105 protein-coding genes and 1 tRNA gene (2 of these 106 running past the window's edge) are annotated in these 115,343 nt (G+C 69.6%); 67 read left to right on the top strand and 39 right to left on the bottom strand.

Features of this window, described 5'->3' with window-relative positions:
• The 6 genes in view from EGT67_RS02960 to pcaH are tightly spaced (at most 13 nt apart) and all read right to left on the bottom strand, a layout consistent with a single transcriptional unit that may run on beyond the window.
• Window positions 1–701: the 5' portion of an acetyl-CoA C-acetyltransferase gene (locus EGT67_RS02960; protein WP_127914511.1), read on the bottom strand. Its footprint begins 511 nt before the window's first position; only the first 701 of its 1,212 coding nucleotides appear in the window; its start codon is at window positions 699–701; its stop codon lies beyond the left edge, outside the window.
• Window positions 694–1,524: an IclR family transcriptional regulator domain-containing protein gene (locus EGT67_RS02955; RefSeq protein ID WP_127914510.1), complete on the bottom strand. Its 831-nt coding sequence runs from the start codon at window positions 1,522–1,524 to the stop codon at window positions 694–696. The genes EGT67_RS02960 and EGT67_RS02955 overlap by 8 nt, the downstream gene beginning before the upstream one ends.
• A gap of 2 nt (window positions 1,525–1,526) precedes the next feature.
• Window positions 1,527–2,702: a bifunctional 3-oxoadipate enol-lactonase/4-carboxymuconolactone decarboxylase PcaDC gene (gene pcaDC, locus EGT67_RS02950; protein ID WP_127914509.1), complete on the bottom strand. Its 1,176-nt coding sequence runs from the start codon at window positions 2,700–2,702 to the stop codon at window positions 1,527–1,529.
• Window positions 2,699–4,048 carry a 3-carboxy-cis,cis-muconate cycloisomerase gene (gene pcaB, locus EGT67_RS02945; RefSeq protein ID WP_127914508.1) on the bottom strand — a complete coding sequence of 450 codons (1,350 nt, stop codon included), beginning with the start codon at window positions 4,046–4,048 and terminating at the stop codon, window positions 2,699–2,701. Before pcaB ends, pcaDC begins: the two co-directional genes overlap by 4 nt.
• 13 nt (window positions 4,049–4,061) lie before the next feature.
• Complete coding sequence (pcaG, locus tag EGT67_RS02940; RefSeq protein ID WP_127914507.1) at window positions 4,062–4,706, bottom strand: protocatechuate 3,4-dioxygenase subunit alpha; 645 nt, start codon at window positions 4,704–4,706, stop codon at window positions 4,062–4,064.
• Window positions 4,699–5,418, bottom strand: coding sequence for a protocatechuate 3,4-dioxygenase subunit beta (gene pcaH / locus EGT67_RS02935; protein ID WP_127914506.1), 720 nt, complete (start codon window positions 5,416–5,418; stop codon window positions 4,699–4,701). Before pcaH ends, pcaG begins: the two co-directional genes overlap by 8 nt.
• A gap of 181 nt (window positions 5,419–5,599) precedes the next feature.
• Between pcaH and EGT67_RS02930 the strand changes: the two genes are divergently transcribed.
• On the top strand, window positions 5,600–6,346 hold the full coding sequence (locus tag EGT67_RS02930) for a CoA transferase subunit A (protein WP_127914761.1): 747 nt from the start codon (window positions 5,600–5,602) through the stop codon (window positions 6,344–6,346).
• Window positions 6,343–6,990 carry a CoA transferase subunit B gene (locus EGT67_RS02925; RefSeq protein ID WP_127914505.1) on the top strand — a complete coding sequence of 216 codons (648 nt, stop codon included), beginning with the start codon at window positions 6,343–6,345 and terminating at the stop codon, window positions 6,988–6,990. Before EGT67_RS02930 ends, EGT67_RS02925 begins: the two co-directional genes overlap by 4 nt.
• Window positions 6,991–7,017: 27 nt before the next feature.
• Here the strand turns inward: EGT67_RS02925 and EGT67_RS02920 are convergent, their stop codons facing one another.
• From EGT67_RS02920 to cofD, 3 genes are read right to left on the bottom strand one after another with little or no spacing between them, the layout of a single operon-like run.
• Window positions 7,018–7,575 carry an NUDIX hydrolase gene (locus EGT67_RS02920; protein WP_127914504.1) on the bottom strand — a complete coding sequence of 186 codons (558 nt, stop codon included), beginning with the start codon at window positions 7,573–7,575 and terminating at the stop codon, window positions 7,018–7,020.
• Window positions 7,576–8,922: a coenzyme F420-0:L-glutamate ligase gene (locus EGT67_RS02915; RefSeq protein WP_241565859.1), complete on the bottom strand. Its 1,347-nt coding sequence runs from the start codon at window positions 8,920–8,922 to the stop codon at window positions 7,576–7,578.
• Complete coding sequence (gene cofD / locus EGT67_RS02910; protein ID WP_127914503.1) at window positions 8,919–9,926, bottom strand: 2-phospho-L-lactate transferase; 1,008 nt, start codon at window positions 9,924–9,926, stop codon at window positions 8,919–8,921. The genes EGT67_RS02915 and cofD overlap by 4 nt, the downstream gene beginning before the upstream one ends.
• A 466-nt stretch (window positions 9,927–10,392) precedes the next feature.
• Here cofD and EGT67_RS25190 point away from each other — a divergent pair, with 466 nt between their 5' ends.
• Window positions 10,393–10,626 (top strand): WhiB family transcriptional regulator, encoded by a 234-nt coding sequence (locus tag EGT67_RS25190; protein ID WP_206612279.1) that lies wholly within the window; start codon window positions 10,393–10,395, stop codon window positions 10,624–10,626.
• Between the two features lie 22 nt (window positions 10,627–10,648).
• On the opposite strand, the gene EGT67_RS02900 is transcribed toward EGT67_RS25190, so the two are convergent.
• On the bottom strand, window positions 10,649–11,140 hold the full coding sequence (locus tag EGT67_RS02900; protein WP_127914502.1) for a metallopeptidase family protein: 492 nt from the start codon (window positions 11,138–11,140) through the stop codon (window positions 10,649–10,651).
• Between the two features lie 145 nt (window positions 11,141–11,285).
• Here EGT67_RS02900 and EGT67_RS02895 point away from each other — a divergent pair, with 145 nt between their 5' ends.
• The 18 genes from EGT67_RS02895 to secA all read left to right on the top strand — a co-directional run bounded on the left by EGT67_RS02895 (window position 11,286) and on the right by secA (window position 32,004).
• Complete coding sequence (locus EGT67_RS02895; protein WP_127914501.1) at window positions 11,286–11,678, top strand: DUF3499 domain-containing protein; 393 nt, start codon at window positions 11,286–11,288, stop codon at window positions 11,676–11,678.
• Between the two features lie 221 nt (window positions 11,679–11,899).
• Complete coding sequence (locus EGT67_RS02890) at window positions 11,900–13,282, top strand: phosphomannomutase/phosphoglucomutase (protein WP_127914500.1); 1,383 nt, start codon at window positions 11,900–11,902, stop codon at window positions 13,280–13,282.
• Window positions 13,283–13,361: 79 nt separating this feature from the next.
• Window positions 13,362–14,492 carry a tobH protein gene (locus EGT67_RS02885; protein WP_127914499.1) on the top strand — a complete coding sequence of 377 codons (1,131 nt, stop codon included), beginning with the start codon at window positions 13,362–13,364 and terminating at the stop codon, window positions 14,490–14,492.
• A complete protein-coding gene (manA, locus tag EGT67_RS02880; RefSeq protein WP_127914498.1) occupies window positions 14,492–15,739 on the top strand; it encodes a mannose-6-phosphate isomerase, class I in 1,248 nt (415 codons plus the stop codon). The genes EGT67_RS02885 and manA overlap by 1 nt, the downstream gene beginning before the upstream one ends.
• 73 nt (window positions 15,740–15,812) lie before the next feature.
• Window positions 15,813–16,733: a cation diffusion facilitator family transporter gene (locus EGT67_RS02875; RefSeq protein WP_127914497.1), complete on the top strand. Its 921-nt coding sequence runs from the start codon at window positions 15,813–15,815 to the stop codon at window positions 16,731–16,733.
• A gap of 75 nt (window positions 16,734–16,808) precedes the next feature.
• Complete coding sequence (locus EGT67_RS02870; protein ID WP_127914496.1) at window positions 16,809–18,329, top strand: amino acid permease; 1,521 nt, start codon at window positions 16,809–16,811, stop codon at window positions 18,327–18,329.
• A 107-nt stretch (window positions 18,330–18,436) separates the two neighbouring features.
• Window positions 18,437–19,666 (top strand): alkane 1-monooxygenase, encoded by a 1,230-nt coding sequence (locus EGT67_RS02865; RefSeq protein WP_127914495.1) that lies wholly within the window; start codon window positions 18,437–18,439, stop codon window positions 19,664–19,666.
• On the top strand, window positions 19,663–19,824 hold the full coding sequence (locus EGT67_RS02860) for a rubredoxin (protein ID WP_127914494.1): 162 nt from the start codon (window positions 19,663–19,665) through the stop codon (window positions 19,822–19,824). Before EGT67_RS02865 ends, EGT67_RS02860 begins: the two co-directional genes overlap by 4 nt.
• 21 nt (window positions 19,825–19,845) lie before the next feature.
• A complete protein-coding gene (locus tag EGT67_RS02855; protein WP_127914493.1) occupies window positions 19,846–20,028 on the top strand; it encodes a rubredoxin in 183 nt (60 codons plus the stop codon).
• Between the two features lie 23 nt (window positions 20,029–20,051).
• Entirely contained in the window at window positions 20,052–20,660 is a 609-nt protein-coding gene (locus tag EGT67_RS02850; RefSeq protein WP_127914492.1) for a TetR/AcrR family transcriptional regulator, read from the top strand.
• Window positions 20,661–20,735: 75 nt separating this feature from the next.
• The gene (ahcY, locus tag EGT67_RS02845; RefSeq protein WP_127914491.1) at window positions 20,736–22,214 is read left to right on the top strand and encodes an adenosylhomocysteinase; all 1,479 of its coding nucleotides are present in this window, start codon (window positions 20,736–20,738) and stop codon (window positions 22,212–22,214) included.
• Window positions 22,215–22,379: 165 nt separating this feature from the next.
• The gene (locus EGT67_RS02840; protein WP_127914490.1) at window positions 22,380–23,048 is read left to right on the top strand and encodes a dTMP kinase; all 669 of its coding nucleotides are present in this window, start codon (window positions 22,380–22,382) and stop codon (window positions 23,046–23,048) included.
• Window positions 23,049–23,115: 67 nt separating this feature from the next.
• Window positions 23,116–23,793 carry an MtrAB system response regulator MtrA gene (gene mtrA / locus EGT67_RS02835; RefSeq protein WP_005518730.1) on the top strand — a complete coding sequence of 226 codons (678 nt, stop codon included), beginning with the start codon at window positions 23,116–23,118 and terminating at the stop codon, window positions 23,791–23,793.
• The gene (gene mtrB, locus EGT67_RS02830) at window positions 23,790–25,610 is read left to right on the top strand and encodes an MtrAB system histidine kinase MtrB (protein ID WP_127914489.1); all 1,821 of its coding nucleotides are present in this window, start codon (window positions 23,790–23,792) and stop codon (window positions 25,608–25,610) included. Before mtrA ends, mtrB begins: the two co-directional genes overlap by 4 nt.
• Window positions 25,607–27,379, top strand: coding sequence for an MtrAB system accessory lipoprotein LpqB (lpqB, locus tag EGT67_RS02825; protein WP_127914488.1), 1,773 nt, complete (start codon window positions 25,607–25,609; stop codon window positions 27,377–27,379). The genes mtrB and lpqB overlap by 4 nt, the downstream gene beginning before the upstream one ends.
• 40 nt (window positions 27,380–27,419) lie before the next feature.
• The gene (locus tag EGT67_RS02820) at window positions 27,420–28,094 is read left to right on the top strand and encodes a ComF family protein (RefSeq protein ID WP_241565858.1); all 675 of its coding nucleotides are present in this window, start codon (window positions 27,420–27,422) and stop codon (window positions 28,092–28,094) included.
• 240 nt (window positions 28,095–28,334) lie between these two features.
• Window positions 28,335–29,006, top strand: coding sequence for a ribosome hibernation-promoting factor, HPF/YfiA family (hpf, locus tag EGT67_RS02815; protein ID WP_127914486.1), 672 nt, complete (start codon window positions 28,335–28,337; stop codon window positions 29,004–29,006).
• A 142-nt stretch (window positions 29,007–29,148) separates the two neighbouring features.
• Window positions 29,149–32,004: a preprotein translocase subunit SecA gene (secA, locus tag EGT67_RS02810; RefSeq protein WP_127914485.1), complete on the top strand. Its 2,856-nt coding sequence runs from the start codon at window positions 29,149–29,151 to the stop codon at window positions 32,002–32,004.
• A gap of 9 nt (window positions 32,005–32,013) precedes the next feature.
• On the opposite strand, the gene EGT67_RS02805 is transcribed toward secA, so the two are convergent.
• Window positions 32,014–32,520, bottom strand: coding sequence for an Rv3235 family protein (locus EGT67_RS02805; RefSeq protein WP_127914484.1), 507 nt, complete (start codon window positions 32,518–32,520; stop codon window positions 32,014–32,016).
• Window positions 32,521–32,729: 209 nt separating this feature from the next.
• Between EGT67_RS02805 and EGT67_RS02800 the strand changes: the two genes are divergently transcribed.
• The 6 genes from EGT67_RS02800 to EGT67_RS02775 all read left to right on the top strand — a co-directional run bounded on the left by EGT67_RS02800 (window position 32,730) and on the right by EGT67_RS02775 (window position 39,074).
• Complete coding sequence (locus tag EGT67_RS02800) at window positions 32,730–33,173, top strand: HAD-IA family hydrolase (protein WP_127914483.1); 444 nt, start codon at window positions 32,730–32,732, stop codon at window positions 33,171–33,173.
• Window positions 33,173–34,615, top strand: coding sequence for a WS/DGAT/MGAT family O-acyltransferase (locus tag EGT67_RS02795; RefSeq protein WP_127914482.1), 1,443 nt, complete (start codon window positions 33,173–33,175; stop codon window positions 34,613–34,615). Before EGT67_RS02800 ends, EGT67_RS02795 begins: the two co-directional genes overlap by 1 nt.
• A 33-nt stretch (window positions 34,616–34,648) precedes the next feature.
• Window positions 34,649–35,164, top strand: a complete 516-nt coding sequence (locus tag EGT67_RS02790; RefSeq protein WP_127914481.1) for a DUF6912 family protein — start codon at window positions 34,649–34,651, stop codon at window positions 35,162–35,164.
• Between the two features lie 101 nt (window positions 35,165–35,265).
• Window positions 35,266–36,381 (top strand): ferredoxin reductase, encoded by a 1,116-nt coding sequence (locus EGT67_RS02785; protein ID WP_127914480.1) that lies wholly within the window; start codon window positions 35,266–35,268, stop codon window positions 36,379–36,381.
• Between the two features lie 124 nt (window positions 36,382–36,505).
• The gene (locus EGT67_RS02780; protein ID WP_127914479.1) at window positions 36,506–37,762 is read left to right on the top strand and encodes a fatty acid desaturase family protein; all 1,257 of its coding nucleotides are present in this window, start codon (window positions 36,506–36,508) and stop codon (window positions 37,760–37,762) included.
• Between the two features lie 73 nt (window positions 37,763–37,835).
• A complete protein-coding gene (locus tag EGT67_RS02775) occupies window positions 37,836–39,074 on the top strand; it encodes a fatty acid desaturase family protein (protein ID WP_127914478.1) in 1,239 nt (412 codons plus the stop codon).
• On the opposite strand, the gene EGT67_RS02770 is transcribed toward EGT67_RS02775, so the two are convergent.
• Complete coding sequence (locus EGT67_RS02770; protein WP_164877465.1) at window positions 39,071–40,147, bottom strand: HNH endonuclease; 1,077 nt, start codon at window positions 40,145–40,147, stop codon at window positions 39,071–39,073. The two genes, EGT67_RS02775 and EGT67_RS02770, sit on opposite strands and share 4 nt — an antisense overlap.
• A 132-nt stretch (window positions 40,148–40,279) precedes the next feature.
• On the opposite strand from EGT67_RS02770, the gene EGT67_RS02765 reads away from it, so the two are divergent.
• A complete protein-coding gene (locus EGT67_RS02765; RefSeq protein ID WP_127914477.1) occupies window positions 40,280–40,663 on the top strand; it encodes a PLD nuclease N-terminal domain-containing protein in 384 nt (127 codons plus the stop codon).
• Window positions 40,664–40,774: 111 nt separating this feature from the next.
• Entirely contained in the window at window positions 40,775–42,061 is a 1,287-nt protein-coding gene (locus EGT67_RS02760) for an NADH:flavin oxidoreductase (RefSeq protein WP_127914476.1), read from the top strand.
• 75 nt (window positions 42,062–42,136) lie between these two features.
• On the opposite strand, the gene EGT67_RS02755 is transcribed toward EGT67_RS02760, so the two are convergent.
• The 3 genes from EGT67_RS02755 to aroA all read right to left on the bottom strand — a co-directional run bounded on the left by EGT67_RS02755 (window position 42,137) and on the right by aroA (window position 46,572).
• Window positions 42,137–44,080 (bottom strand): CocE/NonD family hydrolase, encoded by a 1,944-nt coding sequence (locus tag EGT67_RS02755; RefSeq protein WP_127914757.1) that lies wholly within the window; start codon window positions 44,078–44,080, stop codon window positions 42,137–42,139.
• 174 nt (window positions 44,081–44,254) lie between these two features.
• Window positions 44,255–45,298, bottom strand: coding sequence for a ribosome small subunit-dependent GTPase A (gene rsgA / locus EGT67_RS02750; protein WP_206612265.1), 1,044 nt, complete (start codon window positions 45,296–45,298; stop codon window positions 44,255–44,257).
• Window positions 45,244–46,572, bottom strand: coding sequence for a 3-phosphoshikimate 1-carboxyvinyltransferase (gene aroA, locus EGT67_RS02745; protein ID WP_127914475.1), 1,329 nt, complete (start codon window positions 46,570–46,572; stop codon window positions 45,244–45,246). Before aroA ends, rsgA begins: the two co-directional genes overlap by 55 nt.
• Before the next feature lie 100 nt (window positions 46,573–46,672).
• Between aroA and EGT67_RS02740 the strand changes: the two genes are divergently transcribed.
• Window positions 46,673–47,431 (top strand): SOS response-associated peptidase, encoded by a 759-nt coding sequence (locus EGT67_RS02740; RefSeq protein ID WP_127914474.1) that lies wholly within the window; start codon window positions 46,673–46,675, stop codon window positions 47,429–47,431.
• Here EGT67_RS02740 and EGT67_RS02735 read toward each other — a convergent pair.
• Together EGT67_RS02735 and ybaK are read right to left on the bottom strand one after the other, a co-directional pair.
• A complete protein-coding gene (locus tag EGT67_RS02735; RefSeq protein ID WP_127914473.1) occupies window positions 47,418–48,443 on the bottom strand; it encodes an LLM class flavin-dependent oxidoreductase in 1,026 nt (341 codons plus the stop codon). The genes EGT67_RS02740 and EGT67_RS02735 overlap by 14 nt on opposite strands.
• Before the next feature lie 122 nt (window positions 48,444–48,565).
• Window positions 48,566–49,060, bottom strand: a complete 495-nt coding sequence (gene ybaK / locus EGT67_RS02730; RefSeq protein ID WP_127914472.1) for a Cys-tRNA(Pro) deacylase — start codon at window positions 49,058–49,060, stop codon at window positions 48,566–48,568.
• A gap of 195 nt (window positions 49,061–49,255) precedes the next feature.
• Between ybaK and EGT67_RS02725 the strand changes: the two genes are divergently transcribed.
• Both EGT67_RS02725 and rsrA read left to right on the top strand, forming a co-directional pair.
• Window positions 49,256–49,966 (top strand): sigma-70 family RNA polymerase sigma factor, encoded by a 711-nt coding sequence (locus EGT67_RS02725; protein ID WP_127914471.1) that lies wholly within the window; start codon window positions 49,256–49,258, stop codon window positions 49,964–49,966.
• Entirely contained in the window at window positions 49,963–50,262 is a 300-nt protein-coding gene (gene rsrA, locus EGT67_RS02720; protein WP_127914470.1) for a mycothiol system anti-sigma-R factor, read from the top strand. The genes EGT67_RS02725 and rsrA overlap by 4 nt, the downstream gene beginning before the upstream one ends.
• 84 nt (window positions 50,263–50,346) lie before the next feature.
• Here rsrA and EGT67_RS25590 read toward each other — a convergent pair whose 3' ends face one another.
• The gene (locus EGT67_RS25590; RefSeq protein ID WP_022597109.1) at window positions 50,347–50,421 is read right to left on the bottom strand and encodes a 50S ribosomal protein bL37; all 75 of its coding nucleotides are present in this window, start codon (window positions 50,419–50,421) and stop codon (window positions 50,347–50,349) included.
• Window positions 50,422–50,529: 108 nt separating this feature from the next.
• Between EGT67_RS25590 and EGT67_RS02715 the strand changes: the two genes are divergently transcribed.
• Window positions 50,530–50,745 (top strand): biotin/lipoyl-binding carrier protein, encoded by a 216-nt coding sequence (locus EGT67_RS02715; protein WP_127914469.1) that lies wholly within the window; start codon window positions 50,530–50,532, stop codon window positions 50,743–50,745.
• Window positions 50,746–50,773: 28 nt separating this feature from the next.
• Window positions 50,774–52,294: a sensor histidine kinase gene (locus EGT67_RS02710; protein WP_127914468.1), complete on the top strand. Its 1,521-nt coding sequence runs from the start codon at window positions 50,774–50,776 to the stop codon at window positions 52,292–52,294.
• 102 nt (window positions 52,295–52,396) lie between these two features.
• Here the strand turns inward: EGT67_RS02710 and EGT67_RS02705 are convergent, their stop codons facing one another.
• Both EGT67_RS02705 and EGT67_RS02700 read right to left on the bottom strand, forming a co-directional pair.
• On the bottom strand, window positions 52,397–52,651 hold the full coding sequence (locus tag EGT67_RS02705; RefSeq protein WP_127914467.1) for a WhiB family transcriptional regulator: 255 nt from the start codon (window positions 52,649–52,651) through the stop codon (window positions 52,397–52,399).
• Between the two features lie 316 nt (window positions 52,652–52,967).
• The gene (locus EGT67_RS02700; protein ID WP_127914466.1) at window positions 52,968–53,924 is read right to left on the bottom strand and encodes a diacylglycerol/lipid kinase family protein; all 957 of its coding nucleotides are present in this window, start codon (window positions 53,922–53,924) and stop codon (window positions 52,968–52,970) included.
• Window positions 53,925–53,969: 45 nt separating this feature from the next.
• Between EGT67_RS02700 and EGT67_RS02695 the strand changes: the two genes are divergently transcribed.
• Window positions 53,970–54,404 (top strand): hypothetical protein, encoded by a 435-nt coding sequence (locus EGT67_RS02695; protein WP_127914465.1) that lies wholly within the window; start codon window positions 53,970–53,972, stop codon window positions 54,402–54,404.
• A 13-nt stretch (window positions 54,405–54,417) separates the two neighbouring features.
• Here EGT67_RS02695 and EGT67_RS02690 read toward each other — a convergent pair whose 3' ends face one another.
• Together EGT67_RS02690 and EGT67_RS02685 are read right to left on the bottom strand one after the other, a co-directional pair.
• Window positions 54,418–54,906, bottom strand: coding sequence for a GNAT family N-acetyltransferase (locus tag EGT67_RS02690; RefSeq protein WP_127914755.1), 489 nt, complete (start codon window positions 54,904–54,906; stop codon window positions 54,418–54,420).
• 23 nt (window positions 54,907–54,929) lie between these two features.
• Window positions 54,930–55,532, bottom strand: coding sequence for an acid phosphatase (locus EGT67_RS02685; protein WP_127914464.1), 603 nt, complete (start codon window positions 55,530–55,532; stop codon window positions 54,930–54,932).
• A 66-nt stretch (window positions 55,533–55,598) separates the two neighbouring features.
• Here EGT67_RS02685 and EGT67_RS02680 point away from each other — a divergent pair, with 66 nt between their 5' ends.
• Entirely contained in the window at window positions 55,599–56,402 is an 804-nt protein-coding gene (locus EGT67_RS02680) for a ParA family protein (protein WP_127914463.1), read from the top strand.
• A gap of 12 nt (window positions 56,403–56,414) precedes the next feature.
• Here the strand turns inward: EGT67_RS02680 and EGT67_RS02675 are convergent, their stop codons facing one another.
• Both EGT67_RS02675 and EGT67_RS02670 read right to left on the bottom strand, forming a co-directional pair.
• Window positions 56,415–57,623 carry an Rv3212 family protein gene (locus tag EGT67_RS02675; RefSeq protein WP_127914462.1) on the bottom strand — a complete coding sequence of 403 codons (1,209 nt, stop codon included), beginning with the start codon at window positions 57,621–57,623 and terminating at the stop codon, window positions 56,415–56,417.
• Window positions 57,624–57,653: 30 nt separating this feature from the next.
• The gene (locus tag EGT67_RS02670) at window positions 57,654–59,300 is read right to left on the bottom strand and encodes a DEAD/DEAH box helicase (protein ID WP_127914754.1); all 1,647 of its coding nucleotides are present in this window, start codon (window positions 59,298–59,300) and stop codon (window positions 57,654–57,656) included.
• Window positions 59,301–59,677: 377 nt separating this feature from the next.
• Here EGT67_RS02670 and EGT67_RS02665 point away from each other — a divergent pair, with 377 nt between their 5' ends.
• Together EGT67_RS02665 and EGT67_RS02660 are read left to right on the top strand one after the other, a co-directional pair.
• Entirely contained in the window at window positions 59,678–60,358 is a 681-nt protein-coding gene (locus EGT67_RS02665) for a ferritin-like fold-containing protein (protein WP_127914461.1), read from the top strand.
• Window positions 60,359–60,470: 112 nt separating this feature from the next.
• Entirely contained in the window at window positions 60,471–60,698 is a 228-nt protein-coding gene (locus EGT67_RS02660) for a DUF3107 domain-containing protein (RefSeq protein WP_164877464.1), read from the top strand.
• An 88-nt stretch (window positions 60,699–60,786) separates the two neighbouring features.
• On the opposite strand, the gene EGT67_RS02655 is transcribed toward EGT67_RS02660, so the two are convergent.
• Entirely contained in the window at window positions 60,787–61,458 is a 672-nt protein-coding gene (locus EGT67_RS02655) for an HTH-type transcriptional activator FasR (RefSeq protein ID WP_127914459.1), read from the bottom strand.
• Window positions 61,459–61,740: 282 nt separating this feature from the next.
• Here EGT67_RS02655 and EGT67_RS02650 point away from each other — a divergent pair, with 282 nt between their 5' ends.
• The 5 genes from EGT67_RS02650 to EGT67_RS02630 all read left to right on the top strand — a co-directional run bounded on the left by EGT67_RS02650 (window position 61,741) and on the right by EGT67_RS02630 (window position 68,195).
• On the top strand, window positions 61,741–62,826 hold the full coding sequence (locus tag EGT67_RS02650) for a DUF3152 domain-containing protein (RefSeq protein WP_206612263.1): 1,086 nt from the start codon (window positions 61,741–61,743) through the stop codon (window positions 62,824–62,826).
• A gap of 13 nt (window positions 62,827–62,839) precedes the next feature.
• A complete protein-coding gene (locus EGT67_RS02645; RefSeq protein ID WP_241565857.1) occupies window positions 62,840–63,601 on the top strand; it encodes a beta-phosphoglucomutase family hydrolase in 762 nt (253 codons plus the stop codon).
• A gap of 40 nt (window positions 63,602–63,641) precedes the next feature.
• Complete coding sequence (gene moeZ / locus EGT67_RS02640; RefSeq protein WP_127914457.1) at window positions 63,642–64,820, top strand: adenylyltransferase/sulfurtransferase MoeZ; 1,179 nt, start codon at window positions 63,642–63,644, stop codon at window positions 64,818–64,820.
• A 58-nt stretch (window positions 64,821–64,878) separates the two neighbouring features.
• The gene (locus tag EGT67_RS02635) at window positions 64,879–65,733 is read left to right on the top strand and encodes a TIGR02569 family protein (protein ID WP_127914456.1); all 855 of its coding nucleotides are present in this window, start codon (window positions 64,879–64,881) and stop codon (window positions 65,731–65,733) included.
• A gap of 179 nt (window positions 65,734–65,912) precedes the next feature.
• Window positions 65,913–68,195 carry an acyl-CoA dehydrogenase family protein gene (locus tag EGT67_RS02630; protein ID WP_127914455.1) on the top strand — a complete coding sequence of 761 codons (2,283 nt, stop codon included), beginning with the start codon at window positions 65,913–65,915 and terminating at the stop codon, window positions 68,193–68,195.
• A 29-nt stretch (window positions 68,196–68,224) separates the two neighbouring features.
• Here the strand turns inward: EGT67_RS02630 and EGT67_RS02625 are convergent, their stop codons facing one another.
• Window positions 68,225–69,010, bottom strand: coding sequence for a helix-turn-helix transcriptional regulator (locus EGT67_RS02625; protein WP_127914454.1), 786 nt, complete (start codon window positions 69,008–69,010; stop codon window positions 68,225–68,227).
• A gap of 284 nt (window positions 69,011–69,294) precedes the next feature.
• On the opposite strand from EGT67_RS02625, the gene EGT67_RS02620 reads away from it, so the two are divergent.
• Window positions 69,295–70,476 carry an acyl-CoA dehydrogenase family protein gene (locus tag EGT67_RS02620; RefSeq protein WP_127914752.1) on the top strand — a complete coding sequence of 394 codons (1,182 nt, stop codon included), beginning with the start codon at window positions 69,295–69,297 and terminating at the stop codon, window positions 70,474–70,476.
• Between the two features lie 20 nt (window positions 70,477–70,496).
• Window positions 70,497–71,582 carry an acyl-CoA dehydrogenase family protein gene (locus tag EGT67_RS02615; protein WP_127914453.1) on the top strand — a complete coding sequence of 362 codons (1,086 nt, stop codon included), beginning with the start codon at window positions 70,497–70,499 and terminating at the stop codon, window positions 71,580–71,582.
• A gap of 16 nt (window positions 71,583–71,598) precedes the next feature.
• Here the strand turns inward: EGT67_RS02615 and EGT67_RS02610 are convergent, their stop codons facing one another.
• Window positions 71,599–72,294, bottom strand: coding sequence for a FadR/GntR family transcriptional regulator (locus EGT67_RS02610; protein WP_127914452.1), 696 nt, complete (start codon window positions 72,292–72,294; stop codon window positions 71,599–71,601).
• A 152-nt stretch (window positions 72,295–72,446) separates the two neighbouring features.
• On the opposite strand from EGT67_RS02610, the gene EGT67_RS02605 reads away from it, so the two are divergent.
• The 6 genes from EGT67_RS02605 (at window position 72,447) to EGT67_RS02580 (ending at window position 80,299) form a co-directional block, all read left to right on the top strand.
• Window positions 72,447–73,694: a CynX/NimT family MFS transporter gene (locus EGT67_RS02605; RefSeq protein WP_127914451.1), complete on the top strand. Its 1,248-nt coding sequence runs from the start codon at window positions 72,447–72,449 to the stop codon at window positions 73,692–73,694.
• Between the two features lie 195 nt (window positions 73,695–73,889).
• On the top strand, window positions 73,890–75,287 hold the full coding sequence (locus tag EGT67_RS02600; RefSeq protein WP_206612277.1) for a nitrate/nitrite transporter: 1,398 nt from the start codon (window positions 73,890–73,892) through the stop codon (window positions 75,285–75,287).
• A gap of 85 nt (window positions 75,288–75,372) precedes the next feature.
• Entirely contained in the window at window positions 75,373–77,898 is a 2,526-nt protein-coding gene (nirB, locus tag EGT67_RS02595) for a nitrite reductase large subunit NirB (RefSeq protein WP_127914450.1), read from the top strand.
• A gap of 75 nt (window positions 77,899–77,973) precedes the next feature.
• Complete coding sequence (gene nirD / locus EGT67_RS02590; protein WP_127914449.1) at window positions 77,974–78,396, top strand: nitrite reductase small subunit NirD; 423 nt, start codon at window positions 77,974–77,976, stop codon at window positions 78,394–78,396.
• Complete coding sequence (locus tag EGT67_RS02585) at window positions 78,393–79,565, top strand: uroporphyrinogen-III synthase (protein WP_127914448.1); 1,173 nt, start codon at window positions 78,393–78,395, stop codon at window positions 79,563–79,565. Before nirD ends, EGT67_RS02585 begins: the two co-directional genes overlap by 4 nt.
• A complete protein-coding gene (locus EGT67_RS02580) occupies window positions 79,562–80,299 on the top strand; it encodes a sirohydrochlorin chelatase (protein WP_127914447.1) in 738 nt (245 codons plus the stop codon). The genes EGT67_RS02585 and EGT67_RS02580 overlap by 4 nt, the downstream gene beginning before the upstream one ends.
• Here the strand turns inward: EGT67_RS02580 and EGT67_RS02575 are convergent.
• Window positions 80,253–81,059 (bottom strand): acyl-CoA thioesterase domain-containing protein, encoded by an 807-nt coding sequence (locus EGT67_RS02575; protein WP_127914446.1) that lies wholly within the window; start codon window positions 81,057–81,059, stop codon window positions 80,253–80,255. The genes EGT67_RS02580 and EGT67_RS02575 overlap by 47 nt on opposite strands.
• A gap of 258 nt (window positions 81,060–81,317) precedes the next feature.
• Between EGT67_RS02575 and EGT67_RS02570 the strand changes: the two genes are divergently transcribed.
• The 3 genes from EGT67_RS02570 to murJ are packed head-to-tail and all read left to right on the top strand — an operon-like array spanning window position 81,318 to window position 85,024.
• Window positions 81,318–82,289, top strand: coding sequence for a R2-like ligand-binding oxidase (locus EGT67_RS02570; RefSeq protein ID WP_127914445.1), 972 nt, complete (start codon window positions 81,318–81,320; stop codon window positions 82,287–82,289).
• A gap of 55 nt (window positions 82,290–82,344) precedes the next feature.
• Window positions 82,345–83,391 carry a hypothetical protein gene (locus EGT67_RS02565; protein WP_127914444.1) on the top strand — a complete coding sequence of 349 codons (1,047 nt, stop codon included), beginning with the start codon at window positions 82,345–82,347 and terminating at the stop codon, window positions 83,389–83,391.
• A 46-nt stretch (window positions 83,392–83,437) separates the two neighbouring features.
• Window positions 83,438–85,024, top strand: coding sequence for a murein biosynthesis integral membrane protein MurJ (murJ, locus tag EGT67_RS02560; RefSeq protein ID WP_241565856.1), 1,587 nt, complete (start codon window positions 83,438–83,440; stop codon window positions 85,022–85,024).
• Window positions 85,025–85,032: 8 nt separating this feature from the next.
• Here murJ and EGT67_RS02555 read toward each other — a convergent pair whose 3' ends face one another.
• Window positions 85,033–86,451: a decaprenylphosphoryl-beta-D-ribose oxidase gene (locus tag EGT67_RS02555; protein WP_127914750.1), complete on the bottom strand. Its 1,419-nt coding sequence runs from the start codon at window positions 86,449–86,451 to the stop codon at window positions 85,033–85,035.
• Between the two features lie 211 nt (window positions 86,452–86,662).
• Here EGT67_RS02555 and EGT67_RS02550 point away from each other — a divergent pair, with 211 nt between their 5' ends.
• Window positions 86,663–87,706, top strand: coding sequence for an alpha/beta hydrolase (locus tag EGT67_RS02550; protein WP_127914442.1), 1,044 nt, complete (start codon window positions 86,663–86,665; stop codon window positions 87,704–87,706).
• Window positions 87,707–87,834: 128 nt separating this feature from the next.
• Window positions 87,835–88,188: a PLD nuclease N-terminal domain-containing protein gene (locus EGT67_RS02545; protein ID WP_127914441.1), complete on the top strand. Its 354-nt coding sequence runs from the start codon at window positions 87,835–87,837 to the stop codon at window positions 88,186–88,188.
• 23 nt (window positions 88,189–88,211) lie between these two features.
• On the opposite strand, the gene EGT67_RS02540 is transcribed toward EGT67_RS02545, so the two are convergent.
• The 3 genes from EGT67_RS02540 to EGT67_RS02530 are packed head-to-tail and all read right to left on the bottom strand — an operon-like array spanning window position 88,212 to window position 91,113.
• Complete coding sequence (locus EGT67_RS02540) at window positions 88,212–89,978, bottom strand: NTP transferase domain-containing protein (RefSeq protein ID WP_241565855.1); 1,767 nt, start codon at window positions 89,976–89,978, stop codon at window positions 88,212–88,214.
• Between the two features lie 44 nt (window positions 89,979–90,022).
• Window positions 90,023–90,319, bottom strand: a complete 297-nt coding sequence (locus tag EGT67_RS02535; RefSeq protein WP_127914439.1) for an MGMT family protein — start codon at window positions 90,317–90,319, stop codon at window positions 90,023–90,025.
• Window positions 90,320–90,327: 8 nt separating this feature from the next.
• Window positions 90,328–91,113 carry an alpha/beta fold hydrolase gene (locus EGT67_RS02530; protein WP_127914438.1) on the bottom strand — a complete coding sequence of 262 codons (786 nt, stop codon included), beginning with the start codon at window positions 91,111–91,113 and terminating at the stop codon, window positions 90,328–90,330.
• A 47-nt stretch (window positions 91,114–91,160) separates the two neighbouring features.
• Between EGT67_RS02530 and EGT67_RS02525 the strand changes: the two genes are divergently transcribed.
• The 4 genes from EGT67_RS02525 to nudC all read left to right on the top strand — a co-directional run bounded on the left by EGT67_RS02525 (window position 91,161) and on the right by nudC (window position 100,007).
• On the top strand, window positions 91,161–94,478 hold the full coding sequence (locus EGT67_RS02525) for an ATP-dependent helicase (RefSeq protein WP_127914437.1): 3,318 nt from the start codon (window positions 91,161–91,163) through the stop codon (window positions 94,476–94,478).
• Window positions 94,409–97,864 (top strand): ATP-dependent helicase, encoded by a 3,456-nt coding sequence (locus EGT67_RS02520; RefSeq protein ID WP_421958072.1) that lies wholly within the window; start codon window positions 94,409–94,411, stop codon window positions 97,862–97,864. Before EGT67_RS02525 ends, EGT67_RS02520 begins: the two co-directional genes overlap by 70 nt.
• A gap of 115 nt (window positions 97,865–97,979) precedes the next feature.
• Window positions 97,980–99,047: a potassium channel family protein gene (locus EGT67_RS02515; protein WP_127914436.1), complete on the top strand. Its 1,068-nt coding sequence runs from the start codon at window positions 97,980–97,982 to the stop codon at window positions 99,045–99,047.
• Window positions 99,048–99,089: 42 nt separating this feature from the next.
• Window positions 99,090–100,007: an NAD(+) diphosphatase gene (gene nudC / locus EGT67_RS02510; protein WP_127914435.1), complete on the top strand. Its 918-nt coding sequence runs from the start codon at window positions 99,090–99,092 to the stop codon at window positions 100,005–100,007.
• Here the strand turns inward: nudC and EGT67_RS02505 are convergent, their stop codons facing one another.
• Window positions 100,008–100,232 (bottom strand): mycoredoxin, encoded by a 225-nt coding sequence (locus EGT67_RS02505; RefSeq protein WP_127914748.1) that lies wholly within the window; start codon window positions 100,230–100,232, stop codon window positions 100,008–100,010. It abuts the gene before it with no gap.
• A 125-nt stretch (window positions 100,233–100,357) separates the two neighbouring features.
• Here EGT67_RS02505 and EGT67_RS02500 point away from each other — a divergent pair, with 125 nt between their 5' ends.
• Both EGT67_RS02500 and EGT67_RS02495 read left to right on the top strand, forming a co-directional pair.
• Window positions 100,358–102,529, top strand: a complete 2,172-nt coding sequence (locus tag EGT67_RS02500; protein ID WP_277750138.1) for an ATP-dependent DNA helicase UvrD2 — start codon at window positions 100,358–100,360, stop codon at window positions 102,527–102,529.
• A gap of 534 nt (window positions 102,530–103,063) precedes the next feature.
• Complete coding sequence (locus EGT67_RS02495) at window positions 103,064–103,399, top strand: WhiB family transcriptional regulator (protein WP_421958083.1); 336 nt, start codon at window positions 103,064–103,066, stop codon at window positions 103,397–103,399.
• Window positions 103,400–103,484: 85 nt separating this feature from the next.
• Here the strand turns inward: EGT67_RS02495 and EGT67_RS02490 are convergent, their stop codons facing one another.
• Entirely contained in the window at window positions 103,485–104,837 is a 1,353-nt protein-coding gene (locus tag EGT67_RS02490; RefSeq protein ID WP_127914432.1) for an ABC1 kinase family protein, read from the bottom strand.
• A 7-nt stretch (window positions 104,838–104,844) separates the two neighbouring features.
• Window positions 104,845–105,738, bottom strand: a complete 894-nt coding sequence (locus tag EGT67_RS02485) for a hypothetical protein (protein ID WP_127914431.1) — start codon at window positions 105,736–105,738, stop codon at window positions 104,845–104,847.
• A 158-nt stretch (window positions 105,739–105,896) separates the two neighbouring features.
• On the opposite strand from EGT67_RS02485, the gene EGT67_RS02480 reads away from it, so the two are divergent.
• Window positions 105,897–106,499, top strand: coding sequence for a M48 metallopeptidase family protein (locus tag EGT67_RS02480; protein ID WP_241565854.1), 603 nt, complete (start codon window positions 105,897–105,899; stop codon window positions 106,497–106,499).
• Here EGT67_RS02480 and EGT67_RS02475 read toward each other — a convergent pair.
• Window positions 106,496–107,923 (bottom strand): zinc-dependent metalloprotease, encoded by a 1,428-nt coding sequence (locus EGT67_RS02475; protein ID WP_127914430.1) that lies wholly within the window; start codon window positions 107,921–107,923, stop codon window positions 106,496–106,498. The two genes, EGT67_RS02480 and EGT67_RS02475, sit on opposite strands and share 4 nt — an antisense overlap.
• 112 nt (window positions 107,924–108,035) lie before the next feature.
• Between EGT67_RS02475 and EGT67_RS02470 the strand changes: the two genes are divergently transcribed.
• Entirely contained in the window at window positions 108,036–109,097 is a 1,062-nt protein-coding gene (locus EGT67_RS02470; protein WP_206612262.1) for a YlbL family protein, read from the top strand.
• Between the two features lie 3 nt (window positions 109,098–109,100).
• Here the strand turns inward: EGT67_RS02470 and EGT67_RS02465 are convergent, their stop codons facing one another.
• Entirely contained in the window at window positions 109,101–109,685 is a 585-nt protein-coding gene (locus tag EGT67_RS02465; protein WP_241565853.1) for a PPA1309 family protein, read from the bottom strand.
• 225 nt (window positions 109,686–109,910) lie between these two features.
• On the opposite strand from EGT67_RS02465, the gene EGT67_RS02460 reads away from it, so the two are divergent.
• The gene (locus tag EGT67_RS02460; protein ID WP_241565877.1) at window positions 109,911–112,835 is read left to right on the top strand and encodes a UPF0182 family protein; all 2,925 of its coding nucleotides are present in this window, start codon (window positions 109,911–109,913) and stop codon (window positions 112,833–112,835) included.
• Window positions 112,836–112,979: 144 nt separating this feature from the next.
• Window positions 112,980–113,315, top strand: coding sequence for an Imm45 family immunity protein (gene imm45, locus EGT67_RS02455; RefSeq protein WP_164877463.1), 336 nt, complete (start codon window positions 112,980–112,982; stop codon window positions 113,313–113,315).
• A gap of 173 nt (window positions 113,316–113,488) precedes the next feature.
• On the opposite strand, the gene EGT67_RS02450 is transcribed toward imm45, so the two are convergent.
• Complete coding sequence (locus EGT67_RS02450; protein ID WP_127914427.1) at window positions 113,489–114,046, bottom strand: transglycosylase family protein; 558 nt, start codon at window positions 114,044–114,046, stop codon at window positions 113,489–113,491.
• 454 nt (window positions 114,047–114,500) lie between these two features.
• Between EGT67_RS02450 and EGT67_RS02445 the strand changes: the two genes are divergently transcribed.
• Window positions 114,501–114,574 (top strand) — tRNA-Met (locus EGT67_RS02445).
• Window positions 114,575–114,738: 164 nt separating this feature from the next.
• Here EGT67_RS02445 and EGT67_RS02440 read toward each other — a convergent pair.
• Window positions 114,739–115,343 carry the 3' end of an acyl-CoA synthetase gene (locus tag EGT67_RS02440; RefSeq protein ID WP_127914426.1) on the bottom strand. Its footprint extends 1,039 nt past the window's final position, so 605 of the gene's 1,644 nt are visible here — the last part of the coding sequence; the start codon falls outside the window, past its right edge; it ends in the stop codon at window positions 114,739–114,741.

Below are 115,343 nucleotides of genomic sequence, written 5' to 3'. Positions count from 1 at the left end.
GCGAGGGACTCGAGACTCGTGTCGGCGCGGGGATGCTCGTCGGTGTCGACGATCAGTGGATCACCCTTGCGCTGCGGGACCGTCACGGGGACGATCTCCTCCGCGAAGACGCCGCCCCGCTGCGCGGCGACCGCACGATGGTGCGACTGGACGGCCAGGGCGTCCTGATCCTCGCGGCTGATGGAGAACTCGGCGCGCAGGTTCTCGGCCGTCTCGATCATCCCGCCGGGCACCGGGTAGTTCCGGCCGCCGGCGGTCACGCGGGCCCGGGCCAGCCGGTCGTTGAGGGCCAGAGACTCGCCGCGGACGCCGTAACGCATTCCGGTGGCGTAGAACTCGGCCTGGCTCATGGACTCGACGCCACCGGCGAGGACGAGGTCGCTGCCACCGGACTGGACCTGCATGACGGCCTGGACGATCGCCTGCAGGCCGGAGCCGCAGCGACGGTCCACCTGCAGGCCGGGGACGTCCACACCGAGCCCGGCGTTGAGCGCGGCGATGCGGCCGATCGCCGGGGCCTCGCCGCCGGGGGAGGCCTGGCCGAGGATCACGTCGTCGATATCGGCACCGATGATGCCGGTGCGCGCAACCAGTTCGGTGATGACGGTGGCCGCGAGGTCCTCGGGTGCGATGTCCCGGAAGACGCCGCCGAAGCGGCCGACGGGCGTGCGGAGCGGTTCGCAGATGACTGCGTCAGGCATATCTCATTCCTTGATGCGAAGGCGATCGATTCTGGGTGCGGGCGAGATCCGCCGAAATGGCGTCCGCGGTCGCGACGGCCGCCGGCACGAGCGTGTCGTACACCGCCTCGGTCGTGTAGCGGGCGGACTGCGTCGAGATGTTCACGGCCGCGACCACGGCGCCGTCCCGATCGCGGATGGGCGCGGCCAGCGAGCGCAGCCCCTCCTCGAGTTCCTGGTCGACGACGCAGAATCCGTCGGACCGGATCTTGTCGAGTTCGGTGCGCAGCGCGTCAGGTGTCGCGATGGTACGCCCGGTGAGCGGGGTCAACTCCACGCTCGCCAGGTAGGCGTCGAGGTCTGCGGGGCTCAGTCCGGCCAGCAGCACCCGACCCATCGACGTCGCGAACGCGGGGAAGCGGGTGCCGATCGTGATGGACACCGTCATGATGCGCCGGACCGGGACGCGGGCGACGTACACGACGTCACCGTCGTCGAGGATCGACACCGACGTCGACTCGTGCACTCGGTCCGACAGCGCCTCGAGGTGGGGTCCGGCGATGTCGGGCAGCGACAGGCTCGACAGGTAGCTGTAGCCGAGTTCGAGCACCCGTGGGGTGAGCCAGAACGCGGAGCCGTCGGTGCGCACGTAACCGAGTTCGGTGAGGGTGAGCAGGAACCGGCGGGCCGTCGCTCGGGTGAGGTCGGTGGCGCGGGCCACGTCGCTCAGTGTGCGGCGGGGGTTCTCGGCGTCGAACGCCTTGATGACGGACAGTCCGCGTGCGAGGGACTGCACGTAGTCGGTCGAGGCCGCGGTCGGTTCGGTCCCACTCGTATTCGTCACTGTCAGGTACTCCCCTCGGTGGCACCCGCCAGGTCGGCGAGGGCCTGCTTGCCGAGCGCGAACGCCCGGTTGCTGTTCGGCACACCCGCGTACACCGCGGTGTGCAGGAATACTTCCACGAGCAGGTCCGGGTCCATTCCGGAGCGCAGTGCCGCCCGGATGTGCATGTCGAGTTCGTGGTCGTTGCCGACGGCGGTGAGGATCGCGAGCGTGAGCAGTCGCCGGGTGGGGTGGTCGAGGCCGTCGCGGGCCCAGATGTCGCCCCACGCGGTGCGGGTGATGAAGTCCTGGAACGGTTCCGTGAACGCGGTGCTGCCCGCGATCGCCCGGTCGACGTGCGCGTCGCCGAGCACCGAGCGGCGCACCCGCATGCCGGCCTCGTGGATCGCGCGGCGGGCGACTCCGACCGGGGTGGCCGCGGCGATGTGACGCTCGATCAGCCGGGTTACGGCACCGGCCTGTTCGACGTTCGCGAGGTGCGCGCCGGGGGAGACGACGTGGAACTCGGCGCCGGCGACACCGTCGGCGATCACCTGCAGTGCGGACGGCGGGGTGGGTGCGTCCTGCTCGGCGGCGATCACCAGCGTCGGCGCGACGATGCGCGCCAGGTCGGCGCGCCCGTCCCACTGCGACAGGGCCTCGCAGCAGGCGGCGTACCCCTCGTCGGAGGAACCCGACACCATCGCGACGTGGCGGGTCACGAGATCCGGATCACGCTGCGCCAGTTCGGGAGTGAACCAGCGTCCGACCACCGACTCGGCGACGGCGCCGACGCCGTCGGTGCGGACGGTCGCGGCGCGGTCGAGCCACGGGGCGGCCGGTGCGAACTGCGCCGCCGTGCACATCACGGTGAGCGTCCGCACCCGCCGCGGGTGGTGCGCCGCGAGCCACTGTCCGACCGCGCCGCCGAGCGAGAGACCGACCACGTGCACCGAGTCCAGGGCGAGCTTGTCGAGCAGCGCGATCACGTCGCCGCCCAGGTCGGCCATCGTGTACGGGCCGGCCGGTGCGGGCGAGCCGCCGTGGCCGCGGTGGTCGACGGCGATCACGTGATGGTCGCTCGACAGGGCGTGGATCTGCGGATCCCACATGTGCAGGTCCGAGCCGAGCGAGCCGAGCAGCACGATCGCGGGCGCGGCGGGGTCGCCGTGCGTCTCGAAGTGCAGGTCCACTGTCATCGATGTCCTCCGGTGGTTCGGGCAGGCTGTGCCGCCCGGGAGTCGAGGGCGCGGTCGACGAGGTCGACGGCGTGGCCGAGGTAGTGCGACGGGTCCAGCAGGTCGCGGAGGGTGTCGGCCGGCAGGTGCGCGGTGATGTCCGGTGCCTGGTCCAGCGGGACCCCGGACGAGGCCGCGGCGGTGACGATGTCGCGCGCCGAATCGGTGTACTCGGACAGCGCTTCGGTCACGCGCTCGGCGAGGATCAGTCCGCCCGTGATCGCGAGGTTGCGGGCCATGGCGTCGGCGTCGACCCGCAGTCCACCGATGCTCGACGTGAGCCGGTGCGCGGCGCCTCCGGTGAGGCGGAGCAGGTCGGTGACGGTCTCCCACTCGGCGTGCCAGGCGCCGGCCGCGCGGGCGAACTCGTGGTCCATGGACGACAGAACCGTCGACACGAGGCCCGGAACCCGTCGCGCCGCGGCGCGTGCGGTGACGGCGGCGACGGGATTCTGCTTGTGCGGCATGGCCGACGAGCCGCCCGGGGCGTTCTCGGCGACCTCACCCAACTCCGTCGATGCCATCAGCGTGATGTCGGTGGCCGGCTTGGACACGGCACCCGCGGCGACGCCCAGCGCCGTGGCCAGCGCCGCGACCGGGGTGCGGGTGGTGTGCCACGGGACGACCTGCCGGGTCAGCCCGAGTTCGTCCGCCAATGCGTCGGCCAGGTCGAGACCGCGTGGCGCACTGGCGGCCAGAGTTCCTGCCGCGCCACCGAACTGGACCGGCAGCGCCGACAGTGCCTGCTCGAGGGCGTCGGCGGCGTCGTCGAGTCCGGTGAACCACGACACCGCGAGCGCGCCGAAGGTGGTGGGCAGTGCCTGCTGTCCGAGCGTGCGCGCCACCATCGGGGTGTCGCGGTGCCGGCCCGCGAGCGCGGCGGCGGCGTCGGCCGCGGTCCGTAGCGCGGCGAGAACGGTCCGGCCCGCCCGGCGCGACAGCAGCATCAGCGCCGAGTCCATGACGTCCTGGCTGGTGGCGCCGACGTGCACCGCCGCGGCGGGCACACCGTCGTCGGCGCACGCGGACCGCAGGATCCGCACGAGCGGGATCACCGGGTTGCCACCGGACGCCGACCGGCGGCCGAGGTCGGCGATGTCGAGCGCGCCGGGCTCGGCGAGGCGCGCGGCCACCCCGGTCACGGTCGCCGCGTCGTCCGCGGTCACCATGCCGACGGTGGCGGCCGCGCGGGTCAGCGCGGCCTCCACGTCGAGCAGGGCGCCCACCCACGCGCGGTCCGAAACGTCCTCGGCCAGTGGGTCTGCGCCGAAGACGGGATCGAACAGTTCGCCGCGGGTGTTCGTCACGGGTGGCTCCTGATCACAGCTCGAAGAACGGCGTCTCGACACCGTCTGGATCGCTGTCCTGAACATAGACCGTCAGGGTGTACCCGTCGTCGGTCCTGCTCGCGATCAGCTTGGGGCGCTGCGACTCGGGCAGGGACGTCAGTACCGGGTCGGCGGCGTGCTCGTCGGTGTCCTCGGGGAAGTACAGCCGCGTGTACAGGCGCTCGAGCATGCCGCGGGCGAAGATGCCCACGTTCACGTGCGGTGCCTCGACGGTGCCGTTCTCGGCGGGCAGCGGACCCGGCTTGACCGTGTGGATCACCGCGGTGCCGGTGTCGTCGGCGCCGGCCCGGCCGAAGCCCCGAAATCCCGCGGGAACCGGCGCGAGTGCACCGCGCGGGTCGTCGGGATGGGCGAAGCGCCCCGCGGCGTCGGCCTGCCACGTCTCGACCATCGCGTCCGCGACGGGCACGCGGTCCCCGTCGATCACGGTGACGTGCAGAGCGATCCGCCCCGGAGTGCCCTCGGGCGCCGCGTCGGGTCCGTCCGCCCACGGTAGGCCGATGTGCCAGTAGGGGCCGACGGTCTGAGAGGGAGTGACACCGAACTCGGCGGTGGTGAAGTCGCCCGGCGTGACGGGGTAGGTGGGTGCAGTGTTCTGCGGGGCGGTGTCAGGCATCGTGGTCCTCGTCCTCGAACGGGGTGGCGTCGCGTCCGCGCAGGACGATGTCGAAACGGAATCCCAGGGCCCAGTCGGCGGCGGTCGCGTCGTAGTCGAAGACGCTGACCATCCGGTGCCGCGCCTCGGCGGGGACCGCGTTGTAGATCGGGTCCTGGAAGAACAGCGGGTCGTCCGGGAAGTACATCTGCGTCACGAGACGTTGCGTGAACGAGCGGCCGAACAGCGAGAAGTGGATGTGCGACGGACGCCACGCGTTGTCGTGGTTGCGCCACGGGTACGCGCCCGGCTTGATCGTGGTGAACGTGTAGTGGCCGTCCGCGTCGGTGACGCATCGGCCGACACCGTCGAAGTGCGGGTCCAGCGGCGCGGGCCAGTTGTCGCCGGTGTGGCGGTAGCGGCCGCCGGCGTTCGCCTGCCACACCTCGAGCAGGGTGTTCGGGACCGGCCTGCCGTTCGCATCGAGCACCCGGCCGTGGACGACGATTCGCTGGCCCTGGGCCTCGCCGCCGTTCGCGATCGTCAGATCGGCGTCGCCGGACCGAACGCGGTCCTCGCCGAACACCGGGCCGGTGAGCTCACCGAGTCGCTGCGGGACCAGTTTGAGGGGCTGGCGCGGGCTGCGCAGCCGGGTGGTCTTGTAGTCGGCGAAGTCCGGCGGCGCGTTCACGCCGTCGCCGGCGGGCCGGTACTGCGGGGGCAGATGAAGCATGTGTGACCTCGTGGGGGACAGGTGAGAGGGGGATCGAGACGTGTTCGCAATGTGGACGATGTGACGCTATACGAACAACGTAGTGCGTGCGGGCTCGGCAATCAATGGTTGGCCGTCATTGTGTTCGTGATGCGGACGAGGGTTCACAATACGTACGGCTCGCCGTATGCTGGCGGCCATGATGGACAAAGTCATTGCCACCGCAGCCGAGGCCGTCGCCGACATCCCGGACGGCGCGACCATCGCGGTCGGTGGATTCGGCCTGGTCGGAGTGCCCGAGATCCTTATAGGCGCGCTCCTCGACCAGGGAGCCACGGACCTCGAGACGGTGAGCAACAACTGCGGAACCGACGGCTTCGGGCTCGGTGTGCTGCTCGAGAAGGGCCGCATCCGCCGCACCATCAGCTCGTACGTGGGCGACAACAAGGAATTCGCGCGGCAGTACCTGTCGGGTGAGCTCGAGGTGGAGTTGACGCCGCAGGGCACCCTCGCCGAGCGTCTGCGCGCCGGCGGCGCCGGCATCCCGGCCTTCTTCACCCCCGCCGGCGTCGGCACCCAGGTCGCCGAGGGTGGGCTGCCGCGTCGCTACGACGGCGACGGCGGCGTCGCGGTCGCCAGCCCGGTCAAAGAGACCCGCGAGTTCGACGGCACGACGTACGTCATGGAGCGCGGCATCGCCGCCGACTTCGCGCTCGTGCACGCGTGGAAGGGCGACCGCCACGGCAACCTCGTGTACCGGCGCAGCGCCCGCAACTTCAACCCGCCCGCGGCCGCATCGGGCCGCATCACCATCGCTCAGGTCGAGCACCTCGTCGAGCCGGGCGAGCTGGATCCCGACCAGATCCACACCCCGGGAATCCACGTGCAGCGCGTCGTGCACGTGGGCAAGGTCACTGTCGGAATCGAGAAGCGAACGGTACGAGCATGACTCAGGTTGTCGAACAGAAGCTGACCCGCGAGCAGATGGCTGCACGGGTCGCCCAGGAACTATCCGACGGTCAGTACGTCAACCTCGGAATCGGCATGCCGACCCTGGTGCCGAACTACATCCCCGAGGACGTCACGGTCGTGCTGCACTCGGAGAACGGGGTGCTCGGCGTGGGCCCGTATCCCACCGAGGACGAACTCGACCCCGAACTCATCAACGCCGGTAAGGAGACCATCACGGTCCTGCCCGGTGCGTCCTACTTCGACTCGTCGCAGTCCTTCGGCATGATCCGCGGTGGTCAGGTGGACGTCGCGGTGCTCGGGGCGATGCAGGTCAGCGCCGAGGGCGACCTCGCGAACTGGATGATCCCCGGCCACATGGTCAAGGGCATGGGCGGCGCGATGGACCTCGTCCACGGTGCCAAGCGGGTCATCGTGATGATGGAGCACGTCTCCAAGAAGGGCGAGCCGAAGATCCTCGACGAGTGCACCCTGCCGCTCACCGGCAGAGCCTGCGTGCAGCGGATCATCACCGACATGGCCGTCCTCGACGTCACCGACGAGGGCCTGCGCCTGGTCGAGACCGCGCCCGGCGTCAGCGTCGACGACGTGGTCGCGGCTACCGCAGCGAAACTGCTGCTCTGAGTCGACCGGTCGGCCCGGCCGCCGCGTTCAGCGCGCGGCGGCCAGGCGGACCAGGTGGTCGATCGTGTCCTTCTCGGCGCCGTCGGGCAGGTCGTCGACGGGGAACCAGCGCAGGTCCTGGGACTCGTCGCTGATCACGATCGGCACGGCGGACGCGGGTCCGGGTGCCCGCACCAGGAACCGCAGATCCAGGTGCCGGGTCGGGACGCCGAGCGAACACGTGATCGGGTGCGTGTGCGCGGACAGCACCCGCGGATCGATACGCAGCCCCTCGATGCCCGACTCCTCCCGCGCCTCCCGCAGGGCCGCCGCGACGACGGTGTCGTCGCCCTCCTCGCAGTGGCCGCCGAGCTGGATCCACCGTCCCACCCGCGGGTGCAGCGTCAGCAGCACGTGGTCGCCGCCCTCGTCGAGGACCAGCGACGACGCCGTGATGTGCCCGGCCGCGTGCGAGCGCAGGCAGCCGTCCGGGGCCGAGTCCAGGAACGCCAGCATCGTGTGCCGTAGCGACTCCGCGTCGTCCGAATCGGTGTCCCAGTGCGCGAGCGCCTCGCGGGCGGACGCATGCAGTGATCGCGCCGACATCTACAACTCCAGCAGCGCGTCGCCCGGAACCTGCGGTTCGCGGGGGATCAGCGGTTCCGTGGGGTGTCCGACGGCGATCGCCCCGAGCGGCTGCCAGTCCGCCGGCAGGTCGAGTTCGGCCCGGACCGTGTCGGCGGCGAAGATCGTCGACCCGATCCAGCAGCTGCCGATGCCCCGGGTCGCGAGCGACACCAACAGCCCCTGCACCGCGGCACCCACCGCGACCGTGAACATCGTCGACTCGGCGCGCGTGCGACGTTCGTCCGGGTAGTCGTGCGCGCCGTCGGGCACGCAGAACGGGATCACCACCTCGGGGGCGCGGAAGAGGATGTCGCCGCGGGCGACGCGCCGCTCGATTCGCTCCTCGCTCATCCCGTCCGCGCCGAGGTCCTCGCGCCACCGCCGCTGCATCGCGTCGAGCAGACGCTTGCGGACGTCGGGGCTGCGCAGCCACACGAACCGCACCGGGCGGGTGTGGTGCGGGGCCGGAGCGGTGAGTGCCTCCGCGATCGAGTCGCGCAGCGCCTCCGGGTCGACCGGTTCGTCGGCGAACTCGCGCACCGAGCGACGCAGCAGCAGCGCCTCGCGCCGGCCCACCTCGAACGACTCGGCGGTGCCGAGCCAGAACAGGTCCTCGGGCCCGCGGCGGATCAGCTTGTCGGCGCCCGATCCGTCGTCCTCGAGGTCGAATCCGCGGACGACGGCGACCGGCACACCCCCGAGCTTGCCCTTCACGAGGTCGCCTGCGGCGGCGATCTCGTCGGCGACAGCGACCTCGGTCACGAACAGTTCGTTGCCCTGGCTGTCCACCGCGCCCGCGTAGGCGTGCAGGACCGGGATGCCGGCCGCACCGATCGCGGCGTCGATCTGACCGATGCGCCACGCCCGACCCATGGTGTCCGTCACGACGACCGCGACGTCGACCCCGAGCCGAGACTTGATGTCGCCGCGCAACTTCCGCGCACTGCCGTCCGGATCCTCGGGCAGCAGCGCCAATTCGGAGCCGTCGACGTTCGATCCGTCGATCCCCGAGGCGGCCTGCACGATGCCCAGCTTGTTCTCGGTGATGAGGGTGCGCCCCTTCCGGGCCACCACCCGGACCGCCTCCTGGTCGACCAGCCGACGGCGGGCCGCATCGCGCTCGTCAGGGTCGCTGGGGGACTGGACGATCCGACCCTCGACCTTCGAGAACACCTTGCTCGTGACGACCAGCACGTCGCCGTCGGTGAGCCACGGTGCGGTCTCGACGATCGCGGCGGCCAGATCGTCACCCGGTCGGAACTCGGGCAGGCCCGGGACGGGCAGGATCTCGATCGCCCGTCCGGCACCGTGGTCGCGCACGCTCACAAGCTCACTCCGGCAACATCGAATGCGGCGCGGACCATCTCGGCGGTGGCCTCGGGATCGGACATCAGCAACGGCACACTGCGCACGTCGACGCCCGGAACGTCGGCTTCGTCGGTGGAGTGGATCAGCCAGCCGTCGAGGATGCCGGTGCCCGATCGGGCACCGTAGTGGCGGCCGATCGCCTCGGCGGAGGTCTCGACGCCGATCACCTCGAGACACTCGTCGGCCATGCCGCGCAACGGCTTTCCGCCGATGATCGGAGACAGGCCCACGATCTTCGCCTTGGTGGTCCGCAGCGCGCCGCGGATGCCGGGTACCGCGAGGATCGCCCCGATGCTGACCACCGGATTCGACGGCGCCAGCAGGACGATGTCCGCGGACTCGATCGCCTCGAGCACGCCCGGTGCAGGCTTGGCCTGCTCCGCACCGATGTACGCGAAGCTGTGCGTCGGTATCTGCGCCCGGTAGCGGACCCACCATTCCTGGAAGTGGATCGCCTTCTGCCGTTCCCCGGACGGATCTGCGTCGCTGTCGGGAGCGGTGACGACGACATGGGTCTCGCTGCGGTCGTCGGTCACCGGAAGCAGTGCGACACCGGGCTTCCAGCGATTGCACAGCGCCGCCGTGACTGCCGAGAGCGGGTATCCGGCGCGCAGCATCTGGCTGCGGATCAGATGCGTCGCGATGTCGCGGTCACCCAGCCCGAACCAGTCGGGCTGCGCGCCGTACGCCGCGAGTTCCTCTTTGGCATTCCAGGTTTCGCCGATGTGACCCCAGCCGCGCTCCGGGTCGATGCCCCCGCCCAGGGTGTACATGCAGGTGTCGAGGTCCGGGCAGATCCGCAGGCCGTGCATCCACACGTCGTCGCCGACGTTGACGACGGCGGTGATTCGATGATCGGTCTCCCCGGGAGCGCCGTCGCCGATCGCGCCGCCGAGCAGGCTTCGAACTCCTTGGAGGAAACGGGCCCCTCCGACGCCGCCAACCAATACAGTCACATTCACAACTCGAAGCCTATGCGGTGGTATTGCATGCCACTCGGCGCAGTCTCTTCGGCCGAGTTGTACCACGCTGCTCGGGGGGTGTGGGATGGTAGACGACTTTCCGTTTCAGCTTGACCCGACACGCCAGGGCATGTCTAATCACATGTATGTCATTCCAGGTTCGAGGGGCGAGTTCACTTGGAGCGACCCTCGGCTCGAGCAATCGTTCGGGTGAGCGCCAGGACGATTATCGGGGTGGGAGCGGCAGAACGCGATTCGAGATGAATTCACATTTTCTGCGCTAAATACATGGTGAGGAGGCGGAGCGATGATGCCCTACCAGCACTACGAGTTCGAAACTCCTCTGAGCGTGGTCGGCAACGGGCCGACCGATTCTGATGCGGGTGCAACGGGAGGCGCCGGCTTCGAAGACTTCGAGTTGGGGGTCGCGGTTCCCCAGCTGAGTCTGATTCCAGGTTTCGACGAGATGTTCGAGGCCGACGAGGAGCAGTGGCAGGACCGCGCGCTGTGCGCGCAGACCGATCCCGAGGCCTTCTTTCCGGAGAAGGGTGGGTCCACCCGCGAAGCCAAGCGCATCTGCATGGGGTGCGAGGTCCGCGGCGAATGCCTCGAGTACGCACTCTCGAACGACGAGCGATTCGGCATCTGGGGTGGGCTCTCCGAGCGTGAGCGCCGGCGCCTCAAGCGCGGAATCATCTGACGGGCGCCAGGCGCCTGCAGTGCTAGTCGTCGGCCCCGGGTAGATCGGGGTCGATCACCTCGGGGTCGACCCCGAGATATGTCGACACCTGTTCGACGAGCACGTCGTGAACGAGGTCCTCGAGATCCTGAGGATCCTTGGCGCGCAATTCGATTGGGCGACGGAACAATACGATGCGGGCACGCGTCGCGGTCCCGTGGCGGTCGATGCCGGCCGGGATCAGGCGCGACAGCGGGACCGGTCCGTCCGCGACCACTTCGGGCGGCCAGTTCACCGAATCGGGGTCGATCGCCCGGATGCGGGGCACGTCGTCCACCGCGATGTCGAGTTTGGTGAGGCGGTCGTGCCAGCGCGCGTCGATCGGTTCGAACGCGCCCAGCACCAGGTGATCGAACTTCTCTGCGCGTGTCCGTGCCGCCGGCAGGCCCGGCGGGAAGAGCGGGCCGCGGATGCCCCGGCCTCGCCGCGCGACCGATCGTGATGTCAGCGGGCGGGGACGACGAGATCTGGCCATGTAGGGGACATTACAGCGGCTGTCCATCACCGCCGCCGCGTCTCCGGTCGCTTCGGCTCGGGCCCCGTCCCATCCACTGTTCTGCCGCCACGTATCGGTGTGTCCGAGTAGGTCAACTCGAAACTTGGGGCTAGTCTCCTTGCTTGTGAGATCACTGCGTCGATGCTGCCGACCTGGGTGCAAGAACCCTGCTGTCGCGACCTTGACGTACGTGTATTCGGATTCCACCGCAGTCGTCGGGCCCCTGGCCACGGTGGCGGAGCCGCACTCGTGGGATCTGTGCGAAACCCACGCCTCGCGGATCACCGCACCCAAGGGCTGGGAACTGGTGCGGTACGAGGGCGGATTCTCGTCCAGCACGCCTGACGAGGACGATCTCACTGCTCTCGCCGAGGCGGTCCGCGAGGCCGGACTGGGTGAGCGCCCCCGCCCCGATGCCACCGAGTCGCGGCCCGGTGCGGTGGCGCCGTCGGCTCCGCCCACCGCGCGCACCGGACGTCGCGGTCACCTCCGGGTCCTGCCCGATCCCGCGAACTGAGCGGTTCGTCACTCCCCGTGCCCGTGATCGGGTACGCGTCCCCAGGTGCTCCTTGCCTGCTCCAGCCCGGTCTGCGGAACCGGACAATTCGCTCAGGAAGCGCAGTCGGGGCACTCACCACTAGGCTCGGTGGGACGACTCGGTCGGGCAACCGGCCGGGTCGAACAATCGGTGGGACGAACAACGTCTGTCGCATCAACGAACAGCAGGAGTAACCAGCAGTGGCTCGATCCGTCGAATCCGTGAATGCCGTGATCAAGGCCTACGACGTGCGTGGTGTCGTGGGCGAACAGATCGATGCCGACTTCGTGCGCGACGTGGGTGCGTCGTTCGCCCGACTGGTGCGGGACGAGCAGTCCGAGGGCGAGCGTGTGACGCGGATCGCGATCGGTCACGACATGCGCGACTCGTCACCCGAGCTCTCGCGGGCCTTCGCGGAAGGCGTGACCGCGCAGGGCCTCGACGTGGTCCAGATCGGCCTGGCCTCCACCGACCAGCTGTACTTCGCGTCGGGAGTCCTCGACTGCCCGGGTGCGATGTTCACCGCGAGCCACAACCCCGCCAAGTACAACGGCATCAAGCTGTGCCGGGCCGGCGCCAAGCCCGTCGGTCAGGACACCGGCCTCGCCGTGATCGCCCGCGAGGTCGCCGAAGGGGTCCCCGCGCACGACGGCCCGGCCGGGACCGTCGCCGAGGACGACGTGCTCGAGCAGTACGCGAGCTTCGTGCGGGGGCTGGTGAACCTGTCCGAACTGCGGCCGCTGAAGATCGCCGTCGACGCCGGCAACGGCATGGGCGGACACACGGTGCCAGCCGTGTTCGGCCCGATGCCGGTGACCGTCCTGCCGCTCTACTTCGAGCTCGACGGCAGCTTCCCGAACCACGAGGCGAACCCTCTCGATCCGGCCAACCTGGTGGACCTGCAGAACTTCGTCCGTGAGACCGGCGCCGACATCGGCCTGGCCTTCGACGGTGACGCCGACCGCTGCTTCGTGGTCGACGAGAAGGGCAACCCGGTCTCGCCGTCGGCGGTGACCGCCCTCGTCGCGGACCGTGAGCTCGCGAAGGAGCCGGGCGGCACGATCATCCACAACCTGATCACGTCCCGGTTCGTCCCCGAACTGGTGGAGAAGCTCGGGGGCACCGCCGTGCGCACCCGCGTCGGCCATTCGTTCATCAAGCAGCAGATGGCCGAGACCGGTGCGGTGTTCGGTGGCGAGCACTCCGCGCACTACTACTTCCGCGACTTCTGGGGTGCCGACTCGGGCATGCTCGCGGCGCTGCACGTGCTGGCGGCGCTCGGCGAACAGGACCGCCCGCTGTCGGAGCTGATGCAGTCGTACGAGGGATACGCGGCCTCCGGCGAGATCAACTCGACCGTCGCGGACGCCGCCGAGCGGACCGCCGCCGTCGTCGACCTCTTCGCGGATCGCGCGGTGTCCGTCGACCGCCTCGACGGCGTCACCGTCGATCTGCCGGACGGCGCGTGGTTCAACCTGCGCGCGTCCAACACCGAGCCCCTGCTGCGCCTGAACGTCGAGGCGCGCACGCCGGCGGACGTCGATGCACTCGTCGACGAGATCCTCGCAGCTGTGCGCGCCTAGTCGGTGAATTGCTGGGATACTCGAGTCACCTGAACTCGTCGGGGGGACAGGGAGTGGGAGAAAGGGAGGTGTGTCCGTCATGACAGCTCCGTCGTCTCTGCTCGATCTCGATGACGTCGATGCACTGCTGGCCGCGGACGTCGACGGCTCGCTCCGATTCGCGGCGCTCGGCGGCGCGCAGATCCGCGCCACCCAGGCGGCTGTGGAGGAGGACGGCTTCGCGCGCCTGCAGGGTCTGCAACCGCGCAGCGTGGTGCTCGTCACCGGTGAAGGCCCGGCCTCCCGCGCCGCCGAACTGGTCACCGCGGCGGTCGGTGGCCGGATCGGCATCCCCCTGGTGGAAAGCGGGGACACCCCGCTGTGGGTCGGGCCCCTGGACGTCGTGGTGGTGGCCGGCGACGACGCCGGTGACCCGCGGCTGGTCGAGTCCGTCGACCGCGCGCTGCGGCGCGGCGCGGAGGTAGTGGTCGCGGCCCCCGACGAGGGCCCGTTGCGGGCCGCGGGCGCGGGGCGCGCGACGGTACTCCCGCCGCGCGTGGCGGTTCCCCACCACCACGGTCTGCTGCGGTACCTCGCGGCCTTTCTCGCGGTCCTGATCGCGATCGACGCCGAGCGTGCGGCGAAGGTGTGCCCCGACCTGGGCCGTCTCGCGGACGCTCTGGACGACGAGGCGTTGCGCGACCACCCGCGCAACGAGGTCTTCCACAACCCCGCGAAGTCGCTCGCGGTGCGGATGCAGGGCCGACGCGTCGTCCTTGCCGGCGACACCCGCGTGACCACGCACCTGGCACGGCACGGCAGCGAGATCCTGCTGCGGTGCGGCGCCGCCGTCGCCGCTGCTGCGGACCTGCCGGGTGTTCTCTCCGGTGTGCAGCGCTTCGGCTCGTCGGCCGCCTCCATGCCGCCCGGGTACGACCCGTTCTTCCACGACGAGCAGCTCGACGGCCCGGTGCCCGGCATGCCGCTGCGCGTGTTCGTCTTCGCTGCGGAGGCGGACCGGCCGGTCGTCGATCGCAGGGTTGCGGTGCTGCCCGACGCTGACGTCGTCGTCGCGGCGTCGGAGCAGACGGGGGCCCCGGGCCCGCAGGGTCCGCCGGGATCCACCGCTGAGGGTCCGGCCGCCACGCGGACGGAGATCGAGCAGATGGCAGTTCTCGTCGGCCGCCTCGAGATGAGCGCGGCATACCTACGTTTGATCGGTGGTAACTAGTGCGCCAACTCGAAGGTGCGCTCCGGTCCTATGCATGGGGGTCGCGGACCGCGCTCGCGGAGCTGTGCGGACGTCCGAGTCCCAGCGCGCATCCGGAGGCGGAACTGTGGTTGGGGGCCCATCCGGGGGATCCCGCACGGGTGATCGAGGACGGCGGAGACCGTTCCCTGCGCGACGTCGTCGACGCCGCCCCGACCCGAGAGCTCGGCGAGCGGTGCGTCGCCGAGTTCGGCGAGCGCCTGCCGTTCCTGTTGAAGGTCCTCGCGGCCGAGGAGCCGCTGTCGCTGCAGGCGCACCCGAGCGCCGAACAGGCGCGCGAAGGATTCGCTCGCGAGGAGGCGTCGGGGATCCCGGTCGACTCGGCCGAGCGGAACTACCGCGACGCGAGCCACAAGCCGGAACTGGTGGTGGCGCTGACCCGATTCGAGGCGCTCGCGGGGTTCCGAGATCCGCACCGGACGGTTCGGTTCCTCGATGCCCTGGCGGTCCCGGAACTCGAACCGTACGTCGGTCTGCTTGCAGGACAACCTGATTCGGGAGGCCTGCGCGCACTGTTCACCACGTGGATCACGCTGCCCGCGCAGGCTCTCGCGACGTTGCTGCCGGCGGTACTCGACGGCTGTGTCGCCTACCTGTCGAACACCGACGCCGGTGAGATCGAGTTCGCGCAGGAGGCCCGGACCGCACTCGAACTCAGCGAGGGCTACCCGGGCGACGCGGGCGTCCTGGCGTCGTTGCTGCTCAATCGGGTGACGCTCGACCCGGGGCAGGGGTTGTTCCTCGATGCCGGGAACCTGCACGCGTACCTTCACGGCACGGCCGTGGAGATCATGGCGAACTCGGACAACGTCCTGCGGGGCGGGCTCACCCCGAAGCATGTCGACGTTCCGGAGTTGTTGCGTGTCCTCGACTTCGACACCGTCGACGTCCCGGTCCTGACGCCCGTCGGGACCGAGCGCGACGGCGAGGTCGCCTACGAGACCCCGGCGCCCGAGTTCCGGTTGTCCCGCATCGACCTCGACGCCTCCGGGGGCGGCGCCGGCGCGGCGACCTGCTTCGAACCGGACGGCCCACAGATCGTGCTGTGCACCTCGGGCGCGGCCAAGCTGGGGTGTGGATCGCAGTCGCTCATGCTCGAGCGTGGCGCAGCGGCCTGGATCTCTGCCTCGGACAGCGAGGTTCACATCCAGGCCTGTGCCGAGGACACCCAGCTGTTCCGCGCCGGAGTGGGGATCGTCCGGGTGTGACGGCGCGGCCCGCCGCCGTCCTGGGTGATCACGCGGCCGGTGAGCCGCTCGAAAGCGACGAGAGGAGTGGCCGGTGTCGGCAAGCGGGAGTAAGAAGGCGATCTTTGCTGCACTGACCGCGAACGCGGGAATCGCGGTGGCCAAGTTCACCGGCTTCCTGATCACCGGGTCGTCGTCCATGCTCGCGGAATCGGTTCACTCGGTGGCCGACACGTCCAACCAGGGACTGCTGCTGTTCGGCCAGAACCGCGCCGAGAAGCAGGCCGACAAACTCCACCAGTTCGGCTACGGCCGCAACCGGTACTTCTACTCCTTCGTCGTGGCCCTGGTGCTGTTCACCCTGGGTTCGCTGTTCGCGATCTACGAGGGCATCCACAAGATCCAGCACCCCGAGGACCTGTCGTCACCGATCGTGGCCGTCGTCATCCTGCTGGTGGCGATCGCGCTCGAGACGTACAGCTTCGTCACCGCGATCGGCGAATCGCGCCCGCTCAAGGGCGACACGAGCTGGTGGGGCTTCATCCGCACCTCCCGCACACCCGAACTGCCCGTCGTCCTCCTGGAGGACACCGGTGCCCTGATCGGACTGGTGCTGGCGCTCGGTGGTGTCGGGCTCACGATGCTCACCGGCGACCCGGTGTGGGACGGCATCGGCACCCTGTGCATCGGTGCGCTGCTGGGCATCATCGCGATCGTCCTGATCATCGAGATGAAGAGCCTGCTGATCGGTGAAGGGGCCACCCAGGACGAGGAGGACCGGATCCTGAGCGCGCTCGTCGACGGTGTCCGGATCGATCGTGTGATCCACTGCCGCACCCAGTACCTCGGTCCCGAGGAGATCCTGGTGGCGGCCAAGGTGGGCATCGCGCCGGGCTCCGGGATCGAGGACGTCGCGGCGGCGATCGACGAAGCCGAGGTCCGCATCCGCGCCGCGGTTCCGGCGGCCCGGCTGATCTACATCGAACCGGATCTGTACCGCGCCTTGGGCGACTAGCCGTTTCGGAAACCGTGCTGACACCGGTCTCCCGGCATAGGCTGACGACCATCCCAACCTCCCGAGGAGGCAGTGATGGCGACACCGGACCGGAAGGCCGTGCCGGGGCGTTCCCGGAACGCTCGCTCAGGACTGTTCCGTACCAAGTCGGTCGAACAATCGATCCTCGAAACGGACGAGCCCGAGACCAAGCTCCGCAAGGACCTCACCGCGTGGGACCTGACCGTGTTCGGCGTCGCGGTCGTGATCGGCGCGGGCATCTTCACTCTCACCGCACGAACCGCCGGCAACGTCGCTGGGCCGTCGGTCTCGCTGGCATTCGTGTTCGCGGCTGTCGCGTGCGCGCTCGCCGCGCTGTGCTACGCGGAGTTCGCGTCCACGGTCCCGGTCGCCGGTAGCGCGTACACCTTCTCGTACGCCACGTTCGGCGAGTTCGTCGCCTGGATCATCGGCTGGGACCTCATCCTCGAGTTCGCGCTCGCCGCGTCGGTGGTGGCGAAGGGTTGGTCGCTGTATCTCGGTGAGGTGCTGGGGAGTTCGAGCCCGGTGTTCCACATCGGATCGCACGAGGTCGACTGGGGTGCCGTCTTGATCATCGCGATCATCACGGTGCTCCTGGCGACCGGCACCAAGCTCTCGTCCCGAGTGTCGGCGGTGATCACCGCGATCAAGGTCGCCGTGGTGCTGTTCGTGGTGGTGGTCGGCGCCTTCTTCATCAAGTCCTCCAACTACTCGCCCTACATTCCGCCGTCCGAGTCGGGGTCGACGGGAGAGGGCATCCACCAGTCGCTGTTCTCGTACATCACGGGTGCGGGCGGCAGCACGTTCGGCTGGTACGGCCTGCTCGCCGCGGCCAGCCTGGTGTTCTTCGCGTTCATCGGTTTCGACGTCGTCGCGACCACCGCAGAGGAGACCAAGGAACCGCAGAAGGCGTTGCCCCGCGGCATTCTCGGCTCGCTCGCGATCGTGACCGTGCTGTACGTCGCGGTGTCGCTCGTGCTGACCGGAATGGTGAACTACACCGAGTTGGCCGGTGACGACTCGACGCTCGCGACGGCGTTCGCGCTCAACGGGATGGACTGGGCGAAGAACCTCATCTCGTTCGGTGCGCTCGCCGGCCTGACCACCGTCGTCATGGTGCTGATGCTCGGGCAGACCCGTGTGCTGTTCGCGATGTCGCGCGACGGCCTCATGCCGCGGTCTCTGGCTCCGACCGGCAAACACGGGACGCCGGTGCGGATCACGGTGCTGGTCGGTGTGGTCGTCGCAGTGCTGGCGGCCTTCTTCCCGATCGGCACGCTCGAGGAGATGGTCAACATCGGCACCCTGTTCGCGTTCGTGCTGGTGTCGATCGGCGTGGTCATCCTGCGCCGGACGCGACCCGACCTCCCGCGCGGGTTCCGGGTGCCGCTCGTACCGCTGGTGCCGATTCTCGCGGTCCTCGCCTGTCTGTGGCTGATGCTCAACCTCTCGGTCGAGACGTGGCTGCGCTTCGTCGTGTGGATGGCGATCGGCGTCGTCGTCTACTTCTCCTACAGCCGGAGGCATTCGCTGCTCGGGGTCCGGGCGCGGGCGGAGGCCCACGACGAGACCTGACTTTACAAATCGATCAGTTTGTCTAGACGGGATACATCTAGCCGCGTATCGTCCAATCCACAGTGACGCCGCTCATAGTCGGGTGGTCGTGTGGAAGGGGACGAACGATGGCGAGTGATGTGGGGGGACCGATCGCCCCGGCGCCGGCGTGGCGGGACAAGAAGCGTTACCTCTGGCTGCTCGGCCTGATTCCGCCCACCGCGATCTTCGTCGCGATGGGCCTCGTGTGGCTCACCGACCGGGCGGGACTCGACGCCGTCGCGCCCGTGTGGTGGTGGATCGGGCCGCTGCTGGTCTACGGCCTGCTGCCGATTCTGGATCTCTGGTTCGGTGCCGACGGTCAGAACCCGCCCGACGAGATGATCGAGCAACTCGAGAACGACCGCTACTACCGCTGGTGCACGTACGCCTACATCCCGTTCCAGTTCCTCACGCTCGTCGTCGCGTGCTACCTGTGGTCGGCCGACGACCTGGGCTGGCTCGGGATCGACGGCGGCCTCGGCGTGGTGTCCAAGATCGGACTCGCGATCAGCGTCGGGTGCGTGGCCGGCATCGGCATCAACACCGCCCACGAACTGGGGCACAAGAAGGACGATCTGGAACGCTGGCTGTCGAAGATCACGCTGGCGCAGTCGTTCTACGGGCACTTCTACATCGAACACAACCGTGGTCACCACGTGCGGGTCGCGACGCCCGAGGACCCCGCGAGTTCGCGCTTCGGAGAGAGCTTCTGGGCGTTCCTACCGCGCAGCGTGTGGGGCAGCCTCGCGTCGGCGTGGCGCCTGGAGAGGGCCCGTCTGGAGCGGCTGGGCAAGGGGCCGTGGACGATTCACAACGACGTGCTCAACGCGTGGCTGATGTCGGTGGTGCTCTTCGGGGTGCTGATCGGGGTGTTCGGCTGGGAGGTGGCGCCGTATCTGGTGCTGCAGGCGGTGTTCGGCTTCACGCTCCTCGAGACCGTGAACTACCTCGAGCACTACGGCCTGCTGCGCGGGCGCACCGACAGCGGGCGGTACGAGCGCTGCTCGCCGGCGCACAGCTGGAACAGCGATCACATCTGCACCAACATCTTCCTGTACCACCTGCAACGGCACAGCGACCACCATGCGAACCCGACGCGGCGCTATCAGACGTTGCGCAGCATGGACATTGCCCCGAACCTGCCGACCGGGTACGCCGGGATGATCATGCTCGCGTACGTCCCGCCGCTGTGGCGCGCGGTGATGGACCAGCGCGTCCTCGACCACTACGACGGCGACATCACCAAGGCGAATCTGCAGCCGCGCAAGCGCGAGAAGTTGCTCGCGGCGTACGGGACCGGGGGAGGGGCGGCATGAGCGCGTATCGGTGTCCGGTGTGCGAGTACGTGTTCGACGAGTCGGTCGGCGCGCCCCGTGAGGGATTCCCGGCCGGCACGGTGTGGGAGTCGGTGCCGGACGACTGGTGCTGCCCCGACTGCGGGGTCAGGGAGAAGATCGATTTCGAACCCGTGTGACGGGGGACAGGGACGGTGATCATGAAGGACTACAAGCTCTACCAGTGTGTGCAGTGCGGATTCGAGTACGACGAGGAACTCGGCTGGCCGGACGAGGGCATCGCGCCCGGTACCCGGTGGGAGGACATCCCCGACGACTGGCGGTGCCCCGACTGCGGTGCCGCCAAGGAAGACTTCTTCATGGTCGAGGTCGAACGAAGCTGAGGGAAGTCTCTAGGCTCGACGCCATGAGCGAGTCAGGTGCCCGGATGCCGTACCCGGAGGCGTCCCGGCTGTTGCTGCGGGAATCGATTCTCGGCGCGGTCCGCGATCTCCTGCTCGAGCGGGACTGGTCCGCCGTGACGATGTCGGACGTCGCGGCCGCGGTGGGGGTGAGCAGGCAGACGCTGTACAACGAGTTCGGAAACCGGCAGGGGCTCGCCGAGGGGTACGCGCTGCGCCTCGTCGACCAGTTCGTCGACGCGGTCGCCACGGCCGTCTACGCACACGTCGGCGACGCGCGCGCCGCCCTCGTCGACGGCTTCACCGTGTTCTTCCAGGCCAGCGGCGCCGATCCGCTGGTGGGGTCGCTGCGCAGCGGCGTCGCCAAGCCGGATCTGCTGCGGATCGTCACGACGGACAGCGCCCCGCTGGTCGAACGCGCGTCGGAGCGGTTGGCGGAGACGTTCCGGCGGAGCTGGATCCAGGCGTCGGACGCCGACGCGATGATCCTGGCCCGCGGTGTCGTTCGGGTCGCGCTCAGTTACATCTCGATGCCGCCGACATCGGATCGTGACGATGCGCAGGAGTTGGCGGCGCTCCTGTCGCCGTTCGTGGACGTCGTGACACGGGTGTGAGGGGCTGCCCGTCCCCGGCCGAGACCGTCACCCGATAGCCTGGGGGGATCCCAGACGGTTAACAGGAGAGGCAGCATGACGACCTCAGTTTCATCGGGCCCGGTGGCAGAGCACCGTAACGGTATCGACTTCAAGGTGGCGGACCTGTCACTCGCGGAGTTCGGTCGCAAGGAGATCCGTCTCGCCGAGCACGAGATGCCCGGTCTGATGGCGCTGCGGCGTGAGTACGCGGATGTCCTGCCGCTCAAGGGCGCTCGCGTCTCGGGCTCGCTCCACATGACCATCCAGACCGCGGTCCTGATCGAGACCCTGGTCGCGCTCGGTGCCGAAGTTCGATGGGCGTCGTGCAACATCTTCTCGACGCAGGACCATGCGGCCGCGGCCGTCGTCGTCGGCCCGCACGGCACGCCGGAGGAGCCCAAGGGCGTCCCGGTCTTCGCCTGGAAGGGCGAGACCCTCGAGGAGTACTGGTGGGCGGCCGAGCAGATGCTCACGTGGCCGGGCACGACCGCGAACATGATCCTCGACGACGGCGGCGACGCCACGATGCTGGTGCTGCGCGGCGCGCAGTACGAGAAGGCCGGCGTCGTCCCGCCCACCGACGACGAGCACGACTCCGACGAGTACAAGGTGTTCCTCGCGCTGCTGCGCAAGTCGCTCGAGGCCGACGGCGGCAAGTGGACCGCGATCGCCGAGTCCGTGAAGGGCGTCACCGAGGAGACCACCACCGGCGTGCTGCGGCTGTACCAGTTCGCGGCGGCCGGTGAACTGGTGTTCCCGGCGATCAACGTCAACGACTCGGTCACCAAGAGCAAGTTCGACAACAAGTACGGCACCCGCCACTCGCTGCTCGACGGCATCAACCGCGGCACCGACGTGCTGATCGGTGGCAAGGCGGCGCTGGTGTGCGGCTACGGCGACGTCGGCAAGGGCTGCGCCGAGGCGCTGCGCGGCCAGGGTGCGCGCGTCACGGTCACCGAGATCGACCCGATCAACGCGCTGCAGGCGATGATGGACGGCTTCGACGTCAAGACCGTCGAGGAGTTCATCGGCGAGGCCGACATCGTCATCACCGCGACGGGCAACAAGGACATCATCTCCTTCGAGCACATGAAGCAGATGAAGCACCAGGCGATCCTGGGCAACATCGGCCACTTCGACAACGAGATCGACATGGCGACGCTCGAGCGTTCGCCGGAGGTCACGCGGATCAACATCAAGCCGCAGGTCGACGAGTTCCGATTCGCCGACGGCCACTCGATCATCGTGCTGTCCGAGGGGCGCCTGCTGAACCTGGGCAACGCCACCGGCCACCCGTCGTTCGTGATGTCGAACTCGTTCGCGAACCAGACGATCGCGCAGATCGAGCTGTGGACGAAGCCGGACGAGTACGACAACGAGGTCTACCGCCTGCCCAAGCACCTCGACGAGAAGGTCGCCAAGATCCACGTCGAGGCGCTCGGTGGCTCGATCACCAAGCTGACGAAGGACCAGGCCGAGTACATCGGCGTCGACGTCGAGGGCCCGTACAAGCCCGAGCACTACCGGTACTGATCCGGACCGAACGGCGTCAGCCGCGGCCGGGGACGGGCATTGCCGTCCCCGGCCGCGGCCGTCCGTGCGGCGGACATCACCGGTCGACGGCGGAGCCCCACTGTGACCGCCCTCCCACGACGTGGTCACCCGGCCGCGCCGCGAGCACCGATAGGCTCGGCGACCGTGGGAACTCTCATCGCCCTGGAAGGGCTCGACGGCGCCGGGAAGCGCACGCTCGTCGGCAAGGTCGTCGCCCGGCTCGAGCAGCGGGGCCTGCGGGTCGCCACGCTCGACTTCCCCCGCTACGGCGCGTCGATCCACGCCGACCTGGCGTCGGAGGCGCTCAAGGGTGCGCACGGCGACCTGGCCGACTCGGTCCATGCGATGGCTGTGATGTTCGCGCTCGACCGGGCCGGCGCGGCCGAGCAGCTACGCGGGCTCGTCGCCGCGAACGACCTGGTCATCCTGGACCGCTACGTCGCCTCCAACGCGGCCTACGGGGCGGCCCGGCTGCACCAGCACGGCGACGGTGAGTTCGCGGCGTGGATCGCGGACCTCGAGTTCGACCGCCTCGGGTTGCCGCGCCCGGACCTGCAGATGTACCTGGACGTGCCCGTCGCGCTCGCGGAGGAGCGGGCCCGGCGACGCGAGGCAGAGGACAGTGCGCGGGCACTGGACGCGTACGAGAAGGACAGCGGACTGCAGGCCCGCACCGGTGCGGTCTACCGGGAGTTGGCCGCCGCGGATTGGTACTCGTCGTGGTGGACGATCGCTCCCGACGCCGATCCGGGCATTCTGGCCGATAAACTGGCACTCTTGCAGCAGCGGGACGGTACGCCGCAGAAACATTGAGCGGCACGCCGTAGGAGTACACGCTCCTTTCCACATTTCGCAGCCTCGAAGATGTAACGATAGGGATATGAAGCCAAGGATTCTGGTTGTCGACGATGACACGGCGCTCGCGGAGATGCTCACCATCGTGCTCCGCGGTGAGGGATTCGAGCCTTACGTGGTGGGCGACGGCAGCCAGGCACTGACGGCCGTTCGTGAGACCCGCCCCGATCTGGTCCTCCTGGACCTGATGCTTCCGGGCATGAACGGTATCGACGTGTGCCGCGTGCTGCGCGCCGAGTCGGGTGTCCCGATCGTCATGCTCACCGCGAAGACGGACACCGTCGACGTCGTCCTGGGCCTCGAGTCCGGCGCCGACGACTACATCATGAAGCCGTTCAAGCCGAAGGAACTGGTGGCGCGGGTGCGCGCGCGGCTGCGCCGCACCGAGGAGGAGCCCGCCGAGGTCCTCAGCATCGGCGATATCATGATCGACGTGCCGGCGCACAAGGTGACGCGGGACAACGCGCTCATCTCGCTCACGCCGCTCGAGTTCGATCTGCTGGTCGCGCTCGCACGCAAGCCGCGCCAGGTGTTCACCCGCGAGGTTCTCCTCGAGCAGGTGTGGGGATACCGGCACGCCGCCGACACCCGTCTGGTGAACGTGCACGTGCAGCGACTGCGCGCGAAGGTCGAGAAGGATCCTGAGAACCCCGAGGTAGTGCTGACGGTCAGGGGTGTCGGCTACAAGGCCGGACCGCCGTGATCGGTGCCGGCCGGAAGCGGCGGCGTGTCAACAGACTCTTTGCGCCGCTGATCCGCTGGTGTCGGGCGTGGGGTAATTGGCTTGCCCACGCTTGGCGTCGGTCTCTCCAGCTTCGGGTCGTCGTGTCGACCCTGTCGCTGTCCTTGATCGTGATCACGATTCTGGGTGTGGTGCTCACCAGCCAGATCACCGATCGACTCCTCGAGGCGAAGATCACCGCCGCCACCGAGGAGATGGACCGTGCCCGCAGCACGGTCGAGGCGCAGCTCGCCGGCGCCGACGACAGCGGATCCCTCAAGGTGCGGTTGGACGCCGCGCGTCTGGCGCTGACCAATCGGGAGTCCGACGGTGGTCAGACGTCCGGTTCCGCCGGGACCTTCGATCCGGTGCTCATCGTGCCGGGTGACGGACCGCGTGAACCCACGTCCAGCGGGCCGGCCGACCAGATCCCGCCGAGCCTGCGGGACTTCGTGCACGCGAACCAGATCAGCTACCAGTTCGCGACGGTCGCCGACCCCAACGGGTACTCCGGTCCAGCGCTGATCATCGGTAGCCCCACCTCCTCGGACATCTCCACGCTCGAGCTGTACCTGGTGTTCCCGCTGGCCAGCGAGGACCGCAGCCTCTCGCTCGTGCGGGGCACGATGCTGATCGGCGGTGCGGTGCTGGCGGTGCTACTCGCCGCGATCTCGATGCTGGTCGCACGCCAGGTGGTCCTGCCGATCCGGTCGGCGTCGCGCATCGCGGTGCGCTTCGCCGACGGCCGGCTCAAGGAACGCATGCCGGTGCGCGGCGAGGACGACATGGCGCGTCTGGCGATGTCGTTCAACGAGATGGCCGAGAGCCTGTCGAAGCAGATCACGCAGCCCGAGGAATTCGGCAACCTGCAGAAGCGGTTCACCTCCGACGTGAGCCACGAGCTCAGGACACCGCTGACGACCGTCCGTATGGCTGCCGACCTCATCCACGACAGCAGCGACGACCTGGACCCCGTGCTCAAGCGTTCGTCCGAGCTGCTGGTCGCGGAGCTGGACCGGTTCGAGAGCCTGCTCGGCGACCTGCTCGAGATCTCCCGGCACGACGCCGGTGTCGCGGAACTGGCGGCCGAGCAGCTGGATCTGCGGATGTGCGCGCGTGCTGCGGTGTCGACCGTCCGCCACCTGGCCAAGGAGACGTCGACCGAGCTCATCGTCGATCTGCCCGAGGAGCCGGTTGTCGCCGAGGTCGATCCGCGGCGCGTCGAGCGCATCCTGCGGAACCTGCTCGCGAACGCGATCGACCACGGCGAGGGCAAGCCGGTGCTGCTGCGGCTGCGTGCGGACGACGAGGCCGCGGCCTTCATCGTGCGCGACCAGGGTGTCGGTCTGCGTCCGGGGGAGGAGAAACTGGTGTTCAACCGGTTCTGGCGGTCGGATCCCTCCCGCGTCCGCCGGTCCGGCGGCACCGGATTGGGCCTGGCGATCAGCGTCGAGGACGCGAATCTGCACAACGGCACGCTCGAGGCGTGGGGTGAGCCGGGCCAGGGCGCGTGCTTCCGGCTGACGTTGCCGCGCGTGCGCGGACGCAAGGTCACGCGCAGTCCGCTTCCCCTCAAACCCGGTGGCGGCAAGCTGGTCCAGGGTCGGCCGCTGCCCGGAACGCGGGCGGAGGTCGCGATGCGGGCCGAGCCCGGTGTTCCCGGCGCGGCTGCGTCGAAGGCCGAACCGGCCGCGTCGAAGGTCGAACCGTCCGAGCCCGCCGAGGCGTCTCCGGCGGTGGCGCAGCCCGATCCGGACGATGCCCCGACCGTACCCAAGGTGCGGGAGCGCGAATCGTGAGCCGCGTGCGCGCGGGGAGGGTGGCGGTCCTGGCATCGCTCACGCTCCTCGCCGCGGGCTGCGCGAACCTGCCGGACTCGTCGGCGCCGCAGGCGATCGGCACGATCGAGCGGGCGCCGGCAAGCACCAGCGTCGAGGCCCCGGCGTCGGGGCGTGAGCCGGATCTGCTGCTGCGGGACTTCGTCAAGGCGAGCACGGACCCGGCGAACCGGCACCTCGCCGCGCGTCAGTACCTCACCAAGGACATGTCGGCCCGTTGGGACGACGCTGCGAGCGCGACGATCGTCGACAAGATCGACCTCATCACCGAGTCGCGCAACGCGAACCGCGCAGTCTACACCATCCGGGCCAACCGGGTGGGGCAGCTCGAACCGGGCGGCCTGTATCAGGCCCAGGAGGGCCAGTACGAGGCGAAGTTCAGCTGGGTGAAGGTCGACGGCGAATGGCGCATCGACGACCTGCCGAACGGTGTGATCATGGACCGCCCGCAGTTCCTCAACTCGTATCAGCGCAAGTCGCTGTACTTCCTCGATCCGACCGCGCAGACGGTGGTGCCGGATCCCCGGTGGATCTCGTCGAGCCAGGACCAGATGGTGACCCAGCTGATCGGGCTGCTCATCGACGGGCCGAAGCCATCGCTCGCGGGGGCGGTCCGCAACGAACTCGGTTCCGGGGTCTCGGTGCTCGGCCCCATCACGAAGGCCGACGGGCGAGCGTCCCAGGTCGGCGTCGGGCTCGGGGGAGTCCGGGTGGACTTCCAGGGACTCGGCCGGATGAACGCGCAGTCGCGGGAACTCCTTGCCGCACAAGTGGTCTGGACGCTGGCCAACGCCGACATCTCGGGCCCGTACGACCTGCTGGCCGACGGCCAGCCGCTCGACGAGCGCTACCCCAACGGGTGGACGATCGCCGACGTCGGATCGCTCAATCCGCTCGCGACGTCGAGTGCCTCGGTCGGGCTCCACGCCCTGCGTGGCGGCGGGCTGGTCAGCGTCGCCGACGCCGCCGTGAACCCGGTGCCGGGCTACTTCGGCGCGTCGGACAACCTGCGTTCGGTTGCGCTGTCGCGGGACGGAGCGCTCGCGGCGGCGGTGGCGGAGACACGGCGGCCGGCGCCGGAACCGCAGACGGCGCTCGTCGTGGGGACGTACGACGGCAACGTCGCCACAGCCCTCGAGGCGCAGACGATCACCCGGCCCACGTGGGCGCTCGACGGGTCCACCGCGTGGGCGGTGGTGAACGAATCCGCGGTGGTGCGGGTGGTCCGGGAGACGGGTACCGGCAAGCTCACCACGACGCCCGTCGAGACCGGCGCCATCACCGCGCTGGGCGGTCCGATCACGGAGCTGCGCCTGTCCCGGGACGGCGTGCGTGCCGCACTGATCGTCGACGGCAAGGTCTACGTCGCGACGGTGATGCGGACGCCGGACGGCGAGTACTCGCTGACCAGTCCGCGGGCGATCGCGCACGGGCTGGGCGGCCCCGCGGTCGCGCTCGACTGGAGCACGGCCGACACGGTCGTCGTAGTCCGCGAGGGTTCCGACGTCCCGGTCGTGCAGTTGGCGGTGGACGGGTCGCGGATGGATCCGCTGCCCAGCCGGAACCTCACGTCGCCGGTCAGAGCTGTCGATGCCACGCTGACCACCGAGTACGTCGCCGATGCGCGTGCGGTCTTCCAACTCAACAACAACGACCCGGCCGGTGATCGGTACTGGCGTGAGGTGCCCGGCCTGACCGGGTCGCAGGCGATCCCGGTCGTACCGGGCTGAGCCGCCGAACCTGTCGGCGGCAGCGGGCACACTGGCCGCCGTGCGCGCGCTCCTCGACCTCGTCCTCCCCGCCGAGTGCGGCGGTTGTGGTGATCCCGGTTCCGCGTGGTGTGAGCGGTGTCGGCGGGCGCTGGCCGACGTACCCGTCGCGGTGAGCACCCGCGTGGACCCGGGCGTTCCGGTGTGGGCGCTCGGACCGTACTCGGGACCGCGTCGCGGCGCGGTCATCGCCGGGAAGGAGCGGGGTCGCCGGGATCTCGCCGCGCCGATCGGGCTCGCCCTGGCCGGCGCGGTCGTGACCCTGCGCCGGTGGGGGGAGTTGGCCCCGCCGGGTGCGGCGCCGCTGTGCCTGGTGCCGGCTCCGACCCGTGCCCGCGCCGCCCGTAGCCGGGGTGGTGACCCGGTGCTGCGCTCGGCGCGTGTCGCGGCCCGCGCGCTGGGAACGGACTGCCGGGTGTGGCCGGCACTGTCGATGCGCCGGGGCGTGCGCGACTCCGTCGGGCTGTCAGCGGCGCAGCGGCAGGAGAACCTCGCCGGCCGGATCCGGGTGTCGGAATCGGCGCGAGACGACCGCTCCGCGGCGGGGCGACGAGGCGCCGAGGTGGTCATCGTCGACGACGTCGTCACGACCGGCGCCACCGCGGCGGAATCCGTTCGCGCGCTCGGTGCGGCCGGGGTGCGGGTGGCGGCGGTGCTCGTCGTCGCCGCGGCGTGAGCGGTCTCCACGCCGTGTCCTGCGGATTCGGGCGTTCCGGGCGGATGTCTCGGACGACACACCCGTGAATTACGGCTGAACAGTGGCACACGGGGCGGTTACGTACTAGCGTCGCGTTCACACCCGAAGTCACAGGTGGGAGGTGATATTTCACGTTCTGATGCCGGGTGGTTCCCCGCCCGGTCGAGATCGAACTCGCCGGTCTCACGAGGTGAGCCGGCCGTTAATCGGGAGGTACGAGTGACGACCCCTGCAAATGCCTCGGTCTTCGTTGATGAGGACACCACGGAGGCGCAAGTTCCATCGGACGCCAACAACGCCGAAATCGTCGTCAAAGGACGGAACGTCGAGGTTCCGGATCACTTCCGGGTCTACGTTTCCGAGAAGCTCGCACGACTCGAGCGCTTCGATCCCACCATCTACCACTTCGATGTGGAACTCCAGCACGAACGCAATCGCCGACAGGCCAAGAGTTGCCAGCGGGTCGAGATCACGGCTCGCGGCAAGGGGCCGGTCGTCCGCGCCGAAGCGAGTGCGGACAGTTTCTATGCGGCATTCGAATCAGTGACTGCCAAGCTGGAAAGTCGATTGCGTCGGACGAAGGATCGTCGCAAGGTCCATTACGGCGAGAAGACGCCGGTCTCCGTCGCGCAGGCCACCGCCGCGCTGGCGCGGGACGACACGTTGGCGATCGATCACGGACTCTCCCTGGACGGCGAGGCTCCGCCCGGTCCGGGACAGATCGTGCGCACGAAGGTGCACTCGGCCGAACCGATGACCGTCGACGACGCGCTCTACGAGATGGAACTGGTCGGACACGACTTCTACCTGTTCCACGACAAGGAGACCGATCGGCCTTCTGTCGTGTACCGCCGCCACGCGTTCGACTACGGATTGATACGCCTGGCGTGACATCGCGGGCGGTCGGTCTACTCGTCCGACCGTGATTACGCATACCATGGGATCCGGCTGGGGTCGCCCGACCTCGGCCGGATTCCGTTTGTCGGGTAACCGACACCCGATTCCGCCACCTGGATTGAGGACAAAGAGGACCGTGCCGTCACTGTCGCTATCGAAGCTGCTCCGTGTAGGTGAAGGTCGCATGGTCAAGCGGCTCAAGCAGATCGCCGACCATGTTTCCTCCCTCTCTCCCGATGTGGAGGCGCTGTCCGACGAGCAGCTGCGGGCCAAGACCGACGAATTCAAGAAGCGCTACGCCGACGGCGAGACGCTCGACGAGATGCTCCCCGAGGCGTTCGCGGTCGCCCGCGAGGCCGCGAGCCGTGTGCTGAGTCAGCGGCACTTCGAGGTCCAGATCATGGGCGGCGCGGCACTGCACTTCGGCAATGTCGCCGAGATGAAGACCGGTGAGGGCAAGACCCTGACCTGTGTGCTCCCGGCGTATCTCAACGCGATCTCCGGTGACGGCGTGCATGTGGTCACCGTCAACGACTACCTCGCCCGGCGCGACTCGGAGTGGATGGGCCGCGTCCACCGCTTCCTCGGGCTCGAGGTGGACGTGATCCTGTCCGGCATGACGCCGGCGCAGCGCCGCAAGGCGTACGCCGCCGACATCACGTACGGCACGAACAACGAGTTCGGCTTCGACTACCTGCGCGACAACATGACGCACACCCTCGACGACCTGGTGCAGCGTGGGCACAACTTCGCTGTCGTCGACGAGGTGGACTCGATCCTCATCGACGAGGCCCGCACCCCGCTGATCATCTCGGGTCCGGCCGACGCGTCCAGCAAGTGGTACAGCGAGTTCGCGCGCATCGCGCCGCTGCTCAAGCGGGACGTCCACTACGAGGTCGACATCAAGAAGCGCACGATCGGCGTGCACGAGGCCGGCGTCGAGTTCGTCGAGGACCAGCTCGGCATCGACAACCTGTACGAGGCTGCGAACTCGCCGCTGGTGAGCTACCTGAACAACGCCATCAAGGCGAAGGAGCTCTACCAGCGCGACAAGGACTACATCGTCCGCGACGGCGAGGTCATCATCGTCGACGAGTTCACCGGACGCATCCTCGTCGGCCGCCGCTACAACGAGGGCATGCACCAGGCGATCGAGGCCAAGGAACGGGTCGAGATCAAGGCCGAGAACCAGACCCTCGCGACCATCACGCTGCAGAACTACTTCCGCCTGTACGACAAGCTGTCGGGCATGACCGGTACGGCCGAGACCGAGGCCGCCGAGCTGCACCAGACGTACGGCCTGGGTGTCATCCCGATCCCGACGAACCGACCGCTGGCCCGCGTCGATCAGGGTGACCTGATCTACAAGACCGAGGAAGCCAAGTTCAACGCGGTCGTCGACGACGTCGTCGAGCGGCACGAGAAGGGCCAGCCGGTCCTCATCGGCACCACGAGCGTCGAGCGCTCGGAGTACCTGTCGCGGCAGTTCACCAAGCGCGGTGTGGCGCACAACGTGCTCAACGCGAAGTTCCACGAGCAGGAGGCGACCATCGTCGCCGAGGCCGGCCGCTCCGGCGCCGTCACCGTCGCGACCAACATGGCCGGTCGTGGCACCGACGTCGTGCTGGGCGGCAACCCCGACATCATCGCGGACATCGTGCTGCGCAAGCAGGGCCTCGACCCGGTGCACAACCCGGAGGAGTACGAGGCGGCGTGGGAGGGCGTCCTCGACAAGGTCAAGGCCGAGGTGAAGGCGGACGCCGACAAGGTCCGTGACGCGGGCGGTCTCTACGTCCTCGGTACGGAGCGGCACGAGTCCCGCCGGATCGACAACCAGCTGCGCGGTCGTTCCGGCCGTCAGGGCGATCCGGGCGAGTCCCGCTTCTACCTGTCGCTCGGTGACGAGTTGATGCGCCGCTTCAACGGCGCCGCGCTCGAGTCGATCATGACGCGCCTGAACCTGCCCGACGACGTCCCGATCGAGGCCAAGATGGTCTCGAAGGCGATCAAGAGTGCGCAGACGCAGGTCGAGCAGCAGAACTTCGAGATCCGCAAGAACGTCCTCAAGTACGACGAGGTGATGAACCAGCAGCGCACGGTCATCTACGACGAGCGGCGCCGCATCCTCGAGGGCGAGGACCTCGAGGGCCAGGTCGAGGCGATGATCACGGACGTGGTCACCGCCTACGTCAACGGTGCCACCGCCGAGGGCTATGTCGAGGACTGGGATCTCGAGCAGCTGTGGACGGCGCTGAAGACGCTGTACCCGGTCGGCATCGACCATCACGAGCTCGTCGGGGCGGCCGAGGCCGGCGAGTCCGATCTGGGTCGGGAGGAACTGCTCGAGGCGCTCCTGCAGGACGCGCGCGACGCGTACGCGCAGCGGGAGCAGCAGATCAACGAGATCGCCGGCGAGGGCGGCATGCGCGAGCTCGAGCGCCGCGTGATGCTGTCGGTGCTGGACCGCAAGTGGCGCGAGCACCTCTACGAGATGGACTACCTCAAGGAGGGCATCGGCCTGCGGGCGATGGCGCAGCGTGACCCGCTGGTCGAGTACCAGCGCGAGGGCTTCGACATGTTCACCGCGATGCTCGACGGCCTCAAGGAGGAGTCGGTCGGCTTCCTGTTCAATCTGCAGGTCGAGGCCGGGACCCCGCAGGGCGGCGGGGCTCCGGTGAGTGTGACGGCGGCGTCCGCGGCGGCGGCTGCGGCCGGCGGCGCGGCGCTCACTCAGCAGGCGCCCGCTCCGCTTCCGTCGGAGCAGGCCGCCGCCGAGCGCCAGCAGGCACCGGTCGCGCTGCGGGCCAGGGGGCTCGAGGAGGCCGAGCCTCGCGGGCTCACGCTGTCGGGTCCCGCGGAGGACGGCACCGCGCAGGTCAGCCGCGTCGCGGGGGACACCGACTCGCCGGCGGGCACCCGCCGGGAGCGCCGGGAGGCCGCTCGCGCCGACTCCAAGTCGAAGAAGGCGCCCAAGGCCAAGCGCAGGCGCTGACCGCCGAACCTACGCGATCCGCAATGACGTGATCGCCCAACCGGCCGGGTGTGCGCCGTCGCCGCGTTCGATACGCGCGGCGACGGCGAACACCCGGCCGGCGCGGTTGTAGGTCCCGAACACCTCGGCCGCGTCGGGGCGCACCGGGCGCACCCGGACACGTTCGAGGGTGGCCGTCCCCAGTCGGCTTCCCGCCACACCCGCGCGGGCCAGGGAATGCACGACGTCCACCACCGCGGGGGTGGCCACGGCGCGCAGCTGCGTCGGGGTGCGGCGCCGGTCCATCACTTCGAGTGCGAGACGCAGGGCGTGCTCGGCGAACCGGCGGGCGTCGGGTGACGCCGCCTCGTCGGGGAGGGCGCCTCGTCGGGGTGACCGACCGTCGTGCGGGGACCGCCGCGCGGACGGTGACGCCGACGAGGTCGCGGCGGTCCGGCACGGTGCCGACGCCGTGGCGTCGCTCGCCGGTGGCTCGAATTGTGGTGCCCGGGACAGGAACCGGTGCGCAGTGTTCATCCTCTGGCCTCTCCGGTACCGCGGTGTCGTGCGGCGGTACCCGTGGTCGACGTGTGCTGCCGCGCGGCGACAGCGGTTCGGGTCGACTCCGCGGAGAGGACGGAATCTGGCGCACAGCATGGCACGTCGGACCGCGAAAAGCGAGAGGGGGACGCACCGGCCGATCGGCTCGTCTCGCCATCGTGATCGGCGGGTCCTAGGGTGAGGTCGTGCGCGGATTGGTGCTGGACTTCGGCGGAGTGCTCGGCGGACCGGGTTCCGATCCGGGACTGATGGCCCGAGTCGTCGCGGACGCACGCCGCCACGGGGTGCGCACCGCGATCCTGAGCAACGATCCGGGTGGTCCGGCGGCGCAGGGGTTGCGGGACCTCGCCGGCCCGTTCGTCGACGAGGTCGTGCTGTCGGGTGACGTGGGGATGGCCAAGCCGGACCCGCGGATCTACGCGTTGACCGCGGCCCGCCTCGGGCTGGAGCCGGGCGAGTGCATCTTCGTCGACGATCTGGTGTCGAACGTGCACGGCGCCGCCGAGGCAGGCATGGTGGGGGTACATCACGCCGATCCGTCGGCGGCGGTGGAAGAGATTGCGATCCTTCTCGATTCGGGCACGGGCCGCGAATCGGGCGACGGCGATTCGGATGGCAGGGGGCGGTAATGGCGAAGGCGACCAGGCTGACGACGCAGGACGCGTCGTTCTACTTCCTCGACGCGAGCAACACTCCGATGCACATGGGTTCGCTCGCGATCCTGCAGTTGCCCGAGTCCGGGCTCGACTTCGAGGCCGTGCTGCGGCTGATCGAGAGTCGGCTGCACCTGGTGCCGCGCTATCGGCAGAAGGTGCGCGAGATCGCGTTCGGGCTCGCCCGGCCGGTGTGGGTGGACGACCCGGACTTCGACATCACGTACCACGTTCGGCGGTCGGCCGTCCCGTCGCCGGGCACCGACGAACAGTTGCACGATCTGGTGGCGCGGCTGACGTCCCGGCCGCTGGACACCACCCGGCCGTTGTGGGAGATGTACGTCGTCGAGGGGTTGAGGGACAACCGTTGTGCGGTGTTCACCAAGTCGCACTCTGCACTGGTCGACGGGGAGCAGGCGCTCGAGATCAGCCAGGTGATCCTGGACGAGGACGACGAACTGCGACCCGCGACGGACGATCTGTGGATGCCCGAGCCGGCGCCGGGCGAGGTGGCCCTCGTCGCCGGTGCGCTGGCGCAACTGGTGTCGCAGCCGAGGGACGGTCTCGAGACGCTCCGGATGACCCTGGGCGACATGTCGTCGGTGGTCGACGGGGCCGCCGATGCGGTCGGCAAGGTCGCGGCCCTGGTCCGTACCGCGGCGCAGCCGGCGCCGTCGAGTCCCCTCAACGCGCCCATCTCCCGCAACCGGCGGTTCACCGTCGCGCGGACCGACCTCGAGCGTTACCGCAAGATCCGCGCCCGCTACGGCTGCTCGATCAACGACGTCGTCCTCACCGTGGTGGCCGGCGCGATGCGGACGTGGCTGCTCTCGCGCGGGGAACCGGTGTCGGAGGCGACGACGGTGCGGGCGCTGGTGCCCATGTCGATCTGCGAGGCCCAGCCGGGGACGAACGGTGCGAGCGTCATCGAGGTGTGCGGAGACGACGAGGTCGGCCTGCCGCACGCGCGGACGTCGTCGTTCCTCGTGGATCTGCCTGTGGGCGAGCCGAATCCGGTGGTGCGGCTCTCGCACGTCGCGCACGCGACGGAGGCGTTCGCGCGGCAGAGCCGACAGGTGACGGCGCGGACGATGATCCGACTGTCCGGGTTCGCGCCGGCGTCGTTGCATGCGCGGGGGGCCCGCGTCGCGAGCAACCTGTCGCAGCGCATGTTCAACGTGATGGTGACCAATGCGCCCGGGCCGCAGATCCCGCTGTACCTGGCGGGAATGCGGATGGTCGAGATGTACCCGGTGTCGCCGCTGCTGAAGAATCAGACGCTCAGCATTGCGTTGACGTCGTACGACGGTTACGTCCACTACGGTTTGAATGCGGATCGCGACGCCATGACCGATGTGGACGTGGTCGCCGCGTCGTTGCACGAATCTCTCGAGGAGTTGGTGGATGCCAGTGGCTGAGTCGGTGTGGGTGCTGGTGGCCGGGGGTCGAGCGTGAGGGTCTACATTCCCGCGACCATCGCGATGCTGCAGCAGTTGGTCGACGAGCGTGAGCTGTCCCCGGTGAGCCGGACCGCCTTCGCGGTCACCCCGGCGCTGCGTGAGGCGTACCACTCCGGGGACGACGACGAACTGTCCGAGGTCGCGATGGCGGAGGCGGCGCGTGCGTCGCTGCGCCTGATCGCGGCCGCCGGCCCGGAGGACGGGGGCGACGGTGCCGCGCCGCACTACCGGCGCGCGGTGATCGCGGCGGACGTCGACGAGGTGAAACCGCGTCCCGATCTCGACGACGCCGTCGTCCGACTCGGTGACGTCGTCCGCCTCGCGCAGGTGGCGTCGGTGCACGTCGACCTCGCCGAGGCCGAGTCCGACATCGAGAGGGCCGTCCAGGTGGTCGACGCCGCCGATCTCGGGGACGAGGACGCGGAGTTCGTGCTGGGAGACGCCGAGGACCACGAGCTCGCGTGGTACGCGACCCAGGAGTTGGCGTTCCTGCTCGAGCTGCTCTGACCCGCCTGCCGGATCCTTACTCGTGCTCACTATCCGGGCGCAACTTACGCGACCGTAGCCCATGCCCTACGCTGGCCGTACTCACACGAGATGGAGGTCGGATGGGACTGAAGAGCTGGATCGAGGCGCCGGCGGCGAGGGTCGCGGGTTCGAACCGGTCCGTGGCGAACCTGGTGCGCGGTGCCGTCACCCGGTTGACGACGCCGCTGCTTCCCGACGACTACCTCCACCTGGTCAACCCGCTGTGGTCGGCGCGCGAGTTGCGCGGGCGGATCGTCGAGGTCCGCCCCGAGACCGCCGACTCGGCGACCCTGGTGATCAAGCCGGGGTGGGGCTTCGACTTCGACTACCAGCCGGGCCAGTACGTCGGCATCGGCATCCTCGTAGACGGCCGGTGGCACTGGCGCTCGTACTCGCTGACCTCGGCGCCCAACGTCGACCACAAGCTGATCTCCATCACGGTCAAGGCGATGCCCGAGGGCTTCCTGTCGAGCCACCTCGTCACGGGTGTGCCGTCCGGCACGATCGTGCGGCTCGCGGCCCCGACCGGCAACTTCGCGCTGCCCGAGCCGCCGCCGCGCAAGATGCTCTTCCTGACCGCCGGCAGCGGCATCACCCCGGTGATGTCGATGCTGCGGACGCTGGACCGCCGCGGCGACGTGCCCGACATCGTGCACATCCACTCGGCGCCCACCGAGGACGCCGTCATGTTCGGTGACGAGCTGACCCGCCTGCGCGAGACGCACGAGTCGTTCCGCTGCCATCTCCGGTACACCCGTTCGGAAGGCAAGTTCACGCTGTCCGAGCTCGACGAGGTGTGCCCGGACTGGCGGGAGCGTCAGACGTGGGCGTGCGGCCCGCTCCCGATGCTCGACGAGATCGAGAAGACCTGGGAGCGCGAGGGGATCGCACCGCAGCTGCACCTGGAGCGGTTCGCGGTGTCGCGGGCCGACCTGTCCGGCGAGGGCGGCACCGTCAAGTTCGGCCGGTCCGGCAAGGAAGTCCAGGCCGACGGCGCGACGACCCTGCTGGAGGCCGGCGAGAAGGCCGGCGTGCTGATGCCGTTCGGCTGCCGCATGGGCATCTGTCAGACGTGTGTGGTGCCGCTGGCGTCGGGGCACGCGGTGGATCTGCGCAACGGCAAGGAGCACTCCGAAGGGGAGCGGGTCCAGACGTGCATCTCCGCCGCGGCGGGTGACTGTACGCTCGACGTGTGATCCTCGGCTGATCTCGGCGTTCGGCACGGCGTCGCATGTCCGATTTCCCGTATCGTTGCGCGCAACACCTCGCGTCGGTGAGTCGACGCCGGTGAACTGATCTACCCCAACGGAGGACCCCTCGGTGGCCATCACCGATATCAAAGAGTTCGCCCACCTCACCGACGTCGACATCGAAGCCCTCGGGCGCGAGTTGGATGCAATTCGTCGCGATGTCGAGGAGTCCCGGGGCGTCCGGGACGCCCGCTACATTCGGCGCACCATCCGGCTGCAGCGTTCGCTCGAGCTGGGCGGACGGGCGGTGCTGTTCGGCAGCCGTCGGCGGCCGGCCTGGGTGGTGGGCACGACGATGCTCACGCTCGCCAAGTGCATCGAGAACATGGAACTCGGGCACAACGTCACCCACGGCCAGTGGGACTGGATGAACGACCCGGAGATCCACTCCTCGACGTGGGAGTGGGACATGACGGGGCCGTCCGAGCACTGGAAGCGTGCGCACAACTACACGCACCACACGTACACCAACATCGTCGGCATGGACGACGACGTGGGATTCGGGATCCTGCGCATGACCCGCGACGAGAAGTGGCGGCCGATCAACCTGCTGCAGCCGATCGCCAACGTGATCCTGGCGGCGACGTTCGAGTGGGGCATCGCGCTGCACGACCTGGCGGCGCAGAAGAAGCTCGAGGGTGTCGACCCCAAGCAGTGGAACTCGGGGCCCAACAAGCAGTTCGCGGTCAAGATCGTCCGTCAGGTCGGTAAGGACTTCGTGCTGTTCCCCGCGCTGACGGGGCGGGCCTGGAAGCACACCCTCGCCGCGAACGCGACCGCGAACTTCGCGCGCAACCTGTGGGCGTACGCGGTGATCTTCTGCGGGCACTTCCCGGACGGGGCCGAGAAGTTCACCGTCGAGCAGTTCGAGACCGAGACCCGCGCGCAGTGGTACCTGCGGCAGATGCTCGGCAGCGCCAACATCGACGCAGGCCCGGTGATGGCGTTCATGACCGGCAACCTGAGCTACCAGATCGAGCACCACCTGTTCCCGGACCTGCCGTCGAACCGGTACGCCGAGATCGCGGTGCGGGTGCAGGGGCTGTGCGAGAAGTACGACCTGCCCTACACGACCGGCCCGTTGAGCAAGCAGTACCTGCTGGCGCTGCGGACCATCCACAAGCTGGCGCTGCCGGATCGCTTCCTGAAGCGCACCTCGGACGACGCCCCGGAGACGTCGTCGGAGCACAAGTTCCGGCTCAGCGGATCCCGGATCGCGGAGGCGCTGCGGATCGACGCCGAGACGGGGCAGCGGCGCGGGCTGCTGTCGGCGCTGCGCGCGCACGCCGAGGCTCGGGTGGAAAAGCGACGTGCGAAGCGCCGATAGTAGGCTAAAGTGACTTGTCTCACAGTCACACGGTCTTAACCTACGGTGGCGTAACTTACGGTACGGTAGGCGCGTGGCGATCACGGACATCAAGGAGTACGCGCATCTGACGGATGCCGACGTCGAGGCGCTCGGGCGTGAACTCGACGCCATCCGTCGGGATGTCGAGGAGTCGCGCGGCGAGCGCGACGCGCGCTACATCCGCAACACCATCCGCCTGCAACGCGGACTCGAGCTCGGTGGCCGCGCCGTGCTGTTCGGCAGCCGCAAGCGCCCCCTGTGGCTGCTCGGTGCCGGCATGCTCGGCGTCTCGAAGATCATCGACAACATGGAGCTCGGGCACAACGTGATGCACGGGCAGTGGGACTGGATGAACGATCCGGAGATCCACTCCGCGAACTGGGAGTGGGACAACGTCGATCCTTCGGCGCACTGGAAGCAGACCCACAACTACCTGCACCACAAGTACACGAACATCCTGGGCATGGACGACGACGTGGGCTACGGCCTGCTGCGCGTCACCCGCGACCAGCGCTGGAAGCCGTTCAACTACGGCAACCTCGCGTACAACGCGATCCTCGCGTTGCTCTTCGAGTACGGCATCGCGATCCAGCTGCTGGAGCTGGGCAAGGTGGCGCAGGGGCGCGACGACCGCGAGTACACCAAGCGGAACGCGAAGGAGGTCGGCGCAAAGATCGCCAAGCAGACCCTCAAGGACTACGTGATCTACCCGGCCCTCACCGGCAAGGCGTGGAAGACGACCCTCACCGCGAACCTCACGGCCGGTGTCATCCGGAACCTGTGGACCAATGCGGTGATCTTCTGCGGGCACTTCCCGGACGGCGCCGAGAAGTTCACGAAGGCGGACGTCGACAACGAGACGAAGGCCGAGTGGTACCTGCGGCAGATGCTCGGCAGCGCCAACATCTCCGGCGGTCCCGTCCTGGACTTCATGACCGGCAACCTCAGCTACCAGATCGAGCACCACATCTACCCGGATCTGCCGTCCAACCGGTACGCCGAGATCGCGGTGAAGGTGCGGGCGCTGTGCGACAAGTACGACCTGCCGTACACCACCGGTCCGCTGCCGGTGCAGTACGCCAAGGCGTGGCGCACCATCGCGAAGCTGTCGCTGCCGAACAAGTACCTCAAGGACACGTCCGACGACGCGCCCGAGACGGCGTCGGAGCGCAAGTTCGGCGGTAACGCCGTCGCCACCGTCGATCCCATGACCGGTCGTCGCCGCGGACTGGTGACCGCCATCAAGGCGTCGAGGAAGCGCCGCGGCCTGCGCGCACTGGTCTCGCGCTAGAACGAGAACGACCGACGCCCGGGTTCCCGGTGTGGCACATACCGATTCGGTGCCTGCCACAGCGGGGATCCGGGCGCAATCGTGCCGTACAGGCCAAGTGATGCGCGCTGTGTCCGATCCAGCAGGACCGGGAACCGGGTCATCTTCGACACCTCGGCCAAGTCCAGCGCCGGCCGGGAGAGTGCCCGCGAGAGGTGCTCGGGAACCGGCAGGCTCGCCAATTTCGACAGGTTGCAGCGGTCGTCGGTGAGGACGAGATTGGCGACTCCGTCGATGGGGATTCGTGACCAGGGCAGCACGTGGTCCACGTGTGCGGTCTGAACGGTCCTGTCGCAGTAAAAGCATCGGTTGTCTTGCAGATCGCGCAGATGCGGGGTCAAGGATGTCAGCGCGGTTCGGTCGGATCCGAACAGGAATCCAGCGATGTCGTCCGTCTCGAGGTGGCTCCGGTTCATGTTTGCGACGTCCGTCGCCCAGAGCATCTCCAACATCGGCTTGAGTAGCGGCGCGAGCTCTCGCAACGCCTTCGCGACTCCGGCGTGCAACACGATCGGCCCATGAGCATCGAGTTCGGCGAGGGTCATTTTCTTGTGGAGACGGGATGCGTCGAAGATGAAGTCCTGGCGTCCTACGCCGCTGCCGCGTGCGGGAACTGTCTGGAGGTGCGTCAACGGCAGCTGTGCAACGATTCGCTCGACCTTCCGTGCCAACCTCAGATACTCAGGGGCTTCGGCCTCGCGTGCAGCCTCAGCGGTTCGGACGCGTTGGCCCATCAAGGTATTCCGAACGGGAGCGATCAGATCGGGGATCGATCTCCCGCCGTTCTTGTTCTGGGACAGAAGGCCGCGCTCGTCGTATGGCCGCGATTGATTCCAGTAGTAGGCGATTACACGATGCGCGATTTCCTGGATCGGCACCGCGAGAGTGCTGTCGGCAGCCGGGAAGTTCTCGACGCAGGCATCGATCAACGCCATCAAGGTTGCGAGCTTGTAGGTCGACTGGCGTTGGCCCGTCTCGAGGAGAGCGACCAGTCGCTGTGCAAGAGCCATTGTGCTGACAGGGGAGTCGCTCATGGGCGAAATGTATCCGGCGCACGAACCGATCGCGTTCGCCCGGGTGATTTCTGGATCACACGCGCTCGCGGGCGGGACAGTACAGTTGACGGGCAGGGGTCTGGTCGACATGGTCTGGGAACGGAGCGGACGATGGACTCGTTCTGGGATTTCTTCTGGCTCGTCTTCGCGTGCTTCGCGTTCGCGGCCTACATTATGGTGCTCTTCGCGATCCTCACCGATCTGTTCCGGGACCACCGGACCCCGGGTTGGGGGAAGGCGGTGTGGGTCTTGGTCCTGTTCGTCCTTCCCGTCATCGGGGAAGTGGTGTACCTGATCGCACGCGGTCACGGCATGGTGGATCGGGCCGCGGCCGCGGACCGGCACTTCCGGCAGGCCGAGGAGGACTACATCCGGGAGACGACCGGCAGGTCGTCCGAACGGGACCTCGCGACGGCGAAGTCGTTGCTCGACTCCGGCGCGATCACCGACGAGGAGTATCGCGCCCTCGCGGCGCGCGCCCGCGGCGCGGACTGAGCGCACATCCGATCCGGTCGGGTTGTCCGTTGGAAGGGACACCGTATTGACGCTGCGGTGGCCTCCACGAATCGTGGTGCCCGTCACACTGGATCGAGTGAAGGGCGACTCATGACCATCGCAGGACTTCCCACCGACACGGCATCGGTGACCCCGGACCCATTCGCCCCGGCAACCTTGGGGCCGGTGCGGCTCCGCAATCGCATCGTCAAGGCCGCCACGTCTGAGGGACGGTCCCCCGAGGGGCTCGTCACGGACGACCTGATCGACTTCCATCTCGGCTTCGTTCGCGGCGGCGTCGGCATGACCACGGTCGCGTACTGCTGTGTCGCTCCCGAAGGAGCCAGCGCGCCCGGGCAGATTCTGATGAGCAGCAAAGCACTGCCCGGCCTGCGACGGTTGACCGATGCGGTGCACGACGCGGGCGGTGCCATCGCCGCTCAGCTCGGCCACGCCGGCGTGGTGGCGTCGAAGAAGATCACCGGCGTGACGGCGATGTCGCCGAGCCGGGTGATCAACCCGTCGTCACTGGAATACTGCCGGGAGATCACCGCATCGGAGATCCGCCGCGTGATCGACCAGTTCGGGGAGGCCGCGAAGATCGCCATGGAGGCGGGATTCGACGCGGTGGAGCTGCACTTCGGTCACCTCTACCTGCCGAGCTCGTTCCTGAGCCCACTGCTCAACCGCCGCAAGGACGAATACGGAGGCACGATCGACAACCGGTCCCGGCTGGTGCGCGAGATCGCTCAGCGTGTCCGCGAGGTCGTCGGTGACCGCATCGCCGTCACCGCCAAGATCAGCATGGACGACGGCATCCGGGGGAGTATCTGGCTCTCCGAGTCCCTGCGGACCGTGCAGCTACTCGACCAGGACCGCAACCTCGACGCCATCGAACTGACCCAGGGGTCGTCGTTCTTCAAGCAGATGTACCTCTTCCGCGGTGACGTCCCCGTCGACGAGTTCGCGGCCGTGATGAAGGAGCCGTTCAAGACCGGCGTCCGGCTCTTCGGCAAGAGGGCGTTGGGCACCTACCCGTACGAGGACCTGTACATGCTCGAATCGGCGCGCCAGTTCGTTCCGGTCGTGTCGAACACGCAACTGATCCTGTTGGGCGGCATCAACAACTACGACCACATCGCGACCGGCATGCGAGAGGGCTTCGGCTTCGTCGCGATGGGCCGCGCGCTGCTGCGGGAGCCGGATCTGATCAGCCGTATCAAGGCCGACCGCACCGTCACCGGCCGCTGCAATCACAACAACAAGTGCATGTACACCGTGTACGGGCGCACGCACTGCGTCCTCGATCCGGACAGCGCCCACGGCGCGGCAGGGTCCGGCGAGGCGACGCCGTTCAGCGCCGACCGGTCGAAGGAACTGCCGATCACACCCGCGTGACCCTGCGCGCGACAGGCGGCGAAACGCCCGCCCCGGAAGCCGGGGCGGGCGTTTCGCGTCCGGGGTCGGGCTGCGTCACCAGCCGGCCTTGCCGACGACCGGGACGTTGACGAAACTCGGATTCGCCGGGTCGATCAGCAGGCGCTGCGGCTTCAGCCCGGTCGCCTGCAGGTCCGGCAGCATCGACAGGTAGCGCGGGAAACTCGCGGCCGAGATGTCCACGCGCAGGCGGTGACCGGGCGCGAGCTTCGCCTCGGTGCCGTTCAGCCCGATGTCGAGGACGAGCGGTACTCCGGGTGTGACGACCTGCTTGGTGTCGGCGCCCAGGTCCGCGACCGGGACCGTGTAGGCGCCGGAGGAGTCCTTCGCACTCGTCGACTGGTCGAGGGCGCCGCGCGACGACAGCAGTGCCCCGTTGGTGACGACCGTCGACCGGCCGTCGGGGGCGACGTCGTTGACCGTGACCGACCAGAACCCGTCGGTCGCGTCGGTGGTGGTGAGCAGGTGCACGGCGATGGGGCCGGAGATCTCCGTCGCCTCGGTGACCGGTGCGGTCGTGAACGTCAACGCCTCGGCCTCCGCGAAGCGGGCGTCCTCGGTGCAGGCCGAACCCAGGATCGCGCCGATTCCCGCGGTGCCCTGCGCGGTGTCCCGCGAGCACGCCGCGCGCAGCCCCGGTGCGACGGTGTGGGTGCTCGGCGTCGTCGGCGCGCCGGTGGTCAGCGAGCCGTCGACCACGGCGTGCGGGGCCGACCCCGACGGTGTCCCGCTCAGGTACAGGCGCTGGTACTCGGCACCCGCGCGCGGGAACTGCGACGCGGTGATCCAGCCGTCGCCCTGCCGGTACAGCGTGGCCGGGCCGTACTGGTCGATGCCGTTGTCGATTCCCTTGAGCCACTTGTCGAACCACGCGCGTTCGAGGACGTCCAGGCGCGGCGGCGCGCCCTCCTTGCCGTGCCCGAGTCCGGGATTGAGGTGGTAGCCGTTGCCCATCAGCAGTTGCTTCTGCCCGGCCGGCAACTGCAGTCGGTCGAAGATCCGGGACTCGCCGCGGCCGAAGATGTCGTGCCAGCCGCCGGTGACGAACGTGGGCACCTGGATCCGCTCGACATCGGCGTTGCGCTCGTCGTAGAAGGGGCCGTCGTCCGACGCCTCGCCGCGTCCGTCGAGGACGGCGTCGAGCATCTGCGGGAACATCACCGCCGGATCCGCCAGTCGGTCGGCGAGCCACTGCGGGTCGAAGTCGCCGCGCAGCAGCGAGTCGATCGGGGCGAACTTGAGGCCGTTGACCGCGATCAGCCACGCCGGCATGAAGCCGGCGCCGAATGCTCCACCGGTCGCGACGATCTCGCGGGCCAGGTCCTCGGACGGCTCGACCGGGAAGATGGCCTTCAGGCCTTGCGGTTGCTTGTCGGCGGCGTGCAGGCTGTTGATCGCGGAGTACGAGACGCCGGCCATGCCGAGCGTGCCGTCCGACCACGGCTGGGATCGGGCCCAGTCGAACACCTCGACGGTGTCCTGCTGCTCACGATCACCCAGGACGTCCCAGACGCCCTCCGAGTAGCCGGTGCCGCGGACGTCGACGACCACCTGGACGTACCCGTTCTGCACCAGGTCGCGGTTGACGCCGAACGTGCGCAGCAGCCCGCCGCCCAGCCCGCCGGTCAGTTCGGTGAGCCCGTCGAGGGGAGTACCGGACAGGTCGGCGGCACCGAGTTGGTCGACGGCCTGCCCCAGCACCGGATGGGCGCTCGCGGCGTCGGCCAGGGCCGGGACCAGGCGCGTGTACGGCGTGATGTTGAAGATTGTCGGCAGCTGGGTGTCGATCGCGGTGCCGGAGGCGTCGGCCGGGCGGTAGACGCTCGCGCGGAGCACGACGCCGTCGCTCATCCGGATCGGGACGTCCTCCTGGACGGCGATGCCCGGGTACTGGTCCGGTCCGTCGGTCGTCGCGGTCCACGCCTGCCCGTCGGCTCCGCCGGCGGGATCGGCGGCCGCGACGGGCGTACCGGCGGTCATGCCGACCGCGACGGCCGTCGCGGCGGCGAGCGCGGGTGCGGCGTATCTCGAGCAGGCGTGGCGCAGCAGACTTCGCACGGTGTCCCCCCGGTCGGATGGCTTCGGATCGTGATCCTGGGCACACCCTAACGGTTTCCGGCGGGAATTTGGTACTGCCGGTATCAGATACCTGGCTTACGTCCAGGACTCGTTCGACATCAGGGCGACGAGCAGTCGGCGCACCGCCTCGACGCGGCCCGCGGACTTGCCTTCCAGCTTGTCCAGGGCGCATTCGGGGTCCGCCGGCGGTCCCAGGTGCGTGCATCCGCGGGGACAGTCCTCGGCGGCCGCGGCCAGGTCGGTGAAGGCATCGACGACGTTCTCGGGGGAGATGTGCGCCAGCCCGAACGACCGGATGCCCGGCGTGTCCACCACCCAGCCGCCACCGGGCAGCGGCAGCGCCACCGACTGCGTCGACGTGTGCCGGCCCTTGCCGACGCCGGACACCACGCCCGTCGCCCGGTCCGCGTCGGGCACCAGGCGGTTGACCATCGTGGACTTGCCGACACCCGAGTGGCCGATCAGCGCGGTCAGTCGGCCCTCGAGGATCTCCGTCACCGGTTCGATCGGGTCGTCCCGGCCGGCGACCACGACGGGGATGTCGAGGTCGGCGAACGTCGCGGCGAACTCGTCCGGCAGCGCGAGATCGCTCTTGGTCAGGCACAGAATCGGTTTCAGCCCACCGACGTAGGCGGCGACGAGGGCGCGTTCGACGAAACCGGTCCGCGGCGGCGGGTCGGCCAGCGCGACGACGATCAGCAGTTGCTCCGCGTTCGCGACGACGATCCGTTCGAAGGGGTCGGTGTCGTCGGCGGTGCGGCGCAGCACCGTCGTCCGGTCGGCGACCCGCACGATCCGCGCGAGGGTGTCCGGCTTGCCGGACAGATCGCCGACGACACTCACCTGGTCGCCCACCACGATCGGGGTGCGGCCCAGTTCCCGGGCCCGCATCGTGACCACGGGACGGTCCGGGTCGCCGCCCAGCACGACGCCCCAGCGGCCCCGGTCCTTCGAGACGACCATCGCGTCCGCGGCGTCGGCGTGCTCGGGCCGGTTCTTCGTCCGGGGACGCGAACCCTTGCCCGGGCGGATCCGGACGTCGGATTCGTCGTACTGCCGGCGGCTCAGGACAGCGCCCCCTGCTCGGCGGATGCGGACTCGTCGAGCATTGCGGCCCACATGTTCTCGAAGCCGGGCAGCGTCTTGGCGGTGGTGCCGACGTCCTCGATGTCGACGCCGTCGACGACCAGTCCGAGGATCGCGCCGGCGGTCGCCATGCGGTGATCGGCGTACGAGTGCCACTGTGTGCCGTGCAGCGGTCGCGGCTCGATGCGCAGGCCGTCCTCGGTCTCGCTGACCGCACCGCCCAGCTTGTTGATCTCGGTGGCGAGCGCGGCCAGTCGGTCGGTCTCGTGGCCCCGCAGGTGCGCGATGCCGCGCAGCACCGACGGTCCGTCCGCGAGCGCGGCCAGCGCCGCCACGGTGGGGGTGAGTTCGCCGATGTCGCGTAGGTCGATGTCGATGCCGTGCAACGTCTTCGGGCCGGTCACGGTGAGGGTGCCGGCAGTGCCCTCCGAGAGGCGGACGTCGGCGCCCATGTCGGCGAGGATGCCGCGGATCGCGTCACCCGGCTGCGTCGTGCGCGACGGCCACAGCGGCACCCGCACGGTTCCGCCGGTGACCGCGGCCGCGGCCAGGAACGGCGTCGCGTTCGACAGATCCGGCTCGACGACCCAGTCCACGGGATCGATCTTGCCCGGCAACACCTTCCAGGTGTCGGCGTCGCCGCTCTCGCCGGGAGTGTGGACGGTGACGCCGGCCTCCCGCAGCATCTCGACCGTCATGTCGATGTGCGGCATCGACGGCAGCGTCCCGCCCTGGTGACGGACGGTGACACCCTCGTCGAAGCGGGCCGACGACAGCAGCAGTCCGGACACGAACTGCGACGAGCCGGATGCGTCGATCGTCACGGTCCCGCCGCGGACGCCGCCGTGGCCGCGGACGGTGAAGGGGAGCGCGTCGCCGTCGATGTCGGCGCCCAGCCCGCGCAGTGCCTCGAGGATCGTGCCCAGCGGCCGGGTGCGGGCCTGCTCGTCACCGTCGATCGCGACGGTGCCGTCGGCGAGCGCGGCGACCGGCGGCAGGAAGCGCATCACCGTGCCGGCCAGGCCGCAGTCGACGGCGCCGCCCGTCATCGGTCCCGGGGCGACGCGCAGCGTGGTGCCGGTCGCGGCGTCGGGTGTCGCCGTGATCGAGACTCCGAGCGCCTGCAGGCCCTGGATCATCAGGTCGGTGTCGCGGCTGCGCAGCGCGCCGGTGATCGTGGACGGGCCGGACGCGAGCGCGGCGAGGATGAGCGCCCGGTTGGTGATCGACTTCGATCCGGGCAGCGTCACGGACGCGTTCACGGGTACATCGGCACGGGGCGCTCTCCACAGGCTCTCACGACTCACCCGTCCATCTTCGCCTATGCGTGGGCGGTGTGTGCCAGGCGTGCCAGCATGGGAGGGGACGGTCACATCGGTCGGCGACCGGGAGAGGACGGTACGAGGCATGTGCGGCAGGTATGCGACCACCGCCGACCCGGCGACGCTCGCGGTCGAACTGGACGCGGTGAACGAGACGGGGGAGTCGGGCGGGCCCGAGTCGGCGGACTACAACGTCGCGCCCACGACGCCGGTGCTCACCGTCGTCGCACGTCACGACCGCGGCGACGACGACAGCCCGGTGTGGCGTCGGATCCGCCGCATGCGCTGGGGCCTGGTGCCGTCGTACGCCACCGAGCCCGGCAAGGGTGCGCCGCTGTTCAACGCCCGCTCGGAAACTGTCGCCACCAAGGCGGCGTTCAAGACGTCGCTGCGGTTCAAGCGCTGCCTGGTCCCGATGGACGGCTGGTACGAGTGGCAGACCGAGCCCACCACCGACGGCAAGGCCGTGAAGGTGCCGTACTACATGTCCCGCGGCGACGGGCAGCGGATGTTCATGGCCGGCCTGTGGGCGGTGTGGCACGACCCCAAGGCGCCCACGTCGCAGCCGCTGCTGAGCACCACGATCCTCACCACCGACTCGGTCGACCAGCTCGCCAACGTCCACGACCGGATGCCGTTGATCCTGCCGCCCGACCGGTGGGACGCCTGGCTCGACCCCGACAGCCTCGGACACCCGGACCTGATCCGCCCGAGCCTCGAGTCCGTGGCCGCCGTCGACATCCGGCGCGTGTCGCCCAAGGTCAACAGCGTCCGCAACAACGGGCCCGACCTGCTGGCTCCCGACGACGGCGAGCGGGCAGGCGAGCAGATCAGCCTGCTGTGACCGCCGTCCGCGCCGCGAGGCCGGTGACGTCGGCGACCAGTTCCAGCGACCGCATCCATGCCGTGCGCTCCGTCGCCGAGGACACGACCATCAGCTCGTCGGCGCCGGTCTGCCCGGCGAACCGGTCCAGGTAGTCACGCACCACGGCCGGGGTGCCGACGGCGGTGTACCGGACCATCGCCAGCACCTGCCGGCCCGCGGGCGACTCGAGGATCATGTCGGCCTCCTCGGGCGTGAACGTCCGGCCGCGGCCCACGAACAGGCCGACCCGCTTGCGCTTGGTCTCGAGGAACTGGCGCTCCGCCTCCTCCTCGGTGTCGGCGGCGATCACGTTCACCGCGGCGATCACGTACGGCTCGGCCAACTGCGCCGACGGCCGGAACTCGCGGCGGTAGATCTCGATCGCGTCGAGCAGTGCGCCCGGCGCGAAATGCGACGCGAACGCGTACGGCAGGCCCAGCGCCGCGGCCAGTTGGGCGCCGAACAGCGACGAACCCAGGATGTACAGCGGGACGTTCGTGCCCTTGCCGGGCGTCGCCTCCACCCCGGGGATCCGCGACGGCCCGGACAGGTAGCCCTGGAGTTCGAGCACGTCCTGCGGGAACGAGTCCGCGGAACTCGGGTCGCGGCGCAGCGCCCGCATGGTCTGCTGATCGCTGCCCGGTGCGCGCCCCAGGCCCAGATCGATCCGCCCGGGATGCAGCTCCGCCAGGGTGCCGAACTGCTCGGCGATCGTCAGCGGCGCGTGGTTGGGCAGCATGATGCCGCCCGCACCCAACCGGATCCGCTCGGTGTGCGCCGCGACGTGCGCGATCAACACGCTCGTCGCCGACGACGCGATCGCCGCCATGTTGTGGTGCTCGGCGTACCAGATCCGGTCGTAGCCCCACCGTTCCGCGTTGCGGGCCATCTCCACACTGGCCCGGAAGCTGTCCGCGGGGGTTTCGTCCGTGCCGACGTGGGCAAGGTCGAGGATGGACAGGGGAGTGGAGAAGCCAGTCACGCCGGACACCGTCTTTCGTTCGTCGAAGATTCTTCTCAGGGGGCAACAGCGGCGCCCGCGCGCAGATTCCTCGTCGTTCAGCCGGCGGGCACCGAATTGCCGGCTCAGCCGGCGGGCATGGAATTGCCGGCTCAGCCGGCGGTGATCTCGGCGACCGCCGCCCCCGTCAGCCGCACCAGGTCCTGCGGGGCCACCTCGATCTCGAGGCCCCGACGTCCGGCGCTGCACAGCACCCGGTCCCACGTCAGCGCGGACGCGTCGACCACCGTGGGCAGCCGCTTGCGCTGGCCCAGCGGCGAGATGCCGCCCAGCACGTAGCCGGTGGAGCGTTCGGCATCGGACTGCTCGGCCATGACGGCCTTGCTCGCGCCCACCGCGGCCGCGGCCGCCTTGAGCGACAGCTTCGACGGCACCGGCAGCACCGCGACGGCGAGCTTCCCCGAGTCCGTCTTGATCACGAGCGTCTTGAGGATCTGGGCCGGCTCCACCCCGACGTGACCCGCCAGCGAATCGACAGCCTCGTCGCCGTACGACGCGGCCCGCGCATCGTGGTCGTAACTGTGGATGCGGTGCGTCACCTTCTCCTTGTCGAGCAGCTTCGTTGCGGGAGTCGAGGTTCCGGCCATGACGACGACTCTAGGACGAGTACGGACGGGCGCCGCACGCACCTCGTCGACCCGGCCGGGAACAGACGATGCAGGTGCGCTGTTGAATCCTGCCGAAAGCTGCATCAGCGAAGGGAGTGGTTCGTGCCGGTGTTGTGTGCAGAACGTGTTCGTCCGGCGATCCAGGCCGAGACACGTCCAGCTCTGGCGCCCGCGATGGCGGTAGCCTTGACCCCTACGGCAAGCGAAGGGATCAGCGTGCTGGACGACCACGAACCGGGGGACCGCCCCAAGGGCGACAGGCCGGAGCCCGACGATCAGCTGACCGAGCGGTTCGAGCGCGACGCGCTGCCGCTGCTCGACCAGCTGTACGGCGCGGCGCTGCGCATGACGCGCAACCCTGCCGACGCGGAGGACCTGGTCCAGGAGACGTACGTCAAGGCGTACTCGGCGTTCCGTTCCTTCAAGGAGGGAACCAACCTCAAGGCCTGGCTCTACCGCATCCTCACGAACACCTACATCAACTCCTACCGCAAGAAGCAGCGGCAGCCGGCGCAGTACCCGACCGACGAGATCACCGACTGGCAGCTCGCCGCGACGGCCGAGCACACCTCGACGGGCCTGCGTTCGGCGGAGGTCGAGGCACTGGACGCACTGCCCGACGACGACATCAAGGCGGCGTTGCAGGAGCTCCCCGAGGAGTTCCGGATGGCGGTCTACTACGCCGACGTCGAGGGGTTCCCGTACAAGGAGATCGCGGAGATCATGGGCACGCCCATCGGCACCGTGATGTCGCGGCTCCATCGTGGCCGCAAGCAGCTGCGCGGACTCCTCGCGGACGTCGCCCGGGAGCGTGGATTCAACCGTGGGGGCGCCGTCGACGCGGCCGAGCGCAGCGGTGCAGCGGAGCAGGAGGTTACCCGGTGAGCGGGGAGAACGAATTCGAGCAACTGGATTGCTCGGCGGTGATCGCGGACGTGTGGCTGCTGCTCGACCGCGAGTGTGACGAGCATTCCCGGACGCGCATCCAGCAGCACCTGGAGAACTGCGGTGCGTGTTTCGAGGCATACGGGATCGAGGAGAAGATCAAGAGTCTCATCGGTCGCAAGTGCGGCGGCGAGCACGCCCCGGCCGGGCTGCGCGAGCGCCTGTCGATCGAGATCCGGCGCACCGTGATCCTCACCGACACCGAGTTGGTCGCCGACCGCGAGTCGGACGACTAGAGGCGCCGACGGGAGCGTCCGTGAACGAGATCAGGGGCCGGCGAGCATTCCGCTCGCCGGCCCCTGATTCCGTCTGTACGCGCCTCAGGCGTTGGGACGCTTGCCGTGGTTGGCGGCGTTGCCCTTGCGGCTGCGCTTCTTACGACCACGCTTACCCATGAGTAGCTCCTTCTCTGTTCGAACTCGGGTTCGTCCTAGTGTTTCACGTGTGGTTGGCTGTGGTTCCATTGGCTGGTCCGCGACCGTCCGCGAAGAGTGAGGTGCCAGGTGGCAGAAGATGTGCGCGCCGAGATGGTTTCGACCGTCTACCAGGTCGTTGTGAATGAGGGCGAAGAGGTGAACGAGGGTGACACCCTGGTGATCCTCGAGTCGATGAAGATGGAGATCCCGGTTCTCGCGGAGGTCGCGGGGAAGGTCACGTCCGTGGACGTGCAGGTCGGCGACGTCATCCAGCAGGGCGACCTGATCGCCACCATCAGCTGATACCGAGAAGCGATTCGGAGCCTGGCACATGTCGACACTGAGCGACCTGCTCGCCGAGCACACCGACCTCCCCGGTAACGCGGTCGACCACCTGCAGCAGGTGGTGGGCGAATGGCAGCTACTCGCGGACCTGTCTTTCGCCGATGTCCTGCTGTGGGTGGCGACCGAGCGCCCCGACGACCCGAAGGGCACCGCCGGATCGGAGCCCCTCACCGTCGTGTGCGTCGCGCAGTGTCGTCCCACGACGGCGTCCACGGCGTTCCCGGACGATGCCGTCGGTTCCGTGGTCTCCGAATCGGAGCATCCGCAGGTCCTCAAGGCGCTCCTCGAGGGCGAGATCGTGACCGAGGTCGACCATTCGTGGCGCGGCGGGACACCGCTGCGCCGGGAGGCCGTCCCGGTGCGGTGCGACGGCGAGGTGATCGCCGTGCTCAGCCGCGACACCAACCTGGCGCAGCAGCGCGCCCAGAGCCCACTCGAGGTCGCCTACCTCGACTGCGCGGCCGACCTGTGCCAGATGATCAGCGAGGGAACGTTTCCCAGCCCGGATTCCCGCTCGGACACCAATTCCAGTCCGCGCGCCGGGGACGGATTCATCCGCCTCGATCCCGAGGGCCGCGTCGTGTACTCGAGCCCCAACGCGCTGTCGGCGTATCACCGGATGGGGCTCAACACCGACCTGGTCGGGCAGGATCTCGCGTCCACGACCCGTTCGCTCATCACCGACCCGTTCGAGTCGAAGGAAGTCGCCGACTACATCAGCGGCACCCTGGCCGGTCGGCTGGGGCACCGCATGGAGGTCGAGGCCCGCGGTGCGATTGTGCTGCTGCGGGCGCTGGTCCTCAAGCCGCACGGCAAGGTGGTCGGCGCCGCGGTCGTCATCCGCGACGTCACCGAGGTCAAGCGTCGCGACCGCGCCCTGCTGAGCAAGGACGCGACGATCCGCGAGATCCACCATCGGGTGAAGAACAATCTCCAGACGGTCGCGGCGCTGCTGCGCCTGCAGGCCCGACGCACCGACAACGAGGAGGCGCGTCAGGCGCTCAGCGAGTCGGTCCGACGCGTCACGTCGATCGCGCTGGTCCACGAGACGCTGTCGATGTCGGTGGACGAGGAAGTGGACCTCGACGAGGTGGTGGACCGCCTGGTCCCGATCCTGGCCGACGTCGCGTCGGTCAACATGCCCATCAAGATCAAGCGGGAGGGCAGCCTCGGGGTGTTCTCCGCCGAGCGCGCGACCCCGCTCGTCATGGTGCTCACCGAACTGGTGCAGAACGCCATCGAGCACGCCTTCGAGCCCGGTGAGCCGGGGACCGTGTACCTACGGGCCGATCGTTCCGCGCGCTGGCTCGACGTCGTCATCCACGACGACGGCCGCGGGTTGCCCGAAGGGTTCAGCCTCGAGAAGTCCGATCGTCTCGGCCTGCAGATCGTGCGCACGCTCGTCGACGCCGAACTCGGGGGATCGCTGGGCCTGCACCCGTCGTCGGACGGGGGTACGGACGCGGTTCTGCGGGTCCCGCTCGGTCGGCGTGCGCCACGGCTCTGACGTCGACGAACGGGTGTTCGGGCCGGCCGCCGTGTCGGACGCGTGGAACGACGAAGGCCCGGCACCGTGTGGTGCCGGGCCTTCGCCGTGGTCTGTCGAGACTCAGACTGCGGTGCGCGCGCGGGTGCGGGCGTTGCGGCGCTTGAGGGCGCGGCGCTCGTCCTCGCTCATGCCGCCCCAGACGCCGGCGTCCTGACCGGACTCGAGGGCCCACGACAGGCACTCCGCGGTGACGGGGCACCGGTTGCACACCACCTTGGCATCAGCGATCTGCGCGAGAGCCGGGCCGCTGTTTCCCACCGGGAAGAACAGTTCGGGGTCCTCGTCGCGGCAGATTGCCTTGTGGCGCCAGTCCATCCTTCTACTCCTTAACTGGGTGCGCCGTGCACCGTTATGTATTCGCAAGTTCAGAGGTGCTTACTCCGGAAGTTTCAGCACTGTTACTTGTGAATGCTTTCACGAACCAGAGGGAAGTCAATAGAAAACGACTGCACCGTGGGGAAGCTCACTCGGTTAGGTTGCCCTATGTGGTCCGCCGTCCTTTCTACACCCACCTGCGGGTTTGCGCACCCCATCTGGGCAAATTGGTCATCGTTCGTTGTCGAACGAGCGCTCGGGCGGCCCCAATCGGACGTTCGACCCAGTGGGATCGGGGCCTCGCGGGGTGTGCCGCTCAGTGCGCCTGCGGCGCGACGACGGTAAGGGCGTCGGGAACGGCGGTGAATGTCACGTCCGTTCGCAGGCCTAAATAGTCGCCGTCCATTTGAAGCCCAATCGGCGCACTCGCGTGTATGCGGATTTGTGGAACGTCGTCGAATCGAATCAATGAATGTGATTTCGGCGATAATCCGGCCGAAAGTAGTTGACGAACGACGCGCAAGCTGGCAAAGACGCGCATCGTCCGCATCGCGAAGAGGCCGAGGCCGGTGTCGAAGCTGGTGGCGGGATTCGTGTGCACCTCACGGCTGTTCAGGTACGTCCACGGCGTCGAGTTCGACACGAAGGCGTAGTGCACGCCGTCGATCGGCTCCTGATCGGGGAGTTCGACCGTCAGCGTCGGATCCTCGCGCTTGGCGCGGAAGAAGGCGCGCACGGCGTGCCGGACATAACGCCCCGGGGTGACGGCCTGACCGTTGCGGCGGCCGTGGTCGACCGCCTCGCACACCTGGGCGTCGAGGCCCATTCCGGCGTTGAACGTGAACCAGCGGTTGTCGCAGTGGCCCAGCCCGATCGTCCGGCGTCGCCGCAGTGCGAGGAGTTCGATCAGCTGATTCGTCGCGTCGATGGGGTCCGGTTCGATTCCCAACGATCGGGCGAACACGTTCGCCGAGCCGCCCGGCACGACCGCGATCAGCGGGATCGGCCCGGCCGGAACGGACCGCATCGACTTCGGGTTCGGCTCGCCGAGCAGCCCGTTGATCACCTCGTTCACCGTGCCGTCGCCGCCGTGGACGATGATCAGCGCGATGCCGTCCCCCCGCGCCTGCGCGGCCAGTTCCGCGGCGTGACCGCGGTGGGTGGTGTGTGCCACGGTCAACCGCACCCGGCTCGACAGCGCGTGTGCGAGGAGGTCGCGACCTGCGGGAGTGGTCGAGGTGGCGTTGGGGTTGACGATCAGCAGCGCGCGCACGGGGCATCAGCCTAGCCGGGTCTCGACGATGTATAGGCTGGCTGCGTGTCGAACCAGCCTGCACCCACCTCTCCTCCCAGCACGGTCCGACGAGCCGGCCTGCTCGTCGCCCTCGAGGGTGCGGTCGCCGTCGGTTTCGCGATCTTCCTGCTGGTGCGGGGTCTGCTCGGCTACGACCAGAGCGTGACGAGCGGCTACGGCACCGCCCTGTGGTTCGCCATCCTCGGCGGCGCAGTGCTGGCGGCCGGCGTGGGCCTCCTGCTCGGGCAACGGTGGGGGCGCACGATCGCGCTCATGGCGCAGCTGCTCCTACTGCCCGTCACGTGGTACGTGTTCACCTCGCACCGGTGGTTCTGGGGCGTCCTGCTCGGTGCCGTGGTGGTCTCGGCGCTCGTGATGCTGTTCGCGGGCAGCACGTCGCGCTGGATGGCCGAGGGCTACGGCGCCCCCGACGCCGACGCCGACGCCGACGAGGAGTGAACTCCCGAACCGGTCAGGACGCGCGGGTGGCGAGTGCCGCCAGCGCGTCCCCGCTGAGCCGGTAGGTCGTCCACTCGTCCTGCGCGACCGCGTCCAGCGATTCGTAGAAGCCGATGGACGGCGTGTTCCAGTTCAGCACCGACCACGCCAGACGCGTGTACCCCTTCGTGACGCACTCCTCGGCGAGCGTCGCCAGCAGCGCCGTGCCGTAGCCGGCCCCGCGATGCTCGGGCGTGACGTACAGGTCCTCGAGGTAGATGCCGTGCACGCCGTCCCACGTCGAGAAGTTGCGGAACCAGATCGCCGTTCCCACGACCTTCGGTCCGTCCCCCGTCGCGACCTCGACGACGTGCGCGAAAACCGCGGGCTCCGGGCCGAACAGCGCGACCTCGATCTGCTCGGGGACCACCGTGCACTCGTGCCGCGCCTTCTCGTATTCGGCGAGTTCGTAGATCAGACCGGTGATCGCGACGGCATCGGCGGGCGTCGCGCGGCGGATGATCGCTGTCTTCTCGGACGCGGAGTTCACTGCATACCTTCCTTCGGAGCCACGTTGTGTGTGACGATCGTGCGGAACCCGTGCTCGTAGCTCAGGACCGTGTGGGCTGCGGGGGAGAGCAGGACGCGGCGGCCCTCGGACACCGGCAGGTCGATCCACCGGGCGATCACGGCGCGGAAGAAGTGACCGTGCCCCACCAGCACGACGTCGCGGTCCGCGAGGGCGGCCTCGCACGTGTGCACCACCATGTCGGCGCGGGAGGTGACCATGTCGTGGGTCTCGCCGCCCGGGCACGGATGGGTCCACACCGTCCAGTGCGGAATCTGTTCCTGGATCTCGGGAGTGGTCAGCCCCTCGAGCTCGCCGTAGTCCCACTCCGTCAGGGCGTCCCACCGGTGGTCGCCGGTCAGCCCGGCGAGCGCCGCGGTGACGTGGGCCCGACGACGGGGGCTGGTCACCACGAGCGGGTCGCGCAGGTCGAGCGCGGACAACTGTGCGCCGGCCGCGCGCGCCTGCTCGGCGCCGCGCTCCGTGAGGGGAACCTCGGTGGTGCTGGTGTGCCGCCCCAGACGGGCCCACTCGGTCTCCCCGTGTCGCAGCAGGACGAGCCGGCGGTCGGGTGAGGTCATGGACTCATCATGCCGGGCGTCGCGGAACCCTCGCGCTCGGGCCTCGAGTACGCAAGGATCTAGGCCGTGACGACGGTACTGGCTGTAGCGAATCAAAAGGGTGGGGTGGCCAAGACCACGACGGTCGCGTCGCTGGGGGCGGCGCTCGTGGATCTCGGCCGGCGCGTGCTGGTGGTCGACCTCGACCCGCAGGGGTGTCTGACGTTCTCGTTGGGGCACAACCCCGATCGGCTCGAGACGTCCGTGCACGACGTGCTGGTGGGGAACGTCGCGGCGAAGGATGCGCTGCTCGAGACGGACGAGGGCGTGACGCTGCTGCCCGCGACGATCGACCTCGCGGGATCCGAGGCGCTGCTGCTGATGCGCCCGGGTCGGGAGTTTGCGCTCAAGCGGGCCCTGGCGCCGTTGCTCGACGAGTTCGACGTCGTCGTCATCGACTGCCCGCCGTCGCTGGGTGTGCTGACGCTCAACGGGTTGACGGCGGCGCAGCAGGTGCTGGTGCCGCTGCAGTGCGAGACACTGGCGCACCGCGGTGTCGGCCAACTGCTGCGCACCGTCTCGGAGGTCCAGCAGATCACCAACCCCGACCTGGTGCTGCTGGGCGCGCTGCCGACGCTCTACGACGCCCGGACGACGCACAGCCGCGACGTCCTGTCCGACGTCTCGGACCGCTACGACCTTCCGGTGCTCGCCCCGCCGATCCCGCGGACCGTCCGCTTCGCCGAGGCGTCGGCGTCGGGGGCCACCGTGCTCGCGGGCCGCAAGAACAAGGGGGCCGAGGCGTACCGCGAACTGGCGCACCATCTTTCGGCTCACTGGAGCGCGGGTGCCGACCTGGTCACGTTCTCGCCCTACGAGGGCACGGCCTGACGGAGGCGGTTGTCAGCGGAGGGCGACGACCTGGTCGCCGCGCTGCTCGAGCACGACCTCGCCGACGACCGCCGTCGCGATCGGTGCGACGGTGGTGTCGCGGGTGACGGGGATCCGGCGCTGCTCCGCGCCGGTCGCGGGGTCGAGCACCGCGATGCCGTCGGCTACCGGCACCAGCAGCGAGCCCCCCATGATCGCGCCGGGGCCCAGCGCACCCGACATCGTCCAGCGCGGCGCGAGTTCGCTGGTGGACAGGGCGATCAATTCGGTGCCGGTCCACCACGTGAACACCGAGCCGTTGCGGGCGGCCGTCGCATCGGCGCTGACTGGACCGGCCAGCGGATACGACGCCAGCTCGTCGCCGGTGCCGTCGTAGACGGCGATGCGCGCTCCGGACGTCGGGCCGGGCGGCAGATACACCGCGGTGCGGTCGCCGGACGCCGCGATGAGCCGGGCGCCGGGCGCGCTGGCCGCGCCGATGAGGCTCGACCCGAACTCCTTCGGCTCCTGGTTGTCCTTGGGGACGACGTCGAGCACGCTGAGACGGTCACCCGCCTCGCCGGGGCAGCGCATCAGCACCGAGACCCGGGTACCGCCGGCTGCCGCGGACGACAGATCGCACCCGGAGCGCGGCTGCTTGCCCGGATTGACCGGGGCGTCGACCCGCCCGAATTCGAGGGTGCGCACCAGATCCGAGCGCCACACCTCCATGCGCTCCGGACCGCGGGAGACGACGTACGTGCCGTCGTACGACAGCGTCACCGCGTCGTCGGCGTCGCTCGACCGCTGCGCCTTGCGTTCGCCCGTCGCCCCGTCGAGCTGGGTGACCTGACTGCAGCCACGCTGGTCGCGGTAGACGGCGACCACCGTGTTCCACGCGCCGATGGCCCCGCACAGCGGCATGTCCCGCTGGTAACGCCACAGTTCGGCGCCGGTGAGCCGGTCGCGACCGGTCACGGTGCCGCCGTCGGCGGTCGTGACGGCCCCGTCGGCGACGACGGGGGCGGTCGTGACGGGGCTGTCGGCGCGCCAGATCTCGTCGAGGGTCTCCGGCACCGACAGCGCTGTACTTGCTTCCGCCGCAGGCGTATCCGCGGTCACGGAGGTGGTTCCCCGAGCGTCGCTGCGAATCCAGATCACGGTCACCGCGACCGCGACGACGATCGCGATGGTCGCGGCGACCGCGACGTCCAGACGGGTACGACGCTCGGGGGCCAGCACAGGTGGCAGATTACCCGGACCGACTCAGCTCTACTCGGCTGCGGCCGCGACGCTCACCGGCTCGGCGTCGGTCTGGCCGGCCGTGCCGGCACCGGAGCGCCGACGGCGGCGTCGGCGACGAGGAGCGCTCGGCTGGTCCTCGGCGGCCGGACCCGTGGTGGGGGCGGCGTCGGCGGCATCCTGCTTGTCGGACGCGACTGCGGCGCCGTCGGCGGTCTTCGCGGCCGCGTCGACCGACTTGCCGGCGCGTGTGCGGCGGCGGACCCGGTCACGCTTCGGTGCCGACTTCTCGCCGGTCTCCGACGCGGCGGCGTCGTCCTTCGCGGGCCGCTCGGCGCGCGCCTTGCGGATCGTGCCCTTCGCGTCCGTCGGGATGCCGAGATCCTCGTAGAGGTGCGGCGAGCTCGAGTACGTCTCGACCGGATCCGCGATACCCAGCTCCAGCGCCTTGTCGATCAGCTGCCAGCGCGGGATGTCGTCCCAGTCCACCAGCGTGATCGCGGTGCCGGTGCGGCCCGCGCGGCCGGTGCGGCCGATGCGGTGCACGTAGGTCTTCTCGTCCTCGGGGCACTGGTAGTTGATGACGTGGGTGACGTCGTCGATGTCGATGCCGCGCGCCGCGACGTCGGTCGCGACGAGCACGTCCACCTTGCCGCTGCGGAAGCCGGCGAGGGCCTTCTCGCGGGCGATCTGGCCGAGGTCACCGTGCACGGCGCCGACCTTGAAGCCGCGCTCGTTCAGGTCGTCGGCGACCTTCTGCGCGGTGCGCTTGGTGCGGGTGAAGATCATCGTCGCGCCGCGGCCGTCAGCCTGCAGGACGCGGGCCACCATCTCGGCCTTGTCCAGCGCGTGCGCGCGGTAGATGTGCTGGGTGGTGCGCTCGTGCACGGCGGACGAATCCGCCTCCTCGGCGCGGATGTGCGTCGGCTGCGTCAGGAACGTGCGGGCCAGCGTGATGATCGGGCCCGGCATGGTCGCCGAGAACAGCATCGTCTGGCGCTTGTCCGGGACCATGCCGAGGATGCGCTCGATGTCGGGCAGGAAGCCGAGGTCGAGCATCTCGTCGGCCTCGTCGAGGACGAGGACGCCGACCTTGCCGAGGATCAGGTGACCCTGGTTGGCGAGATCGAGCAGGCGGCCCGGGGTGCCGACGACGACGTCGACGCCCTTGCGCAGCGCGTCGATCTGCTGCTCGTAGGGGCGGCCGCCGTAGATGGACAGGACCTGGAGGTTCTTCTTGCCGGACTTCAGGTACTTGGATGCGTTCTCGAGATCCTGCGTCACCTGGATGCACAGCTCGCGGGTCGGCACGATCACCAGGGCACGCGGGGTGCCGTCCAGGGGGGCGGTGCCGGAGTCGGTGGTGGACACGCGGTGCAGCAGCGGGATACCGAAACCGAACGTCTTGCCCATGCCGGTGCGGGCCTGGCCGATGAGGTCGTCGCCGGCGAGCGCGAGGGGGAGCGTGAGCTCCTGGATGGCGAAGGTGCGCTCGATACCGATCTCGCCGAGCGCCTTGACGATCTCGTCGCGAACACCCAGTTCGGCGAACGTGGGGGCGGTGTGCGTCTCGTCCAACTCGGCGGAGAGTGTCGTCTCCGTTGCCGCGTGGTTGCTGTCTTCGTGGTCGATCGTGATCTTGCTCAGGGAACTGGCCTTCCTCGTATCGGCACGCACGCACGAGGTAAGGGGCCAGGCCGTAAGTCGGCCGATGTCGATGCCCTCTTGCGTCGGTGCCACCGGGCCTCCTCGGCCACAGCATCAGCACGGAAACCGGTGTCGGTCTCGGCGAGCTACGGTGGGCGCCGTCGGTCAGTGCGCGCACATTATCTTCGGGATTCCGTGTCGGGTCCGCGTCCGAATCGCTCGAATCGTGTCCGAGTTCCAGTTCGGTGCATCCGCTCCGAAATCGTGAACCGTGTAAGAAACTACGGTCTCCCGACGCAATTGTAGCGGTCGAATGGTTCGAACTTCGCGCACCCATGGCGCAGATCACCATTCTCGCCGTGTCCGGTCGATCGGGACCGCCCGGCCGCGGATTAGGCTGTGGCTTCATGGGAGCCGATTCGCCAACGTCGTCCGTGCCGACCATCGCCGCCGATCACCCCGGTGTGGCAGAGCTGTTCGCGGTGCTCGCCTACGGCGAGATCTCCGCGTTCTACCGGTTGGCGGAGGACGCCCAGATGGCCCCCACGCTGCAGGGACGCGTGGCGTTCGCGAGCATGGCGGCGGCCGAGATGTCGCACTTCGAGACGCTGCAGAAGGCGCTGACCGATCGCGGAGTGGAGATCTGGTCCGCGATGGATCCGTTCGTGCGCGCCCTCGACGCCTACCACGCGTCCACCGACCCGTCGACGTGGCTCGAGTCCCTCGTCAAGGCGTACGTCGGTGACGGCATTGCCGCCGACTTCTATCGCGAGATCGCCCATTCGCTGGATCCTGCGGTCGGCGGCATCGTCCGAGAGGTCCTCGCCGAGGTCGGGCACTCCGAATTCGTCGTCCACGAAGTGCGCGCCGCGGTGACGGCCAGCAAGCAGGACAAGGACCGGCTGATGCTGTGGGGTCGTCGGCTGCTCGGCGAAGCCATCACCCAGGCGCAGTTCGTGTTGGCGCAGCGCGAGGAACTCACCGATCTGGTGATGAACGCGACCGGCAGCCTCAACGGTGTCGCCGCGCTGTTCGACAACATGCAGGCCAAGCACGCCGAGCGGATGGCGGTGCTCGGGCTGGTCTGACCCCGGCCCCGCTGTTCGCTCTCAGCACAGCGGTCGGACAGGCTGGCGGGCCGGGTGCTGCATTAACCTGGCCGAGACAGCTGAAAGCGCTCGGAGAGTTCGGAGGTTGGCCGTGGAGGTCAAGATCGGTGTTACTGACAGCCCGCGTGAGCTCGTCGTCGTCAGCGCCCAGTCGCCCGACGAGGTGGAGTCGCTCGTGACGAACGCGCTCAGCGGCAAGGCGGAAGGTGTTCTCTCGCTCGTCGACGAGAAGGGACGCAAGTTCCTCGTCCAGGCGAGCCGGATCACCTACGTGGAGATCGGCCCGTCGGACGGCCGCAAGGTCGGTTTCACGAGCTAGAGCCGAGACGCCGAAAGGGCGCGCAGTCGGGGACTTCCCGCGACTGCGCGCCCTTTCCGTGTTCTCGGAGCGGCCGGGTGTTCGCCGGCTACTTGGATTCGGCGTGCAGCGGCACGTGCGACAGGCCGCCCCACGCGAGCGCGACCGTCGTGTCGACGGCCTCCTCCTTGGGGATGGGGCGGGCGGCCTCGAGCCAGTACCGGGCGGTGAACTGGCTGGTGCCGACCAGGCCGACGGCCAGGATCCGGGCGCGGTACGGGTCGAGGCCCGAGTCGTGCGCCACGAGGTCGAAGACGGCGTCCACGCACGCCTCGGTGGCCTGCTCGACGCGGCGCGCCACCTGCGGCTCACCCATCAGGTCGGACTCGAACACCAGACGGAAACCCTGCGTGTCGTTGTCGACGAAGTCGAAGAACGCCTGCACGGCGGCCCGGACACGCTGCCTGTTGTCGGTCGTGGATCGCAGCGCCTGACGCACGCCCGAGATCAGGCTGTCCACGTAGCTCTGCAGCACCGCGACGTACAGTTCGAGCTTGCCGGGGAAGTGCTGGTAGAGCACCGGCTTGCTCACCCCGGCGCACTCGGCGATCTCGTCCATGCCGGCGGCGTGGTAGCCGCGGCTGACGAAGACCTCGCTGGCTGCCGCGAGCAACTGAAGGCGCCGCGCGTCCCGGGGTAGCCGGGTGCTGCGGCGTGTGCCCTGACCGTTTGCGGTCGTGGCGGCGCGATCGGAGTGTGTCCGATCCGCGAGTTCAGTCATGTCGCTCCCAATCTGCACAAGAGCCCCGCTTCGTTCGGTGTCCGACTTCTCGCGAACGCCTCGGGGCAAGATAAATCATTTGCACGATACCCGGGCGGTTCTCGGACGTATTCGTTGAACTGGGCCCGTCCCGGCCGAGGACATGTCGCTGGACACGCTGGTGGACGCGTCGCTGATACCGAGTATTCCAGCATCCCATCCCGAGCACCCGCGCGCGAGGTGAGCGGGCACATTTCCGGCGTGCCGGGTGAAGGCCGAACCGGACTGTGAGATTCTGGCGGGGTGACTGACCGAGGAGGACCGCGCCTGGGGGGCACAGTTCCCGAGATGTCCGACGACGACCCCTTCGAAGCACGGAACAGTGGCTTCGACGCGGGTCGGGTACCCGACCCGCACGAGCCCCTGCGCGCGTCGTGGGATCCGACTCGTCGGAATACCGGTCGTCCCCGCGTGCCGCGCCCGGATCGTGGCGTGAAGAAGCAGAGTCGCGTGGGCAAGTTCGTCTCGATGTACGGCTGGCGCGCCTACGCGATCCCGGTGCTGCTGATCGTGACGGTGCTCGTGGTGGTCGACGCGTTTCGCGGCATCGGCGACTCGGATTCGGCCGCCCCGAAGGACCCGGGTTTCGGTGAACTCAGCCACTCCGACGGCACAGACGTCATCGGCGTCCCCCCACTCGCGGACGGGAACTTCGCCGACACCGTCCCGGCGGGCGTGCTGCCGGACGGCGGGCCGTTCACGGAGAAGGGCGCCGGCACGTGGCGCGTCGTCCCCGGCACGACCGGTCAGGTCGGCCAGGGCACCGACGGCGTGCTCACCTACACCGTCGAGGTCGAGGACGGCGTCGACACCGCCGGGTTCGGAGGCGACGAGTCCTTCGGTCGGATGGTCGACCAGACCCTCGCCAATCCCAAGGGATGGACGAAGGACCCCCGGTTCGCGTTCCGCCGGATCGACCAGGGCGATCCCGCCCTGGCGAACGGCGGCTCGCCCAACTTCCGGATCTCCCTCACGTCGCAGATGACGATTCGCGAGGCGTGCGGTTACGACATCCAGCTCGAGGTCTCCTGCTACAACCCCGGCATCGATCGGGTCGTCCTCAACGAGCCCCGCTGGGTGCGCGGTGCGATCGGGTTCCAGGGCGACATCGGTTCGTACCGCCAGTACCAGATCAACCACGAGGTCGGCCACGCCATCGGCTACCGCGAACACCAGCCGTGCGAGACGGACGGCGGACTGGCGCCGGTGATGATGCAGCAGACCTTCGGTACCGCGAACAACGACATCGCCCGGCTCGACCCGGAGGGTGTCGTCCCGATGGACGGCAAGGTCTGCCGGTTCAATCCGTGGCCCTACCCCCGGGCCTGAGAAGGGGAAGACCGTGACCACCGCGAGCCCGGCCGTCGCCCACATCGGGGACAGCGCGTGCTCCGGGTTCCTGTTCGACATGGACGGCGTGGTCACCGACACGGCGCGGGTGCACGCCCGGGCGTGGACCCGCCTGTTCGACGGCTTCCTCGCCGAGCGCGGGAAGGGCGAGGCGCCGTTCACGTCCGACGACTACCTGAACTACGTCGACGGGCGGCCCCGCGTCGACGGGGTGGCGTCGTTCCTGGCGTCGCGTTCGATCGAGATTCCGCACGGCGATCCGTCGGATCCGCCGACGGCGCACACCGTGTGCGGGCTCGCCGCCCGGAAGGACGCGCTGTTCCTGCACGAACTCGACGACCACGGCGTCGAGGCGTTCCCCGGGACCGTGGCGCTGATCCGGCGCCTGCGAGCCGAGGGGATCGCCGTCGCGCTGGTGACCGCGAGCCGCAACGCGGTGCGGGTGCTGGACGCGGCCGGGCTGACCGACCTGTTCGACGCCCGCGTCGACGGAATCGACGTCGACCGGTTGTCGCTCGCCGGCAAACCCGAGCCGGACACGTACCTCGAGGGCGCCCGGCGGCTGGGTCTGCCGGCCGACCGGTGCGTGGTGCTCGAGGACGCGCTCGCGGGTGTCGAGGCGGGCCGGCGGGGCGCGTTCGGGGTGGTCGTGGGCGTGGACCGGACCCATCACGCGGACGCGTTGCGCGGCGCCGGCGCCGACGTCGTGGTGTCGGACCTGAGCGATCTCGAGGTGCGGTTCGGGACGGCATAGGCTGGACGCGAGCGTTGACCGGTCGATGTAGGAGCGTGTGGTGCCCGCGAAGAGTCCGCTTCCGCCGTTGGTGGAGCCGGCGGCTGAACTGAGCCGTGACGAGGTGGCGCGCTACAGCCGCCACCTGATCATTCCCGACGTCGGGACGACGGGGCAGCGACGGCTGAAGAATGCCCGCGTCCTGGTGATCGGCGCCGGTGGCCTGGGTTCGCCGACCCTGATGTACCTGGCCGCCGCCGGGATCGGCACGATCGGCATCGTCGACTTCGACGTGGTCGACGAGTCGAACCTGCAGCGTCAGGTGATCCACGGAACGGCCGACGTCGGTCGGTCCAAGGCGCAGAGCGCGCGGGAGTCCATCCGCGACATCAATCCGCACGTCGACGTGCGATTGCACGAGTTCCGGCTAGACGCGTCGAACGCCGTCGAGCTGTTCGAGCAGTACGACCTGATCCTCGACGGCGCCGACAACTTCGCCACCCGGTACCTGGTGAACGACGCCGCCGCGCTGGCGCACCGGCCGTACGTGTGGGGGTCGATCTACCGGTTCCAGGGCCAGGTGTCGCTGTTCTGGGAGGACGCCCCCGACGGTCGCGGCCTCACGCTGCGGGACCTGTACCCGGAGGCGCCGCCGCCCGGGACCGTCCCGTCGTGCGCGGAGGGCGGCGTCCTCGGCGTGCTGTGCGCGTCGGTCGGCTCGATCATGGCGACCGAGGCGATCAAGCTGATCACCGGCATCGGGGACTCGCTGCTGGGCCGGCTGATGATCTACGACGCACTCGACATGAACTACCGGACGGTGGCCCTCGGCCGCGACCCCGAACGGCTGCCGATCACCGAACTGGTCGACTACGACGCCTTCTGCGGCGTGGAACCGGTCGCCGACACGGATCGGGACTCGACGATCACCCCGCTCGAGCTGCGGGATCTGATCGAGGCGGGCGCCGACATCGCGATCGTCGACGTCCGGGAACCGGTGGAGTGGGACATCGTGCACCTGCCCGGCGCCACGCTGATCCCGAAGGGACGGATCCTTTCCGGCGCCGGCCTTGCCGAATTGCCACAGGACAAGCGGATCGTGCTGCACTGCAAGACCGGTATCCGCTCGGCGGAGGCGCTGGAGGTGGTGCGCAAGGCCGGTTTCGCCGACGCGGTGCACCTGCAGGGCGGCGTGATCGCGTGGGCGCACCAGGTCGATCCGTCGCTTCCGGTCTACTGAGCGTGCCCTCCGGAGCGCCTCACCGATCTTGCCGTCGGGCGGCGGTAGCCTGACGGCCGTGAGCTCTGCACAACCGCCCCAACACGTGTGTTCGACCTTCGGCCTCCGCGAGATCGAACCGGTGGCGCTGGGGTCGGACTGGGAGGGTGGCTGGCGTCTCGGCGACGTCGTGCTGTCCCCGGTCGCGGACCACGCCCGCGCCGCCTGGTCCGCGAAGGTGCGCGAGACGCTCGCGGTCGACGCGGTCCGGCTGGCCCGTCCGGTGCGTGCCACCGACGGCCGCTACGTCGTCTCCGGCTGGCGGGCCGACACCTACCTGGCCGGCACTCCGGAACCCCGGCACGACGAGGTGGTGTCGCTGTCGCTGCGACTGCACGCCGCCACCGCGCAGCTCGAGCGGCCTCGGTTCCTGGCGCAACCACCGGTCGCGCCGTGGGCCGATGTCGACGTCTTCGTCGCCGCCGACCGGGCGGCGTGGGAAACGGTGCCGCTGCGGACGGCACGTGCGGCCGGCGCTCTCGAGGACCTCGCCGCCGACGGCGCCCGGAGCGTCGAACTCATCGGCCAGCTCGCGACGCTGCGCAAGCCGGTGCGGTCACCCGATCAGCTGGTCCACGGCGATCTGTTCGGCACGGTCCTGTTCTCGGGCAGCATCGCACCCGGGGTCACCGACATCACGCCCTACTGGCGGCCCGCGGCGTGGGCGGCCGGTGTGGTCGTCGTCGACGCGCTGTCGTGGGGCGGCGCCGACGAGGGGCTGATCGGGCGTTGGGAGGACCTTCCGGAGTGGCCGCAGATGCTGCTGCGCGCCTTGCTGTTCCGGCTCGCGGTGCACGCGTTGCATCCGCGATCCACCCCCGAGGCGCTGCCCGGACTCGTCCGGACTGCCGAGTTGGTGCGGTTGATTCTCTAGAAGAGCTGGCAGTGGGAGCGCCTGCGAGTGTTGGCGAACCTGCGTTGCGCAGCTGACACTTCGCGGTGACTGCACCGAGCGCCTTCCGAACGTTGGCATATTCCTGCCAGATCGCCGGATCATCGCCCGGTTCCGGATAGAACGGATCTCAGTAATCGTTCGGATCCAGGGAGCCAGGCGTGGATTTCACACCCACTGATGTGCAGCAGGAGATCGCCGACCTCACCGCGCAGGTGCTGGGCAAGGAGCGCGATCAGGGGAACGCGGAGCTGGATGCCCACGTCGGATTCGATGAGCCTGTTTGGGCCGCGCTGGCCAAAGCTGGACTCCTTGCGCTGGCGTTGCCGACCAGGTTGGGCGGTGACGAGCTCGGTATCGCCGAAGTTTCGGCCGTGCTGCGACAGGTGGCGGCAAGCGGCGCGCGGGTACCTGCGCTCGCGACACTGGCGCTGGGTGTTCTCCCTCTGGTTGCCATGGGAACCGATGCCCAGCAGGCGGAGCTCCTGCCCTCGGTCGCGGCGGGAACGAGCTTGCTCACCGGCGCGCCGAACGAGTTCGGGAGAGCGCTCGTCGGCGCGCCGGCCACCACCGCGGTTCACACCTCCGACGGATGGGAGCTGAACGGTCGGAAGATCGCGGTGCCGTACGCGGCGCAATCCGTTCGGATCCTGGTGCCGGCGAAGACAACCGGCGGCGATGCGGTATTCCTGATCGATCCCGCGCGCTCCGGCGTGGAGCTGACCGCGACCCCTACCGCAACGGGTCAGCCCGAGTACACGGTGACCTTGTCCGGCGTGCGGGTGGCGGAATCGGAGGTGCTCGGCGGCGACTTCAGCGGCGTATCCGTGGCCACGCTCCGCTACTGCGCTCTGGCGGGTGCGGTCGCTCTCGGCGACGGAGCATTGGCGGACGCTTTGGCGTTGACCACCGAGCACATCCGAAACAGGCAGCAGTTCGGGAGGCCACTGGCGACCTTCCAAGCGGTCTCGCAGCAGATCGCCGACGTCTATATCGTCGCGCGCACACTTCATCTCGCGGCGGTCTCCGGCGTGTGGGACCTGTCCAGCGGGCGCGACGCGTCGCAGAGCTTGGCATTGGCCGGATACTGGCTGGCTACCGAAGCGATGTCCGCGGTGCGGACCTGCCATCACCTGCACGGCGGCATCGGCGCGGACTTCACCTATCCGCTGCACCGGCACTATTCGACGATCAAGGACATGATCCGAATTCTGGGCGGTTCGGGTCGGGTGCTGGAGATCCTGGGCGTCGATCCGGCTGAAAGCGTCTCGGCTGTCGTCGGCGAGGGCAACTCGATCGCACTGACGCCGTCGCAGCTCGCCTTGCAGACCGAACTGCGCGAGTACTTCTCGCAGCTGATGACCGAGGAAGAACGTGCGATCACATTGTCCGATCGGCACGGCCAGACCTACCGGGATGTGGTACGCCGCATGGGCGGAGCCGGCTGGCTCGGGGTCGGCTGGCCCACGGAATACGGCGGCCGCGGCTTCGGACCGATCGAACAGCACATCTTCGTGAACGAGGCACACCGCGCCGACGTCCAGCTGCCGTCGGTAACTCTCCAAACGGTTGGGCCCACGCTGCAAACCTTCGGCACGGAGGAACAGAAACAGTTCTTCCTCCCCAAGATCTTGTCCGGCGAACTACATTTCGCCATCGGGTATTCCGAGCCGGACAACGGCACCGATCTTGCGTCGCTGCGCACTACCGCGGTTCGCGATGGCGATCATTACATTGTCAACGGCCAGAAGACCTTCACCACGGGTGGTCATGCCGCAGATTACATCTGGTTGGCGGTGCGCACCGATCCGGCCGCACCGAAGCACAAAGGCATCTCGATTCTCATCGTCGACACCCGCGATCCCGGATTCAGCTGGACCCCGATCATCACCGCAGACCGTGCGCACCACGTGGATGCCACCTACTTCTCCGACGTCCGGGTCCCTGTGAACATGCTCGTCGGTGAGGAGAATCGCGGCTGGCAGTTGATCGTCACCCAGCTCAACCACGAGCGGGTCATGCTGGGGCCGGCCGGCCGCATCGGCGGCGTGTACGAGCAGGTGTACGCCTGGGCGAAGCCCCGCGGTCTCCTCGACGCCCCCGACGTCCGTGCCGTGCTGATCGACGCGCGCGCGACCGAACGAATCAACGAACTACTCAACTGGCAGGTTGCGGCGGCCGAATCGAACGGGTCGGTCGGCGCTGCTGACGCATCGGCTACGAAAGTTTTCGGCTCCGAGCGCATTCAGTGCCTCTACGACCGGATGGAGGAGGTCGTCGCCCGCCACGGCGACTTGGCAGATCCTGCGACCGCAGCGCTGGCGAGCTGGCTGAACGTCCAGGCGAAACGGAATCTGGTCCTCACTTTCGGCGGCGGCGTCAACGAGATCCAGCGCGAACTGATTGCCGTCAACGGCCTCGGACTGCCGCGCGTGGCCCGCTGACCCCGCCGTAGGGTTCCTTTCACTCTCCGCTATGCGGTCGAAGGCGGATATCGGCGATCGATCCTGGATGCTCGAGGTGGCTGTTTCGCCGATGCCGTGAGCAGACCGAGTTCCGCCGCGCGAGCACCGACTTGGAACCTGGTGGTGACTCCGAGCCGGGCCATGATGTCGGCGACATACCGGCGGTAGGTTCGTAGCGACACACCGAGTCGGCGCGCGGCCGACTCATCCTTCAATCCGAGGTCGAGTGCACGCAACACTGCGAGCGCCGATTGGTCGAATTCAGGTTGAGGCAGCGTGAGGTTCCTGGACAGCCGTGGGGCGGCTTCCCAGAGAACCACCGCGAATTGATGCAGCGCGCGAAGCAGATCGGGATCGCTGATGACGAATCCATAGGGCCGTCGCGCGCCGGTCCCGCCCCAAATCGCTCCGACCTGACGATCGATGATGACCATGTTGTGGAAGTCGGCATCGGAAACCCGGATCCGGTCGTACAGCTCCGGCTGATTCTGCAACGATTCGTAGTCGCGCGTCTCGGCATAGTGCTGGGTGTAAAGCAACCGAACCTCCCTGCCGGCCGAGAGGTGGTCGGCGACCAGTCGCCGACCTGGCTGGTAATGCGGCTGGATCCGCAACGGGCTCGCGACTGTGAGCATTGCTTCTTTGCGAACACGTTGTAGCAGTTGCTGCAGACTGCCTTCCCACCCCTCATCAGGGCGCAAACGGACGACGTCTCCGTTCTCGCCGCGGACACTGCGATGTTCGGCTATCGCGTGATCGAGCAGGCGGCGCGACTCCGCGAGCAGCCAACCCACGTCCGCGAGTCCGCGATTTGGTTGCTTTGTTCCAATTTCAAAGTGTTGTTTATCGCCTGAATGCATAGCTATTCGGACCCCCATCCTTTCCGCCCGCCCGGAATCAGATTCGCCAGCACTCGACAGGCTGTCAATCGAAGTGATGCAGATCACCGACGGGCTCCAATTCGTGTGGCAGCTTGCTGCCACGGAAGCGGGCAACTTCCTGCTGCTCGACGACACGGGCGGGGTGCACCGTGCTTCATTTTGGGCAAAAGCTAGAACATTCGAATCCAAGGAATGCGATGTACATCGACTACACCGGCGATCATCAGCAACTGCGCAAGCAGTTGCGCTCCTACTTTGCCGACCTGATGACGCCCGAAATTCGCGAGGCATTGACCGGACCCGGTGGCGAATACGGCGATCCCGCCGCCTACCGGGAGATCGTTCGCACCCTCGGCCAGGACGGCTGGCTGACCCTGGGGTGGCCCGAGGAATTCGGCGGCCGGAACCGACCGGCCATGGACCAGTTGATCTTCAATGACGAGGCCGCCGCCGCGGGTGTTCCCTTCCCGTTCCTGACAGTGAACACGGTCGGCCCGACCATCATGCGTTTCGGCACCGCCGAGCAGAAGGCATTCTTCCTACCCCGAATCGCCACGGGTGAGTTCCACTTCTCCGTCGGTTACTCCGAGCCCGAGGCGGGCACCGATCTGGCGTCACTGCGCACTCGAGCGGTGCGCAAGGGCGACGAGTTCGTCATCAACGGTGAGAAGGCATGGACCAGCCTCGTCGAATACGCCGATTACATCTGGCTGGCGGCCCGCACCGATCCGGAGGCACCCAGACACCGCGGCCTGTCCATTCTGATCGTGCCCACCACCACACCGGGATTCTCCTGGAGCAAGATTCACACCATGGCCGGTCCGGGCACCAGCGCCACGTTCTACAACGATGCGCGGGTACCCGTCACGAATGTGGTCGGCGAACTGAACGAGGGTTGGCCGCTGATCACCAACCAGCTCAATCACGAACGAGTAGCGCTGACTTCCGCCGCACCGCTTCAGGAATCGCTCCGCCAAGTCTGGAAGTGGGCCGAAACCGCGACCCGTGTCGACGGCACTCGGGTTGTCGATTCCGAGTGGGCACGGCTGCATCTCGCTCGCGTGCACGCCCACATCGAGTACCTGAAACTGCGCAACTGGCGCATCGCCTGGGCTGCGGACTCCGGTGAACTTCACCCCGCGGATGCCTCGGCGAGCAAGGTGTTCGGCACCGAACTGGCGACGGAGGCGTACCGATTGCTCATGGAGGTGCTGGGTGCCTCGTCGGTGGTACGGCGGGACTCCGCCGGCGCGCTGCTGCGTGGCCGGATCGAACGCTTCCATCGATCGTCGCTCATTTTGACCTTCGGCGGCGGAACCAACGAGGTCCAGCGCGACATCATCGCCAAGACCGCACTCGGCCTGCCCGTCACCCGCTGAACCTATCTAGAGGACTTCTCATGGACTTCACCCTCACCGAGGCCCAACGCGAGCTTGCCGGCCTGGCCCGCGCCGTACTGACCGACTGGACCGCCGAGAACGCTCCGGATGCAACGGGGTTCGACCGAAAGCTCTGGTCGGACCTCGCCCGCTCCGGGCTGCTGGAGGCCGCGCTGCCTGCCGCGGTCGGCGGCGGCTTCGGCGTGCTCGAACAGTGCAGCGTGCTGATCGAGATCGGTCGCACCGTTGCGCCCGCGCCGTACCTGACCAGCGTGGCGGTCGCCGCCGGAACGATCGCGCAGTTCGGCGACGAGGAGCAGCGGACGCGGTGGGCCGCTCCGGTCGCGGCGGGCACCACCACCTTCGCCGTGGCACTCTCCACGGAAGACGATCGATTCACAGCCGAGCGCACCGATGCAGGCTGGCATGTCCGTGGCTCGCACAGCGCCGCTCCTGCGGGCACATTCGCGGATGCATTCCTGATCGAGGCGGTCACGGCCGACGGACCGCTGCTCCTGATGCTTGATCGCGCTACTGAAGGGCTGTGCATCACCCCACAGCATGTCGTCGACGGCTTCGACGCCGCACTGCTGGAACTGGACACGGTGGTAGGGAAAACCGCTGTGCTCGGTGCGCCCGGCGACGGCTCGGTCGGGTGGGCGCGTCGCCGCGCCACCATCGCTGCCTGCGCCTACCAACTCGGTGTCGTCGAGCGCGGTCTGGAACTTACCGGCGAATATGCTCTCACCCGAAGGCAATTCGACAAGCCGATCGGCGAGTTCCAGGCAGTCCGGCAACGTCTTGCCGATGCCTACCTCGACGTCGAGGCGGTACGGCTGAGCCTATGGCAGGCGGCCTGGCGTGAGTCCGAGGGTCTTCCGGCGGACGCCGAAATCGCCACCGCCAAGTTCTGGGCCGACGAGGCCGGCCACCGGGTGGCGCACACCATGGTCCACGTGCACGCCAGCATCGGCATCTTCTCGGAGTACCAGGTGCATCGCTATTTCACGGCCGCCAAGCGCACCGAGTTCCTCTTCGGCGCCGCCACCGAACAACTTCGGACACTCGCTGACGCGCTCACCGCGGACGCTGCCTCGAGGCCATAGTGCATGAAGGTTGGGTTCAGCCCACGGATTCGGAGCGGCTGCCGGGGGAGTGGTAGCCGGCAAGTAGCTCATTGAAGAAGCACCGCGCCGCGCCGAGGGCGCGGTCGCTGTCGCCGTCGATGACGGCCTGCACGAGGGCGCGGTGCTCGTCGTGGAATCCGGCGCCGGTCGCGGAGGCGTGTTTGAAGACGGTCGCCTCGATCACCGGGAGCAGGGAGTCGTAGAACTCCAGGTACACCTGGTTGTGGCTGGCGGCGACGATGCCGCGGTGCAGGGCGATGTCGGCGGCGATCGCGTCGCGCAGTCCCGCGGTTTCCCACGCGGTGTATCGCGCCTCCAGCAGGGCGGTCAGCTCGCGGATGTCGTCGCCGTCGCGTCGCTGTGCGGCCAGTCCCGCCGCGGTGACGTCGAGCGACTGGCGCAGTTCGAGAACATCGCGTTCGTGCGCGCCCGCGAAGTACTTGCCGAGGGTGCCGGTGACCTCGGAGTCCGCGAGCACGAACGTCCCGGATCCCTGGCGTCGCTCGAGCAGCCCGGAATGGACCAGCGCCTGCACCGCCTCGCGGACGGTGTTGCGCCCGGTGCCGGTGAGTTCGGCCAGTTCGGGTTCGGTGGGTATGCGGGAACCGACCGGCCAGCGTCCGGATCGGATCTCGTCCCGGAGTTGGTCGGTGACCTGGGCAATCAGGGTGCTGCGGCGGACGGGTTGCACGGTGCTCCTGAAATCGGGTGAGGGCTCTCGAACTTTAATGCGTTGCCTCTGTCATCCGGTCATCCTATGATTTCTCGGGTCGAGTGCAAGGTCCGTTCCGGATCGCACTTCCGACGGCACATCTCTCCCTGCATTCGAGATCGAGGCACCACATGACCGCGACCGCGTCCGCGACAGTGACCACCCGGGGCCCGCAGCCCTTGCTGAAGGGGCGGCTGCTGGTGTTCGCGGCCATCGCGATGTCGGCGCTCACCCTGCGGCTCGCGGTCACCTCCTTCACGCCGCTCGCCTCGCAGATCAGCGACGATCTCGGGTTCTCCTCCACCGTCGTCGGAGTGTTCGGCATGGTGCCCACCGCGATGTTCGCGGTGTTCGGTCTGCTCACGCCCGCCATCGCGCGGCGTCTCGGGCTCGAGTGGACCGCGCTGCTCGCGATGCTGATGGCGGGGTTCGGCATGCTCACCCGCGCGATGGTCGGGGACACGTGGTCGCTGCTCGCCCTGTCGGCGCTCGCCCTCGGCGGCATGGGCATCGGTAACGTCGTCATCCCGCCGCTGGTCAAGCGCTACTTCAGCGACCGGTTGGCGCTGATGAGCTCGATCTACATCACCGGTGTGCAGATCGGCACGATCCTCCCGGCGACGATCGCGGTGCCGCTCGCGGACGCGTTCGACTGGCGGATCTCGCTGGGCGTCTGGTCGCTGCTGGGCTTCGCGGCCGCCGCGCCGTGGCTCATGGTGCTCGCCCGCGGCCGCAAGTCCGCCGCGGGTCCCGAGGCCGGCGCGACCACCGAGTCCCACCCGGCCGGACGGCCGTGGCGCTCGCCGGTGGGCTGGGGCATGGCCGGCATGTTCGGCATGACGTCGCTCATCACCTACTCGATGTTCACGTGGATTCCGAAGATCCTCACCGAGGCCGGGGCGAGCGAGTCGTTCGGCGGCAGCATGGTCGCGCTGTTCTCCTTCATGGGCCTGATCTCCGCGTTCGCGGCGCCGAGCGTGTGTGCGCGGATGCGGAACCCGTTCCCGATCGTCGTCGGCTGTGCCGTCAGCTACGCCATCGGCTTCACGGGCCTGCTGCTGGCGCCGATGTCGGTGCCGATCCTGTGGGTGATCGTGGTCGGCCTCGGGCCGAGCACCTTCCCGATGTCGCTGACCCTGATCAACCTGCGCACCCGCACTCACGCCGGGTCGGCGGCGCTGTCCGGCTTCACCCAGGGCGTCGGCTACACCGTCGCGTGCCTCGGCCCGCTGCTGTTCGGTGTGCTGCACGAGGCGACCGGCGGTTGGGGCGCCCCCTTCGCGCTGCTCGCGGTGGCCGTCGTCATCGTCCTCGTCTCGGCGTGGGCGGCCTGCAAGCCGCGGATGCTCGAGGACAGCTGGGGTGCGGAAGCCGCCTGACCTGGCGGTTCGTCGACCTCACGCCCCCGATCCCCGGGGGTGAGCGAGAGTTGACGGACGGGTCACCGGGGGCAGCACCGACGCAACACCGGCCTCCTACCTTGGGGTTTCCCACACAGGTAGGAGGCCCAGGTGACCACTCTCTCCGATCGGCCCACACACGGACCCGAGGCGCCATCCGGTGCCGCGCCGGTGGTGCGCGGGCACTACATCGAGCACTGGGACGCCGAGGACGTCGACGCCTGGGAGGCCGGCGGCAAGGCGATCGCCCGCCGGAATCTCGTCTGGTCGGTGATCGCCGAACACGTCGGCTTCTCGATCTGGTCGATCTGGTCGGTGATGGTGCTGTTCATGCCGACCGACGTGTTCGGCATCGACGCGGCCGGCAAGTTCTTCCTCGTCGCGGTCCCGACCCTCGTCGGATCGGTCCTGCGCATCCCGTACACCGTCGCGACGGCGCGGTTCGGCGGCCGTAACTGGACCGTCTTCAGCGCGCTCGTTCTGCTGATCCCGACGCTGCTGACACTGTGGTTCGTGATGCATCCGGGCACGTCGTACACGACGTTCCTGCTGGTCGCGGCGACGGCCGGGGTCGGTGGCGGCAACTTCGCGTCGTCGATGACCAACATCAACGCCTTCTACCCGCAGCGACTCAAGGGCTGGGCCCTCGGACTGAACGCGGGCGGCGGCAACATCGGCGTGCCCGTCATCCAGTTGGTCGGGCTGCTCGTGATCGCCACCGTCGGCAACACTGCGCCCTACCTCGTGTGCGCCGTCTACCTGGTGCTCATCGCGGTCGCGGCCGTCGGTGCCGCCCTGTTCATGGACAACCTCGGCAACCAGAAGGCCGACCTGCGGTCGATGCTCGAGGCGCTGCGGGTGCGGGACTCGTGGATCGTCAGCTTCCTCTACATCGGCACGTTCGGTTCGTTCATCGGCTTCAGTTTCGCGTTCGGGCAGGTCCTGCAGATCAACTTCCTCGCCGGCGGCGACACCCCGGCGCAGGCCGCGCTGCACGCCGCGCAGATCGCGTTCGTCGGACCGCTGCTCGGGTCGATCGCGCGTCCGCTCGGTGGGCGTCTCGCCGACCGGATCGGCGGCGGCCGGATCACCCTCTACACGTTCGCGGCGATGGTGCTGGCCGCCGCGGTCCTGGTCACCGCGGGGACCGTCGACGACGGCACCCCCGGCGCCGCGTCCGGTGCCACCATGACGGCGCTGGTGATCGGATTCGTCGCGCTGTTCGTGCTCTCCGGTCTCGGCAACGGATCGGTGTACAAGATGATCCCGTCGATCTTCGAGACCCGGTCCCGCTCGCTGGATGGGCTGGACGCGGCGGGCCGGGCCGCATGGTCGCGCAACATGTCCGGCGCGCTCATCGGGTTCGCGGGTGCGGTCGGCGGCCTCGGCGGCGTGGGCATCAACCTGGTGCTGCGGGCGTCGTACACCAGCCCCGCCAAGTCGGCGACCATGGCGTTCTGGGTCTTCCTCGGCTTCTACGTGGTGTGCGCGATCGTCACCTGGTTCGTGTTCGTGCGTCGCACCGCCGTGACGAACGAGGCTGCGGCACAGCGTGTTGCGGTGACACCGTGACGCTCGCCGCGACTCCGGCGGCCGAGTATCCCCGCCGCGGGAACAACCACGACGACACACAACCGGCACGGAAGGAAGGTGCGGCATGAGCGGACGGACCGCGATCGTGATCGGACACGGCATGGTGGGACATCGGTTCGTCGAGGCGCTGCGGGCGCGCGACGACGCCGACGCCTGGAAGGTGACGGTGCTCTGCGAGGAGGACGTCCCCGCGTACGACCGGGTGGCGCTGTCGTCGTACGTCGGGACCTGGGACGTGAAGGAACTCGCGTTGGCGGGCAACGACTTCGCCGGCGACACCGCCGTGGACCTGCGGGTGGGGGTGCGCGCGGACGCGATCGACCCCGTCGCGCGCACCGTCACCACCTCGCAGGGGGAGGTTCTCGGCTACGACGCGCTCGTCCTCGCGACCGGGTCGTACCCGTTCGTCCCGCCGGTCCCCGGATACGAGCACGACCTGTGCTTCGTCTACCGCACCCCGTCGGATCTGGACGGCATCCGCGCCCGGGCCGAGGCCGTCGCACCCGGCGCGGCCGGCGTCGTGGTCGGTGGCGGACTGCTCGGGCTCGAGGCGGCCAACGCACTGCGTCAGCTCGGGCTGGCGCCGCACGTGGTGGAGCACAATGCCCGCCTCATGCCGCTGCAGGTCGACGAGGGCGGTGGCGCGGTGCTGGCGCGGCTGGTCACCGATCTCGGGCTCACCGTGCACACCGGGACGGGAATCGCGTCGATCGGCGAGGGGCCGGCCGGGGTGCGGGTCGAACTGTCCGACGGCTCGGTGATCGATGCGGCGCTGCTGGTGTTCTCGGCCGGCATCCGCCCGCAGGACCGGCTGGCGCGCGACGCCGGCCTCGACATCGCCGAGCGCGGTGGCATCGTCACCGACAGTGGTTGCGTCACATCCGATCCGGCGATCTACGCGGTGGGCGAGTGCGCCGCCGTCGAGGGTCGCTGTTACGGACTGGTCGCCCCCGGGTACACGACGGCGGAGGTGGTCGCGGACCGGCTTCTCGGCGGGGACGCGGTGTTCCCCGGCGCGGACCTGTCCACCAAGCTCAAGCTCCTCGGCGTCGACGTCGCGAGCTTCGGCGACGTGCACGCCGCGACACCGGGCGCGCTCGAGGTGGTCCTGAGCGACGCCGCGAAGGGGACGTACGCCAAGCTGGTCGTCTCCGACGACGCGAAGACACTGCTCGGCGGCGTCCTCGTCGGTGACGCGACGGCCTACGGGTCGCTGCGCCCGCTGGTGGGGCGCGAACTGCCGGGCGATCCCGCGGCGCTCATCTCGCCGGCCGGTGAGAAGCCCGGCGCGGGATCGCTTCCCGACGACGCGCAGGTGTGCTCGTGCAACGCGGTCAGCAAGGGGGAGATCTGCGCGGCGATCGCGGACGGCGCGTGCGACATCGCCGCGGTCAAGGCGTGCACCAACGCCGGCACCACCTGCGGCGGCTGCCTGCCGACGGTCAAGTCGCTGCTCGCATCGTCGGGGGTGGAGCTGTCGAAGGCGTTGTGCGAGCACTTCACCCAGTCCCGCGCCGAGCTGTTCGAGATCGTCCGCGCCACCGGCACCCGGACGTTCTCGGGCCTGATCGCGCAGTACGGCACCGGGGCGGGCTGCGACATCTGCAAGCCCGTCGTCGCCTCGATCCTCGCGTCCACGTCCTCGGACCACGTGCTCGACGGCGAGCAGGCGTCGCTGCAGGACACCAACGACCACTTCCTCGCCAACATCCAGCGCAACGGCACGTACTCGGTGGTGCCGCGGATGCCGGGCGGCGAGTGCACGCCCGAGCAGCTCATCACGATCGGCGCGATCGCCCGCGACTACGGGCTGTACCTCAAGGTGACCGGCGGCCAGCGCATCGACCTGTTCGGGGCGCGGGTCGAGCAGCTGCCCGAGATCTGGCGGCGCCTGGTCGACGTCGGCATGGAGTCCGGTCAGGCGTACGGCAAGTCGCTGCGCACCGTGAAGAGCTGCGTCGGATCCACGTGGTGCCGCTACGGCGTCCAGGACTCGGTGGGCATGGCGGTGCGGCTCGAGAACCGCTACCGCGGCCTGCGGGCACCGCACAAGATCAAGTTCGGCGTGTCGGGGTGTGCGCGCGAGTGCGCCGAGGCGCGCGGCAAGGACGTCGGCGTCATCGCCACCGAGAACGGCTGGAACCTCTACGTCGGCGGCAACGGCGGCCAGTCGCCCAGGCACGCGCAGTTGCTCGCCGGCGGCCTCGACGACGAGACCCTGGTCCGCTACATCGACCGCTACCTGATGTTCTACGTGCGCACCGCGGACCGGTTGCAGCGCACGGCGCCGTGGATGGAATCCCTCGAGGGCGGCCTCGACCACCTGCAGGCGGTGGTGTGCGACGACAGCCTCGGCATCGCCGCCGACCTCGAGGAGGCGATGGCGCGGCACGTCGCCGGCTACCGCGACGAGTGGGCGGGGGTGCTCGACGATCCCGGCAAGTTGTCGCGGTTCGTGTCGTTCGTCAATGCCCCCGAGGTGCCGGACCCGACGGTCACCTTCGACGAGTCCGGGCCCCGCAAGGTGCCCGTCCTGATGGGCATTCCGGACGTTCCGGACCGCCGATCGGAAAGCTCCTCGAGCCGGTAATCGCGGAGTAACGCCGCGGAAACAACCCGACTTTTCAATGAATTCCAACGGAGCACAGTGTGCAGGAGGTCCGCGATGACGGTGATGGAGACGTGGGTTCACGGCGAGACGGGCACCCACGAGACGCCCTGCGTGGCGGAGGGACGCGACTGGACGTCCGCATGTACGCGGAGCCATCTGATCCCGGGACGCGGGGTGGCGGTGCTGCTCCGCGGTGGAACCCAGGCGGCGCTGTTCCGCCTGGTCGACGGCAGCCTGCGGGCGGTCGGCAACATCGATCCGTTCGGGCGGGCCGCGGTGATGTCGCGGGGCCTGGTCGGGGATCGTCACGGTGAGCCCACCGTCGCGTCGCCGCTGCTCAAGCAGGTGTTCTCGCTCGTCGACGGCCGCTGCCTCGACGACGAGTCGGTGCGACTGCCGGTGTACCCGGTGCGGGTGGTCGACGGCCGCGGCGACGACGTCGTGCAGGTGTGCGCGATCCCGGTCGGGTCGCCGTGAGGGGTGGGGGTCCGCCGCGCGGCGACGAGTTGCGGGGGTTCACGGTGGGGATCACGGCATCGCGCCGTGCCGACGAGTTGGCGACCCTGCTCACCCGGCGAGGTGCCGAGGTCGTGCACGCGCCGGCCATCCGGATCATCCCGCTCGCCGACGACACCGAACTGGCGCGAGTGACCGAGACGATCATCGCGGACCCGCCGGAGGTGATCGTCGCGACCACCGGCATCGGCTTCCGGGGTTGGATGGGTGCGGCCGAGGGCTGGGGGATCGGCGAGCAACTACTGACCGCGCTGGGCGCGACCCGCATCCTGGCCCGTGGCCCCAAAGCGACCGGGGCGGTGCGCGCCGCCGGGCTCCGCGAGGAGTGGTCACCCGACTCGGAGTCTTCGGCGGAGGTGCTCGAGCACCTGCTGGGGGAGGGCGTCGCGGGTCGGCGGATCGCGGTCCAGTTGCACGGGGCGACCACCGAGTGGGAACCGATCCCGGACTTCTGCGCCGCGCTGCGTGCCGCCGGCGCGGACGTGATCGCGGTGCCGGTCTACCGGTGGACGCCCCCGGACGACTGCAGCGCGATGGACCGATTGATCGGCTCCGTGGGATCCGGCGGGCTGGACGCGCTCAGCTTCACGAGCGCGCCGGCGGTGGCCTCGATCCTGGGGCGCGCCAAGGAGATCGGCGCGCTCGAGCCGCTACTGCGGGCCCTGCGCGGTCCGGTGCTGGCGGCCTGCGTCGGGCCGGTCACCGCGGCACCGCTGACGGCCCTCGGGGTGCCCACCACCGCGCCCACCCGATCCCGGCTCGGATCCTTGGCCCGGCACATCGAGGACGAGTTGCCGCGCCGGGCCGCCCAGGTCCGGGCCGGCGGCCACGAACTGAGCGTGCGGGGGAACTGCGTGGTCGTGGACGGTGAGGTGAAGGCGCTGTCACCGGCCGGGATGGCGCTGGTCCGCCGGTTGGCGGAGCGGCCCGGAATGGTCGTCTCGCGTGCCGACCTGCTGGCGGCGCTGCCCGGCGGCAGCGACGACCCGCACGCGGTGGAGACGGCCATCGCGCGACTGCGCGGCCATCTGGGGGCGCCGAAGGCCGTGCAGACCGTCGTCAAGCGCGGCTACCGGTTGGCGCTCGACCCGGCGGAGTACGACCGACTGCTCGAGGCGAGTCGGTCGTGAGCCGGGCGGAACTGGTGCTTGTCGCGCACGGCACCCGCAGTCGTGTGGGTGTCGAAACCGTTGCGGCCCTGGCCGATGCGGTCGCCGAGCGGGTCGGGGCGGTGCGGACGGCGTTCGTCGACGTGCTGGGGCCGTCGCCGGCCGAGGTGTTGCGGGACATGAACGACCCGGTGGGTCCCGCGGTGCTCGTGCCGGCGTTCCTGGCATCGGGCTACCACGTCCACACGGATGTGCCGCGCGGCGTGCTCGAGAGCGGGCATCCCCGGGTGACGGTCACCCGCGCGCTGGGGCCACACCCGGCCCTGGCGCGGGTCCTCGAACATCGGCTCCGCGAATCCGGTTGGCGACCGGGCGATGCGGTGGTCCTGGCGGCGGCGGGATCGTCGGACCCGCGGGCCCGCCACGACGTCCGCCGTGCGGCCGCCATGCTGTCGGCGCGGGTCCGGTGCGAGGTCCCGGTCGCGTACATCGCGACCGGGACACCGACGGTGGACGAGGCCGTGCGGCGACTGCGCGCGGCGGGGGAGCGTCGGGTGTTCGTCGCGTCGTACCTGTTGGCTCCCGGCCTGTTCCACACCCGGCTGCTACAGGCCGGGGCGGACGGGGTCGCGGCGCCGCTGGGCGCTCACCCGGCCGTCGCCGATCTCGTCGCCGAGAAGTTCTTCCTGGCGAGCCCGCAGGCCCGGTTCAGCGGGCGAAACCCAACTGGCGTTCGGCGTTCGACAGCGCGCTGACGATGCACGTGCCGATCGGGCCGCGTCGGTCGAACATCGTCGTGCTGCCGACGGCGATGCCGTCGACGCTGATGTGGTTGTCCGCCTCGAGGCCGATCTCGGGTCCTTCCGGTAGACGGGACAGCGCCAGCGTCAGATCGGCGTTGATGAATCCGATTCCGGCGCTGCCCCAGTTGGTCATCAGGCTCGTGGTCTCGCCGACCATCGCGGCGCGCACGAACGGCGACGGTTCCTCGCCGGCGATCACGGGGATCTGGTACTGCCACAACCGCTTCCGGCTCGACCCTTCGTGGTCGCCCAGCGACGGTGACCAGCCGGCCGGGTGGCCGTCGCTGCCGATCCACGGATGGGACGGGGCCTGCAGCGGCTCGAGCAGGCTCAGCGGCGGCGGCTGCGGGCTGTCGGGTCGGGTCCACAGCTCGCCGGGCGGCTGTGTGGAGCGGCGCAGGAACACCACCGACGCGCGGGCCACGGCCTCGCCGTTCTGGACCACCTCAGCGTCGGCGACCCGGATGCGGTTGCCGTCGCGCACGCTGCGGGTGACCACGTGGAACTGCTGGGCCCGTGCCGGACGGAACAGGTCGACGGTCAGCCGTGCGGGAACGAACCCTTCCGCGCCGTGGGCGTCCTCGATCGCCCATGCGAGGATGCCGGTGATCGCCGGACCGTTGATCATGTCGGGCGACCACTTGCTGATGCCCATCTCCAGCGGGGCGAACCCGTCGCCGTCGCGCGTGAGGAACCCGATCGCATCGCCCATCCGCACCCAACCCCCTTGGTCACGTCGCTGATCGCGACTCCTTACCGGAACATACGACATCGCTCGTGACGGGCGACACACCGAGGTCCTCGCGGGGCCGGGCTCCTTGCGCATCGGTGTGCAAGAAGCGGTCCGATCGGGCCGGTTCCGGACTACCGTGAAGGGGGACCGGGCACGCTCGGCCGATCGACACATCCAGGCCCGGGCCTGCGAGCGTGCGAGGCGGACGTCGGCGCACGCCGGGAAGAGGGTCTTCAGATGACCGCGACATCAGTCGACAGGCAGGGCTTCAGCTCGCTGCGTCAGGGCGGGCTCAACTGGGACGGGTTTCCCCTCAGGCTGTTCGTGAAGGGCAACGCCAAGTTCTGGAACCCCGCCGACCTGGACTTCACTCAGGACGCCGAGGACTGGGCGACGCTGAGCAGCGAGGAGAAGCGCGGCGCCACCTACCTGTGCACCCAGTTCATCGCCGGCGAGGAGGCCGTGACCGAGGACATCCAGCCGTTCATGAGGGCCATGGCGTCCGAGGGCCGGTTCGGCGACGAGATGTACCTGACGCAGTTCTGCTTCGAGGAGGCCAAGCACGTCCAGGTGTTCCGGCGGTGGATGGACGCCGTCGGCCTCGACGGCGACCTCCACGAGTACGTCGCCGAGAACCCTCACTACCGCACCCTCTTCTACGAGGAGTTGCCGCGATCGTTGCGGGTCCTCGAGACCGATCCGAGCCCGGCCAACCAGATCCGGGCCAGCGTCACCTACAACCACGTCATCGAGGGGAGCCTCGCGCTCACCGGGTACTACGCCTGGCAGCGGGTGTGCACCGAACGCGGAATCCTGCCGGGCATGCAGGAACTCGTCCGCCGGATCGGTGACGACGAGCGGCGACACATGGCGTGGGGCACCTTCACGTGCCGACGGCACGTCGCCGCCGACGACAGCAACTGGGACCTCGTCCAGCAGCGGATGGGCGAGCTGCTTCCGCACGCCCTGAACATGATCCAGTGGGTCAACGACCAGTTCGAGGAGCCGCCGTTCGGCATCGCACCGGAGGTCTACCTCGAGTACGCCGCGGACCGCGCGCAGCGGCGCCTCGGCGCGATCGAGTCGGCGCGGGGTCGCCCCGTGGAGGAGATCGACCTCGACTACTCGCCGGAGGAGCTCGAGGACACCTTCGGGAAGGAGGACGCGGCGGCGATGGCGGACGCCGCCGCCGACTCCGCCCCCATGTGAGGGGCGTCTCCGTCTCAGAGATCGCTTAATCGCCGCGACTACCGTTCGCGGACCTATGAGTGAACACGACACCACCCGCCGGCGGCTCTCCACACGGCAGGTCGCAGCCCTATTCGCCCTCCTCGTGGCCGCCGTCACCGGTGTCGTCCTGTGGCTCACCCTGGGTCGGCCCGACGCGGAACCGGTGACCGCGACCCCACCCGCATCGGAGACCTCGGCACCCGTCGCCGACGACGGCGCGGCGATCGCGAAGGCCCGCAGCAACCTCCAGGCGGCGAGCCTGCCGCTGTCGGTGCTGAGCGGCGGCGTCGGCCAGCTGGTGGACGGCGGCCGACAGCTCGACGACGGCGCCAACCAGCTCTCGGACGGACTCGGCCAGGCCCGCGACGGGGCGCGACAGTTGTCCGACGGCCTGACCGAACTGAGCGGGGGCGTCGGTCAGCTCGGCGACGGTGCGCGGCAGGTCAGCGGCGGCGTGGACGAGGTGGTGGACCGGCTGGCAGGACTCGGCGACCAGCAGGCGCAGGCAACCGCGGCGCTTCGGCAGGTCGCCGCGACGTTGTCGACGTCGGCGGACCCGGCCTCCCAGGCTGCCGCCGCTCGGGTCACAGACCTGGTGGCGCAGCTGGACGCGCAGGGGCTGGGCCCGGACACGCTCGCCCAGCTCGACCTGTTGAAGAACGGTGCGCGACAGCTCTCGTACGAGTTGAACGATCCGTCGGCCCAGTTCGTCAGCGGTGTCGGCCAGATCGCGGACGGCGCCGGCCAGCTCAGCGACGGGCTGGTCCTCCTCGACGACGGCGGCCGGGCGCTCGCCGACGGCACCGGCCAACTGGTCGACGGCGCGGCCCCGATCGGCGGCGTGGTCAAGGGCCTGTCGACGAACGTCGCCGACGCGTCGAAGGCGCTGCCGCCGGCGACGTCTGCGGCGAGGTCGGGCGACGTCGCCGAGCCGCAGGCCGACGCGGGGGAGGCCGGGGAGTCCGCGGCGAGCGGGATTCCCGGATGGGTCTATGTCGGTGCGGTGCTTGCGGTTCTGCTCGCGACGGGCCTCGCATGGGGTGCCTTCGTGCTTGGCCGCCGATCCGCCGCGACTTCCTGAGCGCACACCGGCTCCGCGTCGCGGCGTCTCGAGGCACCATGGTCGGGTGACGGTTTCTCATCGCACGTTCGCCCGCACCACCGGCGCTGTTGCGGTTGCCACGGCGGCAAGTCGTGCAACGGGATTCGTGCGCACCCTGGCATTGGCCGCGGTGTTGGGGGCAGCCGCGGTCGGTGACGCCTACAACGGGGCGAACAGCCTGCCGAACATGGTGTACGAACTGCTCCTGGGTGGCGTGATGAGCAGCGTCCTCATACCGGTCCTGGCACGCGCGCGGCTGAGGGGCCGAACGTATTCGCGCGTCTTCACCCAGCGCCTGCTGCTCGCGACGGTGCTCGGTGCCGGCGTGGTCACCGTAGCCGCGGTGTTGTGTGCCCCGGTGCTCGTCTCCGCGCTGGTCTCGGACGCCGAGCAGACACGATTGGCGACGGTGCTGGCCTACCTGCTGTTGCCGGAGATCTTCTTCTACGCGGTGGCGGCGACGGTGACGGCCGTGTTGAACACGCGCGAGAGCTACGCGCCGGCGGCCTGGGCGCCGGTGGCCAACAACGTGATCGTGCTCGCGACGGTCGGGGCGTTCGTCCTGACGCCGGGGCCGGTGACGTTGACGCCGGCGTCGATGACCACCGCCCAGGTGCTCGTCCTCGGTATCGGCACCACCCTCGGCATCGTGGGTCAGGCCGCGTGGACGCTGGCGGCGTTGCGTCGAACCGGGTTCCGGTGGAGTTGGCGGGTGCGGCCGGTGCCGTACACGTGGCGGCCGGTGCGCGTCGGCGGGAGGCTGCTCGGCTGGGTCGCGCTGTACGTCGCGATCAGTCAGGTGGGCGTGGCCGTCGTGCTCGCGGTGGCCTTCGACCACGGCGGTGTCTCGACCTACACCTACGCCGATCTGCTGTTCCAGGTCCCGTACGGCATCCTCGGGGTTTCCCTGTTGACCGTGCTCATGCCGCGGATCGCCCGGGCCGTCGCCGTCGGCGAGCACGATGCGCTGGTCGCCGACATGGGCCGCGCCGCGCGGTACTCGGTGGTCGCGCTGGTACCCGCTGCCGTCGCGATGACCCTCCTCGGGCCGATGCTCACCACGGTGATGTTCGTCGGCCGCGTGGATGTGGACGCGGCCCGGCTCATCGGTTTCGCCCTTGCGCTGTCGGCCTTCGGACTGCCACCGTTCGCTCTCGTCATGCTGCAACTGCGTGTCTTCTACGCGGGCAACGACATGCGCACCCCGGCCCTGATCAACGCCGCAATGGTGACCACGAAGATCGTCGTGGTCGCCGTCGGCGTGAGCCGGCTTCCGGGTGAGGCGATCGCGGTGATGCTGCCCGTCGCGAGCTCGCTGTCGTACCTCGTCGGGGCCGTCGTCGGCCATTTCGTCCTGCGTCGCCGGTACGGACTGCTCGGCTTCCACACGGTTCTCGAGACGCTGTCCCGTGTGCTGTGGGCGTCGGTCGTCGCCGGCAGCGTGTGCGTCGCGGCCGTCGCACTCTCGCACCACTTCGTCGGTGACCCCAGGCGCGCCGCGGCGACAGCCCTGCTGGCCGCCGTTGCTTTGGGTGTCCCGACGTTCCTGCTCGCGGCCGGCAGGATCGGAATTCCCGAGGTCCGCAACGCCAGGGCGCTCCTCGTCGGTTGAGCGGGGCGTCAGTTCAGTTCGAGGCGGCGTCCCATGTCGGAGAGGAACACTCCGTTCGGATCGATCTGCCGGCGGATTGCCTTCCACTCGTCGAGGCGGGGGTACATCGCGTGGAAGGTCTCGGCCGTGGTGCGGGAGTCCTTGGCCGTGTACAGCCGACCGCCGATCGCGAGAACCCGCCGGTCGAGTTCGCGCACGAGGTCGTCGACGCCCTCCCTGATCGGGAAGTCCAGACACACGTTCCATCCTTCGGTGGGGAAGGACAGCGGCGCCCGATTGCCCTGGCCGAACATCTTGAGGACGTTGAGGAAGCTGACGTGCCCGGACTTCTGCACGTGGTGGATGATCCGCTTGAACTCGTCGATCCGGCCCGGCGGAACCACGAACTGGTACTGCAGAAAACCTCGGGGGCCGTACGCGCGGTTCCACTGGCCGAATCCGTCCAGGGGATGCAGGAACTTGGTGATGTTGAGGATCTTGCCGGTGAATGTCGCACCGGTTCGGTAGTAGCCCTCGCTGAGGGCGGAGAACGTGAGCTTGTTGCCCAGGCCGCTCGGAAAGACGTCCGGCAGCGTAAACAGCTGCGGCGCATCGAACTTCAGTGGTTCGCGGCGGAGCGCGGGAGGAAGCTCGTCGACCGTCGCCAAGCGCCCGCGGGTGAAGTAGCCGCGCCCGAGACGGGGCGGGGCAGAGATCGAGTCGAACCAGCCGGCGCTGAAGTCGTGGCCGTCCTCCCAGCCGTCGAGGTGCAGGTCCACGGTCTCGTCCAGCGACCGCGTCCGAGCGCCGTCCGCGATGAAATACGCAGTCTCGGTGCGCTGCAGGCGCAGTTTCGCTCGCAGGATGATCCCGGTCAATCCGATGCCCGCGACGGTGGCCCAGAACAGGGCGCCGTGGGGATCGTCCGGTCCGCCGTCCGGGGTGAGGGTCAGGACCCGGCCGTCTGCGACGAGCAGACTCATCTCGGCGACCTGATTGCCGAAACTGCCCGTGGAATGGTGACTCTTGCCGTGGATGTCGTGGGCGATCGCGCCGCCGATCGTGACCTGCCGGGTGCCGGGCAGGACCGGAACCCACAGGCCGAACGGCAGGCAGGCCTTGATGAGGGTCTCGAGGCTCACTCCGGCGTCGACATCCGCGATGAGCGTCCGATCGTCGATCGAATGGATTCGGTCGAGCCGGGTCATGTCGACGGTCAATCCGCCACTGTTCTGGGCGGATTCGTTGTACGACCGGCCGAGGCCGCGTGCGATGACGCCCCGCCGCAGATATGCGGGCTTGTCCGCGTTCGCGTCGGCGACCGCCGCCACCGCCGCGGCGATCACGGCGACATCGTTCGCCGCGAGCACCTGGGCGTCGATCGGCGTCGTGCGTGTCCACCCCGTCAGCCGGCGCCGTTCGACCGGCAGGCCCGTAGCCGTTGTCATCCCCATGCCGGACAACGTACCCGCGTCCTTCGGCTGTCCGGTCCGGGACGAATTGTGGGGTGAATCTCGGGCCGACGGCGCCGATCGGGACACCGGGGACGTTTCAGCCGGTATGGTCCCGGACCGATGCCGTGCACAGGGGGATGCCCGGTACTTGTCTACGACCGGCCGTGTGCGCGTTGGGTGCAGGCCGCATAGGGAGGGTGTTCGCATGAGGAATTCCACGGTCGGGCGTGCCCGGGTTCTGGCGGCCGCGGTGGTCGTGGCGGCCGCGTCGCTGCTCGCGGTGCCGGCCACGGCATCCGCCGACAACGGCGCCCCCGCCGCCCCGGCGGCCTTCGACGCCGCCGGCGCCCGCCTGGTGAAGTCGACGAAGAATTCCGACCGCAAGGTCACCATCTTCGTGTACTCGCCCGCGATGGACCGGAACATTCCCCTCGAGGTCATCCTGCCCGCCGATCGCAGCCAGCCGCGCCCGACGCTGTACCTGATCAACGGTGCCGGCGGCGGCGAGGACTCGGCTACCTGGCAGCGCAACGCCGATGTCATGAACTTCTTCCGCGACAAGAACGTCAACGTCGTCACCCCGCTCGAGGGCGCCTTCAGCTACTACACCGACTGGCAGAAGGACGATCCGAAGCTCGGCCGCCAGAAGTGGCAGACGTTCCTGCTCGAGGAACTCCCGCCGGTCATCGACAAAGAGTTCGGCACCAACAAGGTGCAGTCCGTCGCCGCGATCTCCATGACCGCCACCTCGGTGCTCAACCTGGCGATCGCCAAGCCCGGCTTCTACAAGAGCGTCGGCTCGTACAGCGGCTGCGCCGAGACCAGCACCTGGGCCGGCCAGAACGCCATCAAGGTCGTCACCGGCATCCGCGGCGGCGTCGACGTCACCAACATGTGGGGACCGCTCGACGGCCCCGGCTGGGTGGCCAACGATCCGGTCGTCAACGCCGAGAAGCTCCGCGGCACCGAGCTCTACATCACCACCGGCTCCGGACTTCCCGGACCCCACGAGAGGCTCGACGATCCGGGGATCGACGGGAAGGTCGGTGCACTCGCCAACCAGGCCATCGTCGGCGGCGTGATCGAGGCCGCCACCAACTACTGCACGCACAACCTCGCCAACCGTCTCGCCGATCTGAAGATCCCGGCCACGTTCGACTTCCGTGCCGGCGGCACCCACTCGTGGGGCTACTGGAAGGACGACCTGCACAACTCCTGGCCGATGATCGCCCGGTCGATGGGCATCTGACCCGTTCCCTCCCGGACCACCTGCCGGCCCGACGGGTTGCGCTTTGTACCTTTTGGTTGGTTTCATCGACTGCGCACGTGGTCGGGGAGACAGTGTGGTCGGGGAGGACATGGGGAGGGTCGGCATCCATGCCGTATCTGGGTTTGATCGTGATGATCCTGTGGATCGTCTGCCTGGTGGACGTGATCGTCGCGGAGGAATACGCGGTTCGGAACATCCCGAAGGTCGGCTGGGTGATCGTGGTGCTGCTGCTGCCGCTGATCGGGTCGATCCTGTGGCTCGTCGCGGGCCGACCGAAGGGCGGTGTCGCCGCGCCGCGCCGCCCGGTCGCGCCGTCGGCGTACCCGGAGTACGACCGTCCCGGTCGGAGCGTCGCGCAGGACTCGGCGTCGGACGAGGAGTTCCTGCGTCGCTGCCGAGAGCGGGCCGAGGAGCAGCGCCGGATCGGGCGCGAGCAACGGCGGGCGCAGTCGGGCGAGTGACCACCGGCCGGGCCGTCGGTGAACTACCCGGGGAGGGAAAGTAACTCGACGGTCTGACCGTCGATCGGATCGGGTGGGAGAAGCGCGAGCGCCTCTCGTCCGATCAGTCCTCCCAGATGTGCGGTGCGCACCACCGTGTCGGCGCGCCACGTCCCGTCCACCTGCCGGACGACGGGCACGATCCGGGTGACGGACGTGCCCGCGTCGGCCGCGTTCGCCACCGATCCCGACATCGGAATCGACGGCGTCCGCGCCGTCAGCCCGTCGACGACCGCGGGCAGCATCGTCAGCACCGTCGCCACCGCGGCCAGCGGGTTGCCGGGCAGGCCGAGCACGATCCTCCGGTCCGGGAGCACCGCCGTCAGTTGCGATCCGCCGGGTCGGCATCGCACCCGTCCGACCAGCGTCCGCGCCCCGGCCCGCGCCAGGGCGTCGCGAAGTTGGTCGGCGGCGCCACCGCCCGTCGCACCCACCACCACGATGACGTCCGTGTCGTCGGCGTCGCGGAGGAGCGCGTCGAAGCCGTCCGCGGTGTCCCGCAGATGCGTGTCCGCGACGGTCCGGACACCGCAGTGGCGCAGTATCTCCGGCAGCACCGGTCCCAACGAGTCGCGCGTCTGGCCGGCCCGCAGCGGACCGTCGCGGCGGATCTCGTCGCCCGTCACCACGACGTGCGCGCGCACCGGTCCGCGCACCGCGGCCACGGTGACCTCGGCACTCGCCGCGGCCGACACCACCGCCGGGGTCACCGCGACGCCCGCCTCCGCCACATGGTGCCCGGGCTGCCAGTCCTCGCCCCGCCGGCGGGTGTCGTCGCGCACGGGCACGTCGGGCAGTCGTCGCAACACCCCTTCGGGATCGGTTGCCGCCTCGACGTACTCGTCCCGGACGACGGCGGTCGCCCCGGGCGGGACCTGCGCGCCCGTCGCGATCCGGACCGCCTCGCCGTCCGCGAGGGTGAGGTCGGCGGACGATCCGGCGTACCGGATCTCGCGGCGCAGCCGCCACGGTCCAGGTCCGGCAACGGCGTACCCGTCCATCGCGGAGACGTCGAAGCGGGGCAGCGCTTCTGCGGCGACGAGGGGAGCGGCGAGTGTCGCTCCGAGTGCGCCGGACAGCGGTGCCTCGTGAACTGGCAAGGGCGCCAAGGACTCCCGGACCATGGCCCGCGCCTCGTCGACGTCCATCGGCTCCGGTGGACGGGCGGCCCGGGCGCGCTCGATGTCCGCGGGCGTGTCGCAGTCGGCGACCCCGGTGACCGCGACGGTGACGTGGCGATCCGGCATCAGCGCCTTCATCGGCTGGTTCTCGCGTCCGGCGAGCGCATCCAGCCGGTCGGTGAGTGCCCGGCGCCGCCACACGCTCAGCAGGAACTGGACGTGCCCGGACTCGTCCACCGCGAATGCCGCCTCGGCCGCCGCGTGTTCGACGAGCGTCGCCACCAGCTGCGAGACGGTCCGGCTGTCGAGGGTGGGCAGATCGGCGGCGAGGACGACGACGAGCCCGTCCGTCGATCCGTCGAGCGCGGCCAGGCCGGCGGCCAGGGCCGCGACCGGACCGGCGCCCGCGGGGGATTCCTGCGTCTGCACGATCCGCGCGGGCAGCTCGTCCCGGTGCGGGCCGACGACCGCGATCCGGTCGCATCCGTCGACGGCGCCCAGTGCGGCGTCCAGCATGCGGCGTCCGCCCACCACGATCGCGGGCTTGTCGACACCGCCCATGCGGGTCGCGCGCCCACCGGCGAGGATGATCGCGGCAGTGGGCTCGCCGGGGGTGCCGAGGGTGCTCATGGCCCAATGCTGCCGCATCCGGCGCACGCGCGCGGAGCGCCCACTCAGAACCGGTGCCGCGCCACCGCGAGATCCACCCGCCCGTCGCGGATCGGCACACCTTCCAGTTCGAGCTTCGCCAGCTGCCGGTGCGCCAGGTGCGGGGCGGGCCGACCCGACGCGCCGAGCACCCGGTGCCACGGCAGGTCGGCGGTGTCGGTGCGCATGATCCAGCCGACGGTGCGGGGACTGGAAAGTCCTGCTGCCGAAGCGATGTCGCCGTAGGTGGCCACGCTGCCGGGCGGGATCGACGCGACCAGTTCCCGGACGCGTTCGATCTGTTCCTCGGTGGTGGCCGCCACGGGTGCGCCTAGAGCAGCTTGCGGACGAGCGCCGCGACGTCGTCGGGCTTGGCGTGCGCGACCATGTGATCGCAGTCCAGATCGGCGATCGTGAGGTCGGGGCCGAGGTGCTCGGCCAGCGCGCCCCGGAACTCCGCGGTCACGTACGGCGGTTGCACCCGCAGGGCCTGCACGAGCACGGTCGGTATGCCCTTCGGTGGGAGGACGAAGTCGCGGGCCATCTCGCCCCACGAGGCGACGACGGCCGGGACCGACATGCGCCAGCCGACTCGGCCGTTGTCGAGTTCGATCAGGTGCTCGGCCAGATCGGTGTCGAGGACGTCCGCCGGGACGTCGGCCCACGCGCCGTGCACCTTCTCCGAGCGTGCCTCCGCGGCGTCGGTGTAGTCGGGGTGCGCGGCGACGAGTCCGGCGATCCGGCTCATGGTCTCCGGGTCGAGGCCCAGGGCCGGGTCGAGCAGCACGATGCCGCGGATCCGGTCGGGCACCGCCTGCGCGAGGTGCAGTGCGATCGCGCCGCCGTACGAGTGAGCGACCACGACGACCGGGCCGGTGGCGTGCTCGTCGAGCACCTGGACGAGGTCGCTCACGTGCGTGTCGAGGCCCCACGGCGGGGTCCACGGCGACCGACCGTGACCGCGCAGATCGGGGGCGATGATGCGGGTGTCGCTCAACTGGCCCGAGCCGAGGGCCTCCCACCGCCGGCCGTGCCCCGTGAGCCCGTGGAGGGCGAGCACCTCGGGTGCCCCGGGGGTGCCGAACAGGTAGGTGTGGAGACCGCTCATGGCCTTCATGATGCCGGATGCGACCGATGTCGGACTCGTCTGGTGAGATTCTTCGCATGACCGCACCGGGCGCACGCACCAGGCCGTCGGCGCCGTCCGCGCGGCTCGTCGGCCGGACGGTCGGGGAGTCGGCGGCGCGGACCTGGGGGCCCGGTCCGGCGCGCGTGCTGACCGGTGCGCCCCCCGGGCGCGGCTGGCACCCGTGGCAGATCCTCGGCGGACCGGGGACCGGCAAGACGTCGCTGCTCGTGGACGCGGCGGTGGCCCGGATCACGGCCGGTGCCGATCCGGAATCGGTGCTGGTGCTCACACAGTCGCGGCGTGCGGCCAACGCGGTGCGTGAGCAGATCACCGCGAGGCTGCTCGCGGCGGAGGCCGTGTCGGGCCCGGACACGCGGCCGCGGGCGACGCGGGAGCCGCTCGTGCGCACGGTGCACTCGTACGCGTTCGCGGTGCTGCGCCTGCAGGCGGCCGCGCACGGCAACCCGCCGCCGCGCTTGATCACCGGTTCCGAGCAGGACTCGGTGCTGCGCGAGTTGCTGCGCGGCGACATCGCCGACGGCGCCGAGGCGTGGCCCGAACGGCTGCGGCCGGCGCTCGGCATGACGGGGTTCGCGGTGGAACTGCGCAACCTCATGCTGCGCGCCAACGAGCGCGGGCTCGGGCCCGAGGACCTGATCGACCTGGGGCACGCGCACGACAAGCCGGAGTGGGTCGCGGCGGGCCGCTTCGCGATGCACTACGAACAGGGCATGCTGCTGCGCGGATCGGTCGGCATGGAGGCGCCCGAGGCCACCGCGCCGGCCCTGGACGCCGCCGAACTCATCAGCGCAGCGTTGACGGCGTTCGCGACCGACCCGGACTTGTTGCAGCGGGAGCGGGTTCGCGTACGGCACCTGATGGTCGACGACGCCCAACACCTCGATCCGCAGGCCGCGCAGCTGGTCCGTCTGGTCGGGACGGGCACCGCGATGACCGCGATCGCCGGCGACCCCGACCAGTCGATCTTCGCGTTCCGCGGAGCCGACGCGCGCTTCCTCGCCGAACTGGCCGATCGCGACGACCCGGCGCAGGTGATCCTCGACACGAACTTCCGGTCGGCGCCCGAGGTCGCGGCCACCGCGACGCGCGTGGCGGCGCGGCTGCCCGGCAATCCACCGCACCGCGGTGCGAGCGCGGCGGCGTCGGACGACGACCCGCCGGGCCGGTCCGTGGTGCGGGTGCTGACCGCACCGGCCAAGGAGGCGGCGCTCGTCGCCGACACGCTGCGGCGCGCACACCTGATCGACGGCGTGCCGTGGTCCGAGATGGCGATCGTCGCGCGTTCGGTGCCGCGGGTGCTGCCGCCGCTGCGCCGGGCCCTGCTCGCCGCCGGGGTTCCCGTCACCACCGCGGCCAGCGAGTTGCCGCTCGCGAAGCAGCACGGCGTCGTGGGCCTGCTGGCGGTGCTGCGGGCGCTGTCGGGCGGCGAGTTCACGGGCGAGGACGCGCTGGCACTGCTGTCGGGACCGATCGGCGGCGCCGAACCGGTGAGCCTGCGGCGGCTGCGCCGCGGTCTGCGCCGCGTGGAGCTTGCGTCGGGCGGTGACCGGGACTCGGCGGAGTTGCTGCGGGCCGTCATCGTCGACGGCCCCGACTCCGAGGGGGTGGCGCACCTGCTGCCCGGTCTCACCGATGTCGAATCCCTCTCCCTGCGGAGGGTGCTCAAGGTGCTGCGGCGCGCGCGGGTGCCCCTGGACCGGGGGCGCGGCATCGAGGAGGTGCTGTGGGCGGCGTGGCAGGCGACCGGACTCGAACGGCGCTGGGCGGCCGCGTCGGCCTTCGGCGGGCCGATCGGTGCCCAGGCCGATCGTGACCTCGACGCCGTCGTCGCGCTGTTCGACGCCGCCGCCGACTACGTGGACCGCCTGCCCCGGGCCCAGCTGTCGGGATTCGTGGACTACCTGGTGGAGCAGGAGATCCCGGGGACCGCGCGCGCCCGTGCCGTGGCGTCGCCGGAGACCGTGACGATCCTGAGCGCGCACTCCGCCGCGGGCCGGCAGTGGCAGGTGGTCGCGGTGGTCGGCGTGCAGGAGGGCCTGTGGCCGAGCCTCGGCGCCCGCGGAACCCTGCTCGGCACCGAGGAACTCATCGACCTCACCGGCGGTGTGGGGCAGGTCGACAAGACGCTGTCGCGGACGGCGCCACTGCTCGCCGAGGAACGCCGACTGTTCCTGGTCGCGTGCAGCCGAGCGCGGTCGTCGCTGCTCGTGACGGCCGTGGACTCGTCGAGCGGGGACACCGACCTGGTCCGCTCGCGGTTCGTCGACGACCTGCTCGGTACCGGCGAGGCCGACGCCGACGATTCCGACGTCGCGCCGGTGCAGACCGAGACCCCCCGGGTGCTGGCGTTGCCCGCCCTGGTCGCGGAACTGCGCAGCGTCGTGTGCGACCCGGACGTCGCCGCGTCCGACCCGGAGCGAGTACAGCGCGCCGCGCACCAGTTGGCGCGGCTGGCGGACGCCGGTGTCCGGGGAGCGCACCCGGACCAGTGGTACGGCACCGCTCAGCCGAGTTCGGATGCGGCGCTGTGGAATCCGGGCGACGGACCGGTGCCGCTGTCGCCGTCGACCATCGAGCTCATCGCCAACTGCCCGCTGCGCTGGATGCTCGAGCGGCACGGCGGCAGCGACGGCGACAACACGCACGCGATCGCCGGCACGCTCGTGCACACCCTCGTGCAGGCACTGGCCGGCCACATCCCGCCGGACCAGGTCGACCACGCGCTGGAGGCGGCCTGGGACTCGGTGGACCTGGGGTCCGAGTGGTACTCGCGGCGCGAACTCGAACGCACCCGCGGCATGCTCGACACCTTCGCGAACTGGCTGCGCGGCACGCGGTCGGAGCTCACCGAGATCGGCGTCGAGGTCGCGGTGGACGGCGTGCTCGAGCCACGGGTCGAGGGCGACCCGACGGTGCGCATCCGGGGCCGGATCGACCGGCTCGAGCGCGACGCCGAGGGCCGCCCGGTCGTCGTCGACGTCAAGACCGCGAAGAACGCGGTGACGAAGGAACAGGCGCAGCAGCACGCGCAGCTCGCCGCGTACCAGGTGGCGGCCGCGCGGGGGCTGATCGAGGGCGAGCCGGCGTCGACGCCGGGCGGGGCGCGGCTGGTGTTCGTCGCGAAGCCGCACACCAAGGAGGGCGCGACGCAACGGGTGCAGCCTGCGCTGGACGACGAGGGACTCGAACTGTGGGAGAACGTGATCCACGAAGCGGCGGCGGCGACACAGGGGCCGACGTTCACCGCACGGATCAACGACGGATGCCGGCACTGCCCGGTGCTGTCGAGCTGCCCGGCGCACGACGAGGGACGGCAGGTGACCGCGGAGTGAGTTCGGCAGTGGGTGCGGGGGAGATCGGGCGTCGGGTCACTCCCGCGGAGCTCGCGGAGGCACTCGGCCAGTTCCCGCCGACGGCCGAGCAGGCCGCGGTCATCGAGGGGCCGCTCGGCCCGACGCTGGTCGTCGCGGGCGCGGGCGCCGGCAAGACCGAGACCATGGCCGCCCGGGTGGTGTGGCTGGTCGCGAACGGGCTCGTGGACCCGGAGCAGGTCCTCGGCCTGACGTTCACGCGCAAGGCCGCGCAGCAGCTCACCAGCCGGATCCGGCAGCGGCTCGCCAAGCTGGCCGGGTCGTCGCTGGTACGGGACCTCGACCCCGGCGGCGGGCTGCGCACCCGGATCCTCGGCAGCGAGCCCGAGGTCAGCACCTACCACTCGTACGCCGGACGGCTGCTGTCCGAGCACGGGCTGCTGCTGCCGATCGAGCCGTCGGCGACGCTGCTGTCCGAGACCGAGCTGTGGCAGCTCGCGTACCGGGTGGTGAGCGCGTGGGACGGCGACCTCGACACCGACCGCAACCCGGCGTCGATCACCGAGTCGGTGCTCGCGTTGTCGGGGCAGCTCGCCGAGCACCTGGTCGAGCCCGCGGATCTGCGCGAGGCGCACACCGAACTCGACAAGCTGATCCACACGCTGCCGGCCGGACCGAAACAGCGTGGCGGACCGTCCAAGTCGCTGCTCGGCCTGCTGGAGGTGCAGCACCAGCGTCTGGACCTGCTGCCGCTGGTGCAGCGGCTGGCCGACACCCTGCGCCGCGAGGGCGCGCTCGACTTCGGCAGCCAGATGTCGCTCGCGGCGCGGGTGGCGTCCGAGCATCCCGAGGTGGGCCGCACCGAACGCGCGCGGTTCCGTGTCGTGCTGCTCGACGAGTACCAGGACACCGGTCACGCCCAGCGGGTCCTGCTGTCGTCGCTGTTCGGCGGCGGCGAGGACGCCGGCCTGGCGCTCACCGCTGTCGGCGATCCCATGCAGTCCATCTACGGTTGGCGCGGTGCGTCGGCGGCCAACCTGCCGCGCTTCGCCACGGACTTCCCGCTCCCCGACGGCATCCCGGCGCCCAAGCTCGAGCTGCTCACCAGTTGGCGCAACCCGCCGGAGGCGCTCGAACTGGCGAACATGGTGTCCGATCCGCTGCGCGACCGGGGCGTCGAGGTCAGCATGCTGCGGGCCCGGCCGGGAGCGGTCCCGGGTGACGTCCGCCTGGCGCTGCACGACACCGTCGAGACGGAACGGGCGTGGGTGGCCGACCGCATCGCCGAGCAGTACGAGGCAGCGCGGTCGGACGGCGCCAAGCCGCCCACCGCCGCGGTCCTCGTGCGGCGCAACGCCGATGCCGCTCCCATCGCCGAGGAACTGCGGGCCCGCGGGCTGTCGGTGGAGGTCGTCGGCCTGGGCGGTCTGCTGCACACGCCCGAGGTCGCGGACGTCGTCGCGATGCTGCGACTGGTCGCCGACCCCATGGCCGGCAGTGCCGCGGTCCGCGTCCTCACCGGCGCGCGGTGGCAGATCGGTGCCGCCGACCTGCGCGCGCTGTGGAAGCGCGCTGGCGATCTCGGCATCCGATCGGGCTACGGCACGGCGGGCGCCGTCACCGACTCCGCCGCGCTGGACGAGGCACTCGACAGCGCGTTGCCGGGGGAGCACGCCGAGCAGGCGGGCCTGGCGGACGCGCTCGCGGATCCGGGTCCGGCACAGCGCTACTCGGAGTCCGGGTACGTGCGGATTTGCGCACTCGCGGCCGAGCTGGCGTCACTGCGCGAGCGTCTGGGGCAGCCGCTGACGGAGCTGGTGGCCGAGGTCGAGCGGGTGATCGGCATCGGGATCGAGGCGCAGGCGCGGACCCGGCAGTCCGACGTCGGCGGAACCGGCCGCGAGCACCTCGATGCGTTCGCCGACGTCGTGTCCGGGTACGCGAGCCGCTCCTCGGCGACCCTGACGGGCCTGCTGTCGTTCCTCGCGGCCGCCGAGCACGTCGAGAACGGCCTGGCCCCCGGCGAGATCGAGGTCGCGCCCGACCGGGTCCAGATCCTGACGGTGCACTCGGCGAAGGGTCTCGAGTGGGAGGTCGTGGCGGTGCCGCACCTCACCGAGGGCGTGTTCCCGTCCACCCAGGCGTCCGCCACGTGGCTCGGCTCGGTGGCCGAACTGCCGCCGACGCTGCGGGGCGACCGTGCCCTCTCCGGCGAATCCGCCGACGGGGTCCCGGTTCTCGACCTCGAGAACGTGTACGACCGCAAGGATCTCGAGAACGAGATCGAGGCGCACAAGAAGGCCCTGGCGAACCGGCGCCTCGACGAGGACCGGCGCCTGTTCTACGTCGCGCTCACCCGCACCGAACGCGCGCTGTTCGTCTCCGGACACCACTGGACCGAGTCGGGCCCCAAGCCCAAGGGGCCGTCGCCGTTCCTGCTCGAGCTACACGACCTGGTGACGACCCGGGAAGGGGAACCGCTCGGCGTGATCGACGTGTGGGCACCCGCCCCCGAGGACGGCAGCGAGAACCCGCTCACCGCGACGCCGCGGGAAGCGCCGTGGCCGCGCGACCCGCTGGGACGGCGCCGACCCGACGTCGAGCGTGGTGCGCAGCTCGTCCGCGACGCGATCGGTGCGCTGGACGTGCTTCCCGCCGAACCCGAAGCGCCGGAGGAGGATCCGGACAACTGGGCGGCCGACGTCGACGCACTGCTGGCCGAGCGCAGTGCTCGCCTGGTGGGGACGACCGACGTCGAACTGCCCGCGCAGATGTCGGTGAGCCAGCTGGTGGACCTGGCCGCCGATCCCGACGAGCTGGCCGCACGGCTGCGTCGGCCCTTGCCGTTCCCGCCGAACCCGTTGGCGCGCCGCGGAACCGCGTTCCACGCCTGGGTGGAGCAGCGGTTCGGTGCGACGCGCCTGCTGGATTTCGACGAGCTGCCCGGCGCCGCCGACACCGGTGTCGGCACCGAGACCGAGCTGGCGCTGCTGCAGGACGCGTTCCTGCGGTCGCAGTGGGCCGACCGCAACCCCGTCGAGGTCGAGGTGCCGTTCGAGACCTCGGTCGCGGGCACCGTGCTGCGCGGCCGGATCGACGCGATCTTCGCCGACCCCGACGGCGGCTGGACCGTCATCGACTGGAAGACCGGCGCCGAGCCGTCCGCCGCGAACGAGCGGGCCGTCGTGATGCAGCTCGCGGCCTACCGGCTGGCGTGGGCGGAGCTGATGGCGGCGCGGCAGTCGCACGCCACCGGCCGGCCCGTCGCGCCGCCGCTGGACAAGGTGCGCGCGGCGTTCCACTACGTGCGCACCGGGCGGACCATCGCCCCGCCGGATCTGCCCGACGCGGAGCACCTCGCGCGGCTGATCCGCCACGCGGGCGCCGAGGCCGAGCCGGGCGCGTGACCAGGGCCGCGGTCACCGTTCGGTCCCGTTTGCCCGTGCCGTTCCGTGAATTCGCGAACCGGGGCTAGGCTGCGATCCGATGTTTGCACGCCGAGTAGGAGATAGGGACGAATGAATGCCCGGTAGGTTGAGAGGTCGGTTCCGGAACTCGGACACACTGACGGATCGGCCGGATTTCGCCCTCGTCGGTGTGCTCAAGGTTCCGGAGATGCAGACGAGCCCGGCACGCGCCATCGCGCGGAGGGTGTCGTACGCGCTGGCCGCCCTCGCGCTCGCCGTGCTGGTCGTCTACATCGACCGTGACGGCTACAAGGATGCGCAGGAGAACCAGCTGTCGCTGCTGGACTGCATCTACTACGCGACGGTGTCCCTGTCCACCACGGGATACGGCGACATCACCCCCATCACCCCGACGGCGCGGCTGATCAACGTCCTGGTCATCACGCCGCTCCGGATCTTCTTCCTCATCGTCCTGGTCGGTACGACCCTCTCGGCACTCACCGAGAGCTCCCGCCAGACGTTCAAGATTCAGCGCTGGAGGCATCGCGTGCGCAATCACACCGTCGTCGTCGGATTCGGCACCAAGGGGCGCACCGCGGTCGACGCCATGCTCGGCGACGGCATCTCGCCGTCGGACATCGTCGTCGTCGACACCGACCAGGTGGTGCTGGACGCGGCCGCGAGCCTGGGCCTGGTCACCGTGCTCGGCTCGGCGACCAAGTCGGACGTCCTGCGCCTGGCCGGCGTGCAGAACGCGGCGTCGATCATCATCGCCGCCAACCGGGACGACACCGCGGTGCTGGTGACGCTCACCGCGCGTGAACTCGCACCGAAGGCGAAGATCGTCGCCGCGATCCGGGAGACCGACAACTCGCACCTGCTGCGACAGTCCGGTGCCGACTCCGTCGTCGTCTCCTCGGAGACCGCGGGCCGTCTGCTCGGTATCGCGCGGACCACGCCGAGCGTCGTCGAGATGGTCGAGGACCTGCTCACCCCCGAGGCGGGTTTCGCGATCGCCGAACGCGAGGTCGAGCCCGAGGAGGTCGGCGGCTCGCCGCGCCACCTGTCGGACATCGTCCTCGGTGTGGTGCGCGACGGCCGGCTGCTGCGGGTGGGCTCGCCCGAGGTCGACGCCGTCGAGGCCGACGACCTCCTGCTGTACATCAAGCGCGTCAGCAACTGACCGTCCGCGCCGGTGTCCGGTCACCGCAGTAGGGTCGTTCGCGTGCCCGACTTCACAGCGCCCGATTTCACGCTGACCGACACGCCCCTACTCTCGCGTGCCGCCGTCGACCGTGCCGAGCAATTGCGTTCGGACACGGACGCATTGAGAGCCGGATGGGCGGACGCGCTGCTGCTGCGGGTCAACCCCCGCGGGCAGTTCCGCGTCACCGATCGCGAACTGGTGCTCGAACCGGCGGCGTCGCTCGGCGCCGAGCCGGTGTCCGGGGCGGTGTTCCTGGGGTTGCGCGGCGAGCGTCACGTGTGGGCGGTGCGGGTGCCGGCGATGACCGGGGAACTGGGCGATCTGCGGATGCTCGGCCACCAGCTGGACGAGGCGGGTGCCGGGCTGGTGACGACGGCCGTGGCGCTGCTGAACTGGCACGATCACGCCGGGTTCAGCGCTATCGACGGCGCCCCGACCGAACAGACCGTGTCGGGATGGTCGCGGATCAGCACGACCACCGGGCACGAGGAGTTCCCCCGGACGGACCCGGCCGTGATCTGCCTGGTGCACGACGGCGGCGACCGGGTGCTGCTGGCGCGTCAGCCGTCGTGGCCGCCGCGGATGTTCTCGGTGCTGGCCGGTTTCGTGGAGGCGGGCGAATCCCTCGAGACGTGCGTCGTGCGGGAGATCCGCGAAGAAGTCGGTATCGACGTGGACGACGTGCGGTACCTGGGCAGCCAGCCGTGGCCGTTCCCGCGGTCGGTGATGCTCGGGTTCGCGGCCGTCGGCGACCCCGCCGCCGCGCTCGAGTTCGCGGACGGCGAGATCGCCGAGGCCCACTGGTTCACCCGCGATCAGGTGCGTGCGGCGCTCGGTGCCGGCGACTGGACCACCTCGTCGGATGCCGAACTGCTGCTGCCCGGCTCGATCTCGATCGCGCGGGTGATGGTGGAGTCCTGGGCCGAGACCGACTGACTAGACCCCCAGCGCCTGCTTGACCTGAGCGAGCGTCGGGTTGGTGGCGGTGCTGCCGTCCGCGTACTTGACGGTGGGCACGACGTGGTTGCCGCCGTTGACGCTGCCGACGAACTCGGCCGACGCGGGATCGTGCTCGATGTCGATCTCGACGTACGAGATGCCGTTCTCGTCGAGCTGCTTCTTGAGGCGGCGGCAGTAGCCGCACCAGGTGGTCGAGTACATGGTCAGGGCGGGGGCTTGGGTAGTCACGGCGCCTATAACACCACGATCGGTCCGGACTGTTCCCGCGCGGGCGCACGTCACACCCGGGCCGGGTGCGGCAGCCGATGTCGGTCGGCCCTGAGAGTATGGACGGCATGTCAGCGGATGCCACCCCGGAGAACACTGGAACCCGGCCCGACGAGGGATTGGATCCGCAGCAGTCGGCTGCGGTGCTCGCCCCGCGCGGCCCGGTCTGTGTGCTCGCGGGTGCCGGCACCGGCAAGACCCGGACCATCACCCGCCGCATCGCGCACCTCGTCGCCGGCGGGCACGTCTCGGCCGGTCAGGTGCTGGCGGTGACGTTCACGGCCCGCGCCGCCGGCGAGATGCGGGGCCGGCTCCGCGGCCTCGGCATCGGGGGCGGCGGCCCGCAGGTGCAGGCCCGCACCTTCCACGCGGCCGCTCTGCGGCAGCTGAAGTACTTCTGGCCGCAGGTGATCGGGAACACCGAGTGGCAGTTGCTCGACCGCAAGTTCGCGATCGTCGGGCAGGCTGCGGGCCGGGCGGGGCTGTCGACCAGCACCGAGAGCATCCGCGATCTCGCGAGTGAGATCGAGTGGGCCAAGGGCTCGCTCGTCGCGCCGGAGGACTACCCGGCCGCGGCCGCCCGCGCCCGCCGGGACGTCCCCGCCGACGCCGCACAGGTCGCCGCCGTCTACGCTGGCTACGAGCAGCTCAAGGCCCGCAACTTCGACGGCATGTTGCTGGACTTCGACGATCTGCTGCTGCACACCGCGGCGGCGCTCGAGGACAACGCGGCGGTCGCCGAGGAGTTCCGCGACCGCTACCGCTGCTTCGTCGTCGACGAGTACCAGGACGTGACGCCGCTGCAGCAGCGGGTGCTCGACGCGTGGCTCGGTGACCGCGACGATCTCACCGTCGTCGGCGACGCCAACCAGACCATCTACTCGTTCACCGGCGCCACCCCGAAGTACCTGCTGGACTTCTCGCGCAGGTTCCCCGACGCGACCGTCGTCCGGCTCGAACGCGACTACCGGTCCACCCCGGAGGTCGTGTCGCTGGCCAACCGTGTGATCGGCGCCGCCCGCGGCCGCATCGCCGGCACCCGGCTGCAGCTGATCGGCCAGCGCCCGCCCGGTCCGGAGCCGACGTTCGCGGAGTACGACGACGAGCCCGCCGAGGCCGCGGCCGTCGCCAAGCAGATCAAGAAGCTGATCGACGGGGGAGTCGAGCCCGCCGAGATCGCGGTGCTGTACCGCATCAACGCGCAGTCCGAGGTGCACGAGCAGGCGCTGACCGAGGCCGGCATCCCGTACCAGGTGCGCGGCGGCGAGGGCTTCTTCACGCGCCAGGAGGTGCGTCAGGCCATCACCGCGCTCCGCCAGGTCGCCGGTCGCGACGACCTACCCGACGGCGCCGACACGGGCGACGCCCTGGTCACCCTGGTGCGTGCGGTGCTGGTCCCGCTGGGACTCACCGACACCGAGCCCGCCGGTGTGCAGGCACGCGAGCGGTGGGGTTCGCTCACCGCGCTGGTCGCGCTCACCGAGGAGCAGTTGGCGCACGATCCGAATCTGACGCTGGGCGGGCTGCTGAACGAACTGGCGGCCCGCGCCGAGGCCCGGCACCCACCGGTGGTGCAGGGTGTGACGCTCGCGTCGCTGCACGCGGCGAAGGGACTCGAGTGGGACGCGGTGTTCCTCGTCGGGCTCACCGAGGGGACGCTGCCGATCACGCACGTGCTCGGTGACGCCAACTCGCCCGGCGACGAGGCCGGGATCGAGGAGGAGCGGCGCCTGCTCTACGTCGGTGTCACCCGCGCCCGCGAGCACCTGGCGCTGTCGTGGGCCCTCGCGCGCAACGAGGGCGGACGCAAGAGTCGACGCCGGTCCCGGTTCCTGAACGGCCTGATCCCGGACGATTCGCCGGCGTCGCGCATCGCGAAGCCGGCGCAGTCCAAGCGGCAGCGTCCGCGGTGCCGGGTGTGCGGCAAGCAGTTGATGGGGTCGACGGCGACCATGCTCGGGCGCTGCGAGCAGTGCCCGTCGAACATCGACATCGAGTTGTTCGAGGCGCTCAAGGAGTGGCGCCGGGACAAGTCCCGCGAGATGAAGGTGCCCGCGTACGTGGTGTTCAGCGACAACACGTTGACGGCGATCGCCGAGCAGCAACCGCAGGACGAGCGGGCGCTCGTGGCGATCCCGGGGATCGGCGCCAAGAAGCTCGAGCAGTTCGGCGCCGACGTGCTCGCGGTGGTGCGTGGCGAGCGTTCGACGCCGGCACTGGACCTGACGTGACGGGGGATCGGCGGTAAAACCGCAGGTCAAAAATAGCTTGTGCGGTCTGTTCGGGTCCCATACCCTGGACTGCACGCCACGGGGAAACCCGTGTGCGGTGACCGTGTCCAGCACACGGAGCCCCGGAGACGGGGTCCGTGACGACGTGAAAGGGAGGTGGCAACGATGAACGACTGGAACGCAACTGCGGCACGTGCGTCGATGCCGGCATTCGCATGCGCATACCTCCCTGCGGCCGAAAAGGCCGCCGCGAGCGTCGCGGCGACAGCACCGCACGCAATTCGTCAGCGCGCAGCAGCACAGGCAGCAGCCCGCGCATCCGTGGCCAGGAGCCGACACCGAGACACCGTTCGGTAAACACTCCGCCCGTCCTCCCGAGGCCACGGATCGCAACCGCGAACCGTGGCCTTCGTGTTTCGAGCTCATCGTTTCGAGTTTGGACCCGAGCCTTCGACCACGGTTCGTCCGAACACCGAAAGCCCGCACGAGCCACGAGCCGATCGCTCGAAACGACAAGGAGAAGACGTGTCTACCGTGACATGCCGAGTACGTACCGCGAACCACACCGTTTCCAACGGACTGGGAGTCGTCCGCTCGGCACTCCGGGAGCTGCCCTGCCGGGTCGACGAAAACCCCGACCTCTGGTTCGCCGAGACCCCGGCCGATCTCGAACGCGCCAAGGCGCTGTGCACGGGATGTCCCATCCGCAACCGATGCCTGAACGCGGCGCTCGACCGCGCCGAGCCGTGGGGTGTGTGGGGCGGTGAGATCTTCGACCAGGGCGTCGTCATCGCCCGGAAGAGGCCGCGGGGTCGACCACGGAAGAATCCGGTGACCACCGAGAAGGAGAAGACACTGGTGTGCGCGTAGCGCCGCCGGTGCGACGCGAAAGCCCTTGCGGATTACCGATTGTCGGGAACCCGCAAGGGCTTTCGTGCGTGCGCCGTCGGGCGGGTTATGCGCCGTCGAGGCTCTCGAGGCCGAGGGATTCGACGGCGTCCTCCGAGAAACCGGGCAGCCACTTGGTGAGGATGGCCATGTACGGCGCGTAGGCGTCGAGTTGGGCGCAGATGCCGACCGATCCGAGCAGCACGCGGAAGATCATCAGGTATTCGGCCGGAAGGTTGAGCGCGCGCGCCGTCCGGAAATGCGCGCCCGACAAATCCGTCGCGGTCCCGGCGGCCTTCTGCAGCCAGGCGCGGGTGAAGTGGAACGACTCGGTGCGGATGGGGTCGGTGAACGGGCGCAGGTAGTCGGCGATCTCCTGATCGGTGACGGTGCGGCCGGGCAGGACGAAACCGTTGGCGCGCAACAGCTCCGCGAGCTCGTCGAAGCGCTCCTCGAGGTTCAGCCGGACCATGCGCCCCAGCACCGGCGGCAGGCCGTTCGGCATCGGGGCGGTGGCGCCGAAGTCGATGATCCCCAGGCGGCCGTCGTCGTGGAGCATGAAGTTGCCCGGGTGCGGATCGCAGTGCAGGAGCCCGACACGGGCGGGGGAGACGAAGTGGAACTCCGCGAGGAGGGCGCCGGCGGCGTTGCGCTGCTCGGGGGTGCCGCCGGAGATGATCGCGGACAGCGGCGTGGCCGACATCCACTCGGTGACGACGACCTTGGGGGCGCTCGCCACGACGCGAGGCACCACGAACCGCGGATCGCCCTCGAACACCTTCGCGAACGCGCGCTGGTTGTCGGCCTCGATGCGGTAGTCCAGCTCTTCCTCGGTCCGCGCGCTGAGCTCGTCGAGGATCGGCTTGATGTCGGTGCCCGGCATCACCGAGGCGAACAGTCCGGCGAACCGCGCCAGCGTCCTCAGGTCGGCCCGCAGCGCCTCGTCGGCGCCGGGGTACTGCACCTTGACCGCGACGTCGCGGCCGTCGGCCCACACTGCGCGGTGCACCTGCCCGATGCTCGCCGACGCGGTCGGGGTGTCGTCGAACTCGGCGAAGCGGGTCCGCCACTTGGTGCCCAACTGCTGGTCCAGCACCCGGTGGACCTGCTTCGCGGGCAGCGGGGGCGCCTCGGCCTGCAGCTTGGTCAACGCCTCCCGGTACGGTTCGGCGAACTCCTCGGGGATCGCGGCCTCCATCACGCTGAGCGCCTGCCCGAGCTTCATCGCGCCGCCCTTGAGCTCCCCGAGCACGGTGAACAACTGTTCGGCGGCCTTCGATGTCAGCTGCGCGTCGATCGCGTCCCGGTCGCCGCCGGCGAGCTTCCGGCCGAACCCCATCGCGGCCCGCCCGGCGATGCCCAGCGGAATGCTCGCGAGCTTGGCGGTGCGGGCAGTGCTTCGGCGGGGAATTTCGGACACCAAACCATCATGGCGGAAGATTTGCGGGTTCGTCCAAGAACACCGTCGATCGTGAGCATCCACACCGTGGGTTGCGCGGCCACGGCCGGACCGTGAGACGGTGCGTGTCCAGGTCGAGTTCCAGGGTCGCGTCGAGGCTCGCGGGCGCCGGGAGCGCCACCCCGGACAGCACCTTCTCGAGCTGGCCGAGCGCGACGGCGGCGGTGGCCATGACGGTAGCGGGGCCGGCGTGACCCACCCGACCGAGCAGTTGCGCGGCCACGTGCGGCCACTCCTCGTCCGCCGCGCACCGGGTGAGGTCGGCGCACCGCAGGCAACTGGTCCGGCCGGGCAGCACGAGCGGTCCGACGACGCCGCGACCGTCGCGCAGGCGGACCTGCAGGTGCGGTGTCCCGGTGGTGAGCAGCGCGTCGACCAGCCGAGGATCCGCGACGAGGTCGTCGGTGAGGATCACACACAGGCAGTTCCACCGCGTGACGTCGGTGTCGGCGGTGAAGTGGGTGGATCGTGTGACCCGCACCGGGGCACCCGCGAGGCCGGTGGCGATCGCGTCGGCGAGCGGTCCCCGGCCGTGGATCCGGATCGCGGGCGTCGGGTCCGGCGGGGCCGCGGCCGGCCGCAGCAGCCCGGCCTCGTCGAGTTCGCTGAGCAGGGTCGACATGTCGGTGGGCGAGATGCCGTGGTCCACGGCCCGCCACACCACGGACGGCCGGGACGTGCGGCCGTCCAGCAGTTGCAGGACCGACGCCAGCGCGGTCGCGTCGACGCCGTCGGGTGGCGTGAGGATCAGGGCGGTGTCCGGGTCCCAGCCGATCTGGACGCGGCCGCTGGGCCGGACCACGACGGGACGGCGAGGATCCAGCGTGGGGCGGTGGACGCGTCCGACGGGTGCCTGGGTCATGTCGTCGACGATCGCACCCCGGGGTCGCGCGAGACTCTCGCCGGACGGGGTTGTCCACAGGCTCGAAGGTGGTGTGACGTGCGGTTTCGGGTCGGTGCGCGGATTCGTCCGAAATCCGCGCCCGGTGCTGTCGGGGCGGGCCGCTAGCGTGGGTGCTCGTGACTGGCACCGGAATCGCCGACGGCGGACGCCCCGAGGTGGAGATCCGCCGCAGCGCGCGGCGGCGGCGCACCGTCAGCGCGCGCCGCGAGGGCGACAAGGTGGTCGTGCTGATGCCGGCCGGTCTGTCGAAGGCCGCGGAGGCGGACCTGGTCGCCGAGATGGTCGGGAAGCTCGAGCGGGCAGACCGGCGCGCCGCCGCCCGCGCCGAACGCAGCGACGTCGAGCTCGCCGAGCGTGCCGCCCGGCTGTCCGCGCGGTGGCTCGGTGGCGCGGCCGCACCCGTGTCGGTGCGGTGGGTGCCGTCGATGCGGACCCGCTGGGCGTCCTGCACGCCGAACGACGGCACCATCCGGGTCAGCGAGCTGCTGCGGACCGTGCCGTCGTACGTGTTGGATTACGTGCTGGTCCACGAACTCGTGCACCTGTACGTCGCCGGCGGGCACAACGACCGCTTCTGGCGGGAGGTGCACCGCTACCCGAAGACGGAGCGGGCGATGGGCTACCTGGAGGCGTACTCCGTGGTGACGCGGCAGCCGGGGCTGCTCGACGTCGTCGACGACTGTGCCGCCGCCGACGACGTCGGAACACCTACCGCCTAGGCGTCACCCTCGTCGTTGCCGCTCTCGCGGTTCTTCTCCTCGCGTTCGCGGGCCTCGGTCTGCTCGAGCTGCGCGATCGGGTCGTGGAACGTGCCGGAGTCGCCGCCGAGGATGCGGTCGACGAACGCGGCCGGGTTGTCGAGGTCCGAGGAGTCGGGCAGCAGATCGGGGTGGGCCCACACGCCGTCGCGGGCGTCGACGCCGGTGTCGGTGGTGAGCCGACGCCACAACTGCGCGGCCTCGCGGACCTTGCGGGGCCGCAGTTCCAGGCCGACGAGGGTCGCGAAGGTCTGTTCGGCCGGGCCGCCGGTGGCGCGGCGACGTCGCAGCGTCTCGGTCAGGGCCGCGACACCGGGAAGCCGCTCGCCGAGCGCCTCGGAGACGACGGTCTCCACCCAGCCCTCGACCAGCGCGAGCAGCGTCTCGAGGCGCTCGAGCGCCTGCTTCTGCTCCGGTGTGGTCTGCGGCTCGAACGCGCCCTGCTGCAGGATCTTCTCGATCTGCGACGGGTCCGTCAGCGCCGACGGGTCGAGGCCCTGCGCCGCCTCCTCGATCGCGGAGAAGTCCATCTTGATGCCGCGTGCGTAGTCCTCGACGGTGGACAGCAGGCGCTGGCGCAGCCACGGCACATGGCTGTAGAGGCGCTGGTAGGCGGCCTCGCGGGCCGCGATGAACACGAGCACCTCGCGGTGCGGCTGCTCGAGTCCCTCGCTGAACGCCTCGATCGCGGCGGGCAGCAGCGCGCCGGTGCCGGCGGGGCCGAGCGGCAGCCCGATGTCGGTGGAGGTGAGGACCTCCTTCGACAGCTGGCCGAGGGCCTGTCCCAGCTGGGAGCCGAACGTGAGACCGCCCATCTGGGTGAGCATCCCCGCCATCGGGCCCATCATGTTGCGGGCCTCCTCGGGCAGGCCCTGCACCCACATGCCGGACACCTGCTGGGCGACCGGGTCGCACAGGCGCTTCCACGTGTCGAGCGTGCCGTCGAGCCAGTCGTTGGGGGTCCACGCGAGCGTGCGGGTGGCGCCGGCCGGGAGCGTCGTCGCGCCGTCGAGCCACAGTTCCGCGAGGCGGGCGGCGTCGGCGACGGCGGACGAGGTGCCCTCCGTGATCGGGGTCACCGAGCCGATCTGCTGCCGGGCGAGGTTCTTCGCGACGTCGTAGTTGACGGGGCCGGACTGCCCGCCCTGGCCCATCGCGCTGCCCATGCCGCTCAGCATCTGACCGAACTGCGTGAGCATCTGGCCGAGCGCCGCCGGGTCGAAGCCCGCGCCACCCGGGCCGCCCGCCCCGCCGAGGCCGAACGCGTTGGGATCGAAGCCGAACGGCTGACCGGCGCCTTGACCCCCGCCCTGTTCGCCGCCCGAGTCCTTCTTGCGGTCCGGGTCGTCGTCGTGGTTGGAGAAACCAAAGGGCAGATCGCTCATAGTTCAACGGTACAAGGCGAGACGGGCCATGGCCCGTGCGGAGATCACGCTGACGGCGAACAGCCGGTGGGGGGACGGGGAGCATCCCGGTCGGCGCTCTATCCTGGGCCTGGTGAACCGTCGGATGGTGACCCTGTTGGCAGCGTTGGCCCCGGTCGTGGCGCTCGGAATTCTCGGGACGACGGTCCGCGTGCCGTTCGTCGCGCTCGGTCCCGGTCCGACCGTCAACACCCTCGGTGAGGCCGACGTCGACGTGGACGGCGAGATCGTGCGCAAGCCCGTCGTCGAGATCGACGGCACCCCGGTCGACCCGACGAGCGGCAACCTCAACATGACGACGGTCGCGGTGCGCGACAAGCTGACGCTGTTCGACGCCCTCGGCCTGTGGGCGAGTGGTCGGCAGGGCCTGGTGCCCCGCGAAGAGGTGTACCCGCCGCAGAAGTCGAAGGACGAGGTCCAGGAAGAGAACACCGCGCAGTTCGAGAAGTCCGAGAACAGTGCCGAACTGGCGGCGCTGCGGTACCTCCGTCTGCCGGTGGCGCTGGAAGTGACGACCGTCAGCGCCGACGGGCCGGCCGCGTCGGTGCTCCGGGACGGCGACCTGCTGCTGCGGATCGACGGCACTCCCGTGGACACGCTGACCGGGCTGCAGGACGTGATCGGCTCGGCCGCGCCCGGCACCACCGTGCAGGTGACGTACCAGCGGGACGGCGTCGAGTCGACCGCCCCGATCACGCTCGGCTCCCGGCCCGACACCGATGGCGGGCAGGACACCACCAAGGGCTACCTCGGCGTCAATGCCAAGCAGGTGCCGAACGTGCCGTTCACCGTCGACTTCAACCTCGCCGACATCGGCGGCCCGTCGGCCGGCCTGATGTTCAGCCTCGCGGTGGTCGACAAGCTGAGCCCCGGCGAGATCAACGGCGGCAAGTTCGTCGCGGGCACCGGCACGATCGACCCCGACGGTGACGTGGGGCCGATCGGCGGCATCCCGTACAAGATGATTGCCGCGCAGGAGGCGGGCGCGACCACATTCCTGGTCCCGGCGAAGAACTGCGACGAGGCCCGCGCGAACAAGCCGGACGGCATCGACCTGGTGAAGGTCGAGACCCTCGGCGGCGCGGTCGACGCCCTCGCCACCATCAACTCCGGCGGCACCGCACCGGCCTGCTAGGGACTACTCCTCGTCGGCGTCGAGCGTCGCGTACAGCGCGGCGACGACGCCGGGCGCGAGGTTGTCGTAGGTGCGCAGTTCGACGCCGGCGAACGGGTCGTCGTCGTCGGTGGGGCGCAGTTGCAGCAGCGCGATCGAGGGCCCGTCCCGCAGCACCGCCGCGATCAGCCGCGCCTCCCGACGCTCCGGGTGCTCCTCCGCGGCGGCACGCGCGGCCTCCTCCGCCGCGTGCCGGTCGGCGAGCAGCGGGGCGAGGGTGTCGTCGAGGTCGGATTCGGCCTCCGGCGGCAGGACGACGATCTCCTGCACCAGCGCGCAGCCGACCACCTCGGACGGCCAGGTGGTGGTGGCGAGGAACTCGTCGAGCGCCGGGGAGCCGCCCTCGACGTCGTCGGGCAGCGCACCCTGTTCGATCGGCGTGAGTTCGGCGCCGGCGTCCAGCTGATCGAGCAGTGACGGCTCGGCGGCGGCGACGAGCGCGGTCGGAACGATCGCGAACATCGTGGGCGGTTGGCCCCATCCGCCCGCGTCGACGAAGTCGATCACCTCGTGCACGCATCTGCGCAGGGACTCGTCGGACAGGCTCACGTTCGGGTTGCCTCTGAACGGGTCATCCCCGTGGAATACGCCATCACTATCGATCACGTACTTATCCTTGCACCAGGGGACCGCACCGGTACTCGTCGGTCGTGGTGCTCCCGACGCCCACTGGTTACGTAGAGTGGGACGAAACGGTCACTCTCAGGTGACGCTGGACGGTGCATTGGCTGCGGCGCGAAGGCGTCGCCGGATTGTTGGGAGTGGCAAGTGGGCATGCGGCCCCCCGCCGGATTACCTTCGTTGTCGAAACGCACACGCGTGCTGCTGATCCTGGCGTTGATCGCCGCGGCACTGCTGCTGATCGGCCCCCGGTTCATCGACATCTACACCGACTGGTTGTGGTTCGGTGAGGTCGACTTCCGTGGCGTCTTCAGCAAGGTGATCTTCACCCGATTGGCGCTGTTCGTGATCGTCGGGTTGGTCGTCGGTGCGATCGTCTGGCTGGCGCTGCTGCTGGCCTACCGGTCGCGGCCGATGTTCCTGCCGTCGCCGGGCGCGAACGATCCCGTGGCGCGGTACCGCACCGCCGTGATGACGCGACAGAAGCTGTTCGGAATCGGCATCCCCGTCGTGATCGGCCTGTTCGCCGGCCTGGTCGGCCAGGCCAGTTGGGCGACGGTGCAGATGTTCTTCAACGGCGACTCGTTCGGCGTCACCGATCCGCAGTTCGGCAAGGACATCGGTTTCTACGCGTTCGATCTGCCCTTCTACCAGTTCGTGCTGAACTGGCTCTTCGTCGCGGTCGTCATCGCGTTCTTCGCGAGCCTGATCACGCACTACATCTTCGGTGGCCTGCGGCTGAGCGGGCGGCAGGGCGCGCTGACGCGGTCGGCGCGCGTGCAGTTGGCCATCCTGGCCGGCACGTTCGTGCTACTCAAGGCCGTCTCCTACTGGTTCGACCGGTACGCGCTGCTGTTCAGCAGCCGCAAGGAGCCCACGTTCACCGGTGCCGGCTACACCGACATCAACGCGGTCCTGCCGGCCAAGCTGATCCTGATGGCGATCGCGATCATCTGCGCCATCGCGTTCTTCGCGGCGATCTTCCTGCGCGACCTGCGGATCCCCGCGATGGCGGTGGTCCTGCTGGTGTTCTCGTCGATCCTCGTCGGCGCGGTGTACCCGCTGATCGTCGAGCAGTTCTCGGTCAAGCCGAACGCGGCCGACAAGGAACGCGCCTACATCGAGCGCAACATCGCGGCGACACGGCAGGCGTACGGGATCACCGACGAGACCGTCGAATACGTGCCGTACTCGGGCAAGGCGGAGGAACAGCCCAAGAACGTGCCGTCGGACGTCACCACGATCGCGAACACGCGACTGCTCGACCCGAACATCCTGTCGCCGACGTTCACGGCGCAGCAGCAGCTCAAGAACTTCTACGCGTTCCCCAAGTCGCTCAACATCGACCGGTACGACATGAACGGCGAACTGCGCGACTTCGTCGTCGCCGCACGCGAGCTGTCCCCGTCGAGCCTGCAGGGCAACCAGACGGACTGGATCAACAAGCACACCGTCTACACGCACGGCAACGGTTTCGTGGCCGCCTACGCCAACCAGGTGACGGCGGTGAGCGGTGACGTCCAGAACAACACCGGTGGCTACCCGATCTACAGCGTCAGCGACCTCACGACCAAGCCCGCCGACAAGGCGCTCGAGGTCGAGAACCCGCGCATCTACTACGGCCCGGTGATCGCGGCCTCGGATGCCGACTACGCGATCGTCGGCGGTACGCCGGGCAGCGCGCCCCGCGAGTACGACACCGACGACCAGAAGTACACCTACACCGGTGAGGGCGGCGTCGGGATCGGCAACTGGTTCAACCGGTTGGCGTTCGCGGCCAAGTACACCGAGCGCAACATCCTGTTCTCGGGTGCGATCGGGTCGGATTCGAAGATCATCTACAACCGTGATCCGGCGGAGCGCGTCAACAAGGTGGCACCGTGGCTGACCACTGACGGCACGGTCTACCCGGCCGTCGTGGACGGACGCATGCAGTGGATCGTCGACGCGTACACCACGCTCGACAACTACCCGTACGCGCAGCGCTCGTCGCTCGAGGGACTGGTGCAGGACAGCACCAACCAGGCGACCGGGCGGATGCTGCCGAAGAAGGAGGTGTCGTACATCCGGAACTCGGTGAAGGCGACCGTCGACGCGTACGACGGCACCGTCACGCTGTACCAGGTGGACGACCAGGATCCGGTGCTCAAGGCGTGGATGGGTGTCTTCCCGGACACGGTCAAGCCCAAGTCGGAGGTCTCGGCCGATCTGCAGTCGCACTTCCGGTACCCGGAGGACCTGTTCAAGGTGCAGCGCGAGATGCTCTCGAAGTACCACGTCGACGATCCCGGCGTGTTCTTCGGCAACAACGCGTTCTGGTCGGTGCCGAGCGACCCGACGGTCGACACGGACAAGAACCAGCCGCCGTACTACGTGCTGTCCGGCAACCCGAAGACGGCCAAGCCGCAGTTCGTGCTGACCAGCCCGATGGTCGGCTACCAGCGTGAGCTGCTGTCGGCGTACATCTCGGTGCAGTCGGATCCGGAGAACTACGGCAAGTTCACGGTGCTCCAGTTGCCGACGGAGACGCAGACGCAGGGTCCGCAGCAGGCGCAGTCGGCGATGACGTCGAATCCGCGCGTGGCGAGCGAGTTGTCGCTGCTCAAGCAGTCCAACAAGATCCAGTACGGCAACCTGCTGACGTTGCCGATCGCGGACGGCGGCATCCTGTACGTCGAACCGATCTACACGCAGCGGAATTCGCCGAACGCGTTCCCGCAGCTGGCGCGCGTCATGGTGAGCTTCACCGACACCAACGGCATCAAGGTCGGCTACGCGCCGACGTTGGCCGAGGCGCTGGATCAGGTGTTCGGGTCGGGGACCGGCAACGTCGCGACTGCGCCGAGCGGTGAGACCGCACCGTCGCCGGAGCAGAACGCCGGTCAGACGACGTCGCCGGCGACACCCGCGCCGCCGGCGCCCGGTCAGACCCCGGACAAGGCCGCGGCGGTCGCGCAGTTGGATGCGGCGCTGGCGAATCTGCAGTCGGCGCAGCAGGGCGGCGACTTCAAGGCCTACGGCGACGCGCTCGCGCAGCTGCAGAAGGCGGTCGAGGCGTACCAGAAGGCCGGCGGCTAGACGGTTCGCCGCCAGGAACCGAGGACCGGCGAGAGCTGAAGGGACCCTTCGTGCGCTGCGAGCGCGCGGAGGGTCCCTTCAGTTGCGGGGCTAGGGTGTGCCTGCCGAATGTGTGTCGATACCTAGCCGATGTGGGGAGAGGCCGTGCTGCTCGAGGACTACGACGCCGATCTGGTGCGAGGCGACAGGCTGCGGATCGTCGGCGCGCCGCACGGCGCGGATCACGTCGAACTCATGATCGCCGAGACCCGGGAGCCCGACAGCGGCTGCGAGTTGTGGGTGGTCGGCGGGTACAAGGCCGGACTGGTCTTCCAAGTGCTGCCGCGAGAGTGCAGGCCCCGCGAAGGGGCCGGACTCATCGATATCGGATGGCTCAGGCGGAACTGGGCCACCTGGGTGAATCCGCACTGGCTGCTCCATCAGATCGCTGTCCGGCCCTGGGACGCCGACGAGGACGACGACATCCCTCACGCACTCTGAGCGGAACCGGCCTGAACCCTCGACCTCACTCGCACCCGGGGCTGAGTTGCACCCTGCGCATCCGTCCGGGTGAGAGGCATCGAAGCGATAGTCGCCGAACCGGACGACCGGAAACGCCGGTGGGGCGGCCGTGGCGGCCGCCCCACCGGTTTCGGCGCTGCGAAATACAAGTCCTAGTTGGCGAAGCCGGCCTTGATGTCGGCGAGCACGTTGCCGTGGGTGCCGAGCACCTGCTGGAACTGGTCGCCGTAGCCGTGCTGTGTGGCGACGTCGCCGGCCACCTGGACCGCCTGGTCGAGGTACTCGGCCGCGGTGGCCTGCATCGGGGCGGGCTGCGGGGTGACGACGGCAGGAGCCGGGGTGGGCTCGACGGGTGCCGGTGCCGGTGCGGGCGCGGCCTCGGAGAGGTACTGACCGCACACGGGCCACGCGCCGGGGCCCTGCGACGCGAGGGTGTTCTCGGCGACGCGGATCTGCTCTTCCTTCGACGCGGTGTGCGGGGAGCCGGTGCCGCCGTTGGCCGTCCACGTGCTCTGCGAGAACTGCAGGCCGCCGTAGTAGCCGTTGCCGGTGTTGATGGACCAGTTGCCGCCGCTCTCGCACTGTGCGACGCCGTCCCAGTTGTGGGTCGCGGCGGAGGCGGTGCCGGTGGCCAGGCCGAACGGGACGGCGACGAGGGCGCCGGTCACTGCGGCCATTCCGAGGGCACGCTTGCTGATGCTGATGGTCATGCGGGATGGATCCTCTCCTGCGCCGACGCGAGCGGCCGGCGGGCGACGAGGCGTCGTCCCGGGCGTGCGATCTTCGCGTCCCTGCCCCTCGAAGGGTTTGTCGTGTCCGGTCCCGCGGGGGCAGAGCTGGCAGCGGCGGGGCGGTCGGTCGATGCGCTCGATCATCACGAGCCGGTAACGAACGTACGACAGGGATTCGGCGGGCGTCACCTCGCATGAACAGACCGGTCGACCCGTTCGGTTTCGCTACGGCCGAGCATTTGTGCAGGTGGTGGGGGGTCGTTGCCGAGTCGAATCCGGAGTGTTACATGCTCGTTATGTGAGATGGATTACCGAGTTTTCGTGAACTGCGTCACTCGGATGTCGGTGTCGGGGGCGGGGATGTGCGTCGAATCGGGCCCGCTGCAGGCGATTTGCATTCGGTTCGCCCGCTCGTGTAACTTCGTTCATGCATCGCGGGGTGGAGCAGCTCGGTAGCTCGCTGGGCTCATAACCCAGAGGTCGCAGGTTCAAATCCTGTCCCCGCTACTAAAGAAGGCCCGGAAGTCCAGTTGGACTTCCGGGCCTTCGTGCATGTGGGGGTCAGTTCGCGACCTCGCTCCCGAATTGGTCTCCCGCACGCGCGATCGGGGGTGCGGCGGGTCGTTTCGGGAGCAGCGGCTCGCTCGGTGCGGTTCCGGTGCGATCGAACATCAGTCGGACTCGATCTCCATCGCGATCAGCACCCGCCGCAGCACCTTGCCGGTCGTGTTGCGGGGCAACTCCTCGATGAAGACGACATCTCGGGGCACCTTGTACCGGGCCAGGTTCGCCTTCACGTGTGCACGAATCTCGTCCGCGTCCCGGGCGGACGTCGGCGCGGGCACGACGAACGCACGAAGTCGGTGGCCGAACTGGTCGTCCGCCACGCCGATCACCGCGACATCGAGAACGTCGGGGCGTTCGGAGATGAGGTTCTCCACCTCGAGCGGGTACACGTTCTCGCCGCCGGAGACGATCATGTCGTCGTCGCGGCCGTCGACGAACAGCAGTCCGTCGCGGTCGAAGTGTCCGACGTCGCCGGTGGCGAGCATGCCGTCGATGCGCTGCTTGTCGCGTCCGTCGGTGTAACCCTCGAAGCTCAGCCCGCTCCTGGCGAAGATGCGTCCGACCACGTCGGGTTCGGTGATGCGGTTGCCGTCGTCGTCGAACAGGGCGATGTGGCACGTGGCCGGGACGCGTCCCGCGGTGCCGGGGGCGCGTTCGAGGTCGTCGGGGGTGGCGATGGTGACTGCGGCCACCTCTGTGGAGCCGTAGA

The sequence above is a fragment of the Prescottella agglutinans genome (assembly GCF_004011865.1).
Taxonomy (GTDB): domain Bacteria; phylum Actinomycetota; class Actinomycetes; order Mycobacteriales; family Mycobacteriaceae; genus Prescottella; species Prescottella agglutinans.
Note: the sequence above shows the minus strand (reverse complement) of the source record. Positions and strands in the feature narration are given on the sequence as shown.

What these genes read in the sequence shown, in the direction of transcription:
- EGT67_RS02555 (WP_127914750.1), bottom strand. Translation starts at nt 86,451, where the DNA reads ATGACAACGGCTACGGGCCTGCCGGTCGAACGGCGCCGGCTGACGGGG.
- EGT67_RS02855 (WP_127914493.1), top strand. Translation starts at nt 19,846, where the DNA reads ATGAAGGACTACAAGCTCTACCAGTGTGTGCAGTGCGGATTCGAGTAC.
- EGT67_RS02500 (WP_277750138.1), top strand. Translation starts at nt 100,358, where the DNA reads ATGGACGGCATGTCAGCGGATGCCACCCCGGAGAACACTGGAACCCGG.
- EGT67_RS02460 (WP_241565877.1), top strand. Translation starts at nt 109,911, where the DNA reads ATGCGGCCCCCCGCCGGATTACCTTCGTTGTCGAAACGCACACGCGTG.
- nirB (WP_127914450.1), top strand. Translation starts at nt 75,373, where the DNA reads ATGAGCGGACGGACCGCGATCGTGATCGGACACGGCATGGTGGGACAT.
- EGT67_RS02540 (WP_241565855.1), bottom strand. Translation starts at nt 89,978, where the DNA reads ATGAGCACCCTCGGCACCCCCGGCGAGCCCACTGCCGCGATCATCCTC.
- EGT67_RS02795 (WP_127914482.1), top strand. Translation starts at nt 33,173, where the DNA reads ATGGCGAAGGCGACCAGGCTGACGACGCAGGACGCGTCGTTCTACTTC.
- EGT67_RS02505 (WP_127914748.1), bottom strand. Translation starts at nt 100,232, where the DNA reads ATGTACTCGACCACCTGGTGCGGCTACTGCCGCCGCCTCAAGAAGCAG.
- EGT67_RS02685 (WP_127914464.1), bottom strand. Translation starts at nt 55,532, where the DNA reads ATGACCTCACCCGACCGCCGGCTCGTCCTGCTGCGACACGGGGAGACC.
- mtrA (WP_005518730.1), top strand. Translation starts at nt 23,116, where the DNA reads ATGAAGCCAAGGATTCTGGTTGTCGACGATGACACGGCGCTCGCGGAG.
- EGT67_RS02920 (WP_127914504.1), bottom strand. Translation starts at nt 7,575, where the DNA reads ATGTCGGCGCGATCACTGCATGCGTCCGCCCGCGAGGCGCTCGCGCAC.
- EGT67_RS02850 (WP_127914492.1), top strand. Translation starts at nt 20,052, where the DNA reads ATGAGCGAGTCAGGTGCCCGGATGCCGTACCCGGAGGCGTCCCGGCTG.
- EGT67_RS02530 (WP_127914438.1), bottom strand. Translation starts at nt 91,113, where the DNA reads ATGAAGGCCATGAGCGGTCTCCACACCTACCTGTTCGGCACCCCCGGG.
- EGT67_RS02785 (WP_127914480.1), top strand. Translation starts at nt 35,266, where the DNA reads ATGGGACTGAAGAGCTGGATCGAGGCGCCGGCGGCGAGGGTCGCGGGT.
- EGT67_RS02665 (WP_127914461.1), top strand. Translation starts at nt 59,678, where the DNA reads ATGGGAGCCGATTCGCCAACGTCGTCCGTGCCGACCATCGCCGCCGAT.
- EGT67_RS02475 (WP_127914430.1), bottom strand. Translation starts at nt 107,923, where the DNA reads ATGAGCGATCTGCCCTTTGGTTTCTCCAACCACGACGACGACCCGGAC.
- EGT67_RS02900 (WP_127914502.1), bottom strand. Translation starts at nt 11,140, where the DNA reads ATGGCCAGATCTCGTCGTCCCCGCCCGCTGACATCACGATCGGTCGCG.
- EGT67_RS02525 (WP_127914437.1), top strand. Translation starts at nt 91,161, where the DNA reads ATGACCGCACCGGGCGCACGCACCAGGCCGTCGGCGCCGTCCGCGCGG.
- EGT67_RS02805 (WP_127914484.1), bottom strand. Translation starts at nt 32,520, where the DNA reads ATGAACACTGCGCACCGGTTCCTGTCCCGGGCACCACAATTCGAGCCA.
- EGT67_RS02740 (WP_127914474.1), top strand. Translation starts at nt 46,673, where the DNA reads ATGTGCGGCAGGTATGCGACCACCGCCGACCCGGCGACGCTCGCGGTC.
- EGT67_RS02765 (WP_127914477.1), top strand. Translation starts at nt 40,280, where the DNA reads ATGGACTCGTTCTGGGATTTCTTCTGGCTCGTCTTCGCGTGCTTCGCG.
- pcaH (WP_127914506.1), bottom strand. Translation starts at nt 5,418, where the DNA reads ATGCTTCATCTGCCCCCGCAGTACCGGCCCGCCGGCGACGGCGTGAAC.
- pcaG (WP_127914507.1), bottom strand. Translation starts at nt 4,706, where the DNA reads ATGCCTGACACCGCCCCGCAGAACACTGCACCCACCTACCCCGTCACG.
- EGT67_RS02925 (WP_127914505.1), top strand. Translation starts at nt 6,343, where the DNA reads ATGACTCAGGTTGTCGAACAGAAGCTGACCCGCGAGCAGATGGCTGCA.
- EGT67_RS02570 (WP_127914445.1), top strand. Translation starts at nt 81,318, where the DNA reads ATGACCGCGACATCAGTCGACAGGCAGGGCTTCAGCTCGCTGCGTCAG.
- EGT67_RS02575 (WP_127914446.1), bottom strand. Translation starts at nt 81,059, where the DNA reads ATGGGCGATGCGATCGGGTTCCTCACGCGCGACGGCGACGGGTTCGCC.
- EGT67_RS02705 (WP_127914467.1), bottom strand. Translation starts at nt 52,651, where the DNA reads ATGGACTGGCGCCACAAGGCAATCTGCCGCGACGAGGACCCCGAACTG.
- EGT67_RS02605 (WP_127914451.1), top strand. Translation starts at nt 72,447, where the DNA reads ATGACCGCGACCGCGTCCGCGACAGTGACCACCCGGGGCCCGCAGCCC.
- EGT67_RS02655 (WP_127914459.1), bottom strand. Translation starts at nt 61,458, where the DNA reads ATGACTGAACTCGCGGATCGGACACACTCCGATCGCGCCGCCACGACC.
- EGT67_RS25190 (WP_206612279.1), top strand. Translation starts at nt 10,393, where the DNA reads ATGTTCGAGGCCGACGAGGAGCAGTGGCAGGACCGCGCGCTGTGCGCG.
- nirD (WP_127914449.1), top strand. Translation starts at nt 77,974, where the DNA reads ATGACGGTGATGGAGACGTGGGTTCACGGCGAGACGGGCACCCACGAG.
- EGT67_RS02550 (WP_127914442.1), top strand. Translation starts at nt 86,663, where the DNA reads ATGAGGAATTCCACGGTCGGGCGTGCCCGGGTTCTGGCGGCCGCGGTG.
- ahcY (WP_127914491.1), top strand. Translation starts at nt 20,736, where the DNA reads ATGACGACCTCAGTTTCATCGGGCCCGGTGGCAGAGCACCGTAACGGT.
- EGT67_RS02865 (WP_127914495.1), top strand. Translation starts at nt 18,437, where the DNA reads ATGGCGAGTGATGTGGGGGGACCGATCGCCCCGGCGCCGGCGTGGCGG.
- EGT67_RS02770 (WP_164877465.1), bottom strand. Translation starts at nt 40,147, where the DNA reads ATGAGCGACTCCCCTGTCAGCACAATGGCTCTTGCACAGCGACTGGTC.
- EGT67_RS02725 (WP_127914471.1), top strand. Translation starts at nt 49,256, where the DNA reads ATGGCGGTAGCCTTGACCCCTACGGCAAGCGAAGGGATCAGCGTGCTG.
- EGT67_RS02485 (WP_127914431.1), bottom strand. Translation starts at nt 105,738, where the DNA reads ATGACCCAGGCACCCGTCGGACGCGTCCACCGCCCCACGCTGGATCCT.
- EGT67_RS02620 (WP_127914752.1), top strand. Translation starts at nt 69,295, where the DNA reads ATGTACATCGACTACACCGGCGATCATCAGCAACTGCGCAAGCAGTTG.
- EGT67_RS02450 (WP_127914427.1), bottom strand. Translation starts at nt 114,046, where the DNA reads ATGACCATCAGCATCAGCAAGCGTGCCCTCGGAATGGCCGCAGTGACC.
- EGT67_RS02520 (WP_421958072.1), top strand. Translation starts at nt 94,409, where the DNA reads ATGCCGGCACTGCCCGGTGCTGTCGAGCTGCCCGGCGCACGACGAGGG.
- EGT67_RS02755 (WP_127914757.1), bottom strand. Translation starts at nt 44,080, where the DNA reads ATGACCGCCGGTACGCCCGTCGCGGCCGCCGATCCCGCCGGCGGAGCC.
- EGT67_RS02860 (WP_127914494.1), top strand. Translation starts at nt 19,663, where the DNA reads ATGAGCGCGTATCGGTGTCCGGTGTGCGAGTACGTGTTCGACGAGTCG.
- pcaDC (WP_127914509.1), bottom strand. Translation starts at nt 2,702, where the DNA reads ATGACAGTGGACCTGCACTTCGAGACGCACGGCGACCCCGCCGCGCCC.
- EGT67_RS02930 (WP_127914761.1), top strand. Translation starts at nt 5,600, where the DNA reads ATGGACAAAGTCATTGCCACCGCAGCCGAGGCCGTCGCCGACATCCCG.
- EGT67_RS02615 (WP_127914453.1), top strand. Translation starts at nt 70,497, where the DNA reads ATGGACTTCACCCTCACCGAGGCCCAACGCGAGCTTGCCGGCCTGGCC.
- EGT67_RS02710 (WP_127914468.1), top strand. Translation starts at nt 50,774, where the DNA reads ATGTCGACACTGAGCGACCTGCTCGCCGAGCACACCGACCTCCCCGGT.
- EGT67_RS02515 (WP_127914436.1), top strand. Translation starts at nt 97,980, where the DNA reads ATGCCCGGTAGGTTGAGAGGTCGGTTCCGGAACTCGGACACACTGACG.
- ybaK (WP_127914472.1), bottom strand. Translation starts at nt 49,060, where the DNA reads ATGGCCGGAACCTCGACTCCCGCAACGAAGCTGCTCGACAAGGAGAAG.
- EGT67_RS02565 (WP_127914444.1), top strand. Translation starts at nt 82,345, where the DNA reads ATGAGTGAACACGACACCACCCGCCGGCGGCTCTCCACACGGCAGGTC.
- EGT67_RS02870 (WP_127914496.1), top strand. Translation starts at nt 16,809, where the DNA reads ATGGCGACACCGGACCGGAAGGCCGTGCCGGGGCGTTCCCGGAACGCT.
- EGT67_RS02545 (WP_127914441.1), top strand. Translation starts at nt 87,835, where the DNA reads ATGCCGTATCTGGGTTTGATCGTGATGATCCTGTGGATCGTCTGCCTG.
- EGT67_RS02885 (WP_127914499.1), top strand. Translation starts at nt 13,362, where the DNA reads ATGACAGCTCCGTCGTCTCTGCTCGATCTCGATGACGTCGATGCACTG.
- EGT67_RS02760 (WP_127914476.1), top strand. Translation starts at nt 40,775, where the DNA reads ATGACCATCGCAGGACTTCCCACCGACACGGCATCGGTGACCCCGGAC.